Here is a 113,904-nt window from a genome sequence, read left to right as displayed (position 1 = left end):
GTAAGCCGCCCGTCGACAAGCCGCCCGCCGGTAAGCCCCCCGTCAAGGTGCCGCCCAATGACGGGCCCGCCGAGGCACCCCGTGGCAAGCCCCCGGTCGAGGTGCTGCCGGCCGCCGACGGCCCTTCGTCCCCGGTCCCGGTCCCGGTCGTCGCCGACACGCCGGCCACCGACGAGCACGCGGTGCTGGCCGAGACGGGCGCGGGCGAGGTTGGCATCGCCGGCGCGTTGGGTGCCCTGCTGATCGGTGGCGGTGCGCTGGTGTTCCGGCGTACCAGGGCCAGGGCTCGGGCCGCCCAGGTCTGAACCGCGGAACAGCAAGCCGACGCGTTGATGCCGACGCGTTGATGGAGCGGCCTCTCTCCACGGGAGCCCGCTCCATCGTCGTGACCGGCTGCTTTTTTGGTTGCAGGCATCCGGGTGAATCGGCAAGAGGCGCTGCAGGGCTGAGTTTCTCTCCGTCCAGGCGCTCGTTATTCCCGGTGTAAGTGACATGGACCAGCAGCGGTCGAAATGTCACGGGTTCGCTGTTCGCTGATTTACGTCGCGTGAAGAGGGATTACTGAGATGAAGTACATGAAGGCCGCTTCCGCCATCGCCGTTTCGATGATCGCTGCTGGCGCTGCGGCGGGAGCGGCGTCTCCGGCTATGGCCGATGACCACCGCACGTCGAACTGGAACTCCCCTGCTCACGGTCTGACCAACTCCCTGAACAGTCAGCCTCTCGACGGCGGCCGTGTCGTCGGATCCATTCCGCGCACGGCGGTCGGTGCCGCTCAGACACTTCAGGACGCCAAGGACGGCGTGCCGAAGAAGCTGGTGCAGGACGTGGCGGGCTCCGCCAAGAAGAGTGGGGCGGTCGACGGTCTGCCGATCGGCGGCTGAGGCTACGCCCGTGCTTGCTCCGCGGTGCGGAGGCCGGGTGTACGTCAGTCGGCGGTGCGGTCGGATGGGGCCTTGCGGATGGACTCCGCGAGGCCCCTTTTGCGTGTGCGTGTGCGTGTGTGCGTGTGTGCGCGTGTGGCGTGTGGCTACGTGTCTCGGACGCCCAGGCGCAGGTGCTCGATGTGGTAGACGGCCTCGTCCAGGAGCTGGGCGACGTGGTCGTCGTACAGGCTGTAGACGATCCGGCGGCCCTGCCGCGCGCCGGTGACCAGGCTCAGCGCGCGCAGCAGGCGTAGCTGGTGCGAGACCGCCGACTGCTCCATGCGCACGGCTTCGGCCAGCTCCGTCACGCCGCACGGGCTCTGGCGGAGGCGGGTCAGGATCATCAGGCGTGACGGAGTGGCCAGAGCCTGGAGCGTGGCGGCGATGGTGGCGGCGGCGTCCGCGTCGAGATGACCTGTGGGCGTGGCGCGTTCGTCGACTCCGTGTCCCATGGGGCCATCGTATCGGGGGTGTGTTATGAGCTATGGCTGAAGACCTCTTCATATATTCCGTTACGCTGTGGGGGTCCGCTGCGTGTGTGGGTGTGTGCGTGTGTGCGCGCGCCTGTGCTTTCCGACCCCGAGAGGTGTCCTGTGGTTTCCCCCCTGCTCGACGACCGGCCCGCAGCGCGGCTGCTTGCCCCGCCTGTGCCGTCGCGCCGTACGCGACTGCTCGCGCTGCCGGAGGTGCGGTGGGCGGCCCTGTCCGCCGTCGCCTTTCTGCTGGCCTTCCCGCTCGATCTGGCCGGGGCGCCGGGATGGGTGTGGGGGCCGCTGTACGCGGTCTGTTACGCCGCTGGGGGCTGGGAGCCGGGGTGGGCCGGGCTGGTGGCGCTCAAGGGGCGGAGGCTGGACGTCGATCTGCTGATGGTTGTCGCCGCGATCGGGGCGGCGGCGATCGGGCAGTTCCTCGACGGGGGGCTTCTCATCGTCATTTTCGCCGTGTCCGGTGCGCTGGAGGCGCTGGCCACGCGGCGTACGGCCGACTCGGTCCGGGGGCTGCTGGATCTGGCGCCGGCCACCGCCGTACGGCTGCGGGGTGCGGACGGGGACGACGAGGAAGTGGTGGGGCCGGAGGAGCTGCGGGTCGGGGATCTGGTGCTCGTACGGCCGGGGGAGCGGCTGCCTGTCGACGGCACGGTGGTCGACGGGGTGAGCGAGGTCGACCAGGCGACCATCACCGGGGAGCCACTGCCGGTGAACAAGGAGCCGGGGGACGAGGTGTTCGCGGGCACCCTCAACGGCACGGGAGCGCTGCGCGTCCGCGTGGACAAGGACGCGTCCGAATCGGTCATCGCGCGCATCGTGGAGATGGTCGAGGAGGCGAGCGAGACCAAGGCGCCTACGCAGTTGTTCATCGAGAAGATCGAGCAGCGGTACTCGGTGGGGGTCGTGGTGGCCACGCTGGCGTTGTTCGCGGTGCCGCTTGCGTTGGGGGCCGACTTCACCCGGACGCTGCTGCGGGCCATGACGTTCATGATCGTTGCCTCGCCTTGCGCGGTGGTGCTGGCGACCATGCCGCCGCTGCTGTCGGCGATCGCCAACGCCGGGCGGCACGGGGTGCTGGTCAAGTCGGCCGTGGTGATGGAGCGGTTGGGTGACGTTACTCGGGTGGCGCTGGACAAGACCGGGACGCTTACGGAGGGGGCGCCTCGGGTCGCGGAGGTGCGGGTGCGGGGGGATGGGGGTGGTGGTGGGCTGGGTGAGGACGAGGTGCTGGCGCTGGCTGCCGCTGCGGAGTATCCGAGCGAGCATCCTCTGGCGCGGGCCGTCGTGGCTCTGGCTAAGGAACGTGGGCTGCCCGTTCGTGCGGCTGAGGATTTCTCGTCGGTGCCGGGGCGGGGGGTTCGGGCGGTCGTGGGTGGGCGGGACGTTCGGGTGGGGAGCCCGTTGGCCTTGTTGGGCGGCGGGGCGGCGTCGGTCGTGGGTGCTGTGGGTGCTGTGGGTGCCGTGGGTGCTGTGGGGGAGGTGGAGAGGAGTGGGCGTACCGCTGTCGTCGTGCTGGTCGACGGGGTTCCGGCCGGGGTGCTCGGGGTTGAGGACCGGGTGCGGGTGGGGGCGGGCGAGGCGGTTGCCGCGCTGGGGCGGCTCACCGGGTCCGCGCCGGTGCTGCTGACCGGGGACAACGAACGTGCCGCCGAGCAACTCGCCGGTGGGGTTGGCATTACCGAGGTACGGGCCGGGCTGTTGCCGCAGGACAAGGTCGCCGCCGTACGGGAGTGGGAGGCGGCGGGGGAGAAGGTGCTGGTGGTCGGTGACGGGGTCAACGACGCGCCCGCGCTGGCCGCCGCGCACAGTGGCATCGCGATGGGGAGGGCCGGGTCGGATCTGGCGCTGGAGACGGCTGACGCGGTGGTGGTGCGGGACGAGTTGGCGACGGTGCCGGCGGTTGTGGCGCTTTCGCGGCGGGCGCGGCGGTTGGTTGTGCAGAACCTTGTTATCGCGTCGGTTTGTATCGGGGTGCTGGTGATCTGGGATCTGGCGGGGCATTTGCCGCTGCCGTTGGGGGTGGCGGGGCATGAGGGGTCGACGGTGCTGGTGGGTCTGAACGGCTTGCGGTTGCTGCGGGAGGCGGCTTGGCGGGGGGCGGTACGGGACGCGTAGCGGGGCTCGGCGGGGTCGGGGTGTGGGGAGCCCCGCGCTTTGGGGTCGGTGCCGCGCCGGGGCGTCTCCTCGGGCGTCGAACGTTCGGGTACTGCGTTGGTTCGTTGGCGGTGGTTGCGTTCAACGCCCTGCGGGGAGCGCCCCGGCACGTCCCCTCCCCAGCGGCCTGGCAGGCGAGGCGGGGTCGGGGGTGGCCGTCCTGGCGGGGTCTCGGGGGTGGGCGAGCGCGTTGGTCTGGGGGATGGTGACCGTTACGGTCGGGGGATGAGTGACGACCTCGTACGCCGGTGGGGGTGGGGGCGGGGGTTTGTGTTGGCCTCGTTTGCTGTGATGGTTGGCGGTCTCCTGGGTTTCCATTCCGCTGTGCCTGATGTGGCCGGGCGGCCCGGCAGTCTTCTGGAGACGTTCCTGCCCTGGCTCGGCGTCGCCGTACCCGTGCTGCTCGTCCTGTCGCTGCTGCGCCGCTCGCTTGTCGGACTGGCGGCGCTGTTGCTGCCCGTCGGTGCGTGGGTCGGTGCCTTCGGTGGGATGGTGATCGGTGCGGACGAGTCGGCGTACGACCTCGTCGCGGTTCAGCACAATGTGAGTGACGAGAACGCTGATCCGGCAGGTACGGCTCGCGCCCTGATGGAGACGCATGCGGGGCTCGTTGCCGTGGAGGAGCTGACCGCCGGCGCTTTGCCGGTGTACGCCTCGGCGTTCGGCGCGGAGTATCCCCACCACGGGGTGGTGGGCACGGTCGGGCTCTGGTCGAAGTACCCGCTGACGGACGTGCGGCCGGTGGACATCAAGCCGCGGGGGGTGGGCGCGGGTTGGAACAGGGGGCTGCGGGCCGATCTGCGGATGCCGGGACGGGAGCCCGTCGCGGTGTACGTCGCTCACCTGCCGTCCGTACGGATCGGGCCCACCGGATTCCGCTCCGGGTGGCGGGACGAGAGCGCGGGCCTGCTGGGGGCGGCCATTACCGAGGAGCCACGGGAGCGGGTGATCCTGCTCGGCGACCTCAACAGCACGGTGGACGACCGCGGGCTGGACCCGGTCGGCGAGCACCTGAGCACGGCCGAGGGTTTCGCCTTCAGCTGGCCCGCCTCCTTCCCCGTGGCGCGGATCGACCAGGTCATGACCCGGAAGGCGACCGTCACCAAGGTGTGGTCACTGCCTGCCACGGGGAGCGACCATCTGCCGGTCGCCGCTCGCATCAGGTGGTGACGTTATCGCCGTGTGGCCAGGAGGAGCGTCCACCAGCCCTGGCCGTCACGGGTGCTCATGCCGACGCCCGCGTGGTGGTAGGCGCAGGTGAGCATCGCGGCGCGGTGTTTCGGGCTGTTCTTCCACAGCCGGAGGGCCGTGGCCGCTTTGGGCTTCGAACGGGCGAGGTTCTCGGCCACCCGGTGCCACCTGTACCCCTCGTCCGTGAGCCGGTCGCCCGGACGGGACGCGTGGGCGCCGGTGTGGGACAGCTCGCCGACGCGTGCCATGTAGTCGCTGTGCCGCTGGGCGGCTCTGGTCACGGCGGGGTGGGTTCGTAGCGGCCGGCAGCCGTTACGGATCCGCTCGCGGTTGAGGAGGCGGACCAGGGCGGCCTGGGCGCGCGGTCGGTACGTGTGACCGGTGGGGGGCTGCCACGTCTCTTCCCAGGGGTCCGGCAGTGACGGCGTGTGCTTCTCGGCCGGAGGGGGCGGCTCGGCGGTCGTGGCGGCAGGTGTGGTGGCCGCCAGCGAGAGCAGCAGAAGGACGGTCGTCGCGCGGCGTCTGACTTTTCGGTCCGTCGGTCCGCGCACGGCTGCCCCTGTCTCTTGGCGATTACGGGACCAATCGTGTCAGAGGCTGACGGCCGCGCAGATCTTCTTGCCCCCTTCGGGGGACGGGGTGACCGTGACGAAGCGGGCCAGGAAGTTGACCAGGGTCAGGCCGTAGCCGCCTTCGTAGCCGGTGATGTCCGGGTGGCGGGGGCGGGGCCGGGACGGGCTGGGGTCCTGCACGGTGATCTCGACGGTGTGCGGGTTCGCGGTCAGGCCCAGCCTTGTGATGCCGCCCGCGTGCCGCAGTGCGTTGGTCACCAGCTCGGAGACCACCAGCACCACGTTGTCGGTGGTCTCCTGGGTGGGGGCGGGGGCCAGGTCGGACAGGAACTCGCGAGCGGTGTCACGCGCCTCGGCCGCCGTGTGCGGCCGGGTGGTCTTCTCGGCGACGCCGGTGCTTCGGTCGCAGGTTGTCTGCGTGCGGTTCATGTCGTTCACCCCCGTTTGATGGAAAGCCGTGCTCTGGTGGTCCTGGGGCTTCTGCCCCGCTTTACGGTGCGCTAACTTCGCGTCGCCCGGCCGAACCAGTCCAGGCAGACGACGAGGGCGTCGTCGTCGGCGTCCGCGTCGGTATCACGGTACGAGGCCAGCTCCTGGAGGACCGCACGGGGTACCGCGGCGGCGGGCAGGAGGCTCGTGGCCTGGATGGCTCGCGCGAGTGCGCGTTCGCCGTACGTCTCGCCTGCCCGGGTGGCCGCGGCGTACACACCGTCGCTGACGAAGATCAGCCGGTCGCCGGGGAGTACGCGGAATTCCTGGGCGACGTACGCCGTCTCCTCGAACATGCCGAGCGGGAGCTGTGCCTCGAAGGGCACGCGCTCGACGGTCTTGTCGCGCTGGCGCCAGAGCTGGGGGGAACCGGCGTCGACGACCTGGGCGTGCCCGGTGGCCAGTTCGAAGGAGAGCAGGAGGGTGGAGACGTACGCCTCGCCGTGGTGCTGTCCGTAGATGGCCTGGTCGGCGAGGGCGGCCTGGTCGGCGATGCCGATGCCGGCGCGACGGGCGTTGCGCAGCGCGTTGACGGCGAGGTTGGTGAGGAGGGAGGCCTCGATGCCCTCGCCCATACCGTTGGTGACGGTGAGGGTGAGGGTCTCGGCGGTGGTGGCCCAGTCGAAGTTGTCGCCGTGGATGGCGTACGCCGGCTCGAGCTGGGCCCCGATGGCGTACTCCTGGCGGGAGCAGGCGCGGCCGGGCAGCAGTTGCCACTGCATTTCGGCGGCCAGCGTGAGGCGGCTGACCCGGCGGGCCTGGAGGTACAGGTCGGTGTCGCGCTCCGCGACGACGATTTCGTGCCCGAGGAGTTCGGCGACTTCGGTGAGTTCGTCGATGGCCTCGGGCGTGCATCTGTGTTTGGGCAGGCGCACGGTCAGGATGCCGAGTCTGTCTCCGCGGACGGTCACCGGCAGGTGCAGGTCGATGGTGCCGTTGTGGGCCACGTACTGCCCGTACGGCTCCTGGCTGCCGAACGCGCGGCCTTCGGGGCTGGAATGGACCGGGAGGGCCGCTTCGGTGTGGGGCAGGGCGGCTACGGGCTGGAGGACCGTGAGGCTGTAGTCGGCCATCAGGAGGTTGACGTCGGTCGCTTCGTAGTGCTCGACCAGTGCGGCACGTGCCGTATCGAGGAGGGCGTGCGGTGCGGCGGTGCGCACGGCACGCTCCACGGCCAGGAAATGCGTCACGAGTCGTGGTCCTCTTTTGTCGGGAGTGGAGGGGAGTTGGGCTGTTCGGGGACGGTGCAGCGTAACGGTGTGAAGGGGGCTGGGTGTGCTGACTGTTGACAAGTGGCAACTGTCTGGCCTGGGGTGATTCTGCCGCACCGTCGGGGAAGCCGAGTCGGGTTGTTTGGCTTTCGCTGAGGGGCCGGTGGTGCGGTTCGCCGATACGGCGTTGGTCAACGCACTTTCGCGGGTGCGCGCCGGACTCGGGGACCGTCTGCGGACGGTCGCGCCCTCGGCGCTCGTGACGTGCCTGTCCTAGGCGGGGCGTACTACGCGCATGCGGGAGTCGCCCTCGGCCGCGCCGCCGCGGTCGATCACGTCGGCGGCGGCGTCCCGGAACGCGGCAAGGCCCTTGGCCAGTTGTGCGAGGGCTTCGGGAGACATCCGGTCGAGTACGGGGGCGAGTTCGCTCACCTGGCACTCGCGCACCTCGTCGAGCAGGGCGCGTCCTGCCCTGCTCAGGTGGAGCTCGACTTCGCGGCGGCTGGCAGGGCTCAGGTGGCGCTCCACCAGTCCGGCCGCCTCCAGGCGGTCGCACAGCCGGCTCGTCGCGGGCGGGCTGGACCCGAGCGTCGCGCCGAGGGACCGCAGGTTGCCGCCCTCAAGGCGCTCGATCGCCAGCAGCGCGCGCAACTGCGACGGCGAGATGGGCCCGGACGGAGCCTTGAGCTGAGCCCTGCCCCACAGGACCGCAAGCAGATCCGTCACCTCGGACGCGGTGTGCGCCGGGTCTGGCGGGGTCGACGGTCTGCGGGGCATCGCTCCACTGTGCCACCCCTGGGGTGGCGCTGTCAGTACGGGGCTGTGAACGGGCGGCGCGGCCGTCAGCGCTCGTCGACGAGCATCCCGCTGCGCAGCCGCTTCAGTACGCGCGTCAGGAGCCGGGAGACCTGCATCTGGGAGACGCCGAGCTCCGCTCCGATCTGCGCCTGGGTCATCTCCTGCCCGAAGCGCATTTCGACGATGCGGCGGTCGCGGGCGTCGAGCTGCTCCAGGAGGGGTGCCAGGGTGTGGAGGTCCTCGACGGTCTCGATGGCGGGGTCCGGTGCGCCGAGCTGGTCCGCGAACGTCCGCCCGTTCGCGTCGGGGCCGTCAGCGCTGTCGTTGGGTGCGTCGAGGGAGCCCGCGGTGTAGCCGTTGGCGGCGACGAGGCCCTCGATGATCTCTTCCTCGGAGAGGCCGAGGTGCTCGGCGAGCTCCGGCACGGTCGGATCGCGGTCCAGGCGCAGGGAGAGTTCCTCCTTGGCCCTCGCCAGATCGACGCGCAGTTCCTGGAGGCGCCGGGGCACGTGGACGGCCCAGCTCGTGTCGCGGAAGAACCGCTTGATCTCGCCGACGATGTACGGCACGGCGAAGGTGGCGAAACCGACCTCGCGGCTGAGGTCGAACCGGTCGATGGCCTTGATCAGGCCGATGGTGCCGACCTGGACGATGTCCTCCATGTCGCCGCTGCCGCGGTTGCGGAAGCGGCCGGCGGCGAACCGTACGAGGGACAGGTTCATCTCGATGAGGGTGTTGCGGGCGTACTGGTACTCGTGTGTGCCCTCTTCGAGAACCTGCAGCCGGTCGAAGAACAGCTGCGACAGTGCTCGGGCGTCCTTGGGTGCGACCTTGCCGGCGTCCTCGATCCAGGGCAGCTCCCCGACCGTCTCCACGTCGGCGGCAACATCCTGCCCGGTCACCATCGTCGTCGTCCTCGTCATCGTCCCAGCCCTCCCGGTTGTCGGACCCTTCAAGAACCGCTCCTGCCCCGGACTCAAGATCTCAATCCACATTACTCTCCGCGTTTGTGTGGCGAAGATCTGGTAACACTCCGTAGTGAAACAGCGGAATCCTCGGGAGAGGAAGCCCCACGAAAGGCGGGAACTCATGTCTACGGGCGTTGTGGCCCTTCTGGGTGTGGTGGCCGCGATCATCACGGCCCTCCTGCTGGCCCGACCGGTGGCGCAGGCCGGCCCCGGCGATCCGCGGCGCGGGTCCGGGCCGGAATCCGACGAGACGGCCGCTCGGCACGGCGGGCCGCGCGTCAGAAGTCTGACGCTGGAGGCGCGTGAGCAGTACGCGGCGCAATGGGCGGGGATTCAGGAACAGTTCGTCGACGCGCCGGGACCGGCCGTCGTGCGGGCCGACCAGTTGCTGGGCGATCTGGCGCGCGACCGGGGCTTCCCGGCCAAGTCCCTCCAGCGGCAGTACGAGGCGCTGGCCGCGCACTGCCCCCGTGAGGCGGGCGCCCGTCGCCTGCTCCACGCGGCCGCCGCACGCGCGGCGGCGGGCGAGGCGGACACCGAGACGATGCGCCAGTCCCTGCTGGCCGGACGCGCGCTGTTCGCCGAGCTGATCAGGACGCGGCCGCACGACGAGGGGGCCCGCGAGATCCGGGCGTCCCAGCACCCCGCCCGCCGCCCCTGGCTCCCCGCCCAGCGCGTCGCCGCGCACACGCGGGCCGACTGAGGCCGCGTGTACGGCCGGGTGCGGCCAGGGGCCCCGCCGGACATGCGGCGGGGCCGCCCTGTTCCACTTGCCGTACGGGGTCAGCCGTCGACCGGGAGATTCGCGTGTCCGATCAGTCCAAGCCTTTTCTGTACGTCGTCGTCTGCGCGGCAGGGGTCGCCGACGGTGTCGGGGAGCTCATCACCGCCGCGCAGGAGCAGGGCTGGGACGTCGGGGTGATCGCCACGCCGCAGGGCCTCGGCTTCATCGACGCGCGGGCGGTGCAGAAGTGGACCGGCCGGCCGGTCCGCTCCGCGTGGCGCTCGCCCGGCGATCCGCGGCCCTTCCCTCCGGCGGACGCGATAGCGGTCGCGCCGGCCACGTTCAACACCATCAACAAGTGGGCCGCGGGCATCGCCGACACTCTCGCTGTGGCCACCCTGTGCGAGGCGTACGGCTCCGGCGTACGCACCGTCGTCGTGCCCTGCGTGAACCCGGCCCTGGCCGCCCATCCCGCGTACCGGCAGAGCATCGAACGGCTGCGGGGGATGGGCGTCCTGGTGGGCGGGGGCGGCGGGCCGTTCCGGTGGGAGGAGGCGCTGGAGCTGCTCGCGGCGCGCGGGCCGGGCTCCCTGACGGCCGCTCAGCCGGTGGCCGCCGAGGGCGAATGACGGCGGGCCGGCTTACTGGGGGGACTCCGCGGTGGTCTCCGGGCCGGGCTTCGGGGTCTCGGCCGAGCTGGGGTCCGGCGACAGCCAGGCCATGCCGACGAGTACCGCCACCAGGAAGGCGACGGCACCGGCGATCGCACTCGCGACGCGGGGGCGGCGGCGTACGAACTTCCGGGTGCTCGGCCGCTGCATGGGCGGCGCCGCGCGGCGCCGGGACGCCGGGCGCGTGGTGCCCGTGGAGGGCAGCGAGTACGTCGTCGTGGCGCGGGACGCCGGGTCGGTCGCCGGGAGCGGCGGGGGGAGGGGCTCGGGGTGGCCGCGCCAGGAGTCCTGGCGGAACCAGTCGGCGACCTGTTCGGCCGTCGGCCGGTCCTCGGGCTGCTTGGCGAGCAGCCCCAGCAGGTACGTCTCGAAGGGGCCGGGTACGTCGACGCCGAGGGTGCGCGGGGGTACCGGCACGGCGTCGACGTGCTGGTACAGCGTGCCGGTCGCGGTGTCGGCCTGGAACGGCGGGCGGCCCGCCAGCAACTGGTAGAGGACGCAGCCGAGGGAGTACATGTCGGAGGCCGGGCCGGCGGGTCTGCCCAGCGCGCGCTCCGGGGCCAGGTAGAGGCTGGTGCCCACGATCTGGCCGGCGGTGGTGAGCGCCGTGGCGGGGTCGTCCACGAACTGGGCTATGCCGAAGTCCGCGATCTTGACCGTACCGTCGTGGCTGGTCATCAGGTTGCCGGGCTTGATGTCGCGGTGCACGACTCCCTGACGGTGGGCCGCGGCCAGACCCGCGGCCGCCTGGGCGGCGATGCTCGCGACCCGCTCGGCCCTCAACGCACCCTCGGAGACCAGTGTCTGAGCCAGACTCGTGCCCTCGACGAGTTCCATGACGAGGTAGAAGCGGTCCTCCCACGCCCCGAAGTCGAACACCGCCACCAGGTGCGGATGGCTCAACCGGGCGGCGGTCTGGGCCTCCAGGCGGAATCGGGCCGCGGCCGACGCGTCGGCCCCGTTGCCCAGCAGCAGCTTGACGGCGACTGGCCGGCCCAGCACCTCGTCCGTGGCCCGCCAGACCTCACCCATTCCGCCCCGCCCGATGGGTGTGTCCAGCCGGTATCTGTCCGCCACCAGCACTTGCGCACCAACCCCGATTCACTCTGACAATCTCAAGGCTGCTGAACCTACTTCACCCCGTTGTCGCCCCTTCCGGTGAGGGCGGAAGTTACGTGAAAAGGAACGTGGCGGCGGTGGCCGCGCCGAGGGCCGCCCCCGCCACCGTCTGCGCGACGGTGTGGTACCGCAGGGCGACTCGGGACCAGCAGACCGCGGCGGTCATGACGTGGGCGAGCAGCCACCACGGGGAGTGCACGACGGCGAGCAGGGTCACGACGGCCGACGCGACCGCCGAGTCCACCGAGATCTTCCAGACGGTGTTCACGGTCAGGAGCAGGACGGTCATCACCCAGAGGCCGAGCATCGCGAACAGGATGCCGGTGGGGGCCCGGCCGAGGACCATGACGACCGAACCGGCGCCGACGGAACCGAGGATGACGAAGAAGATCGGGGCCCGCTTGGTGCGGTCGACGACGTGCCGGTCGCCCCACGTTCCGCGCTTACGCTCCCACTCGATGTACCCGGCGGGGACGAGACCGGCGCACAGGGCGCCGAGCAGGCCCCACAGCAGCCCGGTCCAGTCACCGGCGGCGGCGAGCCCTATGCCGAGCATGCCCGCGAGCAGGACGTTGCGGGGCTGGAGGGCGTCGGTGACGGTGCGGGCTGTCGCTGTCGCCGCCGTCGCTGTCGTCGTTCGGGTGTGGGTGCGGGTGTTCACGTGCTTCTCTCCTGGATCGGGGCCTTCGACGGGGGCTACCCCCACCACCGGTGTCCTGCCTGCCGCATGGGCAAGGGCGCCTTGGTCAACGAACCCTTGGGCCATGACGACTTACTCTCCCAGAGCCACCAGGACGCTTCTCCTCGCACTCTCCGCCGCAGCCGTCGCTTCCACCCTGACCGCTGCCCCTGCCGCCGCGGTCGCTGCCGTCGGAGGCGCTCCCGTCGAAGGCGCTGCCGGCGGTGTACGCGCCCTTGCGTGGAAGCCCTGCGCCCGGGTCAACGGCCCTGCCGACCAGGAGTGCGCCCGGCTGCCCGTACCGCTCGACTACCGCGACCCGGACGGGCGGCAGCTCACTCTCGCCGTGTCCCGCCTTCGCAGCGACCGGCCCCCGGCGCGGCGCGGGACGCTGCTGGTGATCGCCGCAGGGCCCGGCGGCTCCGGTGTGCAGCGGCTGACGCAGAAGGGGGCGGCGCTGCGGAAGGAGATGGCAGGCGCGTACGACATCGTCAGCTTCGACCCGCGTGGCGTGGGCGGGAGCACCACGGCGAGCTGCGGGCTCGACGAGGGCGACCGCCACCTGGTGACCCTGCGCCCCTGGCCGGGTAAGGACGGCGGGATCACCGGCAGCCTGGCGCGGGCCCGGCGGGTCGCCGCCGCCTGCGACCGCAACGGCGGCGCTGTGCTGCGCAGCTTCACCACGGCGAACGAGGTACGTGACATCGACCGCTTCCGGCGGGCGCTGGGTGAGGACAGGCTCTCGGCCTGGGGGAGCTCGTACGGAACGTACGTGGGGGCGGTGTACGCGCAGAAGTACCCGCAGCACACCGACCGCTGGGTGCTGGACAGCAGCGGGGACCCCGACCCGTCCCGCGTCGCGCGGGGCTGGCTGGCGAACATGTCGGTGGGCGCGGAAGACCGTTTCCCCGACTTCGCGGCCTGGGCGGCGGACCCGGCGCGGGACGACGAGGGGCTGCGGCTGGCGCGGCGCCCCGAGGACGTACGCCCGTTGGTGCTCGCACTGGCGGCGCAACTGGACCGGGAGCCGAGGGCATCGCAGACGCCCGGCACCCCGCTGACGGGCAACCGCCTGCGCCAGGCCCTCCAGAACGCTCTGTACAGCGACAACGCCTTCCCGCAGGTGGCCGGGCTGATCAAACAGGCACGGGATCCGGGCGCCGAGGTTGTTCTGACGCCCGACATCGCCGGTGCGCTGTCGGACCAGGACGCGGCGGTGACGATGGCGGTCATCTGCAACGACGTGCGGTGGCCCGCCCCCACGGCGTCTTCGCTGGAGCGGGCGGTGGCCGCCGACCGCGCCCGGTATCCGCTCACGGCCGGGATGCCGGTGAACGTCACGCCCTGCGCCTTCTGGAAGGGCGGTCCGGTGGAGAAGCCCACCCGGATCACCGGCCGGGGCCCGTCCAACATCCTGATGGTCCAGAACCTCCGCGACCCCGCCACGCCGTACTCCGGCGCCCTGCGGATGCGCGAGGCCCTCGGTGACCGCGCCCGCCTCGTCGCGGTCGGGCACGGCGGCCACGGCGTCTACCTGGGCAACGGCAACGCCTGCGGCGACCGTGAGGTCACCAGGTTCCTCACGACGGGGCTCCGGCCGGCGCGCGACACGTACTGCGCGGACTGAGGCGGACTGAAGGGGGTGGCAAGGGCGGTGCGCTATTCGCCGATGCGCACCATCGCGAGCGTGATGTTGTCGGGGCCTCCGGCCTCGATCGCGCCCTTCCACAGCTCGAAGGCGGCCCGGCCGCCGTCGTGCTCCCGCAGCACGCTGTCGATCGCCTCGTCCGGGCACGGGTCGGTCAGCCCGTCCGTGCACACCAGGTAGCGGTCGCCCGCCGACAGCGCGCGGGCCGTGACATGGGGCGTGACGGCGCTGAACACGGGGCTGCCGCCGAGCGTCTGCGTGACGGCGGACGTCGTGCGGCGCCCCGGCGGCGGCAGCGGGCTGTCGTCCACGCTCACCTGCCGCAATCCGCCCGGTGCCGCGTCGAACACCTTGCTGTCGCCGACGTTGAACACCAGCAGCGACTCCGCCAGGACGACGGCGCCCGCGACCGTGGTGCCCATCGTGACCAGTTCCGGATCACCGTCAGCGGCCGCGTACACCGACTGATTGCAGATGTCCAGCGCATCACGGACCGTCCCCTCGCCGTCCAACGAAGGCCCGAGCGCGGCGAGTTGGCGTACGACGAGTGAACTGGCCACCTCGCCGGCCGGCTGCCCGCCGAGCCCGTCGGCGACAGCGACGACGAGCGGTGTGCCGAGGGGGAAGACGAGGGTCTGGGGATTTTCGGTCACCGTGCCGCACAGCGTCCACGGTCCGACGACCAGGCTGTCCTCGTTGTGATCGCGAATCAGCCCGGAATGGCTCAGAGCAGTCACAGCTACGTACGGCACCGGAAGTCCCGCCTCTCCACGATGGAAGGCACGTCTCTCCCCACCATTGTCCCGCCCGGCAGCGAGTGCTGACCGGGAGGCGTCGGTTGCGGGCGGCTCGGTCAATGGCGATCCGGGGGGTGGCGGGGGATGATTCGTCCAGCGGTGTCCGACAAGTGACGATGAAGGCGACGTGTGACAGCAGGCGCGTGCGCCGGGTGGGAGCCACATTGATCCGGGTTCTGCTCGTCGAGGACACCGGCCTCATGCGGGGAGCGCTCGCGGCCCTCCTCAGGCGTGAGGAGGACATCGAGGTCCTGGTGGAATCCGACGGGAACGGCTCGGTTCTGGCGCGGGCGCTGTCGTACCGTCCCGATGTCGCCGTGATCGACGTCGACTGCCGGGAGCGTGAGGAGCTCGCACTGGGGGGTGAGCTGTCCGCACAGCTCCCGGAGTGCCGGATGCTGCTGGTCACCGGCTCGTCGCCCAGTCACCCAGCCGGGTACGTACCCACGTGTCCGGGACCGGGCGGCGGGCGGCCTCGAAGTCGCCGCTCTCGTCGCGCTCGGTGTGCGCCGGCGCGTCGTAGAAGCAAGGGTCGACCAGGCAGTACACCTCGTACCGCTTGTCCATGGGAGCGTCGCCTCCGGTCCGCACGCAAGCCGGTTCAGACTCGACGATTCCAGAGGCATCCGGCATCAACCACCACCATGTGTCACGCGCTACCTGTGAAAATCGCACCCCCCGCCCATGTGATCCGCACACCCGCGCGGGGCGCCACCGCCCCCAAGGGCATGCTCAGAGCGAGGGTGTACGGCTCACCGTCCGGCCCAGCGCGGCCGCCTCCCGCGCGAACCTCGCGGCGTCCACCACGGCCGCACCACCCGTGTCGTTGTTGAAGTACACGAACACGTCGTCCTCGTCGGACCAGGCGGCGGCGACGCGCCCGGCCCACGACTTCAGCGCCTGGCGGCCGTAGCGGGGCGGCGGTTCGGCGCCGCCGCCGTGAAACCGTACGTACCCCCACGACGCGGTACGCCACAGCGGCGCCACCGGACGGGACCCCCGGTCCGCCCAGCACAGGGCGCTGCCGTGCCGCTCCAGCACCGCCCGCAGCTCGCGCTCCGCCTCCCACCACGAGGTGTGCCGCAGCTCGACGGCCACCCGGACGGTGCCGGGAAAGCAGCGCAGGCAGGCGTCCAACGCGCCTGTGTCCGCACGGAAGTTGGGCGGCAGTTGCAGCAGCACGGGCCCCATCCGGTCACCGAGGCCGACGGTACGGTCCATCAGCCGGCCCACCGGCTCCTGGGGGTCGCGCAGCCGCTTCAGGTGGGTCAGGTAGCGGCTGGCCTTGACCGCCATGACGAAGCCCTCCGGCGTCCGGTCGCGCCAGGAGGTGAAGATTTCCCTGGTGGGCAGCCGGTAGAAGGCGTTGTTGTTCTCAACCGTGGCGAAGTGGCGGACGTACTCCTCCAGCCAGAGCCGTTGCGGCTGTTTCGGCGGGTACAGGACGCCGCGCCAGTCCTTGTACTGCCACCCCGAGGTTCCGACGAGCATGGGCATGTTCCGATCCCTGCCCCCGCGGCCCTCACCCGGCACGGTATGACGTCAGGACGGGCCTCCAAGCGGGTGAAAGCGCGGCAGTTCGCGGTCCGCGTGCGCACCTAAAAACGTACTGCCGGGTTATCTGGTCCATGCCTACCGGCCGTGGCGACACTGCGTCACGGCGCTGCCGGAGTCAGCGGAGGAGAACCCGGATGTCGCCTTCACCCCTTGCCAAGCGGTCCGTCCAAACGATCCTGTCCTTGCTGCTGGTCCTCCTGAGCGCCCTGGGCCTCGCGGGCCAGAGCACCGCGAGCACCGCGCCGCGGTCGGTGCCGGCGCAGACCGACTGGGAGAGGATCGCCGCCTGCGAGAGCAACGGCCGCTGGAACATCAACACGGGCAACGGCTACTACGGCGGGCTCCAGTTCGCCCCCTCCACCTGGCGGGCCTACGGCGGCCACCGCTACGCCCCGCGCGCCGACCTCGCCACCCGGTCCGAGCAGATCGCCGTCGCCACACGCGTCGCCCAGGACCGCGGCCTCTCCGCATGGCCCAACTGCGGGCGCCTGAGTACGGCCGGCTCCAGTAGTACGGGGACGGCTTCCGGACACAGCGGTTCCGGAGCAACCGCCATCCAGCCGAAGCCGCAATCGCAGCCGCAATCCCAGCCCCTGGCCCAGCCCCGGACCCAGCCCCAGGCTCAGCCCGACATCCAGCAGCGCCGGGCCGCACAGACCCCGGCAGTTGTCGCCGCGCCGTCGCGGACTTCCCACGAAGCCATCGGCTCACCGACCTACGTCGTACAACCGGGCGACTGCCTCTCCGTCATCGCGGAACGCGCCGACGTCCCCGGCGGCACCAAGGCTCTGTACGAAATGAACAAGGACAAGCTCGACGAGGGCCCCGACCGGATCTACCCCGGCCAGCGTCTGCGACTGCGCGCATGAGAGGCGGATCGCGGATGATCAGGAGGAACCGCCCGACGGAATCACGAGCTCGCGGCCGCGGAAGTAACCTTCCCGCTCCTCGACGACGTACGGAGCCATTGCCTCACGCCGCTCCTGCTCCGCGTCGGACGCCCGCCAGGAATCGCACGCCTGCTTGGAGTCCCAGAACGAGACCCCGGTCACCTCTTGCCCGTCCTCCGACCAGTACGCGAAAGCCTGCCGCATGCCGTCCGGATGCGCGGTCGGACGCCATGCCCTCTCGAAGTCCTCCAAGGTGCCCGGCTTGACGCGGCGCGTCGTCACCCAGACGAAGTGCTCGCCCATCGTGGCCTCCTCCGGAGCGCCGTTTCGAGTCGTTGAGCGCTCTCTCGGACCACGGTAGGCGCGTGGCACGGCTGCCGCCTCCGCTGGACGAGTTCGTCCGACGGACCGGCCCCCTCCCGCCGTAGAGACAGGTGACAGGGCCCGCGCACCTGGGCGCGGCGACGGGATAAGGGGAGGGGTCTGACGCATGGCGCGATGGCTTGCTGGACGGTTCTCGGGACGGATGCGCAGGGGCGTTACGGGCACGGCGGTCGCGGCGGCTGCCATGGCGGCGCTGACCGGTTCGCAGGCACCGGGTCTGGTGGCGGGGGAATCGACCCCCGAGGAGGCCGCCACCACGTCACCGGGTCAGAGCGGTTCGGGCGATGCGCACTACTTCCGTGAGCTGCCCCCCTTGGGCGTGCGCTACATGTCGGGTCCGGCCGCGCAGCCGTCCCCGCCCGGCGCCGCCGTCGCGGCACCCGGCGCGGGGGTGCCCGCCACGGTGTTCGGCGCGTACCGGAAGGCGGAGACGGCGCTCGCGGGGAGCACCCCGCGCTGCGGTCTGCGCTGGGAGCTGCTCGCCGCGATCGGCCAGGTGGAGTCCGGGCAGGCGCGGGGCGGCAGGGTGGACGCGGAAGGGACGACGTACCGGCCCATCATCGGCCCGCAGCTTAACGGCCGGGGCTTCGCCCTGATCGCGGACTCCGACAACGGCGCGTACGACGGCGACACCGCCTTCGACCACGCTGTCGGCCCGATGCAGTTCATACCGTCGACCTGGGCCGGATGGGGCGCCGACGGCAATGGAGACGGGAGGTCCGATCCCCACAACATCTACGACGCGGCGCTCTCGGCGGGCCGCTACCTGTGCGCGGGCGGACGCGTGCTCTCCCGGACGGGCGACCTGGACCGGGCGGTCCTCGCCTACAACCCGTCGCGGGAGTACCTGGGTGTCGTCCTGTCCTGGTACGCCTATTTCAGGGACGGCCACCGGGTCGTGCCGGACGCGAGCGGCACGGGATCCGGTACGGACGCCAAGGCCTCCGGTACGAAGCCGGCCTCCCCCGGCCCGGCACGGACCGAACCCGCCGACCGGACGCCGCGTACCGGCGCGACACCCTCCCGGCCGGCCTCTTCGCCGCCGAGGCCGTCGTCGCCCCCGAGGACGTCACCCGCACCCGCACCCGCACCCAAGCCGTCGCCGAAGCCGTCGCCGTCGCCGGACGGGCCGGTCGGCGGCGTGAAGCCGCGGCCGCCCCTGGTCGGCACCGAGGGCCCCGCGCCGGACACCGGCGCGGAGCTGCCGGGCGACGAGGTGCTGCCCGTCGGCGGGACGCTCACCGGCAACGGTTAGGACTCACTCCCGCGCCACCTCTCCACAACTCCGGATACCGGGCGGTAACGTCCCCGCGAGGCGTGAGCGCGAGGAGGCTTCATGGCGACGGACAGGCACCCTGCGCACCTGGCCGGACCGGGTGACGAATCGGCCCACCTGCGGTGGCAGCGCATGTGGAGCCACCGCGAGCAGTTGCTCAAGGTGGCGCGCCGCAGGTCCATGAGCGCCGAGGACGCCGAGGACGCCGTTCAGGAGGCGATGCTGCGCGGCGCCCAGAACGCGCACCTCGACGACGCGCGGATGGGCGCATGGCTGACGACGGTCACCATGCGCCTGTGCGTCGACCGCTACCGGCAGGTCAACCGCGAGGCCCAGGTGTGCGGCACCCCGAAGCTCACCGCCCCCGGCCCGGTCCCCGTCGAGGAGGCGGTGTGCGACCGGGCGGAGGCCAGGTGGCTGGCGTACCGGAGCCGGGAGCTGCCCGCCCGGCAGGCGGAGGCACTCCGGCTGAAGTCGGAGGACCGGGACGTCGCACAGATCGCCCGTGAGATGGACCTGAGCTACGAGGCGGTCGAGTCGCTGCTGGCCAGGGCCCGCCGTACGCTGCGCAACTCGCTGGCGGGGACGCTGGCGCTGGGTCTGTGGCTCCTCGGGCGCGGCCGGGACCAGGCGGGAGGGCATGCGCCCGCCCTGGCAGCGGCGTCCGCGGCGGCGACGCTGGCCGTGGTGGGGCTGGTCATTCCTTTCGCGTACGAGCCGGGGCAGCCGGGGCCCGGCCGGCACGCCACCTCCGAGCCCGGACAGGGCTCAGAAACGGCCGGCTTCGCAATACCGTCGGCCTCGTCCACCACCACGCGCCCCTCCCCGCCTTCCCCCGCGAGGCCCGACGCCGACCCGTCCCCCCGCAGCGGTACGGCGTCACCCACCGACCTCCCGCTCCCGGCGGTGCTGCCGGAGCTGCGGCTGCCGAAGGTCGCGCCGGAGCTCCCGCCCGTGCCCACCCCTGCCGTGCCCACCCCGGCGCTCCCACCCGTACCCGCCCCTTCCGTACCCGCCCTGCCCGTGGCCTCCGTACCCTCCGTGCCCGAGCCGACGCTGCCGCCCGTACCCGCCCCTGCGGTCCCGAAGCCGACGCTCCCGGCCCCGCCCACCATGACCGCCCCGCACGTCACGGTGCCAGTCGGGGACGTGTCGGGGCGCTCCCCGCAGGGCGTTGAACGCAACCACCGCGAATGAAACAACGCGATACCCGAACGTTCGACGCCCGAGGAGACGCTCCGGCGCGGCACCGACGCCGAAGCCACCGCAACCGCACCCCCGGGCACCCCCGCTGATTTCAGCCACGTAAAAAATCTTCACTTTCTTGGCGACGGACCCGCCGCCCCTCCCCGTAGAGCAGATGTCAGAGCTGCTCCCCGCTGAAGGGTGAACCGGATGGGTGTCGAGATCTGTGTGGAGGGATTGACCAAATCCTTCGGCAACCAGGTCATCTGGCAGGACGTGTCCCTGACACTGCCGGCCGGCGAGGTATCCGTCATGCTCGGCCCCTCGGGCACGGGAAAGTCGGTGTTTCTCAAGACGCTCGTGGGACTGCTCAAGCCGGAGCGGGGATCGATCACGATCGCCGGGCAGGACATCACCAAGCTCCGCGAGCGTGATCTCTACGAGGTACGCAAGCTCTTCGGTGTGCTGTTCCAGGACGGCGCGCTGTTCGGTTCGATGAGTCTGTACGACAACATCGCCTTCCCGCTGCGCGAGCACACCCGCAAGCCGGAGAGTGAGGTCAGACGGATCGTCCTCGAAAAGATGGACATGGTCGGTCTGATCGGCGCCGAGGACAAGCTGCCCGGCGAGATCTCCGGCGGTATGCGCAAACGGGCTGGACTGGCACGCGCGCTGGTGCTCGACCCGGAGATCATCCTGTTCGACGAGCCCGACTCGGGGCTCGACCCGGTGCGCGTGGCCTACCTCAACCAGCTGATCGTCGACCTGAACGCGCAGATCGACGCGACCTTCCTGATCGTCACCCACGACATCGCCTCGGCCCGCCTGGTCCCGGACAACATCGGGCTGCTCTTCCGGCGCGAGCTGGTGATGTTCGGCCCGCGCGACAAGCTGCTCACCAGCGACGAGCCGGTAGTACGGCAGTTCCTCAACGGCCGTATGCAGGGCCCGATCGGCATGGCGGAGGAGAAGGACGCCGCCCAGGTCGAGCAGGAGCTCGCCGAGCTCGGCACCGACGGGAACTCCGGGGACGGGGAAGCGTCCGCGACGCCCATGACCCCCCGCCTGCTCCCCAGCCCCGGAGTCACCCGCCCGCCCCGCTGGCAGGCGATCGCCGAGCGCGAGGCGGAGCTCCACGAGCCGAAGCAGCAGCAGAAGCAGGAACAGGAGCAGCAGCAGCAGAAGCAGGAACAGGAGCAGAAGCAGCAGACGCAGCAGACGCAGCAGCAGAAGGAGGTGACGGACGCATGAGCCTGTCCCCCACCGGCGCCCTGAAACACTCCGGCAGCCTCTTCGCCATGGCCCTGGATGTCATCCGCACCCTCCCCCGACGCCCCTTCCAGTTGCGGGAGTTCATCCAGCAGGCCTGGTTCATCGCCAGCGTCACGATCCTCCCCACGGCCCTGGTCTCCATCCCCTTCGGCGCCGTCATCGCGCTCCAGATCGGCAGCCTGACCCGGCAGCTCGGCGCCCAGTCGTTCTCCGGCGCCGCCTCCGTACTGGCGGTCCTGCGCGAGGCGTCCCCGATCGTCACGGCGCTGCTCATCGCCGGAGCCGGCGGCACCGCGATCTGCGCGGACCTCGGTGCGCGCAAGATCCGCGAGGAGATCGACGCCATGCAGGTCCTCGGCATCGACCCGATCCACCGGCTCGTCGTCCCCCGCGTGCTGGCCACGATGCTCGTGGCCGTACTCCTCAACGGCCTGGTCTCCGTCGTCGGAGTGGCCGGCGGCTACTTCTTCAACGTGGTCATGCAGAACGGCACCCCCGGCGCCTACCTGGCCTCCTTCACCACCCTCGCCCAGCTCTCCGACCTGTGGGCGGCCGAGCTCAAAGCCCTGGTATTCGGCGCCATCGCCGCGATCGTCGCCTCGTACAAGGGGCTGAACGCCAAGGGCGGGCCGAAGGGCGTCGGTGACGCGGTCAACCAGTCCGTGGTCATCACGTTCATGTTGCTGTTCGTGACGAACTTCGTGATGACGGCCGTGTACTTCCAAATCGTCCCGCAGAGAGGTTAGTTGTGCGACTTCTCGACCGCCCGCTGCGCTCCCTGGAGGAGCTGGGCACGCAGATGGTCTTCTACGGGCGTTCCCTCGCCTGGACCGGCCGCACCCTGCGCCGCTACAAGAAGGAAGTACTGCGCCTGCTGGCCGAAGTCAGCTTCGGACGCGGCGCGCTGGCGGTCGTCGGCGGCACGGTCGGCGTCATCGCGTTCCTGTCCTTCTTCACCGGCACCGAAGTCGGCCTCCAGGGGTACGCCGCGCTCAACCAGCTCGGCACGTCGAACTTCGTGGCCTTCCTCTCCGCGTACTTCAACACCCGCGAGATCGCCCCCCTCGTCGCCGGGCTCGCGCTGTCGGCGACGGTCGGCGCCGGGTTCACCGCCCAGCTCGGCGCGATGCGCATCAGCGAGGAGACCGACGCGCTGGAGGTGATGGGCGTCCCCTCCCTCCCGTTCCTGGTGACGACCCGCATGATCGCCGGCTTCGTGGCCGTCATCCCGCTGTACGTCGTCGGACTCCTCTCCTCCTACTTCGCCGCCCGCACCATCACCACCGGCTACTACGGGCAGTCGGCCGGTACGTACGACCACTACTTCCAGCAGTACCTGCCACCGGTCGACGTGCTGTGGTCCTTCGGCAAGGTGATCGTCTTCGCCGTCGTGATCATCCTGGTGCACTGCTACTACGGCTATTACGCGAGCGGCGGCCCGGCCGGTGTCGGTGTCGCGGTCGGCCGTGGCGTACGTACCTCCATCGTCGCCATCAACGTGCTCGACTTCTTCCTCAGCCTGGCCATCTGGGGCGCCAACACGACCGTACGGATAGCGGGGTAGGGCGGCCGATGCGCAAAAGCACACGACTGCGGCTGTACGGGATCGTCTTCCTCACGGTCATCGCCCTGCTGCTGTCCCTGACCGTCGCCATCTACCAGCAGGTGTTCACCTCCGTCGTCCGCATCACCCTGGAGGCGGACACGCTCGGCAACCAACTGGAGCCCCGCGCCGACGTCAAGCTGCGCGGCCTGCTGGTCGGCGAGGTCCGCGAGGTGCGGGCCGACGGCGAGAAGGCGACCCTCGGCATCGCGCTGAAACCGGAGCACGTCCGGCTCATCCCGGCCGACGTCCATGCGCGGCTGCTGCCCAAGACCCTGTTCGGTGAGAAGTACGTCGACCTGGTGGCCCCGCCCGCGGGCTCCCGTAACGCCGCCACGCGGCACATCCGCGCCGGTGACGTCATCACCCAGGACCGCACCGAAGTCGGCATCGAGCTCCAGCAGCTCATGAACGACCTGCTGCCGCTGCTGCGCACCGTGCAGCCCGCCGAGCTGAACGCCACCCTGTCGGCTTTCGCCACCGCCCTCGAAGGGCGCGGCGACAAGATCGGCGACAACCTCGTACGCCTGGAGGCGTACCTGCGCCGGCTCAACCCGCACATGCCCTCCCTGCAGGAGGACATCTCGCGGTTCGCCGATGTGGCCGAGGTGTACGGCGAGGCGGCCCCCGACCTGCTGCGGGTCCTGGAGAACACCCTCACCACCAGCCGGACCCTCGTCGAGCAGGAGGACCGGCTCGCGTCGGTCCTCACGTGGACCGCCACCGCCGCGGACACCACGGAAGCCGTACTCGACGAGAACTCCGCCCGGATCATCACGCTGGGCCGTGTCTCCCGTCCCACGCTGGCCCTGTTCGCCCGCTACTCACCGCAGTACCCGTGCCTGCTGGCCGGGCTGGTGCGGCAGGAAGCGGAGTCCGAGCGGGCGTTCAGCGGCGGGAAGATGCGCATCACCCTCGAATTCGTCCCCCAACGTCCCCCCTACCGACCCGGCGAGGAACCGCGCTATGCCGACCGCTCCGGCCCCAACTGCAGAGGTCTGCCCCACCCGCACGTCCCCGCACCGCCGACGAAACTCAACGACGGCACGTCGGCGTCACCCAAATCCGGCGGAGCCGTGCCCCCCGTGTCCGGTACGGCGGCCGAACAGCACGCCGTCGCCTCGCTCGTGGCCCCGGCCATGGGTGTGCCCGCCGACGAGGTGCCGGCGGTCACGACGCTGCTCTTCGGTCCGATGGCACGGGGAACGGCGGTGAGCGTCGTATGAGCCGTACGAACGCCAGGACAACGGCCCCGCAGCTCGTCAAGCTCGGCCTTTTCGCGGTGGTGACGGTGGTGGCGACCGCGTTGCTCGCGGCCACCATCGTCAACTTTTCCTTCACGCCCAAGGAGGCGTACTCCGCCGTGTTCAGCGATGTCACCAGCCTGGAGGAGGGCGACGACATCCGGGTCGCGGGCGTACGCGTCGGCCAGGTCGAAAGCATCGACATCAAGGACCGGACGCTGGCCGAGGTCACCTTCAGCGTCTCCAGCGACCGGCCGCTGCTCACCAGCACCCGTGCCGTCATCCGCTACCGCAGCCTCATCGGGCAGCGGTACATCGCGCTGACGGAGGGCGCGGGGGACGGGACGCGGCTGGCGCCCGGCGGGCGCATCCCGCTCTCCCGTACCGAGCCCGCGCTCGACCTCAACGCCCTGCTGAACGGGTTCAAGCCGCTGTTCGCCGCGCTGAGCCCCAAGGACGTGAACCAGCTCGCCACCGAGATCGTCAAGACCCTCCAGGGCGAGGGCGGCACGGTCCGCAGCCTGCTCACGCACACCGCCTCGCTCACCACGACGCTCGCGGAACGGGACAAGCTGATCGGTTCAGTGATCGACAACCTCAACACGGTCCTGAAGACCGTGGACAAGCGAAGTACCCGGTTCTCCGAGCTGATCGCGCAACTGCAACGGCTCATCTCGGGGCTTTCGGCCGACCGCAAACCCATCGGGGAGTCGCTGGCGGGCATCAACGGCCTCGCCGAGGCCACCTCGGGTCTCCTCAAGGACGCCCGCCCGCCGCTGAAAACCGACATCGCGGAGCTCGGCGAGCTCACCGGAACGCTGAACGACCACGAGAAGACCGTGGAAGGCGTCCTGCAACGGCTGCCCCGCAAGCTCAACAAGCTCACCGGCACCGCCTCGTACGGCTCCTGGTTCAACTTCTACCTGTGCGACTTCGACGGCCGGATCGTGCTGCCGAAGACCGCGGAGGTCATCACACCCGAACTCCATGTCGCGCGAGCGAGGTGCGGCCGTTGATTCCCTTCCGTGAACGCAATCCCGTGGTGATCGGCGCCGTAGGCCTCACCACGATCTCGCTGCTGATCGCCGCCGCGTTCAACGTCCAGGACCTGCCGCTGATCGGCAGCGGCGAGAAGTACAGCGCGGCGTTCTCCGAGGCCGGCGGGCTCAAGCCCGGCGACGAGGTACGGATCGCCGGTGTCAAGGTCGGCAAGGTCGACGACGTGGGGCTGGACGACGGCCACGTCAAGGTCGATTTCCGGGTCAAGGGAGACCCGGAGTTCGGGACGAGGACGGGTGCGTCCATCCGCATCAAGACGATCCTGGGTGCGAAGTACCTCGCGCTGGAGCCGGAAGGCGGCGGGCAACTGGAGCCGGGCAGCGAGATCCCGCTGAGCCGCACGGTCGCGGCGTACGACGTCGTGGAGGCGTTCAGCGACCTCACCACCACGAGCGAGCAGATCGACAAGAAGCAGCTCGCCACCGCCCTGGACACCCTGTCGGCCACCTTCGAGGACGCCCCCGAAGAGGTCAGGGCCTCCATCGAGGGGCTGTCGAAGATCTCCAGGACCGTGGCCTCGCGCGACCGGTCGCTGCGCGAACTCCTCGACCACGCCAACGGTGTCACCGGTGTACTCGCCGACCGCAAGGGCGAGTTCAGCAAACTGGTGAAGGACGGCGACAAGTTGTTCGAGGAGATCCACAAGCGGCGCCAGGTCATCCACGCACTGCTGCAGAGTTCCATCGCGCTGGGCGTTCAGCTGTCCGGCCTGGTCGAGGACAACCGGGCGGCGATCGGCCCCGCACTCACCCGTCTGAACACAGTGGTGCGGATGCTCGAACGCAACCAGGCCAGCCTCGACCGCAGCGTCGAGCTCCTCGCCCCCTTCACGCGGGTCTTCACCAACACCCTGGGCAACGGCCGCTGGTTCGACAGCTACATCCAGAACCTGGTGGCCCCCACCCCCGTGGTCCCGAGGACCGGAGGCTCACGATGAGAATCGACCGGCGGCTGCTGCGCCGCCTCGCGCTCGCCACCGTGCTCGTGGTCTGCGCCGTCCTGGCCTTCGTGCACCTGTCGCAGTCCCCGACGGTCCGGGTTACGGCGTACTTCCCGCGTACGGTCGGCATCTATCCGGGGTCCGACGTGCGCGTACTCGGCGTGCGGATCGGCGAGGTCAAGGAGATCACGCCGCAGGGGAAGCGGGTCCGGGTCGAGCTGGAGTACGCCGCCGAGTACAAGGTCCCGGCGGACGCCAAGGCGGCGATCATCAACTCCTCGGTGGTCAGCGACCGTTACCTCCAGTTGCTCCCCGTCCACCGGAGCGGCCCGGTGCTGCGGAACGGCGCCGTGATCCCCGAGCGCCGGACGGCCGTGCCGGTCGAGCTGGACCGCGTATTCGACAGCCTCCGTACGACGGGCGACGCGCTCGGGCCCAAGGGCGCCAACAAGGACGGTTCGCTGTCCCGGCTGCTGGCGGTCGGCGCGGACAACCTCCAGGGCCAGGGCGGGAAGCTGCACCGGACGGTGGAGGACCTTTCGCAGGCCGTCACCACGCTGTCCGACGGCCGGCAGGACCTGTTCGGGACGGTGGAGAACCTTCAGGAGTTCACGGCTGTGCTGGCACAGGACGATGCGAGCGTCCGGTCGTTCAACAACAACCTGGCCAAGGTGGCCGACCAACTGGCCGGGGAACGCAAGGACCTCGCCGAGGCGATCAGGCAACTGGCGGCGGCGCTCGCCGATGTGACCGACTTCGTGAAGAAGAACAAGAAGGTGCTGACCGCCAATGTGAAGGGCCTCAGCAAGGTGACGAAAGTGCTGGTCACCCAGCGGGCGGCCCTGCAGGAGCTGCTCGACGTAGCCCCTGCCGGTCTGTCCAACCTGCAGAACGCCTACAACCCCGAATCCGGCACGCTCGACACCCGCAACAACGCCGAACATCCGCAGGACCCGGCCGCCTTGCTGTGCTCCCTGCTGAAGACGACGGGTGACACGGCCGACTGCCGTGACCTGGAAAAGCTGTTCGACTCGCTGCCCGAGCTGCCGGTGGCCGACGCGGTCACCGGAGCGGTGCCGACGGGCTTGACGGCATCGGCCGGCTCGACGGGCTCGACGGACAAGACGCTCGGCGGAATCCTGGAGGCCCGTACATGAGAGCCAAGCGAGCTCCGCAGAAGGCGGCCCTGTGGGCCGCCGCCGGTTCACTGCTCCTCACCGGCTGCGAATTCAACGGGCTGTACGACGTCCCGCTGCCCGGCGGCGCCGCCGCGGACGGCGACAGCTACCACGTGACGGTCGAGTTCCGGGACGTACTCGATCTCGTCCCGCAGTCCACGGTGAAGGTCAACAACGTCACCGTGGGCGCCGTCGAGAAGGTGGAACTCGACGGCTGGCACGCCCGGGTACGGCTGCGCGTGTCCGACTCGGTCAAGCTCCCCGGCAACGCGATCGCGGGCCTGCGGCAGACCAGCATGCTCGGTGAGAAGTACGTCGCGCTGTCCGCGCCGACGGACACCGAGCCGGTGGGCAGGCTCACCGACGGCTCAAAGATCCCGCTGTCTCGCAGCGGCCGCAACCCCGAGATCGAGGAGGTGCTGTCGGCCCTGTCGGCACTCCTCAACGGTGGCGGGGTCGCTCAGCTCAAGACCATCACGGTGGAGCTGAACAAGGCTCTGGAGGGCCGCGAGGACCGGGTCAAGTCCCTGCTCACGGAGCTGGACATCTTCATCGGCGGCCTCGACAAGCAGAAGAAGGAGATCGTCCGCGCGCTGGAGGGCGTCGACAAGCTGTCGAAGACGCTCGCCAAGGAGAAGAGGACGATCGGCCGGGCCATCACCACCATGCCGCCCGCGCTGAAGGTACTGGCCGACCAGCGGACCAAGCTGACGAAGATGCTCACCTCGCTGTCGGAACTCGGCAAGACGGGCACCCAGGTGATCAAGGCGTCGCGGGCGGACCTCATCGCCAACCTGCGCCGGCTCCAGCCGATCCTCCAGCAACTGAACAAGGCGGGCGCGGACCTCCCCAACGCCCTGGAGCTGCTGACGACGTACCCGTTCCCCCGCAATGTCGTGGACGCGATCAAGGGGGACTACGTCAACCTCAAGGTCACCGCCGATCTCGACCTGGAAAGCATCTACGGCAATCTGGCCGACGATCCGCAGAAGCCGGGGAAGCCGGGCACGCCCGAGCTTCCCGACGTGCCCGCCCCGGACCTCCCCGAGCTTCCCGGCGTGCCCGAGCTCCCCGGACTTCCCGAGGCACCGGACCTGCCGGACCTGCCGGACTCACCTTCGGCTCCTCCGGTTCCGCCAGTCCCTCCGGCTCCTTCCGACCCACCGGGCACGGGAGGCGGCGACCTGGGGTGCCTGCCGCTGTGCACCGGCACCCACGCGTCGTACAGCGACAGCGGGTCGTCCGCCGGGTGGAGCCCTCCGCGCGGTGTCGACATGTCCCTCGCGGAGCTGCTGATGAAGGGGATGATGCCGTGATCACCCGTATGGTCAGGCTGCAACTGCTCGCCTTCGCCGTCATCACCGCCCTCGGCGTGTCCTACGTCGGCGTCGAGTACACCGGACTGGTCGACCGCGCCCTGGGCCGCGGCTACACCGTACGAGCCGACTTCGCAGACTCCGGAGGCATCTACTCCGGCGCCGAGGTCACCTACCGGGGCGTGCCCGTGGGCCGCGTCGGTGACCTGCGGCTGTCCGGGGCCGACGGTGTCTCGGTGGCGCTGCTCCTGGAGGACTCCCCGAGGATCCCGGCGGACAGCCTGGCCGTGGTGGCGAACCGCTCGGCCGTCGGCGAGCAGTACGTGGATCTGCAGCCGCGGTCCGCGGCCGGCCCCGGCCTGCGGGACGGCAGCACGATCCCGCGCCGGAACACCCGCGCGCCGGTACCCGCCACCGAGATGATTCTCAGCCTGGACCGGCTGGTCAATTCGGTGAACAAGGAAGACCTGCGGATCACCGTCGACGAACTGGGGAAGGCGTTCGCCGGCACCGGCCCGCACCTGAGCCGGCTGGTGGACTCCGGCAACGCCCTGATGGAGTCGGCGTCGGACTCGCTCCCGCAGACCATCGCGCTGATCGAAGACTCCCGGAAGGTCCTGAAGACGCAGGCCGACCAGGGCTCGTCGATCAAGTCCTTCTCCCGCGATCTGGCGGCGCTCACCGCGCAGTTGAAGGCGAGCGACGGGGACATCCGCGACCTGATGGTCAACGGCACCTCCGCCTCCCAGCAGGTGAACACCCTCCTGAAGGACAACCGGACCCACCTTCCGGTCCTCCTCGGGAACCTGATCAGCGGCGGTCAGATCACCGTCGCCCGGCTGCCGGGCGTGGAACAGGCGCTGGTCACCTTCCCCGTCGTCGTCTCGGGCAGCTACACCGTGCTTCCCGGCGACGGCACCACCCACTTCGGCATGGTCGTCAACGCCGACGACCCGCCGCCCTGCCGCCAGGGCTACGACACCCAGCACCGCGACCCCGCCGACACCGCGGAGCGCCCGGCGAACACCAAGGCCCGCTGCACGGCCCCGCGCGGCGGCGACACGTCGGTGCGCGGCGCCCAGAACGCCCCGCGCGCGGGAGCCACGTACGACAAGCCCGTCCAGATCGGCTCGACGGGCGGGGCACAGAGCGTCTTCGGAAAGGAGTCCTGGCAATGGCTGCTGGTCGGACCCATGGCATGACCCGCGCACTCACGGCCCGCATCGCCCTGTGGGCGCGCCACCCGAGAGCAGTGGTGGTACTCGCCGCCGTGGCCGCCGTACTGGTGGCCTCCACCGGCTGGCTGGGCACGCGGGTGTACGAGCGTCATACGACGGAGCAGCGTCACCAGGACATCCTGGCCGCCGCCCGCCAGTCGGCGCTCAACTTCACCTCGCTCGACTACCGGCACTACGGCCGGGACAGCAAGAACGTTCTGAAGGGGGCGACCGGGGACTTCGAAAAGCAGTTCTCGGCGCAGACCGAACAGCTTACGAAGATCGTCGCCGACAACAAGTCCGTCTCCGAAGGCCAGATCCTCGACGCGGGCATCGCGCGGGCGGACGAACGTACCGCCCGCGTCCTGGTGGTGGCCGACAGCAAGGTCACCAACGTCTCCGCACCCAAGGGAACGTCCCGCAACTACCGCCTTCAGCTCGACCTCGTCCACGAGGGCGGACGGTGGCTGACGTCCAACGTCGAATTCGTCGGCTGAACGCAATCCCGCAGCATCCCCGCACCACCCACCGAGGAGAGACACCGTGGCGAACCCGACCGTCCGAGGCCGCGGCGGCACCGGCGCCCCCCGGCAGCGCTCCGTGGCAGCGGCCGCCCGCGCGGCGGCCAAACGCGTCGAGAGGACGCACCGGCCCGGCGACCCGGACCGGAAGCCGAATCCGGCGCGTACGTTCACCAAGGAGCCGAAGCGCGGGAACGCCGCCGAGCCGTCCCGCGCGACCGCCACCGCCACCGCCACCGCCACCGAGCCTTCGCGCGTGACCGCCACCGCGCCGGGCCGCACCCGTCGCGGCCGGCGCGGGGCGGTACTCGCCGTCCTCGCCCTGCTGTGCCTGCTGGGCCTGGCCGCCACCGCCACACTCACCTGGCAGCACCGGGAGGCCGAGCGCACAGCCCAGGCGCGCACGGCCGCGCTCGCCACGGCACGCAAGGCGGCGCCGGTCATCCTGTCGTACGACTACCGCCACCTGGACCGCGACTTCGCCGCGGCCCGCGGCCACCTCACCAAGCCGTTTCTCGACCAGTACAGCAAGACAACCAAGTCCGTGGTCGCGCCGACCGCCGCGAAATACCGGGGCGTGGTGAAGGCGACGGTCGCGAAGCCCGCGGGCGGTGACACCCCGGCGGCCGCGGTGGTGTCGGCCTCGCCGGACAAGGCGGTCGTCCTGGTCTTCATGAACCAGGTCACCACCAGCACCCAGGTCTCCGGCCCCCGCCTCGACCTCAACCGGGTACGGATGACGCTCGTACGAACCCCGCAGGGCTGGAAGGTCAGCGCTGTGGACGCGCTGTAAGGGCTGTAAGGGCTCTAAGGGCTGTACGTGGGGGCGGTGCCGGGTCTCAGGCGCCGTCCTCGGCGATCGCCCAGGCCGGGCGACTGGGCGACGCCTGCCGGGGCGGTGTCGGGCGCGTCGTGGGGCTGACGGGCGGGTCCACGGGGAGAACCGGTGCGGGTGCGCTCGGGGTGGGTGCGCTCGGGATGGGCTGCGGGCCACGCCACGGGCGGGGGTCGGCGGAGCCGCGGGGTGTGGAGAGCCGGGACACCTCTTGATGCGGCAGGCCGAGCAGTCGGCCGGCGTCACTCTGGCTGACGCGCAGGTCCTCGACCAGTGTGCGGCAAGCGACGGCGAGCGCCTGCTGTCCGGCGTCGGGCCCAGCGCCGGGCCTTCTTGCCTCACGTACGGAGTTCAAAAGCGGCCCGAGTTCCGGAACCACCAACTCCACGATGACGGTGGCCGGTTGGATTCCGCGCGCTTCGGCGATGGCGTCGCGCGCCATGCCTTCCGCCTCGTCGAGGGTGCGGCACTGGGTGTGGATGGCGACTGCCGGGATCTCGACGCCCCACCATCGGCCGATTCTGTGCAGCCGGGCTTCGTAGCCAGTGGTCACGGGGACTCGGCCTCCTTGCTGCCGCGGCGGGAAATCAGACGTCTCACTACTGCCCGACGCACACACCGATCAGGCACACGTGCGTCGACGACGCGGGCTCGTCCGCCGACGGGTCCGACAGCAGGCCGTCCACCACCGTGCCTACGAGGCCGGGGCGTTCGGTGGAGGCGGGCGGGGCCGTCTCCGGGGCCGGGTCCGGGGCGGAGGCCGGCGGCGGTGCCGGAGCCGGGTCGTGGGCGGTGCCGACGCCCGTTGCGTCCTTGGGCGGCTCAGGTGCCGACTGCTGTGCCGACCGCTGTGCCGTCTCCTGCGCCGACTCGAACGCGGTGCGCTCCGTGGCGCTCCGCGACGCGGCGGACCGGACCGCGCCCGCGCCCGTGCCGGCGGCGCCCCTGCCCGCGGTGTCCGGCCTGGCGTCGCCGGTGTTCCGCTCCCGTCCCGTCGTACTGGCCGGGGGAGTGCCGGCGTCCCGCGCGACCGGGGTGTCGGGCTGCTCCGACGACGCCCCGGTGGCGGCTGCACCGGTGGCGTCCTTCAACGGCTCCGGCGGCGGGGCGGCGTGGGTGTGGCCGGCGGACGGCCTGCCCGCCGGCAGCGCGGCCATGGTCAGGCCGCCACCGACGAGGGCGACGGCTGTCGCGGCCACGATCCGGCGCCGGTGCTTCTTCAAACGGGCCAGCCGCCGACGCCGGGCCGCCCGGCCCTGCCCGGTGGGGGCGGTGCCTTCGTAGCCGGCGGACGTACCACTGCCCGACGCGTCCGCCATCGCGTCTTCGGACGCGCCGGCCCCCGAAGCGGGTATTTCTTCCGCTGTCTCGGCCACGTACTGATGGGCGGGCGGGGCGATGTCCGGAGCGTATGCGCCGCATCCGGGGCACATGAGGGCCCCATTGAGATGTCGGCGGCACGAGGAGCAGTAGTCCATCTGCGATCTTTCTGTGCTGACTGCGTTGCCAGGGAGGCCGGCGACCTGTTCAAGTTCGCACGCGGGATCGAGCGGCCGTAACGCTAATCGCACACCCCGAAGGTGGTGCGCGGTCCGTGTGACGCTGCTGCGAAGATTTTCCTGCCGGTTACCCCGTTCCGCCGCCGCCACGCCTCCTGAACCGGTCGGCGCGTCGCGCTAGTGTGCGAGCGTGAGCCTTCATGTCGTCATAGGATTCGGGCCCGCCGGAGCGGCCACTGCTCGGCTGCTGGCCGAAAAGGGCCATCAGGTACGGGTCGTCACCAAGTCGGGCCGAAGCCCGGAGCCCGGCATCGAGCACGTCGCGCTGGACGCGACGGACAGCGAGCGACTGATCGAGGCCGCGCAGGGCGCTGCCGCGATCTACAGCTGCGCCGCACCCCCCTACCACCGCTGGCTGAGCGAATGGCCGCCGCTGGCCTCGTCGGTCTGCGCGGCGGCCGAGGCGACCGGGGCCGTCCTGGTCTTGCTGGGGAACCTCTACGGTTACGGTCCGGTGGACGGCCCCATGACCGAGGAGCTGCCCCTCGCGGCGACCGGCCCCAAGAGGCGGGTGCGCAGCGCCATTTGGCAGCAGGCGCGGAAACTGCACGATCAGGGCCGCATCAAGGCGGTCGAGGTGCGGGCCTCGGACTTCTTCGGGCCCGGCGTGACCGACGGCGGGCACCTGGCCGCACGGGTCGTGCCACGACTGCTGCGCGGCAAGCCGGTCTCCACACTCGGGGACCCGGACGCCCCGCACAGCTGGAGCTATCTCCCCGACGTGGCCGGGGCCCTGGTCGAGGTGGCGGGCGAGGAGCGCGCCTGGGGACGGGCCTGGCACGTCCCGACGGAGCCTCCGCTGTCCACCCGGCAGATGGTCGACCTCCTCGCCGCCCAGTCGGGAACGGGGCCCGTCGCGGTACGCAGGCTGCCGCCGGCCGTGCTGGGCGTCGTGTCGGTCTTCTCGCCGCTGATCCGCGAACTGAAGGAGATCCGCTACCAGTTCGACCGCCCGTTCGTAGTCGATTCGAGCGCTTACGAAGCCGAATTCGCGCTACGAGCAACCCCCGTCGACGAGCAGGTCAAGGCGACGGTGGCCTGGTGGCGTGAGCGACTGACCCCCACCGGGTGACGTCTGCGTTCGGCGCCGCGCGATATGTGTGGCGTCCGCGCCCGGTTCACTGTGGGCCGCGGGACGTCGGCTCGTCGAGCAGCAGGAGGGAGGGCCGGGCGAGCAGGGCGCGGGCCAGGGCGACCCGCTGTCGCTCGCCCCCGGAGAGCGTGCACCTTCCTCACGCTTACGTCACAGGTTCATCACTTCCGGAGGATCTGCCTCACTCAGCTCCCGACCGGGTCGCTACGGTCATGCCTCCACGAACCACCCTGGAGACCGCATGAGTTGGAACACCCAAGCGCAGCCGCAGTGGGGGCAGCCTCCAGTACAGCCACCGAAACCGCCAGGAGCACGGCCCGGTTGGGCGCGGAAGCGAGTCGTCATTCCGTCGGCGGTCGGCCTGTTCTTCATCGGCGTCGTCATCGGCAGCGCCGGAAGCAGTGGTAAAGGCAGTGGTACGGAATCCACCAGCAATGCGAAACCAGGGCCCAGCGTGACGGTCACGGTCACGGCTCAGCCCAAGCAGGCCGGCACATCCGACGACAAGCCGACTGAACCGAAAGAGAAAGCGAAGCCCACCGCTGAGGACACGGGCGAGGAAGCGTCCGTACCGAAGTTCGTCGGCATGGGGCTGCAGTCCGCGCAGGACACCGCTCAGGCCAAGGGCTTCTACGGCCTGTCGTCGCACGACAGCCTGGGCCGGGACCGGTTGCAGGCCCTTGACCGTAACTGGAAGGTCTGCTCGCAGAACATCAAGGCAGGCAAGACGGTTCCCACGGACACCAAGCTGGACTTCGGCGCGGTGAAGCTCGAAGAGGCCTGCCCCGCCATGGACGAGGAACCTCTGGAAGCGGCGGGCAGCAAGATGCCGAACCTCGCCGGGAAGTCGGTGAAGGCCGCCCGCGGGGCCCTCGACTCGGGCACCTCGGTCACGGTGACGGATGCTGCCGAAGGCCGCATGGTGCTGATGGAGAGCAACTGGAAGGTATGCAGTCAGACGCCCGGTCCGGGAACGAAGCTGAAGGGTCAGCCGGTCGAGATCACCGCGGTGAAGTTTGAAGAGAACTGCCCGTAGCGATCACTTGGCCCACCAGCGGCTCGCCGCCCAGGCGAGCGCGTAGCCCGCACTGTTGAGAGCGCAGTGCAGTGCCACGGGTGGGATGAGGCTGCCGGAGCGGCGGCGGAGCTCGCAGAAGAGCACACCGGCGAGGGCGGTGCCGGCGACCGCCGCTGTCACGGACAGGGCGACGCCGACCTGGCCGGCTCCGAAGACCGCTTGGGCCGCCGCGTTCGCCCGCGTGAGCCCGCGTGACGGCTGTACGTGCCAGAGCCCGAAGAGCACCGAGGAAACGACGGTCGCCCAGACAGGTCCCCACCGTCGCCAGACCATGGCCCACAGCACGCCGCGAAATGCGATCTCCTCAAGCAGCACCGTGCCGAGCGGTACGCGGACCAGCACCCGGTACACCAGTTCTCCGGGAGACAGGCCCGCGGCCCGCTCGTCCTGGAATGCCTGCCGGGTGAACGGTAGGGCCAGGCCCACCAGATAGATCACGACAACGGCTCCGACCAGGACCAGGCCCCAGCGCAGCCCGCGGCGGGCCTCGGCCCTGCCGAGCCCCAGATCCCCCCAGGTGAGGCCGGACCGCCGGGCGATCAACACAAGCAGCACGGACGCCACTACACAGACCGGCACGTACCAACCGGGCGTGAGCAGGTCGTTGAGCGCGTTCGCGGCCGCCAAAACCAGGACAGCCAAGAGCAGCATCCACATGGCCGCACAAGGATCGCCGACGTTCACGACGAGCGCCCCGCAACGCGCCGTTCCACGGAGCGCCGCCTTATTTCGCGGGAACCAGGAAGCCGCCGCACACCAACCCACTGGCTCGCGGTTCTCGTAGAAACACACGAACCACCGGTCTGAGGCTGCTCAGGTTTCATGTTTTCAACGCCTGGCTGAAGCAAACCGGTTGGCGATGTACTCCTCGGACAAGCCGAACCAACGAACGGGGAAAGCCTTGTCCGAGAAGCTGCCTGGCCGCCAGATCGAGATCTCCTGGCCCGACCTCGGCATCACGGTCACCGCCGACCTTGACGGCCGCAACCCGGCACTCGCCGACGCCCTGTGGGAGTCCCTGCCCTACCAGAGCCTCCAGGGACACGCCCTCATCGCGGGAGAACACCTTTACCACGTAGCGCCGATACCCACTCTGCTGCACACCCCCCACGACACCCGTATCCCCGACCGGCGCGAGGCCCCCAACGGCACCGTGTTCTGCTCCGGCTTGCAGCACCTCGGCATCAAGTACGGCACTCTGACCGAGCCGATGCCCGCCGCCCCCGTCGGCCAGATCCGTGAGGCGGACATGCCCGCCCTGCTGGAAGCCGGGGCCGCGATCTGGGACGCCGTCTACTCCACGAAGAAGCAGATCGTCGCCGAAGTGCGCCGCGCAGGCGAGCCGGGCGGCCACCGCATCCCGATGCTCCACGCCACCAACACGGACGCCAGCCACCTGATCGCCGACATCCTCGCCGAGACGGAGAAGATCTGGCTCGCACCCCCGGCCGAGCTGGACGACCTCCACCAGGGCATCATCCCCTCCCGGGCAGGCAACTTCGGCACCGTCCTTCCCACCCTGCTGTTCGTCAACGGCGAGACACGGCCCCTGGGTTACGCGGCCTACGGCGGACTTGTCCGCGCCGCCGTCCAGGACATGCCCATGGCCTCCCTCGTCCACATGACCCGCCTCCTGGTCGGCGTCCCCGCCGAGTTCCTGGGCTACTGCGGCCTGGAGAAGCTGTGGGCGTTCACCCAGCGCTTCCTCGACCTCCTCGACCGCCTCGACCGTGACGACTTCTACGCCGTCACCAGCCAGATGGCCCTTTACATCAACTGCCTCGGCGGCTGGAACCTCCAGCTCTACCCGTGGGAGACCGGCGACCACCTGCGCCAGCAGGGCGCCACGGCAGGCGCGTAACCATGCCCGGAGCGGAGTCCGCCGGGGAGATGACGACACCGGCACTCATCCCCGCGACCTGGAACCCCACACCACAGGAGAAGGAAGACCTTGAGCGCCCTGCCTGCCCGCGCTGACGCCGTCGTCATCGGCGGGGGAGTGATCGGAACCTCCGCCGCCTACCACCTTGCCGAAGCCGGCGTGAACACCGTGCTGCTGGAACGCGGAAGCCTCGGCGGCGGGGCATCCGCGCACACGGCGGGCATGGTCCGCACCTACTTCCCCGGCGACCCCCGCACCGGGCAGATGGCCGTACGCAGTCTGAACGCCTATCACGACTTCGCCCGCCACACCGCAGCCCCCCTCGCCCTGAAGCGGCTCGGGTTCATGGTGCTGTTCACCGACGAACAGCAGATCGCCGAATTCGAGGCCACCCGTCAGGCCCAGCAGGCCGCCGGCGTCCAAGTCGGCCTGATCAGTGCCCGCGAAGCGTCCGCACTCAACCCGCTGATCAACGAGCGCGCTGTCCTGGCCGCCGCCTGGTCCCCCGAGGCGTACCACGTGGACGGTCTCGACATCGTCCGCGGTTACGCCGCCGCCGCCCGCAATCACGGCGGCCGCCTGTTCACCCACACACCCGTCACACGCATCGACGACGACAACACCATCCACACCCCGCGGGGCAGCATCAAGGCGGACAGCATTGTGTGTACGGCCGGGCCCTGGTCCGGCGAGGTGGCGTCCATGGCAGCGGTCGACCTGCCGTTGACTCCCCACGCGATCGAGATGCTGTTCACCGACATCCCGCCCTCCCCGCACCGCGAGATGCCCATGACGATGCACGCCGCCACCGGCCTGCGGATCCGCTCATGGAAGGACCGCATCCTCCTCGCCATGGGCGCACCCAAGGCCGGCGAAGCACGCGAAGCCTGGCTCGGCCGCATCGCCGGGCATCTCGGCACCCTGTTCCCCGCCCTGGACGGCATCGGCCTGCATCGCGCGTGGACCGGCGACTTCGACGCCAGCCCCAACAACACCGCCTTCATCGGCGAACACCCCACCCGCCGCTTCCTGTACGCGGCCGGATTCACCGGCGCGGGCCTGTGCCAGGCACCCGCGGCCGGGGAAAAGCTCCGCGACCTGCTGATCGGCAAGTAGCCCCATAACAGGAAGGAATGCCGTGATCGTTCTGGGATGTAATGGTTTCAGCCGGGTGTCGGAGTTCTTCTCCGAACGCCTCGGTGCGACCGGCATCAACAAGCATTACCTCTTGGGCCACGACGCCGCCGCCGCACTCCTGAGGGACGGCCGCCTGGTCGCCGCGGTAGAGGAAGAACGCCTCAACCGGGAGAAGAAGACCACCGACTTCCCCGCGAACGCGATCGACTGGTGCCTCAAGGAAGCCGGGATCACGTTCGATGACGTCGACCTGTTCGCCTTCCCCTGGAACTGGACCACCCAAGTTCTGGACGAGATCCTGGACGGCATCCGCACCTCGCCGCTACCGCAGGACGCGAAGACCAGGCTCATGGGCGACATGACCGACCTGTTCGACCAGGTCGTCAGCCACGAAGCGATCCTCGCGGACTTCGAAGCCCGCACCGGACACCGCCCCGACCCCGCCAAGGTCCGCTTCGTACCGCACCACCTGGCCCACGCCACGACCGGCTACTACCTCGCCGGCATGAAGGACTCCGCGTTCCTCGTCAGCGACGGCCGCGCCGAACGCTTCTCGACTTTGACGGGCGAAATCCGCGACGGCCGGATCACGGTCTTCGACGACACCGTGACCGGCGCCCAGTACTCCATCGGCACCCTGTTCTCCGCCATCACCCGCTTCCTCGGCTTCGTCCCCAACAACGACGAGTACAAGGTGATGGGCCTGGCCGGATACACCGCCCCGCCGACTCCCAACCCGTTCATCGACCAGCTTCTGACGCTGCACGACGACGGCCGCTACACCTTCACCAAGCCCCTTCAGACCGACAACCTCCACAGTCACGACGCCCTGTTCGAGGAGTACTTCGGACCCTTCGAAGACACCCTCGAATACAAGGCCCGCGTCGCCGCCGCCGCGCAGCAGATGCTGAACGTCGCCACCGCCCACCAGGTCCGCCACCTGGAGAAGAGGACGGATCTCGACCGGCTGTTGTTCGAAGGCGGCGTCGCCCTGAACTGCCTGAACAACACCCCGATGTTCGAAGGCTCCCGTTTCGAGGACATGCAGGTCAGCTTCGGCGCCTCTGACACCGGCATCACCATCGGAGCCGCAGCCCACGCCTGGCTCAACCACCCCGACACCGACCCCGCGGACATCCTCGCCGCCTCCGCCGCACCCGTCACCCCCTATCTGGGCCCGGCCTACGACGACGCCGCGATCGAGGACGCCCTTGAGGGTTTCACCGGCCGCGTCGTCGTCTCGCGCCTGGACGATGACGAGGTCATCGAGCATGTGGCGAAGCTGCTGACGAAGAAGGTCGTCATCGGCTGGTTCGAAGGCCGCATCGAGCACGGGCCACGTGCGCTGGGGCATCGCAGCATCCTCGCCAACCCCGGCTTCAGCGACATCAAGGACATCATCAACACCCGGGTCAAGCACCGCGAGCCCTTCCGCCCGTTCGCTCCCCTTGTCCTCGAAGAGCAGGCGCCGAAGATCTTCGACATGGGGCGTAAGACCAGTTCCCCGTACATGACGTTCGTCTTCCCCGTCCGCGACGCATACAAGGACCGCATCCCCGGCGCCGTACACGTGGACGGCACCTCCCGTATCCAGACCCTGACAGACGAGGGAACCCCACGGCTTACGGCGCTGCTGCGGAAGTTCACCGAACTCACCGGCACTCCCTGCCTGATCAACACCTCGTTCAACGTCGCCGGCGAACCCATCGTCTGCACGCCCACCGACGCCCTGAACTGCTTCATGGGCACCGAGATCGACTATCTGATCCTCGGAAACCACCTCGTCGCCAAGAACGAGTCCTAGAAGAAGGAGCACCCGTGCCGATCCAGCGCAAGCACACCATGTACCACTCCACCATCCTGGAGGCCGACCCGGACACCGTGTGGGCGACCGTCCGCGACGCCATGCAGATCCTGGAGATCGTGTCCCCGGGTGACCTGGACATCCACACCGACGTCACCTGGACGGAAGGCGGCTCGGTCGATACGGTCCCGGCCCGCTACGACTTCAAGCTCACGCTCAACGGCGGCCTCGTCCAGCAGGAGATCGCCGCCCGAGACGAAATCAACAAGACCCAGTCCTACCGGGCCATCGCCCCCACCAGCGGGGTCCAGAGCTACGAGGCCACCATCCGCGTACGCCACATCACCAACGACCCGGCCCGCAGCTTCTTCGAGTGGTCCCGGATCCTGGAGATCGCCGAGGACGCCGACCTGAACGTGGTCGAGGCCATCATCGACGTCATGGAGAAGCAGACCGACGCCGTACGGGACCACTTCGCGCAGACCGCGAAGTGAGTGACGTGACGACGCTCGTACTGCTGCGGCACGGCGAAACCCTGCTCACCCCTGGGCGGCGGCTCTCCGGCAGCGGAGGATCCAATCCGGGACTCTCACCGGTGGGACGCCGCCAAGCCCAGGCGGCAGCAGACGCCCTCGCCCACCGCGGCGACATCGAGGCGGTCGTCACTTCACCGATGCGGCGCTGCCAGGAGACCGCTCATGCCGTGGCCGCGCGCCTTGGCCTGAGCGTCCGGGTCGACCGGGACCTGCGGGAAGCGGACTTCGGCGCCTGGGAGGGCCTGACCTTCACCGAAGTCCGCGAACGCTACCCGGACGAACTGAGCGCATGGTTCGCCTCGCCCGAGAGTCCTCCCTCGGGCGCAGGCGAGACCATGCAACAGGTCACCCGCCGGGTCGCCGCCGTACGAGACGGCCTCCTGGCCCAGTACGCCGGCACCCCGGTCCTGGTCGTCTCCCACGTCGGACCACTCAGAACCCTGATCCGCCTCGCCCTCCAGGCCCCACCACACAGCTTGTTCCGCATGGAAGTCGCAGCAGCCTCCCTGTCGACGATGACGTACGACGAGGACGGCACCGCCACGGTGCACACCCTCAACGACACCCACCACTTGAACTGAACCGCATGGGCCGCGTGTCGCCCCCGGAGGGGGGCGGCGGTGGCCAGAGGTCGCATACTCGGTGATCGTGCGGTGCCCTGAGTGCGGGGACTGCTGTGATCGGTGCGCTGGGCAGGTCGGAAGGCTGATGGGGATATGAAGGACGGATACGAACCGGCCCTGCCGGAAGTGGTGGACAGTCCCGCTCTGCGGGCGCAGCCCACCGGCGGCGTGGCGCGGTGGTTGCTGCGTCACCAGGTGCAGCCCGTTGGGCCGGCGGCCAAGGAGGGGCATGCCGAGCCGCACGCCTGGTGGAAGGTGATGTGCCTGACCGGCGTCGACTACTTCTCCAGCCTGGCCTACGTACCGGCGATCGCGGCACTCGCCGCCGGGGCGGTCTCGCCCCTGGCGACGCTTCTGATCGTGGCGCTGACCCTGCTGGGCATGTTGCCGATGTACCGGCGGGTGGCCAAGGAGAGCCCGCACGGGGCCGGGTCGGTGGCGATGCTGGAGGATCTGCTGCCGTTTTGGCGGGGCAAGCTGTTCGTGCTGGTTCTGCTCGGTTTCGTGGCCACGTCGTGGATCATCACGATCACCCTGTCCACAGCGGATGCCTCCGTGCACGTGGTGGAGAACCCCTTCTTCCCCGAGGCCCTGCACGGTCACGAGGTCGCCCTCACGGTGGCGTTGCTGCTGGTGCTCGGAGGGGTGTTCCTGCTCGGGTTCAGTGAAGCGGTCATTGTGGCCATCCCGCTGGTCGCGGTCTTCCTTGTCCTCAACGCGGTGGTCATCGCCGTCGGTCTGGTGGACGTGTTCACCACGCCGGGAGCGTGGTCGGCGTGGACGGACGCGCTCGGCGAGGAGGGCGGCGGCCCGGGCGATCTCATGCGGCCGGCGCTGCTGGCGTTTCCGCTGCTGGTGCTCGGCCTGTCCGGCTTCGAGACGGGCGTGAGCATGATGCCGCTCGTGGCGGCCGAAGGCGCCGATGCGGAGCAGCGGCTGCGCTCGCGGATCCGCAACACCCGCAGGCTGCTGACCACCGCCGCGCTCATCATGAGCGTCTACCTGCTGTCCGCCAGCTTCGTCACCACCGTCCTCATCCCCGAAAAGGAGTTCGATGAGGGGGGTACGGCCAACGGCCGCGCCCTCGCCTGGCTGGCTCATGAGCACGTCGGGGAGGCGTTCGGCACCTTCTACGACATCAGCACCATCTTGATCCTGTGGTTCGCCGGCGCATCCGCGATGGCCGGCCTGGTCAACATCGTGCCGAGGTACCTGCCCGACTACGGCATGGCCCCGGAATGGGGACGTGCGGTACGCCCCGTCGTCATCGTCTACACCGCCCTGTGCATCGTCATCACCATCGCGTTCGACGCCGACGTCGACGCCCAGGCGGGCGCGTACGCCACCGGCATCCTGGCCATGATGGTCTCCGGCGCCTTCGCCGTCACCGTCTCCTCTGTACGCCGCCGCCGAAGCGCGACCGCCACTGGCTTCGCGCTGCTCACCGTGATCCTGCTCTACGCCCTGCTGTACAACATCGTCGACAAGCCCGACGGCATCACCATCTCCGGCATGTTCATCGCCGGCATCATCGCCGTGTCGCTGATCTCCAGGGTGTCGCGCACCACCGAACTGCGCGCCGACCGTCTCGTCTTCGACCCGGCCGCCCGCCAGTTCATCACCGACAGCCTCGCCCACGACAACTCCATCAACATCATCGCGAACCGCCGGCAGGCCGGCGACCAGGCTGAATACAGCGCCAAGGAGCGCGAGCAGCGCGGCACCAACCCGGTGCCCGCCCCCGCCGACGTGCTGTTCCTCGAAATCGACGTCGTCGACCCCTCCGACTTCAGCGAAACCCTCACCGTCCGCGGCGTCGAAGTGGACGGCTACCGCATCCTGCGCGCCGAAGCGCCGGCAGCCCCGAACGCCATCGCCGCGATCCTGCTCGCCCTGCGCGACGCCACCGGTGTTCAGCCGCACTGCTACTTCGCCTGGGCGGAAGGCAGTCCCCTGGTGCACATGTTCCGCTACTTCCTGATCGGCCGCGGTGACACCGCTCCGGTCACCCGCGAAATCATCCGCAGTCACGAACCCGACCCCACCCGACGCCCCGGCATCCATGTCGGCGGCTGAAGAGCACTGCTGTGGTGCGGTGCGCTAGTTCAGATCGGACACCTTGAAGACGGTTCGAGCCGTCTCACGGTCGATACGCGCAGACAACTGACGCATTGCGGTCGCACCGCACAGCAGCAACCCACGGGCGTGGCAGGCGCGCACGTCCTCGTCGAGCAGCCGCCACAGCGGCGGATTGGCGACGAGGACGTGCGGATCGACCTCGACGCGCCCCCCGTCCGCGTCCCGAAGGACCAGCCGCTGGCCCACGCCGTCGCACCAACGGGCCGACACCAGACGGTCCGTGCGCACGCTCCGCTCGCGCAGCAGACCGCGGGACGCCAGGCGGCCCGGGCCCGCGGAGACTTCAGGAGGCAGAAGCACCACGAACAGCAGTACGGCGAGTGCGGCCCACAGCGCGGCACGCGACACCGTGACCCTGCCCGCGCCGGCGTCCATCAACAGCAGCAGCCCAAGGAGCGTAACGGCGCAGGCGACCGCGAACCGTGCGTCCGCGGCCCAGCCGCTGTCCCGCACCACTGATGCACGAGAGTTGGCGCGCCTGGCACTGATACGTCTCATGAGGGCGACGGTAGAACCGCGAGTAGTCCGACTCGACGGCTATTGACGCGGAACTGACGGGGCGCGAGCGGCTCCTTGACGGCTGTTCCCTGAAGCCGTCAAAGACGCGTGAAGAATTCAGCGAACCGCGCCAAGATCGCGCCAGCGCCGCTCCCGGAGGGCCGAACACGACCGCACGCTGATCCGCATGACCATCTTGACCTCGGAGAACGGCGCGGAGTCCGGCGTCGAGGAGCCTCCGGACGCAATCGCGCGGCACAAGCTCACGGCCGTCACCGGACTTGCGGCACTGTCCCTCGACGCCATGGCTTCGGTTGCCTATGGGCCGGAAGCGATCGTGCTGGTCCTTGCGGCGGCGGGAGGCCACGGCCTCGGTTTCACGGTTCCCGTCACTCTCCTCATCACGGCTGTCCTGGCCCTGCTGGTCGCCTCCTACCGCCAGGTGATCGCCGCCTTTCCCGACGGCGGGGGCAGTTACGCCGTCGCCCGGGCGTACCTGGGCCGTCGTACGAGCCTGGTCGCGGCGGCCTCATTGGTCCTGGACTATGTGCTGAATGTCGCCGTGGCGGTCACTGCCGGTGTCGCCGCGCTGACCTCCGCGTTCCCTTCGCTGTACGACGACCGGCTGCCGCTCTGCCTGGCCGTGCTCGTACTGATCACGGCCGTCAATCTGCGGGGGATCGTCGACTCCGCGCGGGCGTTCATCGTGCCGACCCTCGTCTTCATCGGCGCGATCCTCGTCCTCATCACGGTGGGGCTCTTCAGGGACGCGCCGGCATCCACGGAAGCGGCCGCCGGCCACGCCTCCGTCCTCGGTGACAACGCCACCACGGTCGGAGTGCTGCTCCTGCTCAAGGCATTCGCTTCCGGCTGCTCGGCACTGACGGGCGTCGAGGCGATCGCCAACGCCGTGCCCTCGTTCCGCGCCCCGGCCGTCCGTCGCGCCCAGCACGCCGAGGTCGCGCTCGGTGCGGTCCTCGGAGCAATGCTCATCGGCCTGTCCGTCCTCATCTCGCGCTTCGAGCTCCAGCCGGTGGAAGGCGTCACCGTGCTCGCGCAACTGGCGGACGCGTCCATCGGCCACAACACCGGTTTCTACGTCGTTCAGTTCGCCACCATGGCCCTGCTGGCGCTGTCCGCGAACACGTCCTTCGGGGGCCTGCCCGTCCTGCTCAAGCTGCTCGCACGTGACAACTACCTGCCGCACGTCTTCGGCCTGAAAGCCGACCGCCAGGTCCACCGCCACGGCGTACTCGCACTGGCGCTCGTCTCCGCACTGCTGCTGGTCTTCTCCGGCGGCGACACCAACACCCTCGTACCGCTCTTCGCCATCGGCGTCTTCGTCGGCTTCACCATCGCCCAGACCGGCATGGTCATCCACTGGCGCCGGGCGCGCGGACCGAGGTGGACCGGCAAGGCATGGCTGAACGGCCTGGGCGCTGTGCTGACCGGCATCAGCGCGATCATCGTCACGGTCACCAAGTTCCACGACGGCGCCTGGCTCGTGTTGGTGACCCTTCCGTTGCTGGGCGGGGCCTTCGAGGCGATCCATCGCGCGTACGCCCGTATCGGAGAATGCCTCGGCGTCGGCCGCATCCCCGAGCCTCCGCAGCGGGCGTGGTCCCTGGTCGTCGTACCGGTCTCCTCCCTGACCCGGCTCACCCGCGAGGCGCTGACCGCCGCCGTGTCACTGGGGGACGAGGTACGCGCGGTCACCGTCTGCCACCCCGACCCGGAGGACCGCGACCGGACAGAGGCCCTGGAGCGGGATTGGAGCCTGTGGAACCCGGGCGTACCGCTGGTCCGGCTCACGTCGCAGCGCCGCACGCTGGGCCGGCCCATAGCCGCGTACGTGCGGGAACTCTCCGCCACTCCCGGCACGCGGATCACCGTCCTGGTGCCCGAGGCCGAGCCAGCTCATTGGTGGCAGCGTCTGCTGCAGAACCAGCGAGGGGCGGTCGTCGCTCATGCCGTACGCCGCGACACGGACGCGGTGATCTGCCGCCTGCGCTTCCGCCTCACACGTGATGGTGGGGGCGGCTCCGTCTGAGCCGCCCCCACCTGAAGCTCGGCCCTTCTTCAGGCGGCGTTGGCCAGTACGTCGGCGAGCTTGACGAGGCGGCGCACGGTGCGGTCCTCGGTGGCGACGGGCGCTGCCGGGGAGAGTGCGGTGCGGTCGTAGTAGGCGCCGGGCTTTACGTCGGTGGCCGGATCGCACAGGCGCACCACACGGGCGGCTCCCTCGGCGGGGTCGTCCCCTTCGTGGGCGTACAGCGGGAGCAGGGAGGTCTCGCAGATGCCGGGGTTCATGCTGACGACGGTGCAGCCCTGCGGCGCCTTGGCTCGCGCGAAGACCGTCAGGGCGAGCTGGGACTGGGCGTAGGCGGCGAGTTGGGAGTAGCGGCGGGTGCGGTTGACGTCGTTCCAGGCGATGGACGCGGTGCGGTGCATCGACGACGACACGTTGACCACGCGGCTGCCTGGGCGCGCGGTGAGTGGGCCGGTGAGCGCCCGGGTGAGGACGTAGGCGGCCAGGAAGTTCACCTGGAAGGACAGCTCCACGCCGTCGGCGGTGATGGTGTGGCGCTCCGGGGCGGCGACGGCCGCGTTGTTGACCAGGACATCGACGGCCGGGTGATGACGGGCTACCGACTGGGCCATGGCGCGCACTTCGCCGAGCCGCGAGAAGTCGGCGATGGCCAGGTCGAGCCGGTCGGGTGTGATGCCGGTGGCCACGAGCCGGGTGATGGCCTCCTCGCCGGATGCCATGTCGGGAGCGTGGACGACGACGTGGCAACCCTGCTCGGCGAGGAGTCGGGCTGTCTCCCAGCCGATGCCGGAGGTGGCTCCGGTGACCAGGGCGGTACGGCGGGACGGGGATGAAGGGGATGAAGGGAATGCTGAAGGCATGAGTGGTCCTGGGTGAGAGCAGGCACGGTCGACGGCGTCGAGGTGCGGATGCGGGATGCGGGATGCGGGGATGCGGGATGTGAAGGCGAACGCGGCTGAGGCGTTCGTACGAGATGGGGAAGCGGCCGTCGTCAGACAGCCGTCACCGGGTGAGCAGCGCGCGAGACCGAAGGCCACCTATGCGGTGGCCGGTCGTCATGACGCAGAGCGCTGTTCACGTTCTCCATCCAAACCCGTGGCGCACAGCGGGTTCAAGAGGGGCGAGCTGTCCTTGACGGCGTCCTGATGCCCAGTCAGCCCAGTCAGCCATGTCAACCCAGGCCGGGCACAGTCGAAATGAGGATGTCGATCAGCTTGATGCCGACGAAGGGCAGCACCAGGCCGCCAAGTCCATAGAGGGCGAGGTTGCGCCGCAGCAGGTCGTGGGCGGAGGCGGGGGTGTAGCGCACGCCGCGCAGAGCGAGCGGGATGAGCGCGATGATGATCAGGGCGTTGAAGATGATCGCGGAGGTGATCGCCGAGGTGGGGCTGCTGAGGCCCATGATGTTCAGCGCTTCCAGCCCCGGATAGGCGCCGGTGAACATGGCGGGGACGATGGCGAAGTACTTCGCGACGTCGTTGGTGATGGAGAACGTGGTCAGCGCGCCGCGCGTGATGAGGAGTTGTTTGCCGATCTCGACGATCTCGATCAGCTTGGTCGGGTTGGAGTCGAGGTCCACCATGTTCCCGGCTTCCTTGGCGGCCGAGGTACCCGTGTTCATCGCCACCCCGACATCTGCCTGCGCCAGCGCGGGCGCGTCATTCGTACCGTCGCCCGTCATCGCGACCAGGTTGCCGCCGGCCTGCTCCCGTTTGATCAGGGCCAGTTTGTCTTCGGGGGTGGCTTCGGCGAGGTAGTCGTCGACGCCCGCTTCCCTGGCGATGGCTTTGGCCGTGAGCGGGTTGTCGCCCGTGATCATCACCGTACGGATGCCCATGCGGCGCAGCTCGGCGAACCGCTCCCGGATTCCGTCCTTGACCACGTCCTTGAGATGGACGACGCCGAGCGCCCTGGGGCCGTTCCAGTCGTGCACCGCCACGAGCAGCGGCGTACCGCCGGAAGCGGCGATCGAGTCGGCGAACCAGCGCGCCTCGGCGGGGACCGTACCGCCGCGCGACTCCACCCAGTTGATCACCTCGGCTGTCGCGCCCTTGCGGATGGCGCAGCCGGCCCCGTTGTCCCAGCGCAACGTCACCCCGCTCATCCTGGTCCGGGCGCTGAACTCCACGAACGTCGTACGGGTCAGCTCACCCTCGGCCAGCTCGCGCAGCCCGTACCGCTGCTTGGCCAGGACGACGACGGAGCGGCCTTCCGGGGTCTCGTCGGCCAGTGAAGCGAGCTGGGCGGCGTCGGCGAGCTGTACTTCGTCGATGCCGGGCAAGGGGACGAAGCCGGCGGCCTCGCGGTTGCCGAGCGTGATGGTGCCGGTCTTGTCGAGGAGCAGCGTGTTGACGTCGCCCGCGGCCTCGACGGCGCGACCCGACATGGCCAGCACGTTGCGCTGGACCAGCCGGTCCATACCCGCGATGCCGATGGCGGACAGCAGGGCCCCGATGGTGGTGGGGATGAGGGTGACCAGGAGGGCGACGAGCACCGTGGTGGACTGGGCGGCGCCGGCGTAGGCGGCCATGGGCTGGAGCGCCACGACGACGAGTACGAAGACGATGGTGAGCGCGGCCAGCAGGATGTTGAGGGCGATCTCGTTCGGCGTCTTCTGCCGGGTCGCGCCTTCGACCAGCGCGATCATCCGGTCCAGGAAGGAGTTCCCGGGGCGTGAGGTGACGCGTACGACGATCCGGTCGGACAGCACCGTCGTACCGCCCGTGACGCCGCTGCGGTCGCCGCCCGCCTCGCGGATGACCGGTGCCGACTCGCCGGTGACCGCTGATTCGTCCACGGCGGCGATGCCGTCGACGACATCGCCGTCCGCCGGGACCAGCTCGCCCGCCTCGACGAGGACGAAGTCGAAGGGCTGGAGATCGGTGGCGGCGACGGCCTCGGTTTCGGCCCGGTCGAGGTCCAGGCCCATCCGCCAGTTGTGGCGCAGGCGCAGCGCGACCGTGTCCGTACGCGCCCTGCGCAACGAGTCCGCCTGGGCGCGGCCTCTGCCTTCGGCGACGGCTTCCGCGAGATTCGCGAAGACGACGGTCAGCCACAGCCAGCAGCTGATCACCCACGTGAACACCGACGGATGAACCAGCGCGGAGAGGGTGGTGAGAACGGACCCCGCGGCCACGACGAACAGCACGGGATTCTTGATGAGGGCACGCGGATGCAGTTTGCGCAGCGCCTCTGGGAAACCTTTCAGCAGCTGCGCGGGTTCGAACAGGCCACTGGGTGCGCGACGCCGCCCTGATGGCTGGGAGCCCCGGCCGGTCCGGTGCGTACGGTCCTTCGGGGAGGCAGGGGCCGTCTGTGGCACGGCGGGAAGCATCGCTGGTGACCTTCTGACGGGGGCGGGGCCGGCGCCGGGGTCGGGCCGGCAAGGAATGAAGTGGCCGCCGGGGGCGTACAGCCAATACCTGGGCCGTGATGGGCGCCAGGAGCGGCTCCGGGTGACGTGGCGGCGTGATGACGGGCACGCCGCCACGTACCCGTCCGCCGGGGAGGCGACGGCCGCCGGAGGCAGACCCGGATGGATGGGTGAATCCGGAGACCCGTCACGACACTGACGTTCCCGTCTCCCGGCGACCGCAACAGAATCTAAGCCCGTGTGAAGGGCTGAGTGGCCCTGGCAGGTGAGTATTTGCGGCTTCCATACGTAGTGCCGGGTCCGACCGTCAAGGCTGTGTCAGGGGTGGCTGAAAGGGTGTCAGCAGGGCGTTAAGGAGCATCACCGGTGATCACGAACGGCTTCAGACTGGCCGGTGTGGGAGGGGGTGAACGGCCGTCCGTGACGGGACGTCGTAACACCCGGCACAAGCGAGGTCGGACGGGTCCGCCACCACGAGGGGGGAGCGGACCCGTCCGAACCTTCGGCGAACCGCCCTGGACCGAAAAGAGCCGAAAGCCGGCGCAGCGCGGTCGGCCCGACAACAGTGCCTTAAGGCGCCTTTCACGTGGGCTTTCCTGCTGGTCGGCGGGATGGGCGTAAGAAGTTCGTCAAGGTGCCGCCCATGGCCGTAAGGGACCCGTCAAGGGGAGGGGGTGCCCGCTCAAAACCACGCTTTCCTCGTGAGGTCCGTTTCAACCGAACCTCATTCAGGAGCTCGCGATGGCCGACCTGGCCTTCGTCGTCACCACGGTCGCGGTGTTCGCGCTGGTGGCTTTTATTGCCAAGGGGGTGGCGAAGCTGTGACTGCCGAGAACATCGTCGGCCTGATCGTGGCCGTCTCCCTGCTGGGCTATCTGATCCTCGCCCTTGTGTACCCGGAGAGGTTCTGAGCACGGATATGAGCCCCTTCCTCGCCGGTGTGCTCCAGCTGCTGGCGCTGATAGCCGCCCTGGCACTGGCATACCGTCCGCTCGGCGACCACATGGCCAAGGTCTACGGCTCCACGAAGCATCTGCGCGTGGAGAAATGGATCTACAAGGCCGTCGGCGCCAACCCGTCGGTCGAGATGCGCTGGCCCGCCTACCTGCGCGGCGTCCTCGCCTTCTCCGCGGTGAGCGTCCTCTTCCTCTACCTCCTCCAGCGGGTGCAGGGCTCACTGCCCGGCTCGCTCGGATTCGCCTCCATCGACCCGGACCAGGCGTTCAACACCGCCGCCTCGTTCGTGTCGAACACCAACTGGCAGTCGTACTACGGCGAGCAGGCCATGGGCCACGTCGTACAGACCGGCGGCCTCGCGGTGCAGAACTTCGTCTCGGCAGCGGTCGGCATGGCTGTCGCCGTCGCTCTCGTACGAGGCTTCGCTCGCTCCCGCACCGGCGAGCTGGGCAACTTCTGGGCCGACCTGGTCCGGGGTGTCGTACGCATCCTGCTGCCGATCTCCGTCATCGGCGCGATCATCCTCGTGGCCTGCGGCGCGATCCAGAACTTCGCCGGCATCCATGAGGTCGGGCAGTTCATGGGTGGTACGCAGCAGTGGAACGGCGGCGCCGTGGCCTCCCAGGAGGTCATCAAGGAGCTGGGGACCAACGGTGGCGGCTACTTCAACGCCAACTCCGCGCACCCCTTCGAGAACCCCAACGCGTTCACCAATCTCTTCGAGATCTTCCTGATCCTGCTGATCCCGTTCTCGCTGACGAGGACCTTCGGCCGCATGGTCGGCAGCATCAGGCAGGGGTACGCCATCCTCGGCACGATGGCGACCATCTGGGTCGGGTTCGTGCTGCTCATGTGGGCGGCCGAGTTCGGCGGTCACGGCCCGGCCTTCGAGGTGGCCGGCGCGGCGATGGAGGGCAAGGAGACCCGGTTCGGGATCGGCGCCTCGTCGATCTTCGCGGTGTCCACCACGCTTACGTCGACGGGCGCCGTGGACTCGTTCCACTCGTCGTTCACCGGCCTGGGCGGCGGCATCACCATGCTCGGCATGATGCTGGGCGAGATCGCGCCCGGCGGTGTCGGCTCCGGCTTGTACGGCATGCTCGTCATGGCGATGATCGCGGTGTTCATCGCGGGTCTGATGGTCGGCCGTACGCCGGAGTACCTCGGCAAGAAGATCTCCACCCGCGAGATCAAGTTCGCCGCCTGCTACATCCTCGTCACCCCGGCGCTGGTGCTCTGCTTCACCGCGGCGGCGATGGCCCTGGACACCCCGGCCAACTCGATGACCAACACGGGTGCGCACGGCTTCTCCGAGGTCCTGTACGCCTACACATCGGGCGCCAACAACAACGGCAGCGCCTTCGCGGGCCTCAACGCCGACACCCAGTGGTTCAACACCACCATCGGTCTGGCGATGCTGCTGGGCCGGTTCCTGCCGATGGTGTTCGTCCTTGCCCTGGCCGGCTCGCTCGCCGAGCAGACGCCGATCCCGGCGACGGCGGGAACCCTGCGTACCGAAAAGCCGCTGTTCACGGGCCTGCTCGTCGGCACGATCCTGATCATCACCGGACTGACCTACTTCCCGGCGCTGGCTCTCGGGCCGTTGGCGGAGGGACTTTCATGACCACCGACGTAACGCAGCAGAAGGACTCCATGTCCACCGCCCACGCGACCCCCGCGCCGCACCAGGACATGCCGTCCGGCCACAAGCCGGACGGGGGCGGCCGCGTCGGCGCCGGTCTCTTCGACGCCAGGCAGCTGATCAAGTCGCTGCCGGACGCCTTCCGGAAGCTCGACCCACGGGTGATGGTCAAGTCCCCCGTCATGTTCGTGGTCGAGATCGGCTCGGTGCTGACGACGGCCTTCGCGATCGCCGACCCCGGTGACTGGTTCGGCTGGACCATCACCGCCTGGCTGTGGCTGACCGTCGTCTTCGCCAACCTCGCCGAGGCCGTCGCCGAGGGGCGCGGCAAGGCGCAGGCCGACACCCTGCGCAAGGCCAAGACCGACACGGTCGCCCGCCGCATCGTCGGCACGAACGAAGAGCGGGTGCCCGGCGCGGAACTGCGCGTAGGCGACCTGGTCGTCTGCGAGGCCGGCGACGTCATCCCCGGTGACGGAGATGTCGTCGAGGGCGTCGCCTCGGTGGACGAGTCCGCGATCACCGGGGAATCGGCGCCGGTCATCCGCGAGTCCGGTGGCGACCGAAGCGCCGTCACGGGCGGTACGAAGGTGCTGTCCGACCGCATCGTCATCAAGATCACGACGAAGCCCGGCGAGACCTTCATCGACCGGATGATCAATCTGGTCGAGGGAGCGGCACGGCAGAAGACGCCCAACGAGATCGCGCTGAACATCCTGCTCGCCTCGCTCACCATCGTTTTCCTGCTCGCCGTCGTCACCCTCCAGCCGTTCGCGATCTACGCGGGCGCCAAGCAGTCGATGATCGTGCTGATCGCGCTGCTGGTCTGCCTGATCCCGACCACCATCGGCGCGTTGCTCTCCGCGATCGGCATCGCCGGCATGGACCGGCTCGTCCAGCGCAACGTCCTGGCCATGTCGGGCCGCGCGGTCGAGGCGGCCGGCGACGTATCGACGCTGCTGCTCGACAAGACCGGCACCATCACCCTCGGCAACCGGCAGGCCGCCGAATTCGTCCCGGTCAAGGGCACGACAGCGGCCGAACTGGCCGACGCCGCCCAGCTCTCGTCGCTGGCCGACGAGACCCCCGAGGGCCGCTCGATCGTCGTACTGGCGAAGGAGAAATACGGTCTGCGCGAACGGCACCAGGGCGAGCTCGCGCACGCGGAGTGGGTGGCCTTCACCGCCCAGACCCGCATGTCGGGCGTCGACGTCGACGGCCGGAAGGTCCGCAAGGGCGCCACGGGTTCGGTCGTCGCGTGGGTCAAGGAGCGCGGCGGCACGGTTGCCGAGGACGCACAAACCCTCACCGACGCGATCTCCCAGGCGGGCGGTACGCCGCTGCTGGTCGCCGTCGAGGACGGCGACGGAGCCCGCGTCCTGGGCGTCATTCACCTGAAGGACGTGGTCAAGGAGGGCATGCGGGAGCGGTTCGAGGAGCTGCGCCGTATGGGCATCAAGACCGTCATGATCACGGGAGACAACCCGCTGACCGCGAAGGCGATCGCGGAGGAGGCCGGCGTCGACGACTTCCTCGCCGAGGCCACGCCCGAGGACAAGATGGCCCTCATCAAGCGCGAGCAGGCCGGCGGCAAGCTGGTCGCGATGACGGGCGACGGTACGAACGACGCTCCCGCGCTGGCGCAGGCGGACGTCGGCGTGGCGATGAACACCGGGACCTCGGCCGCCAAGGAGGCCGGGAACATGGTGGACCTCGACTCCAACCCGACCAAGCTGATCGAGATCGTCGAGATCGGCAAACAGCTCCTGATCACGCGCGGCGCGCTGACGACGTTCTCGATCGCCAACGACGTGGCGAAGTACTTCGCGATCATCCCCGCGATGTTCGCCGTCGCTTACCCGGGCCTGGACAAACTCAACATCATGGGCCTGGCCTCGCCCGAGTCCGCGATCCTCTCCGCGGTGGTATTCAACGCGCTGATCATCATCGCGCTGGTCCCGCTGGCCCTGAAGGGCGTGCGCTACCGGCCGATGAGCGCCGACAAGATGCTGCGGCGCAATCTCGGGATCTACGGTCTCGGCGGGCTCGTCGCACCGTTCATCGGCATCAAGCTCATCGACCTGCTCATCTCCTCCCTCCCCGGAATCGGTTGATGCCATGAACAACTCCCTCGGAAACACAGCCCGGTTGATCGGGGCGGGCCTGCGCGCCCTTCTGGTACTGACCCTCGTGTGCGGCGTGATCTATCCGCTCGCGGTGACCGGAATCGCCCAGGGCCTGTTCAACGACAAGGCCAACGGCTCCGAGATGACCGCGGGTGGCAAGGTTGTCGGCTCCGAACTCATCGGGCAGACCTACAACCGGCCGTTGAAGCCGGGCGAGGAGACACCGTCGCCCGACCTCAAGTGGTTTCAGCCACGCCCCTCCAACGGCCTCGGCGCGAACAGCGTCAACACCCAGTACAAGCTGATCCTCTCCGGCGCCACCAACCGCTCCGGTGACAACGAGGAACTCATCCAGTGGGTCAAGGACGCCAAGGCAGCCGTCGTCAAGGACAACTCAACGGCCGGCTACAAGGTCAAGCCCTCCGATGTGCCGGCCGAAGCCGTCACCTCCTCGGCCTCGGGCCTGGACCCGCACATCTCCCCGGAGTACGCCGAACTCCAGGCCCACCGCGTCGCGGAGAAGAACCACCTCGACGTCAAGCAGGTGCGGAAGCTGGTCGCCGACCACACCGACGGGCGGATCCTGGGCTTCATGGGCGAACCCCGCGTGAACGTCCTCCAGCTCAACATCGCCCTCAAGGAACTCACCGAGAAGTGACCGTGCATCGCGTCCCGGTCAGTGGGTCACCGGCCCGCTGACCGGGACCGCACGGTCCGTCACCGCACATCAAGAAAGGCGGCACGCCGATGACCCGGGTGCTGGTGGTCGAGGACGAACCACAGCTCGTACGGGCGCTCGTCATCAACCTCAAGGCACGCCAGTACGAGACGGACGCCGCGCCCGACGGGGCCACAGCCCTGCGGCTCGCCGCCGCGGCTCCGCCCGATGTCGTACTGCTGGATCTCGGGCTGCCGGACATGGACGGCATCGAGGTGATCAAGGGACTGCGCGGCTGGTCCCGCGTACCGATACTCGTCGTGTCCGCCCGCCGGACCTCCGACGAAAAGGTCGAGGCGCTCGACGCCGGTGCCGACGACTACATCACCAAGCCGTTCAGCATGGACGAGTTACTGGCCCGGCTCCGTGCCGCCGTCCGGCGCACGGAGAAGGCGGCATCCGCGAGCGACGACACGGCGATCGTCACCGCCGGGGACTTCACCGTCGACCTGCTCGCCAAGAGGGTCAAGCGGGACGGCCGCGACGTGCGCCTCACTCCCACCGAATGGCACCTGCTGGAAGTGCTGATCCGCAACCACGACCGGCTGACCACCCAGAAACAGCTACTCCAGGAAGTCTGGGGCCCCTCCTACGCCACCCAGACGAACTATCTGCGTGTCTACATGGCCCAGCTCAGGCGCAAACTCGAAGCAGACCCCTCGCACCCGCGGCACCTCATCACCGTGCCCGGCATGGGATACCGCTTCGAGCAGCGACCGAGTCCGGCACGGTAACCCCTCGACCAGCAAAGATCGGAACGTTCGGAAACCATGGGACGCGGCAAGCTCCGGATCTACCTCGGCGCGGCACCGGGCGTCGGCAAGACGTACGCGATGCTCTCCGAGGCACACCGCCGTGTCGAGCGCGGCACCGACTGTGTGGTGGCCTTCGTGGAGTGCCACGGCCGGGCGCGTACCGAGGTGATGCTGCACGGCCTCGAACAGATACAGCGCAAGCAGTTGGCCTACCGGGGCGCCGTGTTCACCGAGATGGACGTGGACGCCGTCCTGCAACGCCGCCCGGCCGTCGCCCTCGTCGACGAGCTCGCTCACACCAACGTTCCCGGTTCACGCAACGCCAAGCGCTGGCAGGACGTGGAGGAGCTGCTGGCAGCCGGGATCCACGTCGTCTCGGCCGTCAACATCCAGCACCTGGAGTCCCTCGGCGACGTGGTCGAGTCCATCACGGGCGTACGGCAGAAGGAGACAGTCCCGGACGAGGTCGTACGCCGCGCCGACCAGATCGAGCTGGTCGACATGTCCCCGCAGGCCCTGCGCCGTCGTATGGCGCACGGCAACATCTACAAGTCGGACAAGGTCGACGCGGCCCTCTCCAACTACTTCCGGCCCGGCAACCTCACAGCACTGCGCGAACTCGCCCTCCTGTGGACCGCCGACCGGGTCGACGAATACCTCCAGGAGTACCGGACCGAGCACCGCGTCTCGAAGATCTGGGGCTCCCGCGAGCGCATCGTCGTCGGCCTGACCGGTGGCCCCGAGGGGCGTACGCTCATCCGCCGCGCCGCCCGGCTGGCGGAGAAGGGGGCCGGCGGCGAAGTGCTCGCCGTCTACATAGCGCGTAGCGACGGCCTCACCGGCGCCTCGCCCAAGGAGCTTGCCGTCCAGCGCACTCTGGTCGAGGACCTCGGTGGCACCTTCCACCACGTCATAGGCGACGACATACCGTCCGCGCTGCTGGACTTCGCGCGGGGGGTCAACGCGACCCAGATCGTGATGGGCGTCAGCCGCCGCCGGACCTGGCAGTACCTGCTCGGCCCCGGCGTCAGTGCCACCGTCGCGCGCGAATCCGGACCCGACCTCGACGTCCACATCGTCACCCACGAAGAAGCCGCCAAGGGCCGCGGACTGCCCGTGTCCCGCGCTGCCCGCCTCGGCCGCGCCCGCGTCATCTGGGGCTGGCTGACCGGAATCGCCGGCCCTGCCCTGCTTGCCCTCCTCCTGACGCACATCGACGTCGACCTCGGCCTCGCCAACGACGTACTGCTGTTCCTGTCGCTGACCGTGGCCGCTGCCATGCTCGGCGGGCTGCTCCCCGCCCTGGCGTCGGCGGCCTTCGGGTCGCTGCTGCTGAACTGGTTCTTCACGCCGCCGCTGCACCAGATCACGATCGCCGATCCCAAGAACATCGTCGCCCTGGTGATCTTCTTCGGTGTCGCGGTCGCCGTGGCCTCCGTGGTCGACCTGGCCGCCCGCCGCACCCACCAGGCATCCAGGCTGCGCGCCGAGTCGGAAATCCTGTCCTTCCTCGCGGGCAGCGTCCTGCGCGGCGAGACGACCCTGGACGCCCTCCTGGAGCGGGTACGGGAGACCTTCGCCATGGACTCCGTGGCGCTGCTGGAGCGCGCGAGCGACGTCGAGCCATGGACCTGCGCCGGAAGCGTCGGCCGTAACCCGGTCGGCCGCCCGGAAGACGCGGACGTGGACATGCCGGTCGGCGACCACATGGCGCTCGCCCTTTCGGGGCGGGTCCTGCCTGCCGAAGACCGCCGGGTGCTCGGAGCCTTCGCCGCCCAGGCAGCCGTCGTACTCGACCGCCAGCGCCTCCAGCACCAGGCCGATCAGGCACGCGATCTCGCCGAGGGCAACCGCATCCGCACCGCCCTGCTCGCCGCCGTCAGCCATGACCTGCGCACCCCGCTGGCCGCGATCAAGGCATCGGTCACCTCGCTGCGTTCCGACGACGTGGAGTGGTCGCCGGAGGACCAGGCCGAGCTGCTGGCCGGCATCGAAGAGGGTGCGGACCGCCTGGACCACCTGGTCGGCAACCTCCTCGACATGTCCCGACTCCAGACCGGCACCGTCAAGCCGATCATCCGTGAGATCGACCTGGACGAGGTCGTGCCGATGGCCCTCGGCGGCGTACCCGAGGACAGTGTCGTCCTGGACATCCCGGAGGACCTGGCCATGGTGAGGGTCGATGCCGGCCTGCTGGAACGGGCCGTCGCCAATATCGTCGAGAACGCGGTCAAGTACAGCCCCGACGGCGAACCGGTCCTGGTGTCGGCCAGCCCGATTGCCGACCGCGTCGAGGTCCGTGTCGTGGACCGGGGTCCCGGCGTCCCCGACGACGCCAAGGACCGCATCTTCGCCCCCTTCCAGCGCTACGGCGACGCCCCGCGCGGCGCCGGAGTGGGCCTCGGCCTCGCAGTCGCCCGCGGCTTCGCGGAAGCCATGGGCGCCACGCTGAACGCCGAGGACACCCCAGGCGGCGGCTTCACGATGGTGCTCAGCCTGCCCTCGGCATCCGCCCACGCTCCGGCCCGCCTCGACACCCCGTCAGGCACCACGCCATGACGAGTGCCGCCGGCCGGGCTTCCCCGATGACCCGCGCCACCCGATGCCGACGGCGGACGGCGGGGTCGGCCTCGGTGCGTAGCTCGGTAATAAACAAGGCCCTGGTCGCTGACCAGGGCCTTGTTTGTGGAGCGGGTGACGAGAATCGAACTCGCGCTCTGAGCTTGGGAATCAACGGTCTTTCAGCCGCGGAAGGGGTCTGACCTGGGGTTTCTCATGGGTCGGCTTGGACGACCATGGTCTGTGGAAGCTGGACTTGACCGCTGTTGTCCCCTCTGCTGGGCACGGATGGGGCACGAGGGCTGGCAGCGCAACGGACCCCGCCAAGGTGCGTGCTCCGGGTGGGTCGGCGGGTCAGAGAGGCATGACTTGGGGATCTGGTTGCCGTAGAGCTTGGTCATGTCGTCGCTGTCGGACGTCATGAGGGCGCCGGTTTCGGCTGACGCAGGGCGATTTCGGCGACCATGGCGTACTTGTGCTCGTGCAGCCCTCCGCCCTTGAGGAGCTCAGCTGCCGATTACGCCGCCTGTTCGGTGACCGGCTCCACCTCGACATGGGACAGAGTCGAGTTCAGGCGAGGTATACGTGAGGCTCGTCAGTCCCGCCAGCCAATCCGGAACGGCCGAGGACGTGAACTGCAAGCAGGTCCGTGCCCGTGATTCAGACCGACTAGGTCGTTCTTATAGATCTGGCCCAATGGCCTAGTGGCAACCGTAAGCGGTTCTCCGTATGCATACGGTTCCGCTCACTATTCCCGAGTCGCGGTGGCGACTGTATGATCTCGATATTCGATCTACATCAGAATTTTTAAGGGGAGTAGTGTCGCATTTCGGTGATAGTCCCAAGGTGTCAACTAATACTTTCATGGAGAGGAGGGGGGTCAGGAAAGTAGATGAAGTTGTCGGTGAAGCGGGGTGCCTTTGGCGAGAGACGCCAATGCATGATGTAGGGATTGACGGTCAGATCGAATATGTCGATACCGAAGGTCGAGCCACTGGAAGGCTTGTGGCAGTCCAGATCAAGGCGGGATCCTCGTATTTCTCCTCGCGGGCTGACGGCTTCGTTAGATTCAAACCTCATGTCAAACATCGAAACTATTGGGCCTCATTTCCAATCCCCGTAGTTGTTGTTCTCTATCATCCTGACGAGGATCTTGCTATTTGGGTTGACGCTCGGCATCAGCTCCGGGCAAACCTCGACGCCGACCTTAAGGTTTCAGAGAGTCAGCGTCTCAGCGCCAGCACAGTGCTCGAAATTCTCAGCCTCGATGGCGACCTACCTGTGCTTGGGTTCGATCCGGCATGCCTACTAGAAGAGATGCTGGATCAAACGAATGGGTCGCATGGGACTAGTCAATCTTTTTTCGACCTTTTCTTCCATGGCCTAACCGATCTTGGGCACTGTCTATATTTCGGAATGGATCTATTTGATGAAGTCATGAGAGAGAAGGATGTCCATTTGGAGCATCAGGACGAAGTGTTGTCCTGGGGGGCGGCGGACTACGATTTTCTTGATCGGTATGTTTCTTTCCTTCTTGCTCATGACCTGGTCCGACTGGACTTCGATAATCTAAGGAGGAGTACCGAGGACGGCATGATTGGGGTTTTCCTTGCCCCTCTAACACACAAGGGTCGAGCGCTGGTCAAGTCGGCGGATGCGCTCGATAGTGATTTCTTTCCCTCGGTGAGGGGCGGCTATCGTGTGCTCGCTCAAGAGCGGTGGGTCCGCATCCTTTTTCGGGACTCGGGTGTTCGTCTTTTGCACATCGAGCAGTTTAAAGACGCCTTCCGTCGACACTTGAAATTGTAGCGACGCGTCGCGCACGTCATGGATATTCGGTCTACAGCGGGCACCCCTTGATAGGTCCCGTCCGCCTTCGCCAACGAAAGTCAGCCACGACGGAACGCCTGCCAACGGACCACACACGTGTATACCTCGCTGCCTCCCATTGGCCTCAGCCACGCTGCCGGTAGCGTCGACAAGGACAAGCCACTTTGGACCAAGCATGGGGGGTGGGGCCATGAGCGATGAGCGGTTGTGCGTCGCGCTTGTCACGCAGTTAGACGCTCACCCCTGGGGACTCGAGCCATCGCAGGGCCGCACTCGTCAGCTCTCCAAGTGGCGCGCCCATGCAGCCTTAATCTGCTCCCCCTGCTCGGCCGTGATAATTCCAGCCTCCATCGTCACGGTCACGAGATCCGTGCCAGCCGCCAGCTTAACGGCTGTGAACGCATCGCTTATGCGGTCCGAGTTTCGGGGTGTCCCGACGTGCCCAGGGTTTAGGTCGCCAGGGAGGAAGTTCGCCACCTCTCCGTCGTGGCTCTCAAACGCAGCCCTGTCCATCCTTACGTGGACCCGCTTAGTGCCTACAGTGACAACGGTCCCGTGTGACCCATGGTGATACACGGGTCTGTCGCTCGGTCCGCTCACCGTGACCTTGTCGCCCACCTTGAAGCTGCTCAGGGCCCTTCCACTGCTGAACATACGAGTCCCCCTCTAGGACGTGCGCGTCACGGCGCGCTTAACGGTTTCCTCGGCCTCTTCTTCGTCGCCCAAGGACGTGAGGCGTTAGTCGTCCTTGATTTGCCACGCTTATTACCCATTACGCCAGCGGTCAATTACCGGACGCAATATGTTGAACTGGCCGTCAATTTCAATATTCGTCAGCGTTTCACTAAGTGTCTCGCCGAGAACGATTTTACCTAGCAGGTTTCTGCTGAACGGAGTGAATATCGAAGCGTATTCACCGCGTGACGTAGCCGCAAGGATATGGAGTGCCTCTCTGCGATCCCTCCCCCTATCCCGAGCTGGGATTGCTTGCCCGTTTTTATCCAGCTTTACATCCGCCGCATACCAAATTTCATTGAGAAAGGCGATGCCGTCTGCCTTTAGTGATTCTACGCGGTCGGCAACTCGATGCATGGTCAGGTATTTTCCGTTTTGATCAAAAAATACCGGCACCATGGAGTCGATGACCGCGTCATCTCGAAAGAACCAGATGATCGGTACATGCTTTTTGTCACGGACAAGTGCTTTGGCTGCTTGTTCCATAATTCTCGCGGTCACCTCGATCGGGTTCCCCGCCACTTCCATTGTGGTGCCGTATCGTTTTTCTGACCTTTTCGAACTTTCCGGAGTTCGTTCGACGAGGTATGTGACCTCATTGATTCCGTGCCCCGCACCCAAGTCCATGTGCTCCTGGAGCCATCCAGGGTTAATGTCCATGCAGGGAAGTGGTTCCCTCGCAAGCTCAGTTGTGACGCAGGCTGGTTCGCGGGTGCTCAGGCCGCACATCTCTGAGCTTGCCGCAGCGTGCGCGGTAGATATCAAAGCGCTGAGATTCACAAAAACTTCCCGCGTCGCACTCAGGATTTCTCTATCGGGTAGCGCCCTATCTACCCACTGGCGCGAGATTGTAATGACGCCTATCTGGGGGTTCCCGGGGTCGGAAAAGATCGCCGATAGGATTGCTTTCGATGGCATCCGGGGAGGGAACGAGAAGTTCCTCTCCTGCCTCCTTTCCCAATCCCCTACCCAGCGAACCTTTACCTTACTAAGCAGCTCAAGGTCGGATTCTTTTACGATTCTATTTCGAGAACTTACTGACCAGCGCATCAAGGGATTTGATTTCGCGGCTGTTTGGAATTCTGTATACCACTCCTCGAATCGAGGGAGGGTGGATTTCTGCTTTTGCAGCATGAAGGTTACGTTCCGCATGCCCTGCATTAGAGAATTCAGATGCATTCGAAAAGTTTCGGGCTGCATGTAGCTGTCAGCCATTGTGTGCCACATCGCATGGCAATCCATGAGGCGCTTATGTGCTGCAGGGATGGGGCACGTTTCCTTGGCTGTCATGGAGGTATGGTGGCAGATCAACGTACCCAATGGTGTTGTATTTCGGTCTTTGGCATCACTCACCACTCAACGAACGACCGTGACGCCCTGGGGCGCGGCTGCTCGGCTCTGCCGGACGTGGCCGTCGGGCCGCGCTCACCTGGAGTGGCCGACGGCCACGTCCGGAGGGCGTCAGGCCGCAGCAGCGGCCTCACGTCCCCTGCGGGTGCGGTGGCGGAAGATCTCGTCGAAGGTGGCGCGGGCGCCAGTGGGGTCGATGTAGTGCATGGCCAGGAGGGCGGCAATGACGGCGCCGACGAGGTCGTTCTGGACCTCGGACCAGCCGTGGTCGTCGCCGCAGGTGGTGAGGCCCTTCAGGCCGTGGAGGGCGTGCATGGCCTCGCCGGCTTCCTCGGCGACCTTGCCGACCTGGAGGGCTTTGAGCTCCTCGTCGGGGAGGTGGGCGCCTGCCGCACGGCAGACGGCGGAGAGCTTCTCGATGTTGTCCCACAGGGTGTCCACGTCGGACCTCCGATCGATGGGTTCGGCTATTCCTGTGCGGGGCGTCCGAGCTGACGCACGGTCCATCCGGCCATGCGCCAGGCATCGGCGTCGATGAGGTTGCGGAGGTCGACGAGGACCGGGTCCGCGACCAGTGGGGCGAGGGCCTTGGGGTCTGCCTCGCGGAAGTGGGGCCATTCGGTGGCCAGGACGATCAGTTCGGTGCCTTGGATGGAGTCGTCGAGGGTGTCGGCGTAGTCGAGTTCGGGGTTGCGGCGCAGCGCGGTGGGCACGGCGTGCGGGTCGTGGACGGTGACGGTCGCGCCGCGCTGGTGCATGAGGGCGGCGACCGCCAAGGCCGGGGATTCGCGGACGTCGTCGGTGCCGGCCTTGAAGGAGGCGCCCCAGACGGTGATGCGTACGCCGTCGACGGGCCGGCCGAGAGTCTGCTCGATGAGCTTCAGCGCGGCGGTGGGGCGGGATTCGTTGACCTCTTCGGCGGCTCGTAGAAGTGTTGCTGCTTCGGTGGCGCCGAGGGTGCGGGCGGAGGCTGTGAAGGCGCGGACGTCCTTCGGGAGGCAGCCGCCGCCATAACCGGGGCCGGCGTTGAGGCCGCCGCGGCCGATACGGGGGTCCAGGCCGATGGCCTCGGTGAGCTGCTGGACATCGGCTCCGGCGGCGGTACACATGTCAGCGACGCCGTTGATGAAGGAGATCTTCATGCCGAGGTAGGCGTTGGCGGCGCCCTTGATGAGTTCGGCTGTGGCGGGGTCAGTCACGAACAGCGGGACGCCGTTCGCCAGGAGGGGCGCGTAGACCTGGCGTACCGCGTCCTCGGCGCGGGCAGAGGGCACTCCCACGACGATTCGGTCGGGGCGCAGGGTGTCATCGATGGCGTGGCCCTCGCGCAGGAACTCGGGGTTCCAGACGACCTCCACGTCCTCACCGGCCGGGGAGAGCCGACTGAGGAGGGCACCGAGGTCGCGGGAGGTGCCGACGGTGACCGTGGACTTGCCGACGATGACGGTCGGGCGGGTCAGGTGCGGGGCGAGGGCGCGGGCGGCGCCGAAGACCTGCCCGGTGTCGTAGCTCCGTCCGTCCGCGTCGATCGGCGTGCCCACGGCGAGAAAGTGGACGTCGGCGAACTCGGCCGCCTCTTCGAGGCTGGTGGTGAACCGCAGCCGTCCAGTGGCGGTGTGGGTGCTGAGGAGTTCGGGCAGGCCCTCCTCGTAGATGGGGCACTCGCCGGCGTTGAGGCGGTCGATCTTCGCCTGGTCCAGGTCCACGCCGATGACCTCGTGGCCGATCTCGGCCATGGCAGCGGCGTGGGGGATACCCAGGTGACCACAGCCGATGACGGATACGCGCATGGGGTCGACGCTCCTTTCCTTGCCTCTCGCCCGCCCGGGGAGTCCGGGCCGGCCGGGTGCGTCACGCTAGCGCCACCACCCGGCGCGGCCCTCTTCGTGCAGGTGAATCAACCAGCGCGCTGCTTCAGGAGATTGACGAGTGCGGGCAGCGCCTCAGCGGCGGTTGCTCGGCACACCAGGTCACCGTCCTGGGGCCCTTCCAGCGGGTACGGCATGAACTGGCCGTCGTGCCAGAAGCCTTCCGGGTCCAGGTAGACGATCTGCATGCCGCGTGCGCGGGCGCGAGCCTGGACCTTGCGTCGGTCGGCGTGCAGGCCGACGACGAGGAGGGCCTTGGCGCCGTCGACCCATTCGACGTCGGGTACGGCCTGGTCGTAGCGGCGCATGAAGCACTCGTCGAGTCCGGCGCGCGCGGCGAGCACGTCGAAGTTGTTGGTGATGACCGGACCGACGAGGTGCCCGGCGTCCTTCAGCTCCTTCAGTGCCCACATGGCTGGAGTCGGTTCGGCCAGGAAGCAGGCACGGAACATCTCCACGAATTCCGCAGTCTTCTCCTCCGGTTCCGTCAGTACCTCGTGAAGGAGGGTGTCCGCTGTCGGGGAGAGGGTGAAGCGGTGCTCCCGCGGCTCGTGGTCCTGGCGGTCGGTGACCCGGTAGATCTCGTGGAGCCGGTGCAGGGGCGGGATACCCGCCTCGACCGACGTACCGCATCCGATCTCCACCTGGAACGGCCGCAGGTCCGCGAGTGCGGACAGGTCCGGTACGCGGGTCGGCGTGCCGGGGCGGTCTTTGAACCGGATTCCGGTGGAGAGCACGTTCCACGGCAGTTGCCGGACAGCGGGCGGCGCTGCGTAGGACACAGAGGCGATCTGCACGTCCAGGCTCCGGTAGCCGACTGGGAGGATGCGGCCCACAGCGGCGTCCTGGGGGTGGATGTCGTGCTCGGTGATCCGGCACTTCAGATCCCGCCGTGTCCATAAGAATCCACCGGGAGCCTCCTTCCAGCCGCCGGTGGCGAGCGAATCCCACAGGGCGTCGTGGTGCGCGGCGATCTCGTCGGCCGGGGCGGACGCGGAGTGATAGAGGTACAGGTCGGTCAAGCCGATGGCTGGCGCAGCTGTGGTGGGCACCAAGCCGTACCGGTAGCGGTAGTGGATGATCCGCCGTCGAGCGTCGTCGGAGGCCGCCCAGCCGGACTGGCCGGCGGTGGCCTTCTCCTGGGTGCGGCGCCAGATGCCTTCCTCGATGTAGCGGGGTCGGTCGGCGTCGCCGAAGTACGTGTTCCAGACTTGCTGTTGGTCGGGTACGAGCTGGTCGATGACGATGTACGGGATGTCCACGATCCCTCCCTGGAGAATCAGGCGTGGATGTTCCAGATGGCTGACGGGGTGCAGGCCGTCCCGCTCCGGGCAGCCGAAGCCGCGCTGAGCGGGGCGGTTCTTCAGCGCCGCTCGACGAGAGAGCAGCGTGGGAGGCTCCGGCGGTCGAGCGCGGGCAGACGGCCTCGGTGCCGGGAGCGGCCTCAGCGGTCGGAGGGCAGGCTCGCGTCCGGTGCGACGGCGGAGGGCCGGTGGCCAGCGCCTTCGAGGAGAGGGCCAGCGTGCTCACGCAGTGCCCAGGCCGGGCCGACCAGGCCGGCGACAGCCAGGAACGTGAGCGCGATTCGGCCTCCGTGGTCGGACCGTGCGGTTCTGGACGCGGCGTTTCGGGCATGGCGGCGCCGAGCCCCGGTCACGAGGTGCCGCCGAGGGCGCGTTCGTGGGCGTCAAGGAGGCGGCTGGTCTGCGCGTGCAACCGCTCCAGCTCAGCAGAGGTGAGGATGAGCACGCTGTCGAGGGTCGAGCCGTCATCGAAGTGGAACTCGACGGGAACCGACCCTTGCCGGGCCCTCGGGTCGTAGACCGCGTCCCGGCCGGCCAGCAGCGTGGAGTGGGTGGCCTTCACCGGCACGGGCCTGAGCGTCGTCCCGTCGGCGGGCGCGGACCACTGGGTCCCGCCTCCGGGCGGGCGCAGGTGGTAGGTCGTGGCGGAGCCCTCACCAGGGAGGGCGACCACGACCCCCACACGGTCCTCGCGGGCGCTGTCGGCGGCGAGGTCGCCAAGCCGGGGAACGAAGGGAGCTGCGGTACCTAACCCGGCTCCCTGCGAGGGAAGGTGGGGAGAACGTCGTCGCGTCATGCCCTGAAGTTAGGGACAGGGCAACCCTCGAATATGAGCCGGAGGAATACGACCCCTATCCGTCCAGGTGAAAGCGGTCGGACATGCGCCGCAGCTTCTCCCGCGTGACTGCTCGTTCCGCGTAGACGATGCTGCGAAGCGTCGAACGGGCGATGGGGTGGTTCCGTACGAGCTGGGGCGCGATCCGCTCGGCCGTTTCCAACTCTGCCAGGGCCCTTCCCCGGTTCCCGTCCCACAGCCAGGCGCGCGCGACGTCCATGTGGTGGTGTCCCTGCCGGGAGTTGGGCAGTGACCCGACCAGTACTGGGCTGGTACGCCGGTTTATCTCCAGCGCCTTGCCCTGCTCGCCCATTTCCAGGGCCACGCTGATCGCGTGGATCTGCACGTTCCCGGCGGAGAACGTCAGCGAATGCCGGTCGTACACCGGTGCCCCGACATACGCATCCATGCGCTCGGCAGCAGCCTTCGCGTGTCCGATCCGGTCCTCGGCCTCCGAGGCGCGGCCGGCTCGGGCGGCAGAGACCGCAGCCCGCAGCTGCAGCGTGCCCCAGGCCCGCACGGCCAGCGGCTCGCCACGGTCGTACTCCTGCTCCACTGAGGTGATCGCCTTGTCCGAGAGCGTCAGAGCGTCGGTCCAGTCAGCCGTTGCCCACATGTCCCAGACCCTCATCCAGTCGGCGACGGCGGGCAGCACGGGATCTCCCGACAACCTGGCTGACCATGCGGCCCGCTCGCAGGCCATGGCGACCAGTTCGGGGTGCCCGAGGGAGTGGGCGGCGGTGTGTGCGAACTTGCAGCACACGGCGTAGATGGCATACGCCTCCTCCCGCTCGTGTCCCTCCGACTCCTCCGCCAGGGCACGCGCCTCGCGGAACAGGTCCGGGAGAACCCGGAGAATCGCCACGTTGGAAGCGGTGTCCCGCAGACGGTGCAGCCGGGTCACCTCACGCCACAGCTGTGATGCCGGCCGCGGTGCCCCGTCGAAGACGGGGACGAGGTCGTAGCGGCGCAGCTCGCGCAGGATCGATGAGGCGGCAACCTGCCACTGGTTGTCGGCGGGGGAGCTGCTGTACGGGCGCCCGATCAGGTCGTTCGGATGGACGTGCAACTCTGCGGCCACCTGGTTGAGCAGCCCGACCCGGTCCAGCTCGATCAGGCCACGTTCCATCTTCGACACCCAGCCCTGCGACTTCCCCAGGGCCATCGCCAGGTCGGCCTGCGGCATACCCAACCGCAGCCTCGCCCTGCGGACGCGCTTGCCGATCTCCTCGGCTTCCTCCAGCATCAGGACACCTCCCGGCCGCCGGACGATCCGGCGCGATCGCCGGTCTGTCCGTACAGAGTTGGTCTCCAGCACGGTACCCATGACGCGGCTTGCGCGTGAGACGAGCTGCCGGGACAGGAGTGCCACAGCCGTGTTCCCTGTCTCGCCATGAAGGGCCAACACGAGGAAGGGGGAAACTTTGCCTTATCGGCGATCGGCCCGTCCGAGCCAGGTGCCGAGTCCTCCGCCGTTGCTGCTCTACGGCAGCGGATCATGTTGATGAGGAACACACCACGTCGCATTTTCGCCGGAGGCAGCCAGTGACCGTCGTGACCGTCTTGCACCCGGGGTCCATGGGCGCGGCGATCACCGCCGAGCTTGTCGCCGGCGGCCATGAGGTGCTGTGGGTGCCCAAGGAACGCAGTGAGAGCACGCGGCGCCGCGCGAGGGAGGTCCGCGCCACAGCTTGCGGTTCGCTCGCGGAAGCGCTGTCCCATAGCGCGGTCGTTCTCTCGGTCTCCCCACCGCAGGCGGCGGAGGACGTGGCAGCGGCCGTGGCTGCGCACGCCTTCGCTGGGGCGTACGTCGATGTCAATGCCATCAGTCCCCAGCGTGTGCAGCGCATAGCGGAGGAGATCCGCCCCGGCTCCGAGGTCGTCGACGGCGCCGTCTTCGGTCCGCCGCCAGGTGAAGGGCGTACGGCACGGCTTTATCTAGCAGGGGCCGGCCCCGCCGTCGACCTGGTGGAGCCGCTGTTCGCGAACTCTTCGCTGGACGTGCGCCGGGCAGGCGAGACCATCGGTTCCGCTTCCGCCCTGAAGATGGCCTTCGCCAGTTACCAGAAGGCCGCTCGTACTCTCGCAGGGGTCTCCCATGCGCTCGCACACGCCCATGGGGTCGGCGACCAGCTCACAGCTGAAGCCGAGATCATGGTCTCTGCGATCCTCTCCGATCCGGGGTACCTGCCGAGCGTGGCTGCCAGGGCCTGGCGCTGGGCGCCCGAGATGGAAGAGGTCGCCGATACTCTCCGGGCGGCCGACCTGCCCGCCGACATGGCCGAGGCTACGGCTCGGGCCCTTTCGTTCTGGGAGCAGGACAAGGACCAGTACGACTTGCCGGTTGCGCAGGTCCTCTCTCAGCTCCGGTCGGGAAGAACCACTTGACCCCGCTCCCGCTGAAAGTGCCCGCCCAGGGTTGATCACCTCCGCCGAGGCCGAGAGGTAGCGGTGGGTGTGGCCGGTGTCGCAGGCTGCGGGAGAGTTACGGGGCGTAGGACGGTGCTGCGTGCCTGTGCCGCCTGAGCTTGCCGGCTTGGAGCGGGCCTCTGCGAGAGCCGTTGTACGCGCCAGGCCAGTGTGCGTGCTGGGGAGCGGGCGTCGTCGAGGGCGCGTTCGTCTGCCACCTGCTGCAACAGGCGTCCGGGATCGTGGCCTGCGGTCTCCGCGGCGGCCAATGCGGTGGTCAGCGCATCGGTGGCGGGGTCGGCGAGGATGTGGTCGGCGTGTGCGGGGGTGGTCTGGCGGATGAGCTGGGCGTACCGGACTGCGACCTTCTGAGGCGGTCGATGCTGGCCGGCGGCAAGCAGGTGCCCGGATGTTGTTCGCTCGGAGGCGGTCTGGAGGTGGAGCAGAGTCTGGTGGGCGGCTGCGGTCTGCTGGTTGTGCTGTCGTTGGTCGTGCCAGCGGGCGGCGGCGATGACGGCGAGGAGCGCGGCATCGAGGAACATCGCCAGGAGGGCTCCGTCCTTGGGTGAGGGCTCGCGGAGCATGGCCTTCACTGCCCCGCGCAGGGCGCGGGCGTGGTGGTGTTCTGCATGGATACGTGAACGGGTTGCCCGTTCGAAGGCAGAGGCCGCCGCACGGAGTTCGGTACGGATGTCCGGCGGTGCGGTGAGGGCTACGGCGTCGAGTGCTTCGCCGAGGGCGGCCAGGTGGGCCTGGGCGGCTTCGGCGTCCGGTCGGCCGAGGTGGTGGGGGATGCGCTCTGTGGCTGCGGTGGCTTGGTACCACGGATGCGGCCGTAGATGCCCGTTGGGATTGCCTGCAGGGATACCTGCTGCGGCGAGACGGCTCTGGATCTTGGGGAGGGAGAGATCCGGTGACAGCGTGGAGCCGGAGAACCACACCGGTTCTCCTTCGGTGTTCGTGTCGTCTTTCAGGGCGACTTTGTAGCCGCGTGGTTCTCCGGAGGGAAAGTGCAGGACCTCGACGAGGACGCCGTTGGTGCGGGTGAGTAGACCGAGGAACTCCTCGGTGTTGGTGGCGGCAGCCGCTGCTGTGCGGACGAGGGTGCGCAGGCGTACGCGGGCGGGCTTGTCTTGGCCGGTGCGGTGGGCCTTCTCCTGCTCGGCGCGGGTGGGCCGTTTCGCGGCGGTGCGGTCTCCGCGTACGACTTGGAAGAGGCCGTATTCCTTCTCGATGGCTGCGAGTTCGCGGTCAGCGGTGAGGTAGTCGTTCCAGTGGCGTGCGGTGCGCAGGTCGCCTCGGATCTTGGTGGCGGCGATGTGGATGTGGTCGTTGGCATGCCGGACGGCGACCCATCGGCAGCCGTCCGGATCGTCTGTCGGTGCGATGCCGGTTGCTGTGACGACACGGCGGGCGATGTCCGCCCATTCGGCGTCGTCGAGGATGCGGTCGCCGGGTGCTGCGCGGACGGAGCAGTGCCACACGTGCTGCTTCGGGGCCCGGCCGAGTCGCCTGGCCTGCTGGACGCGTAGGTCGAGGTCGGCCACGAGGAGTTTCTTCGTGGCAGCGACGTCGTCGGTGCGGCCGGGGTCGGGCGCGAAGCCGTCCCAGGAGGCGACGAGGTGCGGGTCGGTGTGTTCGTTGGCCCGGCCGGGGCCGTAGAGGTAGCGGATGAGGCCGGCGGTGCTCTTGCCGCTGCTGATCTTTGCGATCACCGTGGCCTCTTTGTGGCGGCGGCCTGGTTGGTGGCGGCTGCGATGTGGCGGACGGTGGTGCCGACTGTGTCGAGAAAGCGTTCCGCACGGTCGAGGAGCGCGGTGTCCCCATGGTGTGGACGGTCGCCGGAGTTGAGCTTCTTGGCGATCTGGTTGATGTTGTGGCCGATCTTGGCGACCTCACCGCGGAGGGCTGTGAGTTCGTCGATGTAGTCGTCGAGCTGGGTGCGCTGGCCGGGCAGCGCGAGGTCTCCGTGGACGTGGGCCATGACGACAGCGCCGACGTAGTGGGCGGCGGCGATGTTCAGCGACCGGGACACGGTGAGGATCTCTGTCTTCTCGTCAGTGCTGTAGCGGACGTCGACGCGTTCTTTGCGCTGGGTCTCTTTGCGCTGACGACGGCGGGCGACTCGGTGCAGTGCGGCGGCTTCGGCGGCGCGCTGCGGCAGCACGGTACGGGTGGCGATGTCGACGGGCTTGTTCCGGTCGGGCGTCCCCTGGCGCCCGAGCTGCTCCGCCACCCCCGGGGCGGAGGCATCTGCGTTGGACCGGCCCATGGACGGTCCAACGCCATACCTTGCTCCGCCTGGTGCCGGGGTGGCGGTCATCTGCTGCTGCGCTGACGAGGGTTCGCGGTCGAGGCCGTGCATGGGGGGCTCCTGCAAGCGGTGGTGGAGGGAGAGGGCCCGTTCCCCCCGTGCTGATTAACGGGAGGAACGGGCTGGGGTGACGTGGGGTGCGAGGTTCAGTCGGTGCTTGTGGTGACGGCGTCGAGTTCGGCCTGCAGCAGGTCCTTGACCTTGTCCAGGCGGGCGCGTGACATGCCGAATCCGTTGTCCCGGATCGCTTTCTCGACGTTGCGGCGGGAAACGCTGTCGCCTCGTCCGAGGGGAGCCGTGCGGCCAATGGCCACGGCCTGCTCCAGGGAAACGCTCGACTGCTTGCCTCCTGACTTACCAGGCTGCTGCGGCACATCCGTGTCCGTGGTGTGTGGTGGCGCGAGCTCACCGACGGTGTGTTCCGCGGCGGGTTCGTGGCGGTCGTCGCTGTTGTGGCGGTCGGTGGCTGTGGGTCGTCGGGCGACGAGGAGGTAGAAGTGGACGGCTCCCGCCAGGGCGAGTGGGGCGATGGCGGAGATGACTCCGACGGTGATGTCGTCGAGGGCGAGGCTGGTGTGGCGGGTCTGCTGGTTGAGGCGAACGGCGTGCAGGACGTTGGCCCAGATGCTTGTGGCGGTGGCGACGCCGACCAGGGCGGAGACGTAGAGGCGGGCGGACAGGGGTGCGGTCCGCAGGATGAGCAGGGCGCCGATCCCGATGGCGATGAACCCGTCAATGACGAGCGGGAAGGCATAGGTGAGCGCCCGGTGGATGTGGCTGGCGGCGGCCATCTGCCGCAGGGCGTCGTAGGACAGTGCGAAGGCGGCCACGGCCAGTAGCGACACACCCGTGCGGATCACGGTGGCCAGCGGCAGCGGGGCAGATGGTGCCGCGGCGATGGTGGGGGAAGACAAAGGGAAATACTCCAGGAGTGCAGCGTGCGGGGTGTGGCTGAGGTGGCACTGAGGGCGGGGACGACCCGTCACGACTTGTCGCGTGCCTGGTCAGGGCTGGTACGAGTGCGGCGGTGGTGACGAGTCGACTCGTCACCGGACCGCGACTCGTCACCGCGCTGACCTGCAAGGAGACGGGTCGCGACGGGTCGTGCCGGGTCGGGCCCCGGTCGTCGCTTCGGGTGCGGGCTCGGGGCAGTAGCGGGCCCAGGAGTCGGTGAACTGCAGCCGGGTGAAGCCCCTGGCCTGGACGTTGCCGTGGAAGCGGCGTGTGACCGAGCTGATGCCGTACTCCCTCAGCAGGAGTTGCAGGCCCCGAGGGGTCAGGCCCTGGGTGGTGTACTCCGCCCAGGGCATCTCGTCGTCCTGATTGAGGATGTCGAGGAGTCGGCTGGTGCGAAGCGCCGGCGGGTTGCCTTCGGTGGTGAAGGCGCGGCGGATGTCGGCCAGGAGGCGGATGCCCAGGCTGCTGCGGTCCTGGTCGTGCTCGGCTTCGTGCTTGGCCATGATGCGGCAGGCGGTGCGGGCGAGGTCCGGCCATGCTCCGCCGGCGAGGTCGGCGACGGTCACCAGCGGCTGCCAGGTGTCGGCCGCCCGGTCTTCGACCGGCATGGCCGGTGTCAGCTCCATCGCCTCGGCGTGCAGCGGAGTCAGCCAGGCGACGAGCCGGTCACGTAGCGCGTGGAGGGGCGGGGTGTCACGGAAGGTACGGAACTCCGCCACTTTCTCGCCCGGCCTGCGGCGGCGCATCCGGATCACGATCGACCGGTCCATGATCGTGTCCGGCAGGTCGCCGATGCCGGCGAGGGCCGCCATGGCGAACGTGGGGAACTTCGAGACCTCGTGGTTGGGTCCGGAAACCCGCAGGGTGGGGCGGTTGCGCTGGTGCCCCGCGTTGAGCAGGCCGCGCATCTCCTCGTTCTTCTCCGCGACTTTCGCGGAGCCGAAGAGAGTGTCGGCCTCGTCGACCAGCAGGGTGGGCGGTGTGGCGGTGATCGACCGGAACACTGCGGCGGCCGACGCGTTGACCGTGATCAGCGGATCGTGAACGCTCTCGGTGATCACGTCCAGCAGCCGCGACTTGCCGCACCGCTTCGCTGGCCCCACCACGGCCAGCCGCGGAGCGTGTTGCCACGCCGTCTGCAAGTGCGTAGCCGCAACCCACAAGGTCACGGCCGTGAACGCCTCCCCGCTCGGCAGTACGACGTAGCGGCGAATTTGTTCCCGCAGCTCCGCGAGTACCGCCTCGCCCTCGGACGCCGGAGCGGGTTCGGGCTCTTCTGCGGGCGGCGGTACGGGCTCGGTGGGACGGCCGGGTATGGCCACCGGCGGCCACATGGCAGTGGTGTTCGGAAGGGATGGCGTGCTCTGGGCGGCATCGTCCATACTGGACATGTAGCTCCTCCGCTTGCGGGCCAATGGGACGGCAATCCCGGCCTCGCAGGTCAGTCGTTCAGGGATGGGCGGCATGAGGTTTGCGCTCTGAGCCCCTCGGTGTTGGGTCACCGGGGGGCTTTTTGTATGTCGGGGCTGGTTGAAGGCATGCCTCAGCGGATCGGTGCGGTCTGCTGGGGTGCTTTACGGTACCACGAGCTATGCGCATCGCATAGCTCTATGCGATCCGCAGAACGGATGTTAATCTTGTTCCACGCCGCACAACAGGCGGTTCACGCAGCGAACGGGAGGAGGGGCAATGCCGGATGACGAGGGAACCCCTGAGGGGGTGCTCCTCAGCGGCGAGGAGAACGCCGCCGTGCGGGTCAAGCTGGAGCGCGAGAAACGCGGCTGGAGCACCACCACACTGTCCGACCGCATGAACGACGTCGGCTTCGACATGAACCCGTCTGCGGTCTGGCGCATCGAGAATCGCAAGCGCCGGATCAACCTCGACGAGGCCATCGGCTTCGCCGAGATCTTCGGTGTCCCGCTCAGCAACTTTGTCGGGCCGCCCAGCCTGGCGACCATGGGGCGGGCCATGGAGCTGATCGACAACGTCGTCGCCGCCTACAGAGCCTCCAACCGTGCCAACCACGAGGCGCGGAAGGCTCGCGACCAGCTCGACGCCTATCTCGCCGAACACCCGGACATCCGTAAGGAGGCTGACGTGATGGTCTCCAACGCCATCGCCACCGAACTGGTGAAGAGCAACGAAGAGTACGGCCCCGTCTCCGACGCATAGCCGCTCACTCCAACCGGCGCAGCGGAAACGCAAACCCTCGCTGTGGCCGTCCTGCCCATCCCATCCCTGAACGACGAGGCCAGGCGCGGGGTTGCCGCCCCATCCGCCGGCCGGAACCGGAGCACTCACTTGCGCCCTTCGGCGATACCGCACACCCCCGTTCAGCACCCGCGATCCCAGGGGGAGGTGACCACCACCGACACCCTCCTCACCGTGGAGCAGGCCGCCGAACACCTCGGCACCGGCGTGCGCTTTATCCGGCGACTCATCCAGGAGCGCCGCATCCGCTACGTCAAGCTCGGCAAGCCCGTACGGATCCCTGAGAGCGCCATCGCCGCGTACATCGAGGAGCGCACCGTTCCGACTCTCGGCGACGCGCGTTCCCGCTTCGGGAAGGCAGCCTAATGGCCGCCCGCAAGCCGCAGCGGCGGCGCGAGTTCGGCACCGTTCGTCAGCTCCCGTCGGGGCGGTGGCAGACGCGCTACTGGGCTCCGGACGGCAGCCGTCGCACCGCCCCGGAGACCTTCGAGACGCGTACCGAGGCCCAGACCTGGCTCACGCTCACCCAGGCCGACATCGAGCGCAAGCACTGGGTGGATCCCGGCGCGGGCTCGGTCAACTTCGAGACGTACGCCATGAAGTGGGTCGAGGAGCGCGGGCTCTCCGCCACCACGGAGGAGCTGTACCGAAGGCTCCTGCGCCTGCACCTGCTGCCCGTATTCGCCACGGTGAACCTGGATGACATCACGCCGCCGAGCGTGCGCACCTGGCGGGTCGAGCGGCTGGGGGCGACCGGTGCGACGACCGTCGCCAAGTCCTACCGCCTCCTCAAGGCCATCATGGAGACGGCGACCGACGACGAGCTGATCCGCCGCAACCCCTGCCGGATCAGGGGCGCCGGCAGCGAGAAGGCCAAGGAACGCCCGACGGCCACAGTCGAACAGGTCGACGCGCTCGCCGACGCCATGGGGCCGAGGTGGCGGCTGATGGTCTACTTCGGTGCCTACGGGCCCATGCGCCCGGAAGAACAGGCCGCCCTCCGGCGCCCCGACGTCACCCTCGAACCCCTCGCGGTCAAGGTCCGTGACGCCGCGCCCGAGCTGACCAGCGGCCGTCGCGTCGAAGGCGACACCAAGTCGGCCGCGGGAAGGCGGACCGTCTTCCTCCCGGCCTTCCTGCACATCGAGGTGAAGCGACACCTCGATTGGTACGCCGAGAAGGAACCCGACGGACTCCTGTTCGTCGGGGAGAGGGGAGCCCCCTTCCGCCGGTCCACCTTCGGCCGCAAGTGGCGCAGGGCTCGGGCCAAGGTCGGCCTGCCGGAGGGCTTCCGCTTCTACGACCTCCGGCACACCGGCCATACCCTGTCCACCCAGTCGGGCGCCACGCTCAAGGACACGATGGTCCGCGCCGGCCAGTCCTCGGAGAAGGCTGCGCTGATTTACCAGCACTCCGATGGGGAGCGGCAGCAGGAGGTTGCGAAAGGTATTGATGCCAAGGTTTGTGCCGTCAGGCAGAAGGCGGTAGCTGAGGCATCGCAGGTGCATGAAGTCTGAGGGGATCTGACAGCGGCGGTGCGGTGCGGTGCGCTGCCGCACCGCCCGCGCCCGAGTGTATGAAGCGAGATGGTTCTAAGAAGTGGGGCGTCTTCGAGGAAACAGCCGTATTGCGCTGAGTGCTCAGGCTGAGCCGCAGGCGCCGCCATGATTGAGTCTCTGAATCTTATGCGGCTGTGGTGGGTCGCTTAAACTCCCAGTGGATCTCGGGGCGGGCCATCGCGAGCCTGCGGAGCATGTTCTGGAACCGATTCTCATTGACCTGAAACTGCCCGTGCGGGCCCTTGCTGAGCGCGTCCATGATGTAGTCGAGCGCCGCACGCTCTTGCGCCTCGGAAGCGAGCACACTCACGTCAAGGACGAGGAGTTCGGGCCTGTAGACGACGAAGGCCCAGCGCTCGTCGGAGTAGAGCAAGCGCTCTGGGAACGTGCGCAGACCTCGGCGTACGATCTGAGTGCGGACAGCTTGCAGGCGCGTGATCCGCAGACGATCCATCCCTTCCCGGTCGCGCACCCAAGCGTTGCGGATGACGGCCGAGCCGTTGTTCTTGTCCACCGCAGCTTCGATCGAGTCGAGCGTGCTGGTGCGTACGTAGACCATGGACGCGCCTCTCCTGTTAACCGTTCGTTAGCAGGAGACATCGTCACCGTCACAGCGCGTCTATGAACCGAATTGTTGAGTTTCCAACCCGCAAGGCTGGCTTGAGTGGTAATGCGGACGTTCGGCGGTGTTCTTCATCGGCGGCGACGGCCTGGCTTGCCGCAACCGGAGGGATTGGCTGGTGGCGGCTCAGGTGAGGGAGGGGTGAAGCAGGCCAACTGCGTACTTGCCGCGAGCCTTGTTCATCCTGGGTGGCGCCGCAGACCGCGTCAGGGGGTCTCGGGATCCGAGAAGCCTTAGTTGTCGCGCTGCGATCTGGACGCTATCTGCCCCTTCGGCTGTGGATCGATCTGGGCGACTTGGGGCACGCGGAGGGCATGCCACTCTCTAAGAGGTCTAGACAACAAAAAAGCCCCTGGCCGCTGGCCTGGGGCTTTTGCTTGGAGCGGGTGACGAGAATCGAACTCGCGCTCTGAGCTTGGGAAGCTCATGTTCTACCATTAAACTACACCCGCGTAGCGGGCCGTTGGGTGGCGCCGCTTCGTTCGGACAGTGTACCCCAATCGCCCCGGCGGTGTGTGCGGTGGGGGTTTTCGTGGCGTCGTGTGGGCGTAGCTTGGAGGGCGGAGTGCCGCCTGGAGTGGCGTCCTGTTCATCCCCTAATGTGGCCTTCTCGTCCACGCTTTGTTGGGGAAGGGACTTGATGGACTTGATGGAGCCCACCGTCGTCCGCTGTGCCGAGGGGCACGTGTTCAGCACCACATCGTTCCCGCTGCAGCAGCTCGGAGCCGACCGTATCGGGCCCGGGCGGCTCATCCGCTGCCCGCGTTGTGCCCGGCTTCGGCATGCCGTGCCGGTGGCGGTGGTGGAGCAGCGCTAGGGAGCGGCCGAGGGTCGCTGAGGCTGGCCGTAGACCGGGGTGAGAGGCGCGCGGGGTCGTCCGATTGGGGCGGGCCCGCGCGCTCTGCGTATCCTCGGGGCGTGCTTCTCTCAGACAAGGACATCCGGGCCGAGATCGACGCCGGACGCGTGCGTATTGATCCGTACGACGAATCCATGGTGCAGCCCTCGAGCATCGACGTGCGGCTCGACCGCTACTTCCGGGTGTTCGAGAACCACCGCTACCCGCACATCGACCCCGCCGTCGAGCAGGCGGACCTGACGCGGCTGGTGGAGCCGGAGGGGGATGAGGCGTTCATCCTGCACCCCGGCGAGTTCGTGCTGGCGTCGACGTATGAAACGATCACGCTGCCGGACAATCTCGCCTCGCGGCTGGAGGGGAAGAGTTCGCTCGGGCGGCTCGGGCTTGTTACGCATTCCACCGCCGGGTTCATCGATCCCGGCTTCTCCGGGCATGTCACCCTTGAGCTGTCGAATCTGGCCACCTTGCCGATCAAGCTTTGGCCCGGCATGAAGATCGGGCAGCTGTGCATGTTCCAGCTGAGCTCGCCCACGGAGTTCCCGTACGGTTCCGAGCGGTACGGGTCGCGTTATCAGGGGCAGCGGGGGCCGACCGCCTCGCGGTCCTTCCTCAATTTCCATCGGACGCAGGTGTGATGCCGGGTATGAGTGATGTACGGGAAAATCTGACCTACGAGGGGTTCGGCAACGCGGTGCGCGAGCTCGCGCAGACCATTGCTGACGACGGGTACGAGCCCGACATCGTGCTGAGCATCGCGCGGGGTGGAGTTTTTGTCGCCGGTGGGCTGGCCTACGCCCTCGACGTCAAGAACATTCATCTCGTGAACGTGGAGTTTTATACGGGGGTCGGGACGACCCTTGAGATGCCCGTCATGCTGGCGCCCGTCCCCAACGCGATCGACTTCAGCAATAAGAAGGTGCTGATCGCGGACGACGTCGCCGACACGGGCAAGACGCTCAAGCTCGTGCACGACTTCTGCCTCGATCATGTGGCGGAGGTTCGCAGCGCGGTCGTTTATGAGAAGTCGCATTCGCTCGTGAAGTGCGAGTACGTGTGGAAGCGCACCGACGAGTGGATCAACTTCCCCTGGAGCGTGCAGAAGCCCGTCGTGCGGCGCACCGGGCAGGTTCTGGACGCGTAAATAGACGAGTGGATCAGAAAGGCCCCGGTGCGGGATTCGCGCCGGGGCCCTCTTTGTCGTGCGAAGCGGGTGGGGGGTGGGGGGAATGTGGGAGTGGTGCCTGCGTTAGATCGTGCCCAGTTTGATCAGGGACAGCAGCGCCACCAGCTGGATCGCGGACGCGCCCAGCGCCTTCTGCCAGGGCAGGTCGTGCGACTTGCTCACCATTGAGGTGAACAGCGCCGCCGCTCCCAGCCACGTCACCCAGCCGAGCACCTGAACCAGCGCGTTCTCGCCGCCGAGGAAGATCGCGAAGACGAGGCGCGGGGCGTCCGTCATCGACATGATCAGCATCGAGAGGCCGACGGTCGGCTGCCAGGAGCCGTTGCCGCCGAGCTGGCGGGCCAGCGTGTGCGTCACCGCGCCCAGGATCAGGCCGCAGATGATCACCGCGATGCCGGTGGTCAGGACGTACGGGATGGCGTTCGGCAGGGTCGCGTTGATGGCCTCTTCGCGGGCCTTGTCGAAGCCGAAGACCGCCAGCAGGCCGTAGAGGAAGGTCACCACCAGCGCCGGGCCCCACACCGGGTAGTCGCGCATCTGCCAGAACGTCGGGCCCGGACGCAGCACGATGCCGCTCAGCAGCTGCTTCCAGTGCAGGCGCGGGCCCGCCGGCGGGGCGGGGGCGTTGCCTGCGTCGTAGGTGCTGCCGTCGCCGTACGGGTCCTCGCCGATGCTGAACGCGGTGGTGTGGCCCGGGTTGTTGCTGGCGGCGTACGGGTCACCGCCTCCGGGGCCGCCACCCTGGGCATGGTGGGGGTGCGAGTCGCCGAAGTATTCGGGCTCGCCGTGCTGTCCGCCGTACTGCGGTGCCTGCGGCCACTGCTGCTGGCCGTACGGGGACTGAGGCGGTGTCGCCTGCTGCCCGTACGGCTGTTGCCGCGGTTGCTGCCGCTGTTGCCGCTGCGGTTGTTGTTGCGGGGTGCGGTTGTCCCGGCCGCGTCCGATCCTGAATCCAGCCACGTAATCGAACGTACCTGGTCCGGATGCGCCGTATGCCGGGCCTGCCGCAACAGGCCCGGCTTTGCGGCCGAGCTGTGACATCCCCTAGGGGGAGTGCGGGCTCAGCGTTGCTGGGTGGAGAAAACCGCCGTGGAGAAGGTGACGGTCTTTTCGGCGGCTGAGGAGTGGAGGGTGATGACGTCCTTCGTTTCGCCCCGGTGTGTACGCGCCACCGTGTCCGGCTTCTTGTCGCCGTCGAAGTCGGCGTACCGCAGGAGGTCCGTGGTGGGCGTCTCCTCGCCCGCCGGGAGGCCGCCCGGCCGCGGCTTGACCGCCTTGAAGGTGTACGTACCGCCCGGGCGCCCGGGGCCCGCCGGTCCGCCGAGCAGCAGCGTGCCGCGTCCGGCGGTTCCGGGCGCGTGCGGGCGGGTCGCTGAGACGAGATCGTCGTAGCCGTCACCGTTGACGTCGGGCGCGAGGTCGGGGGAGACGAGGACGGGGCCGACGCCCGCAAGCGCCTCCGCGGCCGCGCGCGGGGCGCCGGCGCGGGTGAAGGGGCCGCGCAGGTAGCTGAGGCGTCCGCCGCCGGCGGTCACCGCCAGGTCCTTGCTGCCGTCGCCGTCGAAGTCGCCGCAGACGGGGTGGCCGGGCCACTCGTTGCCGAACCGGGCCCGGTCGGGGATGCGGAGCTTGACCGCCTTGCCGGTGAGGCCGTTCGCGGCGCCGAAGAGCATCTGGAGCGGTACGGGCGGCATGCCCGTGCCGTCGAACGGCGGGTCCGTGGTGACCACCAGGTCGGCGTAACCGTCCTGGTCGAGGTCGCAGGCCGCCTCGGCGTCGAAGGCCGCGGGAAGCACGCCCTCGGTGCGGGCGGCGTTGCGGGCGGGCGTCAGGAGCTGGCGTACGGAGGGGTCGAGGGGCCGGGAGGGCTCGGAGCCGTACACGATGCCGATGCCCGCGTCGTCGCCCAGGCGGTCTTCCGGGTCCTTGACCAGGTCGTTGAGCACGAGGTCGCGGTAACCGTCCCCGTTGAAGTCCTCGGCGACGCGGCTGCCCTTGCCGTGCGGTACGGGGCGCGGGGGCGCGGCGGCCTTGGCCGCCATGGTGGCCGGGGAGGAGACGGCCTTGGCGCCGGTGGCCGGGGAGCCGCTGTCGGCGGAGGCGCCGCAGCCGGGCAGGAGTAAGGCGCAGCTCACTACTGCTGCCACTGCGGTCCCTCTTCGCATGACCCACCCCGCCCGCATCGCAAGTTCCAGTCGGCACATGATGCTCTTTTTTGACCGCGGCGGTAAGCGGGGTGAGCGGAATGAGTGGGGTGGGTGAGCGGAGCGGGCGGAGTGGGCGGAGTGGGCGGAGTGGGCGTACGAAAGCGGCCGGACCTGCCCCCGAGGCAGATCCGGCCGCTTCTTCTTCTCCTGCCCAAGGGCTACTTCGCCGGTTCGGGCTCCGTCGCGCTCTCCGGCTCCGGCGCGTCCTCGGGGTCGGCCGGTGTCTTCACCGAGTCGAGGAGCAGCTGTGCCACGTCCACGACCTGGAGGGACTCCTTCGCTTTGCCGTCATTCTTCTTGCCGTTGACCGAGTCGGTGAGCATCACCAGGCAGAACGGGCACGCGGTCGAGACGATGTCCGGGTTGAGAGACAGCGCCTCGTCGACGCGCTCGGTGTTGATGCGCTTGCCGATCCGCTCCTCCATCCACATGCGCGCGCCGCCGGCGCCGCAGCAGAAGCCGCGTTCCTTGTGGCGGTGCATCTCCTGCTGACGCAGGCCCGGAACGGCCGACATGATCTCGCGCGGCGGCGTGTAGACCTTGTTGTGCCGGCCCAGGTAGCAGGGGTCGTGGTACGTGATGAGGCCCTCGACCGACGTCACCGGGATCAGCTTGCCCTCGTCGATGAGGTGCTGGAGCAGCTGCGTGTGGTGGATGACCTCGAACTCACCGCCCAGCTGCGGGTACTCGTTCGCGATGGTGTTGAAGCAGTGCGGGCAGGTCGCGACGATCTTCTTCGACGACTTGGGCTTGCGGGTCGACGGGTCTTCGTCGTCTTCGCCGTACGCCATGTTCAGCATCGCGACGTTCTCCTGGCCGAGCTGCTGGAACAGCGGCTCGTTGCCCAGGCGGCGGGCCGAGTCACCCGTGCACTTCTCGTCGCCGCCCATGATCGCGAACTTGACGCCCGCCATGTGCAGCAGCTCCGCGAAGGCCTTGGTGGTCTTCTTCGCGCGGTCCTCCAGGGCGCCGGCGCAGCCGACCCAGTAGAGGTACTCGACCTCGGACAGGTCCTCGATCGTCTTGCCGACGATCGGCACCTCGAAGTCGACCTCCTTGGTCCACTCGACGCGCTGCTTCTTGGCCAGGCCCCAGGGGTTGCCCTTCTTCTCCAGGTTCTTGAGCATCGTGCCGGCCTCCGAGGGGAAGGCGGACTCGATCATCACCTGGTAGCGGCGCATGTCGACGATGTGGTCGATGTGCTCGATGTCGACCGGGCACTGCTCGACACAGGCGCCGCAGGTGGTGCAGGACCACAGCACGTCCGGGTCGATGACGCCGTTCTCCTCCAGCGTCCCGATCAGCGGCCGCTCGGCCTCGGCCAGCGCGGACGCGGGCACGTCCTTCAGCTGCTCGGCCGTCGCCTTCTCGTCGCCCTCCATCGTCTTGCCGCCGCCCGCGAGCAGGTACGGCGCCTTGGCGTGCGCGTGGTCGCGCAGCGACATGATCAGGAGCTTCGGGGAGAGCGGCTTTCCGGTGTTCCAGGCGGGGCACTGCGACTGGCAGCGGCCGCACTCGGTGCAGGTGGAGAAGTCGAGGATGCCCTTCCACGAGAACTGCTCGACCTGGGAGACGCCGAAGACGGCGTCCTCCGCCGGGTCCTCCCAGTCGATCTCCTTGCCGGCGGAGGTCATCGGCTGGAGCGCGCCCAGGGCGGTGGCGCCGTCGGCGTTGCGCTTGAACCAGATGTTCGGGAACGCCAGGAAGCGGTGCCAGGCCACACCCATGTTGATGTTGAGCGAGACCGTGATCATCCAGATCATGGTGGTGCTCAGCTTGATCATGGCGAACAGGTAGACCAGGTTCTGCAGCACGCCGACGCTCAGGCCCTTGAACGCCAGGACCAGCGGATACGAGGCGAAGTACGCGGGCTCGTAGTGGTCGACGTGGTGCAGGGCGCCTTCCAGGCCACGCAGGACGTAGATGGCCAGGCCGATGGTGAGGATGACGTACTCGACGAAGTACGCCTGGCCCATCTTCGAGCCGGCGAACCGGGACTTGCGGCCGGGGCGCGAGGGCAGGTTCAGCAGGCGGATGACGATCAGCACGGCGATGCCGAGGGTGGTCATCACTCCGATGAACTCGATGTAGAGCTCGTACGGCAGGAAGCCGCCGAGCACCGGCAGCGTCCAGTCGGCCCGGAAAAGCTGGCCGTAGGCGGTGACGATCGTCGGCGGCAGCGTCAGGAAGCCGACCGCCACGAACCAGTGGGCGAAGCCCACGATCCCCCAGCGGTTCATCCGCGTGTGGCCGAGGAACTCCCTGACCAGCGTGACGCTGCGCTGGTAGGGGTTGTCGGTCCGGGCGCCGGCGGGGACCGGCTGGCCCAGTTTGAAGTAGCGGACGAACTGGCCGATGGCGCGGGCGAGCAGCGCAACGCCGACCACGGTCAGGACCAGCGACACGATGATCGCGGCGAGTTGCATCAAGGGGCTCCTCGGGCCTGCGAGGTGAAAGTTCAGAGGGATTACTAAGCGGTAACTTATTCAGTCCGTGCTGAGCGTACCCATTTATGCCGCCGCACTGTAGTTGCGCAGGCGGTGATCTGTGTCGCGTAAGGCTTCCCTCAGCACCTGGCCGCCCTCAGCACCTGGCGGCGAGGACCGCGGGAATCGTGCGGGCCAGGACGGCCAGGTCGAGGCCGAGCCAGTGCTGCTCGATGTAGTGCAGATCCAGTACGTCCATCTCCTCCCACGGCAGCTCCGAGCGCCCGCCGACCTGCCACAGCCCGGTGATGCCCGGCCGCACCACCAGTCTCGCCCGTGTCGCCGAAGAATGGCCCGGCGGCAGCGGGCACGGGCCGACCAGGGACATCTCGCCGCGTACTACGTGGATCAGCCGCGGCAGTACATCCAGCCGCCACCGGCGCAGCAGCCCGCCGACCGGGGTGCGGGGGTCGGTGCGCAGCGTCAGCATCTCGAAGGGGCGGCCGGCCAGGCCCGCACGGGTCTTGCGTACGAGCAGCGGGCCCCGCGACGTTACGGCCGCCGCGGTGGCGGTGAGGAGCAGGAGAGGGGCGGCGATCGGCAGTAAGGCGGCGGTGACCACCAGGTCGAAGATGCGCTTCGCGAGCATGGGGCGTACTTTTTCATGGCTTTCGTCCGGAAATGGGGCATGGTTGGGTGTGGGCGTGCCGTGCTCATGCCGATAAGGGCCGCATAAGAGTTGAGTCGCCTCCACTCAGGTCTGTTGACGCGAATGGATCCGTCATGCATCCTTGAGTCTGTTCCACTCAAGTCAGCTGGAGGAATCGAAATGGCACGTGCGGTCGGCATCGACCTGGGCACCACCAACTCCGTCGTCAGCGTTCTGGAGGGCGGCGAGCCCACCGTCATCACCAACGCCGAAGGCGCCAGGACCACGCCGTCCGTCGTCGCTTTCGCGAAGAACGGTGAAGTGCTGGTAGGCGAGGTTGCCAAGCGCCAGGCAGTCACCAACGTCGACAGGACGATCCGGTCGGTCAAGCGCCACATGGGCACCGACTGGAACATCGAGCTCGACGGCAAGACCTTCAACCCGCAGCAGATGAGCGCCTTCATCCTGCAGAAGCTGAAGCGCGACGCCGAGGCGTACCTGGGCGAGAAGGTGGCCGACGCGGTCATCACCGTCCCGGCGTACTTCAACGACTCGGAGCGCCAGGCGACGAAGGAGGCCGGCGAGATCGCGGGCCTGAACGTCCTGCGCATCGTCAACGAGCCGACGGCCGCCGCCCTGGCGTACGGCCTCGACAAGGACGACCAGACCATCCTCGTCTTCGACCTCGGTGGCGGCACCTTCGACGTGTCGCTGCTGGAGATCGGTGACGGCGTCGTCGAGGTGAAGGCCACCAACGGTGACAACCACCTCGGTGGTGACGACTGGGACCAGCGCGTCGTCGACTACCTGGTGAAGCAGTTCCACTCCGGTCACGGCGTGGACCTCTCCAAGGACAAGATGGCGCTCCAGCGCCTGCGCGAGGCGGCCGAGAAGGCCAAGATCGAGCTGTCCTCCTCCACCGAGACCTCGATCAACCTGCCGTACATCACGGCGTCGGCCGAGGGCCCGCTGCACCTGGACGAGAAGCTCACGCGCTCGCAGTTCCAGCAGCTGACCGCCGACCTTCTGGAGCGCTGCAAGACGCCGTTCCACAACGTCATCAAGGACGCGGGCATCCAGCTCTCCGAGATCGACCACGTCGTTCTCGTCGGTGGCTCGACCCGTATGCCGGCCGTCGCCGAGCTCGTCAAGGAGCTCACGGGCGGTCAGGACGCCAACAAGGGTGTGAACCCGGACGAGGTCGTCGCCATCGGCGCCTCGCTCCAGGCCGGTGTCCTCAAGGGTGAGGTCAAGGACGTCCTGCTCCTCGACGTCACGCCCCTGTCTCTCGGTATCGAGACCAAGGGCGGCATCATGACGAAGCTCATCGAGCGCAACACGACGATCCCGACGAAGCGCTCCGAGATCTTCACGACGGCCGAGGACAACCAGCCGTCCGTGCAGATCCAGGTCTACCAGGGCGAGCGCGAGATCGCGGCGTACAACAAGAAGCTCGGCATGTTCGAGCTGACGGGTCTGCCGCCGGCCCCGCGCGGTGTCCCGCAGATCGAGGTCGCGTTCGACATCGACGCCAACGGCATCATGCACGTCGCTGCCAAGGACCTCGGCACCGGCAAGGAGCAGAAGATGACCGTCACCGGTGGCTCCTCGCTGCCGAAGGACGAGGTCAACCGGATGCGCGAAGAGGCCGAGAAGTACGCGGACGAGGACCACAAGCGCCGCGAGGCCGCCGAGGCGCGCAACCAGGCCGAGCAGCTCGTCTACCAGACGGAGAAGTTCCTCAAGGACAACGAGGACAAGGTTCCGGGTGACGTGAAGTCCGAGGTCGAGACCGCCATCACCGAGCTGAAGGAAAAGCTCAAGGGTGAGGACACCGCCGAGATCCGCACGGCTACGGAGAAGGTCGCGGCCGTCTCCCAGAAGCTCGGCCAGGCCATGTACGCGAACGCCGAGGGTGCTCAGGCCGCGGGCGGCGACGCTCCGGGTGCCGAGGGCCACGCCAAGGCTGACGACGACGTCGTCGACGCCGAGATCGTCGACGACGAGCGTGACGCCGGCCGGCAGGGAGGCGCCGCATGACGGAGGAGACTCCGGGCTTCGAGGAGAAGCCCGACGTCCCTTCCGGCGCCACTCCCGAAGACGCCGAACCGCAGGCTGCCGCGCCCGAAAAGGCAGGGACCGACTCCGTCGAGGAGTCGGGCCCGGCAGCCCCGGCCGGGGACGTACAGGACGTAGCTCTGACGGCGCAGCTGGACCAGGTGCGTATGGCGCTCAATGAGCGCACCGCGGACCTCCAGCGGCTCCAGGCGGAGTACCAGAACTACCGTCGCCGCGTGGAGCGGGACCGGGTCACGGTCAAGGAGATCGCTGTCGCGAACCTCCTGAGCGAGCTCCTCCCGACCCTCGACGACATCGGCCGCGCGCGGGAGCACGGCGAGCTGGTGGGCGGGTTCAAGTCGGTCGCCGAATCGCTGGAGACGGTCGCCGCCAAGATGGGCCTGCAGCAGTTCGGCAAGGAGGGCGAGCCCTTCGACCCGACGATCCACGAGGCGCTGATGCACTCGTACGCACCGGACGTCGACGAGACCACGTGCGTCGCGATCCTCCAGCCCGGCTACCGGATCGGCGAGCGGACCATCCGTCCCGCGCGGGTCGCGGTGGCCGAGCCCCAGCCCGGCGCCACGCCCGCCAAGGCGGACGAGCCCGAGGCCAGGGCTCCGGACGAGGAGAGCGGTGGCCCGGACGAGGGCTGACGTGACCAGCAGCAGTACACGTAGCGGCAGGAAGGAGGGACGTCGGGGATGAGCACGAAGGACTTCGTCGAGAAGGACTACTACAAGGTTCTCGGCGTCCCGAAGGACGCCACCGAGGCCGAGATCAAGAAGGCGTACCGGAAGCTCGCCCGCGAGTTCCACCCGGACGCCAACAAGGGCGACGCCAAGGCGGAGGACCGCTTCAAGGAGATCTCCGAGGCGAACGACATCCTCGGCGACCCCAAGCGGCGCAAGGAGTACGACGAAGCGCGTGCTCTCTTCGGGAACGGGGGCTTCCGCCCCGGTCCCGGCGCCGGCGGCGGCACCTTCAACTTCGACCTGGGCGACCTCTTCGGAGGCGCCCAGGGCGGGGCCCAGACCGGCGGCGCCGGCGGGTTCGGCGGCGGCCTCGGGGACGTGTTCGGGGGCTTGTTCAACCGGGGCGGGCCGGGTGCGCGTACGGGTACGCAGCCGCGCCGCGGCCAGGACATCGAGTCCGAGGTGACGCTCAGCTTCACCGAGGCGGTCGACGGGGCCACGGTCCCGCTGCGGATGTCCAGCCAGGCACCCTGCAAGGCGTGCGCCGGCACCGGCGACAAGAACGGCACACCCCGCGTGTGCCCGACCTGCGTCGGCACGGGCCAGGTGTCGCGCGGCGGCGGTGGCGGCTTCTCGCTCACCGACCCGTGCGTCGACTGCCGGGGCCGCGGGCTCATCGCCCAGGACCCCTGCGACGTATGCAAGGGCAGCGGCCGCGCCAAATCCTCACGCACCATGCAGGTCCGGATCCCGGCGGGCGTCTCCGACGGCCAGCGGATCCGGCTGCGCGGCAAGGGCAGTCCCGGTGAACGGGGCGGCCCGGCGGGCGACTTGTACGTCGTCGTCCACGTCGGCACCCACCCGGTCTTCGGCCGCAAGGGCGACAACCTCACCGTCACCGTGCCCGTCACCTTCGTGGAGGCGGCGCTCGGCGGCGAGGTGAAGGTCCCGACGCTGGGCGGCCCGCCCGTCACCCTGAAGCTGCCGCCCGGCACGCCCAACGGCCGTACGATGCGCGCCCGCGGCAAGGGGGCGGTCCGCAAGGACGGCACCCGCGGCGACCTGCTGGTCACCGTGGAGGTCGAAGTGCCGAAGGGCCTTGACGACAAGGCCCGTGAGGCGCTGGAGTCCTACCGTGAGGCGACCGCGGGGGAGGACCCGCGGGCGGAGCTGTTCCAGGCCGCGAAGGGAGCATGAGATGGACCCGCGCATGCGTCGTAACCCGTACCAACTGACCGACGAGTCACCGGTGTACGTCATTTCGGTCGCGGCCCAGCTCTCCGGCCTGCACCCGCAGACCCTCCGGCAGTACGACCGCCTCGGCCTGGTCTCCCCCGACCGCACGGCCGGGCGCGGGCGGCGCTACTCGGCCCGCGACATCCAGTTGCTCCGTCAGGTGCAGCAGCTGTCGCAGGACGAGGGCATCAACCTGGCCGGCATCAAGCGCATCATCGAACTGGAGAACCAGGTGACCGCGCTCCAGCAGCGCGTCGCCGAACTCTCGGCGGCGGTCGACGGCGCGGCGGCCGCGCTGCAGCAGCGCGAGGCGCAGGTCCACGCCTCGTACCGGCGTGACCTGGTCCGGTACGAGGACGTACAGCAAGCGAGTGCGCTGGTGGTCTGGCGCCCGAAGCGGACGTCGGAGTAGTCCGGCTCCGTACGGGAAGAACCGTGCGCGGAGAAGGCCCGTCACCCACGACTCGGGGTGACGGGCCTTCTGCCGCGCCCCGTCGGCGTACGTGCGCTCACGCGGTAGTCAGTGATCCTGCTCCAGGATGCTCGACTGCGCGATGAGGTAGCCGAGTTGGGCGCGGCTGCCGCTGCCGAGGGTGGCGGCGAGCTTGGCTATGTGCGCGCGGGCGGTGCGTACGTTCATGCCGAGCCGGCGGGCGATGGCCTCGTCGACGTACCCCTCGACGAGCAGCTTGGCGATGGAGCGCTGAACGCCGGATATGCCGTCGGGGGTGTGGTCGTACGAGACCTGCTCCTGGAGCGGTACTCCACGTTGCCAGAACTGCTCGAAGACGGCCGCGAGGTACTCGACCAGGCCGGGATGGCGCAGTTCCAGGGCGACTTGACGGTCGTCGCGCGCGGGTATGAAGGCGACCGTACGATCGAAGATCATCAGTCGTTCTATGAGCTGTTCGAGCGTCCGTATCTCGACTTTGCCCTCGGCCATACGTTCCGCGTAGGCAAGCGTGCCCTGGCTGTGGCGGACTGTGTGCTGATACAGGGTGCGCATGCTGACGCCTCGGCCGATGAGCGCCTGGCCCCGCTCCAGCGCCTCGTGGAGGGCGTGTTCGCTGCGTCCGCCGCCGGGTTGGACGGTAAGCACTTCTGTGCGGCACTCGGCCGTGGCGAGGTCTATGGCCGCGTTGATCCGGTTGAAGCCCTCCAGCACGGTGATGGCGTGAGTGGTGGGGGGATCCTGTGCGCTGATGGCCATGAATGGCTCAAACGAGTCGGCCAGTTCAATGGTCAAGTGCCTGCGCTCGCGGATTTCACGCTCGATGGGGTGCAGGCGTTGAGCCAGCGCGGCGGACGGCGGAACCGGGCGGAGCCAGTCGGCGTCGTCCGGGTCGGGGTGCAGCAGCGCGAACTCCATGAGGCAGGGAGCGGGTGTGACCTCGGTGCGAGCGATCCGTCCGGCGCGCAGAGCGCTGGCGTAGAGGCGTCTTCCTTCGTCGCACAGATCAGTTACGGCATGGGGATGTGCCTGATTTGAGTCACTTGCGGTCATAACTCCACCCCCCAGGGTCCTGAACGTGCAGGAACATGATGCATCGACCCAGTGGTGTTGACGTGGCCGAATAGGCCATGGTCGTGGTGCGGGGAGAGAAGAAACCTTTCAAGTGAGGACGAAGCCGACTATGTACAAGAGAATGCTTCGCTCGGTACTTGCGACTGCCTTCGCAGCCGGGCTGGCCCTCGGTACTGGGACCACGATGGATGACCTCGCCTGGGACAGCAAGCCTGCGGGCGGGGGTCCGGCTGGTGCACAGGCAGAGTCTCCGCCGGACCTGGGCTGGGACAGTGTGCCGGCCAAGACAGACGCATGACTGTTCCACCGGACGACCGCACCTTCAGGCGTGAGATGGCCACCGCGTACCGCTCCGGGTGGCACTTCATCGATCTGGTCACGGCCATTCCCCACCGTGGCGACTCGCTGATGGTCACGCTGTTCGGCGAGCCGATCCTGGTCGCGCGTGAAGAGGATGAGGACGTCCGTGCCTACCGGTGCCTTCGCAAGCCGCGGGGTGGCCCGCAACCCGTTCGCTGTGCCGTGCGTTACGGCATGGTCTTCGTCAATCTCGACCAGCGTGACCACCAGCTGATCGAACCAGAAACCAGCACCGCCACCCCCCGCAGCGCCTGAAGCGATTCCCCCGTCGTTCACAATCGCTCAGGCGCTCCCCCACACAGCGGCGTCATCGTGGACCTGAACACGATGGCGCCGCTGTGCTGCGTACGTACGGGCGGACAGGCCGTGTCGGGCCGCGTCAGACGTGTCAGTCCGTGTCAGTCCGTGTCAGTCCGTGTCAGTCCGTGTCAGTCCGTTCGGGCCGTGCTCGGGGCGCGGCCCATCGCGCGGTCCAGGGTGATCTCGATCAGGACGCGGTCCGGGTTCGGCGCCGGCGTGCGCTCGTACCGCTCGGCGTAGCGGCGTACCGCCTCCTCGATGAGGTCCGGTTCCGTACGGACCACCGCGCGCCCTTCGAGCGTCGCCCAGTGGCCGCCCTTCACCTGGCAGACGGCGACCCGTGCGCCCCCCTCGCCCGCGGCCTGCACGTTCGCCACCTTCGTGCTGGTCTTGTTGGTGATGACACGGGCGAGCCCCGCCTCGGGGTCGTACGTCACGCCGACCGGCACGACGTGCGGTGAGCCGTCCGGGCGCAGGGTTGTCAGGGTGCACAGGTGGTACTCGCGCCAGAAGGCGAGGTAGTCCGGGCTGGGGTTCCGTACGTCGAGATCATTGGCCATGACGGCACAATAGCCGCTGTCCTCCCGTCCTTGAGTGGAATAGACTCAAGTTTGCGTATGCTGTGTATGTCATAGCTGGGAAGAAGGCGACCCGCCGAGGAGGAGAGAGCCAGTGGACGCAGAGCTGACCAACAAGAGCCGGGAGGCGATCCAGGCGGCGAGCAACCGCGCCGTCAAGGACGGACATGCGGACCTCACGCCCGCGCATCTGCTGCTGGCCCTGCTCGCGGGCGAGGACAACGCCAACATCATCGACCTGCTGGCCGCCGTCGAGGCCGACCAGGCGGCCGTACGCTCCGGAACCGAGCGGGTGCTCGCCGCGCTGCCCAGCGTGACGGGGTCCACCGTCGCCCCGCCCCAGCCCAACCGCGAGCTGCTCGCGGTCATCGCCGACGCCTCCCAGCGGGCGAAGGAGCTGGGTGACGAGTACCTGTCGACGGAACACCTGCTCATTGGCATCGCGGCCAAGGGCGGCAAGGCCGGGGACGTACTGTCCCAGGAGGGCGCGAGCGCCGAGCGGCTGCTGGACACGTTCGAGAAGATCAGGGGAGGACGCCGGGTGACCACACCGGACCCGGAGGGTCAGTACAAGGCCCTGGAGAAGTTCGGCACCGACTTCACGGCGGCCGCGCGCGAGGGCAAGCTCGACCCGGTCATCGGGCGGGACCAGGAGATCCGGCGCGTCGTGCAGGTCCTGTCGCGGCGTACGAAGAACAACCCCGTGCTGATCGGTGAGCCGGGTGTCGGCAAGACGGCCGTCGTCGAAGGGCTCGCCCAGCGCATCGTCAAGGGCGACGTACCCGAGTCGCTGAAGAACAAGCGGCTGGTGTCGCTGGACCTCGGCGCGATGGTCGCCGGGGCCAAGTACCGCGGCGAGTTCGAGGAGCGGCTCAAGACCGTCCTCTCCGAGATCAAGGCGAGCGACGGGCAGATCATCACCTTCATCGACGAGCTGCACACCGTCGTCGGGGCCGGCGCCGGCGGTGACTCCGCCATGGACGCCGGCAACATGCTCAAGCCGATGCTGGCCCGCGGCGAGCTGCGCATGGTCGGTGCGACGACGCTCGACGAGTACCGGGAGCGGATCGAGAAGGACCCCGCCCTGGAGCGCCGCTTCCAGCAGGTGCTGGTCGCCGAGCCGACCGTCGAGGACACCATCGCGATCCTCCGCGGCCTCAAGGGGCGGTACGAGGCCCACCACAAGGTGCAGATCGCGGACTCCGCGCTGGTGGCGGCCGCGGCCCTCTCGGACCGGTACATCACCTCCCGGTTCCTCCCCGACAAGGCCATCGACCTCGTCGACGAGGCCGCGTCGCGGCTCCGCATGGAGATCGACTCCTCGCCCGTCGAGATCGACGAACTCCAGCGCTCCGTCGACCGGCTGAAGATGGAGGAACTCGCGCTCAAGAACGAATCCGACCCGGCGAGCAAGCAGCGGCTGGAGAAGCTCCGCCGCGACCTCGCTGACAAGGAGGAGGAGCTGCGCGGCCTCAACGCCCGCTGGGAGAAGGAGAAGCAGGGCCTCAACCGGGTCGGTGAGCTGAAGGAGAAGCTCGACGACCTGCGCGGCCAGGCCGAACGCGCCCAGCGCGACGGCGACTTCGACACCGCCTCCAAGCTGCTGTACGGCGAGATCCCCGGCCTGGAGCGCGAGCTGGAGGAGGCCGCCGCCGCCGAGGCGGAGGTCCGTACGGACACCATGGTCAAGGAGGAGGTCGGCCCCGACGACATCGCCGACGTCGTCGGCTCCTGGACCGGCATCCCCGCCGGACGCCTCCTCGAAGGCGAGACGCAGAAGCTGCTGCGGATGGAGGACGAGCTGGGCAAGCGGTTGATCGGCCAGCACCAGGCGGTGCGCGCCGTCTCGGACGCGGTACGCCGCACCCGCGCCGGCATCGCCGACCCGGACCGCCCCACCGGCTCCTTCCTCTTCCTGGGCCCGACCGGTGTCGGCAAGACCGAGCTGGCCAAGGCGCTCGCGGACTTCCTCTTCGACGACGAGCGGGCCATGGTCCGCATCGACATGAGCGAGTACAGCGAGAAGCACAGCGTCGCGCGGCTGGTCGGCGCGCCTCCCGGTTACGTCGGGTACGAGGAGGGCGGCCAGCTCACCGAGGCGGTCCGCCGCCGCCCGTACAGCGTCGTACTCCTCGACGAGGTCGAGAAGGCCCACCCCGAGGTCTTCGACATCCTGCTCCAGGTCCTCGACGACGGCCGGCTGACCGACGGGCAGGGGCGGACGGTCGACTTCCGCAACACCATCCTCGTCCTGACGTCGAACCTCGGCAGCCAGTACCTGGTCGAGCCGACGACCAGCGAGGAAGTGAAGAAGGAGCAGGTCCTGGAGCTCGTACGGGCCTCCTTCAAGCCGGAGTTCCTCAACCGGCTCGATGACCTGGTCGTCTTCTCGGCCCTGTCGCGGGACGAGCTGGCGCACATCGCCGAGCTCCAGATCGGCCGCCTCGCCAAGCGCCTCGCCGACCGCCGCCTCACCCTCGACATCACTCCGGCGGCCCTGGCCTGGCTCGCGGACAAGGGCAACGACCCGGCCTACGGCGCCCGCCCGCTGCGCCGCCTCATCCAGACGGCGATCGGCGACCGGCTCGCGAAGGAGATCCTCGCGGGCGAGATCACCGACGGCGACACGGTCCGGGTGGACCGGGCCGGGGACGGCCTGTCGGTCGGGCGCGCCGAGTAAGGCGCTCCAGGGAAGGCTCGTCAGTCAGGTTTGCGCCCGCAGCGGATCGCGGGTGGCAGGGCTTGCCACTGGTGCCCCGAGATGGGAGAGGATGGAAGAAACCGTACGAAGGGAAATTCACGGTGAGCATCGACCCGTCCTCGATCCCGAACTTCGGGGGCCAGCCCGAACCGCAGCCCGAAGGGCCTGCGGGCCCCGTGGTCCCGGACCAGGACCTCGTCAAGCAGCTGCTGGAGCAGATGGAGCTGAAGTACGTCGTCGACGACGAGGGCGACCTCGCCGCGCCGTGGGAGGAATTCCGCACGTACTTCATGTTCCGCGGCGAGGACGACCAGCAGGTCTTCTCGGTACGGACGTTCTACGACCGGCCGCACCAGATTGAGGAGAAGGTCCAGCTCCTCGAACTGATCGACGACTGGAACCGCCGCACGCTGTGGCCCAAGGTCTACAGCCACACCCACGACGACGGCACCGTCCGTCTCATCGGTGAGGCGCAGATGCTGATCGGCACCGGCGTCAGCCTGGAGCACTTCGTGTCGTCGACGGTCGGCTGGGTGCGCGCCTCGATCGAGTTCGACAAGTGGCTCGTCGAGCAGCTCGGCCTGGAGAAGGACGTCGACTCCGCCGAGGGCGACGGCGACGGCGAGGCCTGAGCACCGCGCGTCACAACGGCACCGGGGCGATCGTCACCAGATACGTCCCGTAGCTCAGCGAGAGCCCGGCCAGGGCGGCGGTCACCACGATCGCGGCCCTCGGCCGGGCTTTCGTCATGGTGTCCGATTCGGGGTGAGTGAATATCTGTAGCCGCGAAGTAAGAAATTGAAGCAACGCGGGTCGAGGATATCTCGTACAACCGGCAGGGTGGAATTGCTGACGCCGCAGAGTCGATCCTGCCGTGCTACTGTCGATACAAGTTGCAGTTGTGGTTCGTACTGCCGGTAAATTTTCCGGGCGGGGCAATCATCGCGGCGACGCGGAGCCGCAAAGTGCGGACTCCGGGCACTGCCCCGAAGGAGATTGACATGGCATCTGGCACCGTGAAGTGGTTCAACGCGGAAAAGGGTTTCGGCTTCATCGAGCAGGACGGTGGCGGCGCTGACGTGTTCGCCCACTACTCGAACATCGCCGCCCAGGGCTTCCGCGAGCTGCTGGAAGGCCAGAAGGTGAACTTCGACATCGCGCAGGGCCAGAAGGGCCCGACGGCCGAGAACATCGTTCCCGCCTGACGCTCGCGCGCAGTCTGAGCTGGGGCCCGCACCTTGGGGTGCGGGCCCCAGCTCGTTGCATTTCTGGGCCATATTCCGTATGGCATTCAATCCCGTATCGCTGGGATTTTGAGCGACTGTAACTGACCCGCTGTTTCTTGCGCCGGTCGGATTCGCTTTCGTTTTGGCTTTCATTTTGGTTCGTTCTTGCGATTCTCCGTGCTGATCGACCGCTGCGGGAATTCCTTGATACGTGCCGCATCGAGGAAGGTTCCGTATGAACCGCACACGCACGAACGACCGCTTCCCGCACAGCCGCTCGTCGGCCCCCGGCCGCTCGGGCGCACCGAGCCGCTCGGGCGCACCGAGCCGTTCAGGCGCACCGAGCCGTTCAGGCGGACAGGGCCGCTCGGGTGGTTACGGCCGTCGGGCCGGCGCGCCGCAGGGCGAGTTCGCACTGCCCAAGACGATCACCCCCGCGCTGCCCGCCGCCGAGATGTTCGCCGACCTCGACATGCCCGAGCAGCTCCTCGCCGCGCTCGGTGCCGAGGGCGTGACGGTGCCGTTCCCGATCCAGGGCGCGACCCTGCCGAACACCCTCGCCGGCCGTGACGTCCTGGGCCGCGGACGGACCGGCTCCGGCAAGACGCTGGCCTTCGGACTGGCCCTGCTGGCCAGGACGGCCGGACAGCGCGCCGAGCCGCGCCAGCCGCTGGCCCTGGTGCTCGTACCGACCCGTGAGCTTGCCCAGCAGGTGACCGACGCCCTCACCCCGTACGCCCGCTCCGTCAAGCTGCGGCTCGCCACGGTCGTCGGAGGGATGTCCATCGGCAGGCAGGCCGGCGCACTGCGCAGCGGCGCCGAGGTCGTCGTGGCGACGCCGGGCCGGCTCAAGGACCTCATCGACCGTGGCGACTGCCGGCTGAACCAGGTGGCCATCACGGTGCTGGACGAGGCCGACCAGATGGCCGACATGGGCTTCATGCCGCAGGTCACGGCCCTGCTCGACCAGGTCCGTCCGGAGGGGCAGCGGATGCTGTTCTCCGCCACCCTGGACCGCAACGTCGACCTGCTGGTCCGCCGCTACCTGACCGATCCCGTCGTGCACTCGGTCGACCCCTCCGCCGGTGCGGTCACGACGATGGAGCACCACGTCCTGCACGTCCAGGGCGCCGACAAGCACGCCGCCACCACCGAGATCGCCGCCCGCGACGGCCGCGTGATCATGTTCCTGGACACCAAGCACGCCGTCGACCGGCTGACCCAGGACCTGCTCAACAGCGGTGTACGGGCTGCCGCGCTGCACGGCGGCAAGTCGCAGCCGCAGCGCACCCGCACGCTCGACCAGTTCAAGAGCGGGCATGTGACCGTGCTGGTGGCGACCAACGTCGCCGCCCGCGGCATCCACGTCGACAACCTCGACCTCGTCGTCAACGTCGACCCGCCGACCGACCACAAGGACTACCTGCACCGCGGCGGCCGTACCGCCCGCGCGGGCGAGTCCGGCAGCGTCGTCACCCTGGTCACCCCGAATCAGCGCCGCGACATGGTGCGCCTCATGTCGGACGCCGGGATCCGCCCGCAGGTCACCCAGGTGCGCTCGGGCGAGGCCGAACTGAACCGCATCACCGGCGCGCAGTCCCCCTCGGGCGTCCCGGTCGTCATCACGGCGCCGGTGTCCGAGCGCCCCAAGCGCGGCGCCGCCTCCTCCCGGTCGCGGCGCAGCCGCCCCGCGCAGGCTCCGCGCCGTACCGCCCAGCGGCAGCCGGCCTTCGACGCGGCGGCCTAGAACCGCCTGCTTCGTCCCGGCCGGACCGTTTCTCCCCCAACCCTTAAACCCTGTGAGGCATCATGCGCTGTGTCATCGCCCGCTTCCCGTTCGAGCTGACGAAGAGCGGCGTTCTGGAGTTGATGAAGGGCGTCAAGCCCGAACCGATCACCGGTGAGTCCGTGATCATCGGCCGCCGCCACTACCCCATCAAGCAGGCGGGGGAGGTCATCACCCGCCAGGACCGCCGTGATTTCAGCGCCGGCGAAGTCCTGCGCGCCATGACACTCCTCGGTTTCACCTGCCGTACGCTCCCCACGGCCGCACCCGTGCCCGCCCTCAGCCCGCTCCAGCAGGCTTCCCGGATGCTCGGCACTCCTGTGGCCGTCTGACCGGCGGCAGGCGTACGCCGACACCTGAGACAGCAGTGAGGGCCTGACCGGCACGCCGGTCAGGCCCTCACTGCTGTCTCTCTCGCCCGGCACGCGTCGTAGCGGCCCGGCTCAGTGGTCGGAGTAGCTGAAGTCGCCCATGGTCCAGGCGCTGACGTCCTGGATCGAGACGCGGTACATCCCGCCCGTCTCCGGGATCCCCACCGTGCCCTGGAGGATCCGGGCGACGTGGAAGTGCAGATGAGTGGGCGGCCCGTCCTCGCGGGCGGAGGCGGTGAAGATGCCGGAGAACTCGCTCAGGCTCTTCGAATCCGTCAGGACCTCCGACACCCGCTGCCGCCACACGGCCTCGGGTGCCAGTCGACCGGTGATGACGGTGCCACCGGTGACCACGGTCAGGGACATCTGATTGCTTTGCCCGGACTCCACCATGGCGGCGACGTCAACGAGCAGCTCGTCAGGCTTCGACATGAGAGCCAATTCTATGCACCGGCCCTGCCCGGGCCGACGTCGGCGGTCTGCGCGGTCGCCTGCGCCTCGTTGGTGCGGCGCGTCGGGGGACCCTGGTGCCGTTCGGCACCAGGGTCCCTGGGGGATCAACACCATTTGCCAGCTCCTGCTGGAACTGCGGGACTGCTCGCGACCCCTGTGAGCCGCCGGCCCGGCAGCCAGTGACAGTGCCCCTACGTGCGTCCGGCCCTGTCACTCCACCGCCGTGCCACAATCCGCCCCTTGTGGGCCGTCCGGCCCGGCAGCCAACCTCAGGACCCCGCATCCATCCGGCCCTGACATTCCACTGCCGTGCCACAACTCGCTCGAACCTGCATGCGCGGCAGTTCGTCTCTGCCGCGCCTCACTTGCTGTCTTGGCTACGAGCAAAACCCTACCCCACCGAACGGCAATGTCTACTACCGTCACGACAGATTTCTTTCTGGCCCGGAATCCGGGATTCTGTCGTCCCCGCTCCCGTCAGGGCGCCAGCCGCCGGAGGCGGGTCACCGCCTCGTCCAGGACGTCCTTCTGCTTGCAGAAGGCGAAGCGGACGAACGGGGCGCCCTGCTCCCGGTGGTCGTAGAAGACCGCGTTCGGGACCGCGACCACCCCGCACCGCTCCGGCAGCGCGCGGCAGAAGGCGAAGCCGTCGCTCTCGCCCAGCGGGCGGATGTCCGTGGTGACGAAGTACGTGCCGGCCGGGCGGTAGACCTCGAAGCCCGCGTCGGCGAGCCCGGCCGACAACAGGTCGCGCTTGGCGCGCAAGTCGTCCCGGAGGGCGGTGAAGTACGTCTCGGGCAGACGCAGCGCCTCGGCGACGGCGTACTGGAAGGGACCGGCCGACACGTAGGTCAGGTACTGCTTCGCACTGCGGACGGCCGTCACCAGGGCGGGGGACGCCGTGATCCAGCCGACCTTCCAGCCGGTGAAGGAGTACGTCTTGCCCGCCGAGGAGATGGTGACCGTGCGCTCCCGCATGCCGGGGAAGGACGCGAGCGGGATGTGTTCGCCGTCGAACACCAGGTGCTCGTACACCTCGTCGGTGATGACGAGCAGGTCGCGCTCGACCGCCAGTGCGGCGATGGCCGCGAGTTCCTCGCGGGTCAGGACGGTGCCGGTGGGGTTGTGCGGGGTGTTGAGGAGGATGAGGCGGGTGCGCGGGGTGACGGCGGCGCGCAGTTCGTCGAGGTCGAGTACGTAGCGGTCCTGGTGGGGACGCAGGGTCACCGGGACGCGCGTGCCGCCCGCCATCGCGATGCAGGCGGCGTACGAGTCGTAGTACGGCTCCAGGGCGATGACCTCGTCACCGGGCTCCAGCAGGGCGAGGAGGGACGCGGCGATGGCCTCGGTGGCGCCGGCGGTGACGAGGACCTCGGTGTCGGGGTCGAAGGACAGGCCGTAGCGGCGCTGCTGGTGGCCGGCGATCGCGGTGCGCAGTTCTGGGACGCCGGGGCCGGGCGGGTACTGGTTGCCGCGGCCGTCGCGCAGGGCGCGGACCGCGGCTTCCCTGACCTCCTCGGGGCCGTCGGTGTCGGGAAAGCCCTGGCCGAGGTTGATCGCGCCGGTTTTCAGGGCCAGCGCCGACATCTCCGCGAAGATCGTCGTACCGAACTCCGCCAGCCTGCGGTTGAGGAGGGGGCGGGGGAGGGGGCGGGCGCGAGGACCGTCGTCCTGGCCGCGTGCGTCGTGGTCTGCCGGCGTCGTCATGGCGGCCATCCTGTGCCGAACCTCTGGAGTTGCTCAAGTCTGCTTTGGCTGCCGGATGCCATGGGCATCCCCCAGTCACGTAAGGAGCGAGCACCTCGCTTCGGGGGACCGGAAGGACGGTGGGGGCCGTGGCGATCATGGAAATCGGCCTGGTGGTGCTGGTGGTGCTGGTGATCGTGGGGCTCGCGTCGGTCGGGCGGAGGCGTGGAGGCCGGCGCTCCCGCAAGAGCGGGGGCGGCTGGTGGGAGGGCAGTCACAGCAGCGGGTCGTCGAGCGGTGGTGGTTGGTCCTGCGGCGGTGGCGGTGGCGGCGGTTGTGGTGGAGGCGGCGGAGGCGACTGACACGGGGCAGTCGGTCCGCCTGCGCGCGGCCGCCGCAGGGCGCGCGCAGGCACCACATCAGCACCACTACGAGCGTCAGGCCCGTGCGCCCGGCGGGTTAACTCCCGCCGGGCGCTTAGTTGTTGAACAGTTGAACCGTTCAGCCCCCGCGGGGATGGAAACCACTGCAAGTTGGGTAAAAACGCTTTGAGTACAGCGCACTTCATGATTCCCTCACAGTCGAGAACTTCAGCCCTCGGCCCCCATGTGGACCCGAGCAGGCGGTCCCCGAACTCCTCGACCTCGTCTTCCGGTGACCCCGGTCCACCATTCCGAACGCCTGTCTGCGGAGCCCACTCATGCTCACGACTCTCAAGACTGCCTACACCGACACGCGCGCCGCCGATCTCGCCTGGGCGCTGGGGCGCGAGCCGCTTCCGGCCCTGGCCGTGCTGGATCTCCGACTCGACGGCATGCTGCTCCAGTTGAGGCTCCTCGGCGCCTCCCACCAAGTGCTCCTGGAGGACGACGAAGGGTCCTGCTCCGAGACGGTCGCCTGCATGCCGGGCAGCAGTACGCCGCTGCCGCTGGGCGTGGCCAAGCGGCTCGGGGAATGGGAGTACGAGTTCGCCGCACGCGTCGAGACCCTCACGCAGGGCCAGTTCGCGGGGCGCGCGCAGGAACTGCTCGCGCTGGTCGCCGACCACCCCAACAGCCTCGCGGGCACGTTTCCCGGCAGCCCGCACGCGTTCACGGCGATGCTGGCACAGCGGTACGAGGGGCAGGTGAGGTGGCGTACCTGGCACGCGTACCCGCAGGAGGGGCAGTTGGTCGTGACGCGGTCACGTGTCGGCGTGCGTATGCCTGTTTCGCTGGAGTCTCACCCTTGTGGGTGACGGGTGGTTAGCCCTTTGTGACGTAGCGTTCCCATGGTGATCGATTCGCCTGTGTCACTGTCGGATCCGGAAGCCCCGGCGGCCCTGCCTGTGCCGCCGCGGACCGCCCGGTTCCTGGTGCTCGGCGTGGTGTTCGTCTGTGCCGCCTGCGGACTCGTGTACGAGCTGGAACTGGTCGCCCTCGCCTCGTACTTGATCGGGGACTCGGTCACCCAGGCGTCCGTCGTGCTCTCGGTGATGGTCTTCGCGATGGGACTCGGCTCGCTGCTCGCCAAGCGGCTGCGGTGCCGCGCGGCCGTGGGCTTCGGCCTGCTGGAGGCGGCGCTGGCGCTGTGCGGCGGCACGTCGGCGCTGATGCTGTACGCGACGTTCGCCTGGCTCGGCGGGGCGCAGTACGCGCTGGTCGGCTTCTCACTGGCGATCGGCGTGCTCATCGGCGCCGAGATTCCGCTGCTGATGACGCTGATCCAGCGCGTGTCCCGGCGCGGGGAGCGCCGTGACACGAGTGGCGACGTGGCGGACCTCTTCGCCGCGGATTACGTCGGGGCGCTGGTCGGCGGCCTGGCCTTCCCGTTCGTCCTGCTGCCGCTCTTAGGCCAGTTGACGGGCGCGCTGGTCACGGGCGCCGTGAATACGGTGGCGGGCGGGGCGCTGGTGCTGTGGCTCTTCCGGCACGAGCTGACGCGCCGTGAGCGCCGGCTGCTGGTCGTGGCGAACGTGGTGGCGCTGGCGCTGCTCGCCACCGCGACCGCCCTGGTCGGCGACTTCGAGCGGGCGGCGCGGCGGGCGGTGTACGGGGAGCGGGTGCGGGTCGCCGTACAGACGGACCTGCAGGAGATCGTCGTCACCGGCGCCCCCGGCGGGCCGCTCGACCTTTTCCTCGACGGGCGGCTGCGGGTCGGCGGCCGCGACGAGCACCGGTACCACGAGGCGCTGGTGCACCCCGCGATGCGCGGGCGCCACGCACGCGTGGTGATCCTGGGCGGCGGCGACGGGCTCGCGGCGCGGGAGGTGCTGCGCTATCCGGGCGTGGAGTCGGTCACGGTGGTCGAGCTGGACCCGGCCGTCGTCGAGCTGGCCCGTAAGGACCCGGCCCTGTCGGCGCTGAACGGCGGCGCCCACCAGGACCCCCGGCTGCGGATCGACACCGCCGACGCGTTCACCTGGCTGCGGGAGGAGGGGCCGCGCCGGCCGCCGTACGACGTGGTGATCTCCGATCTGCCCGACCCCGGTATCAGCGCGAGCACGAAGCTGTACTCGCAGGAGTTCTACGGGCTGGCGTCGCGCGTCCTGGCGGGCGGTGGGCGCGTGGCCGTCCACGCGGGGCCGCTGGCGACCCGGCCGAAGGCCTACTGGACGGTCGACGCGACGCTGCGGGCGGCGGGCCTGCGGACGCGTCCGTACCGTGCGACCGGCCGCCTCTCCGGGTTCACCGGGGGGCCGGACCGTTCCTCGGGTACGGCGGTGGCCCCGCACGACTGGGGTTTCATACTCGCCGCGCGGGACACGCGCCCCGGTCTCGGCCTGGCCCCCGACGCGCCCCGGCTGCGGTCGCTCACGCCGGCGGTCCTGCGGTCGGCGGAGCGGTCGGCGCTCGGCGCGCGGGTGCGGGGGCTGGAGCCTTCTACGCTGGTGCATCCGCGCTACACGTACTGAAGTACGGTCCGGTACGTCCGGATCCGTGTGCGGATTCCTCGCCGAGTCGGGTACATGGCGGGCGTGCGTGAGTAGGCTCGGTTCCCATGGAGCATGAGGTGTTCGTTCCGGTTCCGGCTGAGACCCTGCGACAGGCGCTGGGGGACCCCGCCCGGGTGGCGCGCTGCGTTCCGGGGCTCCAGCAGGATGCCGACGAGGCGTCCGGCCCGCTCGCGGGGCGGCTGAAGGTCCGCATCGACGGCCACACGATCACTTACCGGGGAACGCTGCGTGTCACCGGGCAGCCGGACGGCACCTTCGCCGTCGAGGGCGAGGGCACGGAGGCGCGCGGCACGGGCTCGGTCAAGCTGGCGCTGACGGCACGCCTGACGGAGGCCGGTGGCGGTACGACGGTGACGTACGCGGGGACGGCGAGCGGCGAGGGCCGCATCACGGAGCTCGACCCGCCGGCGACGCTGTCCGCGTCCCAGCGGCTGCTGGACCGCTTCACCGCCCGGCTGGCGGATGCGCGGGCGGACGGCGGGCGCGGGGCCTCCGAAGGCGAGGCGGCCGACGCGGCCGACGCGGCCGAGGGGACTGCTGAGTCGAGGGCGTCGGTGTTTGAGACGGAGGTGCCGCCGCCGTCGCTGGACCCGCTGGCCGACGTACCGGTCGTACCGGATGTGCCCGACGTACCGGAGGCGGCCGACCTGTCGGAGGACATGCCGGGGGTGCCCTCCCCGTCCGAGCCCCCGGCCGAGGCGGCTCACGCGCGGCGCACGATGATCGGCCGCAGCGCGGAGGAGGTCGACCACGCGCCGCCCCGCGGGCGCTACGCGCCGGTCCCCGCCCCGCAGTCCACGTCGACGACCGACACGCTGCGCTGGATCGCCCCGGCGGCCGCGCTGGCGCTGGCTTCGGCGGTGGTGATGGGCCGGGTGCTGCGGCGCAGGCGCTGAGCTTTTGGCTGCCGCGGGTGGCGGGATGCTTGCCGCTTGGATGTTGCGCGCGCCCCAGCCGGCCGGCAGCCCATAGGGTCGGCAGGATGAGCACCCATGAGACGCGTCTGGCGGCGGGCGACGCCGAGCTGACCATCGCCCAGGACAACGGCTGCCGCATCACGGGCCTGCGCATCGGCGGCACCGAGCTGCTGCGCCAGGGGGAGCGCTACGGCTGCTTCCCGATGGTGCCGTGGTGCGGCCGCCTCAACCACGGCAGGTTCCTCAACGGCGCGACCACGCACCAACTGCCGCTCAACTCCCCGCCCCACGCCATCCACGGCACCGGCCGCGACGCCGCCTGGCACACCGCGCGGGCCGAGAAGAGCGAGGCCGCGTTCACGTACGACCTGGCCGACCCGTGGCCGTACGACGGCAGGGTCACGCAGGCGTTCGGGCTGTCCGAGGACTCGCTCGTCCTGACGATGGGGATCGAGACGTACGGCGACTCCTTCCCGGCGCAGGCCGGCTGGCACCCGTGGTTCGTGCGCAACATCGGCGGCGGGGAAGGTGAGGACGTGCGGATCGACTTCGCCCCCGCCTGGCAGGAGGAGCGCGGTGACGATCACCTCCCCACCGGGCGGCGGATCGCTCCGCGCCCCGGCCCCTGGGACGACTGCTTCGGGATGCCCGACGGCGTGGACGTCACACTCACCTGGCCGGGGCAGCTGGAGCTGAAGGTGACGAGCCGCGCCGAATGGGTGGTCGTGTACGACGAGCAGTCCGAAGCGGTGTGCGTGGAGCCGCAGTCGGGGCCGCCGAACGGGCTCAACACGATGCCGCGGTTCGTGACGCCCATCGAACCGCTGGAGATCGAGACCATCTGGACCTGGCGGCGACTGTGAAGCGGCGGCTTTAAGCTCATGGCATGACTGACGTACGTGGTGAGCTGCTCCAGCAGATCAAGGACAAGGCCGTGGTGCACGGCAAGGTGACCCTGTCTTCGGGGATCGAGGCCGACTGGTACATCGACCTGCGCCGGATCACGCTGGACGGTGAGGCCGCGCCGATGGTGGGCCAGGTGATGCTCGACGCCACCGCCGAGCTCGACTACGACTGCGTGGGCGGGCTGACCCTGGGCGCCGACCCGGTGGCCACCTCGATGCTGCATGCCTCCGCCGCGCGCGGACAGCGGCTCGACGCGTTCGTCGTACGCAAGGCCGGCAAGGCGCACGGGATGCAGCGCCGGATCGAGGGCACGGACGTCAAGGGCCGCCGCTGCCTGGTCGTCGAGGACGTCTCGACCACGGGTGGCTCGCCGCTGACCGCCGTCGAGGCCGTCCGCGAGGCGGGCGGCGAGGTCGTCGGTGTCGCGGTGATCGTGGAGCGGGGCGCCGCCCCGAAGATCGCGGAGGCCGGTCTTCCGTACATCAACGCCTACTCGCTGGAGGAGCTCGGCCTCGCCTGACGCGCGTGGCTCTCGGGCTGACCTGCGCTTTTCGTCGAGGGCGGGCTGTTTCACGTGAAACAGCCCGCCCTTCGCGCAGGTCCGGGCAGTGCGCCCTGTGGAGTCGTGGCGAGAGTCTGGAAAGATAGGGGCGACGATGACGTCGCCCCCAGGTCAGGGCCCAGCACCACACACCCGCACGTCATAAGGAGCGGACAGATGCCCATCGCAACCCCCGAGGTCTACAACGAGATGCTCGACCGGGCGAAGGCAGGCAAGTTCGCCTACCCGGCCATCAACGTGACCTCGACCCAGACCTTGCACGCGGCGCTGCGCGGTTTCGCGGAGGCCGAGAGCGACGGCATCATCCAGATCTCCACCGGCGGCGCCGAGTTCCTGGGCGGCCAGTACTCCAAGGACATGGTGACCGGCGCCGTCGCGCTGGCCGAGTTCGCGCACATCGTCGCCGAGAAGTACCCGGTGACCATCGCGCTGCACACGGACCACTGCCCCAAGGACAAGCTGGACACGTACGTACGTCCGCTGATCGACGTATCCGCCGAGCGCGTCGCCAAGGGCCAGAACCCCCTCTTCCAGTCCCACATGTGGGACGGCTCCGCCGAGACCCTCGCCGACAACCTGGCCATCGGTCAGGAACTGCTCGCGAAGGCCGCCGCCGCGAAGATCATCCTTGAGGTCGAGATCACCCCGACCGGTGGCGAGGAGGACGGCGTCTCGCACGAGATCAACGACGAGCTCTACACCACCGTCGACGACGCGCTGCGCACCGCCGAGGCGCTCGGACTGGGCGAGAAGGGCCGCTACCTGCTGGCCGCCTCGTTCGGCAACGTGCACGGCGTCTACAAGCCGGGCAACGTCGTCCTGCGCCCCGAGCTGCTCAAGGACCTCCAGGCGGGCGTCGCCGAGAAGTACGGCAAGGCGTCCCCGTTCGACTTCGTCTTCCACGGCGGCTCCGGCTCCACGGCCGAGGAGATCGCCACCGCGCTGGAGAACGGCGTCGTGAAGATGAACCTCGACACCGACACCCAGTACGCCTTCACCCGCCCGGTCGCGGACCACATGTTCCGCAACTACGACGGTGTCCTGAAGGTCGACGGCGAGGTCGGCTCGAAGAAGACGTACGACCCGCGCACCTGGGGCAAGCTGGCCGAGGCGTCGATGGCCAAGCGCGTCACCGAGGCCTGCGCGAACCTGCGCTCCACGGGCACCAAGCTGAAGTAAGCGGGACCGCACGGCAGGGGCCCGGCACCGGATTCGCTGATCGCGGATTCGGTGCCGGGCCCCGCTCGTCAGCATGGGTTCAGCTCATGCGTGCCGCCGCCAGGGCGGGCAGATGCTGGTTGCCGTCCGCCCAGACCGTGGTCATCACCACCGCGTTGATCCGCCAGCCGCGCCCGGCCGTGCGGACCAGGCCGAAGCGGTACGTGCCGCCCAGCGTCCACAGCGGCGAGCCGTGCGGGGTGGCCAGCCGGTGGGTGGCCTGGAACGCGGCCGTGCAGACGGCGGTGTCGCCGTCGATGTCCACCAGGTGGTTGGTGATGAGGTGCTGGGTGGCGTCGTAACCGCCCAGCGCGTTCGTCCAGGCGGCGACGATCTCCGCCGGGGTGAGCTCGGCCGGCTCTCCTGCGGCCAGGCTGGTGTAGTCGAGGGTGACCTTCTCGGCGAAGACCCCGGCCAGCCGTTCCCACTCGCGCTGGTCGGCGTGGAACGCCATACGGGTGCAGGTCTCGATGACCGCCAGGCGGTCTTCCACAGTCACGGCCGCGTGCTCCTTCGTTCGTAGACGACACGGTCGACCAGGCGCTCCTGCTGCCCCGGCGGGGTGAAGTAGAGGTCGATCGTGTGGTGGTCGCCGGACCGGATCGTGATGACGGTCCGCATGGGGATGGTCTTGCCCAGGTAGTCGGGGCCGAGCACGCCGGGGTCGGTGAATTGCCCCGGCATCGAGATCTCGGACGCGGTGGCACTCCGTCGTGTTCCCCGGTACGTCATCGTCGTCGGCGTGACGCTGTCGAACGTCGTCCACTCGTACCGCTCGTCGATGTTCGAGTGACCGAGGACGCCCAGGCGGAAGTACGGCCGGCCCGCCAGCGTCCCGCGCGTCTCCTCCGAGAGGAAGCGTCCACCGGTCTTCTTGATCCACCGGACCTTCACGGTCATGTCGTGGGAGACGACCGGCTTCCCGCCCTCACCGAGGAGCCAGTTGGTCTTGGTGGCCTTCCACGTCCCGACGAGCGGATCGAGGTACCGGTGGGCGGGGCCCGGTGTCAGGTTGTCGCTCGGGGCGTCGCTCGTCGCGGCCGCCGGGGGCGCCGGGGGCGTCGCGGTCGCCGACGGCGCGACGGCCAGAGCGAGTACGCCCGCGAGCACGAGCGCCCGGCGGGGCAGCCGCACGGGGTTCATCGCAGCGCCCTCTCGAAGTGGGCGTCGGCCGCGTCCACCGCGGTCGTCACCTGGCTGTCCTGGTCGTAAAAATCGAACTGCGTGCCCGGTGTCCACAGCAGCTCCTTGGGGCCGGCGAGACCCGCGTGAAACCGCCGCGCCCCCTCGGGGATGGCCGCGTCCTCGCTGTGCAGGAGCAGCGTGGGCGCGGTGATCCGGGGCGCGAACGCCAGCGAGTCCAGGGTCAGCCACTCCTTCCACGCCATGACGGCGAAGCGGTTGGGCCAGGCGGGGACGGCGCCGCGCTCCGGGTTCAGGTAGAAGTCGATCTCGTACGGCATCGGCGCCCGCTCGTCGGTCGCGCTGACCACCGGTACGTACTCGACCTCGCCGGTCGCCTCGAAGTGGGCGCGGGCCTTCTCACCGGCGGCGATTTTCGCCCGTACGGCATCGGCTCCTCCGTACGCCTCCTCGCAGATCGCCGGGTCGTGCAGCCAGGGCGCCACCAGGGCGAGGGCCTTGACCCGGTCGTCGGCCGCGGCGTTGCCGGACATGTACATCGCGGCGGCGCAGATGCCGAGCGCCCCCAGCCGTTCGCCGTCCACGGCCGGGTGCCCGGCGAGGAACGTCACCGCGTGTCGGATGTCGTCGATCTTGAGCTGGGGCGATTCGACGTCCCGAGGCTCGCCTTCGGACTCGCCGAAGCCGGTGAAGTCGAAGGACAGGGCCGCGTAGCCGCGCTCGGCCAGCCGCTCGGCGTAACGGTCGGCCATCAGCTCCTTCACGCTCGTCCAGGTGCCGGCCACGACGACGCCCGGCACGGGCGGGGCCCCGCGCTCGGGAAGGAAGAGATTGCCGGTCAGCTTCGCTGTGCCGCCGGCGAAGGTCACCTTCTCGCAATGCGTCATTGTTCGTCCCCCTCGTCCGTGAATGCCGTCTCATATGACGGCCCGTGACGAGCATGCTGCTCAACTCGCTGGTACTGGTGGGTTGTCCGGCTGCGCGATCAAGCAGTGCGGGAAGACACAGGGGGGACAGATGTGTCGGGATGCGGAGAATACGCGACCGGAGCCGGCCGGGCCGGCCGTCCTGTGCGCGGCGGGACTGTCGGCGTACCGGGAGGCCATCACCTACGGCTCGGCCTCCGGCGACGTGCCGCGGTGCGTACGCGAGCTGGGGCTGCTGCGCCCCCATGGCGACGAGCCCGACGTCTACGTACCCGTACCGCCGGACGTCGCGGCCCATCAGCTCGCGCACCCCGTCGAGCGGACCCTCCTCGAAGGACAGCAGTGGCTCCTCGCCCTGCGCGACGCCTTCTCCCCCGCCGAGAAGCTGTACCGCGAGGAACGGCAACTGGCCGTCGCCCCGATCCGGCTGCTGCGCGCACCTGACGTCATCGTGGACACCCTGCGGAAGCTGAGCCGCTCCTGCCGCCGTGAGTTCCAGGCCGCCCAGCCCGGCGGCCCGCGGGATCCGGTCCGGCTCGCGAAGACGCTGCCGGCGATGCTCGCCCTGGTCGGGCGCGGGGTCCGGTACCGCACCCTTTATCAGCATTCGGTACGCACCCACGGGCCGACGCTCGACTTCATGGCCGAGGTCGACGCGGCGGGCGGGCAGTTCCGTACCCTCGACGAACTCTTCGGCCGGATGATCATCTACGACCGGTCGGTCGCCGTCGTCCCCGACCAGCGCTACTCGCTCGCACACCACGCGCTGCTGATCGACCATCCGGGCATCGCCGGCTTCCTGGCCGAAGTGTTCGACCACGCGTGGGCCCGGGCGGAACCTGTCGGCTTCGACGTACCGGACGCGCGGCCGGCGCCGTTGACGGACGAGAAGCGCCGTACCGTGCTGCGTCTGATGGTGGAGGGGCACACGGACGCGGCGATCGCGAGCCGTCTGGGGATGAGCACCCGTACGGTGTCCAACCACATGCGGCGGGCCGCGGACGAGTTCGGCAGCCGGAGCAGGGCGCAGCTCGCCTATCTCCTGGCGAAGTCGGGCCTTCTCGACTAGCCCGGCGGGGCGCGAGCCGGGAGGATGCCCGCATGGAGGGTGCCCGCGTGGACGTCCGGCTGTCCTCGGCCCGGGGCCGGTGGGTGATGCTCACCACCGTGCTCGGGTCCGCCATGGCGATGGTGGACGCCACCGTCGTCAACGTCGCGCTGCCCCGCGTCGGCGAGGATCTGGACGCCGATCTGGCGGCCCTCCAGTGGACCGTCAACGCCTACATGCTCACCCTGGCCGGGCTGATCCTGCTGGGCGGTGCGCTCGGGGACCGGTTCGGGCGGCGGAAGGTCTTCGTCGTCGGCGTGGTGTGGTTCGCGGCCGCCTCGCTGCTGTGCGGACTGGCGCCGGACGCCGGGATCCTGATCGCCGCACGCGCCCTCCAGGGCGTCGGCGGGGCCCTCCTGACGCCCGGCTCGCTGGCGCTCATCCAGGCCTCGTTCCACCCCGACGACCGGGCGAGGGCGGTGGGGGTGTGGTCCGGGCTCGGCGGGGTCGGCGCGGCCGTCGGACCCTTCCTGGGCGGCTGGCTGGTGGACGGGCCCGGCTGGCGCTGGGTGTTCCTGCTGAATGTGCCGCTGGCCCTGGTCTGTGTCCCGGTCGCGCTCAGGCACGTACCGGAGTCGCGGGATCCGCAGGCGCGCGGCCGGTTCGACGTGCTCGGCGCGGGGCTCGCGGCGCTGGCTCTGGGGCTCGTGACGTACGCGCTGATCGCGGCGCCCGACCAGGGGCCGTCGGCCGTGGTGGCCGGCTGCGGGGCCGCGGGCGTCGTGCTGGGGGCGGTCTTCGTGTACGTCGAGAAGCGGCGGGCCGATCCGATGATGCCGCTCACGCTGTTCGCGTCGCGGCAGTTCACGGCGATCAACGCGGTGACGCTGTGCGTGTACGCCGCGTTCAGCGGCTTCTTCTTCCTCACCGCTCTGCAGTTGCAGGTCGTGGTGGGTTACTCCGCTCTCCAGGCGGGTACGGCGCTGCTTCCCACGACGGTGCTCATGCTCTTCCTGTCCGCGAAGTCCGGCGAACTGGCCCAGCGCATCGGGCCGCGCGTCCCGCTCACGGTGGGTCCCCTGCTGTGCGCGGGCGGGACGCTGCTGATGCTGCGCGTGGGCGAGGGAGCGTCGTACGCCGCCGATGTGCTGCCCGCGATGCTGGTGATGGGCGCGGGCATGGTGACGCTGGTCGCGCCGCTCACCGCGACGGTGCTCGCTTCCGTGGCCACGGCGAAGGCGGGCCTGGCGAGCGGCATCAACAACGCCGCCGCGCGGGCGGCGGGCCTGGTCGCGGTGGCGGCGCTGCCGCTGCTGGCGGGGATGGGCCCGGAGGCGTACCGGTCGGCGGCGGAGTTCGGGGAGACGTTCCGGCGGGCGATGCCCATGTGTGCGGGGGTGCTGGTGGTGGGGGCGCTGGTCGCGTGGGTGACGGTACGTGGCCCCCGCGCCGGGGCCTGTGCCCCGCAGTCCCGCGTCAATTGCCCGCTGACGGCGCCGCCGCTGGAGGAGCCGGCGGGGGAGGGGTAGGCGGCGGGTGCGGGAGGGGGTGCTTCGTGCCGCCGCTGCTGTATGAACAGCGGCGGCATCGTTGTTCGTGCGGTGGTACTGCTGACGGCTAGCGCGCCAGCTCGTTGTACGCCTCCGCGCTGCTGTCCTTGAGGAACTGCCAGCACCGCTCCTTCTCCTCCGTCTCGCCGATCGCGTCGGCGGCGCGGGCGAGGGCGGCCAGGCAGCGCAGGAAACCGCGATTGGGGCGGTGGCTCCAGGGGATGGGGCCGTGCCCCTTCCAGCCGGAACGGCGAAGGGCATCGAGCCCGCGGTGGTAACCGGTGCGGGCATACGCGTAGGACTCGACCACACGGCCCGCCTCGAAGGCGTCGTCGGCGAGCATCGCCCAGGCGAGCGCGAACGTGGGGTGCTGCGCCACGACCTCGGCCGGCGGCCGGGACTCCTCGCCCAGCAGGCGGTACGCCTCTTCGTTCTCCGGCAGATGCGTCGGCTCCGGGCCGGAGAGGAGATTCTTGTGAGTCGTCATGAAGGCAGTCTGCCACTCGGGCCGTACAGGTGTGGCAAGCCCCCGCTGACCTGCGAGGCGGTGCCCCGACCGAGTTCAGACGGTCGGGGCACCGGGGCCGGGGTGTGGGCGAGGTCAGTCGGCCAGGCGACCCGTCCGGGGCGAAATGAGCTCCTTGAGGTCCGTCGCGTACTTCTCGATGAAGGCCGACGACAACTGCGGAATGTCACCCGCCGGACCCAGACGGGCGGCCTGGACCGCGGCCCTGAACCGGGCGGAGGGGATGGCGGATCCGGTGACGGCGCTCTCGGGGGTCCGGTGTCCGTGGAGGAGCGGAAGGATCGAGTGCTGCCGCTGCGGCTCGGGAGCCGCACGCAGGGCTGTCTCGAATCGGGCCAGCCACTCGTCGTATTCGTCCACCCGGTCAATGCGGTGGCCGGCCTCGTTCAGCCAGTCGACGAAGGTGTCGAGCGAGATGCCGTCGTCGTGCGGGTTCACCAGGCTGAAGGTCTGGTAGCCCTGCAGCGCGCTCCCGCCCAGCGTCACCACGGCCTCGGCGGTGAAATCAACGGGAAGGCCGTCGTAGTGGGCGCGCTGGCGCTTCCCGGCAGGGTCGGTCGCGTAGAAGGAGTGCGGTGCGATTCCGGTGATGATGAGGCTGAGCAGCAGCCGGGTGAACATATCGGGAATGTTCAGCTGTCCCGGATACGTGCTGTGCGCCAGGATCATGTTCGAGCGGAATGTCGTGACCGGGAGACCGCACAGGTCGTGTGCCTCCCGGAGCAGTACCTCGCCGGCCCACTTGCTGGTCGCGTAGCCGCTGGCGTAGCCGTCGTCGACCGGCTGGTCGGGGATGGCCTCGCGGACGTCGGAGTCCTCGTCCAGGGCCTGGTCGCCGTCCAGGGAGGCGGCGACGGCCACGCTGGAGATGTAGGTGAAGGCCTTGAGCCGGCTGGTGAGTCCCAGGCGTATGAGTTCGGCGGTCCCCACCACATTGGCGTCGAACAGGTGGTTGTACGGAAGGATGTGGTTCACCAGGGCTCCGGCGTGGACGATCAGGTCCACGTCGTCGGCCAGTTGCTGCCACATCTGGTCACTGAGACCGAGCTGCGGCTCCGCCATGTCGCCGGTGACGACTTCCAGGTGCGCGGCGGCCAGGTCCTGGAAGGCGCGGGTCAGTTCGTCGTCCCCGCCGCTGAAGGCTTCGTCGAGCCGGCTTCTGGCCGAGGCGTTGTCCTTTCCACGCACCACGCAGATCAGCTTGCCGCCCGTCGGGGCAAGCCGCTTCAGCCACTCCAGGCACAGGAAGCGGCCGAGGTAACCGCTCGCCCCCGTAAGGAGTACGGTGCGCGGCGCTCCGACGGGGCGGGGAAGCGACCTGGCGCCGGCTAGGGTCTCCGCGTCGATGAACTTGTCGAGGGTGAGGTCCCTGGCGTGGACCTCGGTGCTGCCGGCTCCGTGGACGGAGGCGAAGTCGACCCGCCGCACTCCGGCCGATTTCTTGCCCTCGATATAGCCGGCCAGCAACTGAAGGTCGTATCCGGGGCTGATGATCACGTCTACCGGTACCCGGATACCGAAGATGTCATGGAGGAGGTCGGAGAACGTCACCGCGGACATCGAATCTCCGCCGATCTCCCTGAAGCGGGCGGTGGGGCTCACCTCGACCGCCGAGGTGGAGAGCAGCGCCCGAGCCGCCCGCTGAACCGTCTCCAGAACGGGTCGGTTCATGCCGGTGCGGCGTACTTCACGCAATTCGTTGGTCTCCCTGGCGGAAATATCGGAGTACATCTCCTCCAGGTCCTGGCGGTACTTCTCCAGAAGCTGGGGCCGCAGGAGCTTTCGATGGTCCGAGAGCAGGCCGTTGTGCTGACTGAACGGCTCGGTCTCGATCAGGAAGTCACGCGGAATCTCATAGGAGTTCAGCCCGATGTCCTTCGCGATGCTCTGGAACGATTCGCCGAGAAGGTTCTTGAGCGTCGCCTCGTCGCCGCCGAACTGGTCGAGGGCGTCCGAGGTGGGGACGACCACCGCGAGGAGGTACGACCGCTCACTGTTTCCGTACACGAATATCTGGCGGACCAGCGGGCTGACGGCAAAGGTCGCTTCCAGGCCCGAGGTGGCGACGAATTCGCCCTGCGACAACTTGAGGACGTTCTTGCGCCGGTCCACGATGGCGTGCCGGCCCGGCTCGATCTCCGCGACGATGTCGCCCGTCCTGTAGTAGCCGTCCTCGTCGAAGATCTCCGCGTTCAGGTCGGGACGTTTGTAATAGCCGGGGACCATCGCCTCGGACTTCAGCAGGAGCTCCCCCCTCGGGTGGGGCAGGTCGGTGCGGTAATAACCGAGTTCGGGAACGTCGGCGAGTTTGTAGTCGGTGACCGGAGGGCTCAGCAACCTGCCGTCGACCGATACGGCAGCGGCCTCGGTGGAGCCGTAGATGATGTGCAGCTCGATTCCGAGCAGGGACTCGGTGAAATCCTTCAGCTCGGCCGACAGCGGAGCCGATCCGCAACTGGCCCACCCCACACGGCCGCCGAGGACCTTCTCGCGCATGTCCTTCTTGACTTCCGCCTCGATCAGCTCCGGATCACCGGTCCTGCCCGTGTGCCGGTCGAGTTCGCTCTGGTACTTCTGGAACAGCATTTCGCACACGCGCGGAACCAGGGACATCTCCGTGGGCCGTGCGAGCGCCATGTCCTCAAGGAATGAGGAAAGGTCGCTCTTCGCCGTGAAGTACGTGGTTCCGCCGCGCGACAGGGTGTTCTTCAGAGAGGAGTGCCCGGCGACATGGCTCATCGGCATGTAGTGGAGATTCACGGCATGCTCGTCCGAGAAAAGCTGGGACCAGGCGCCGCCCCACATCGCCCTGGACAGCCGCTCGGTGTACATGGCGCCCTTGGGCGTGCCCGTGCTTCCCGAGGTGTAGATGAGCATGGCGAGCGGATCCTCGTCGCCGGCGGGCTCGAACAGCGGTGCACGGGGCAGTTCGGCGCCCCGCTTGAACACCTCCGACAGCAGATCGATGTCCACTTCGCGCCCGTGCTGCTCAAGCCGGTCACGGGCGGACGTGAATATGTCGAACTGGTCTTCCACTTCCGGGTGATAGTCGAAGAGCACCAGGCGCCGGACCGACGGGCTCTTCAGCGTCAGCTCCACCGCGACGTCCAGACGCTCGGCGCTGGTGGCCACGACGACCGGCCCGGTCTCTTCGACGATGGCGGCGAGCTGCGGCACCGGGGAGCTGGTCTGGAGCGGCACGCTGACCGCGCCCAGATGGGCACAGGCCAGATCGATCGCCGTGTACTCGGCGCTCGCGAATCCCAGGATGGCCACCCGGTCCCCGGCCCGCACCCCGTACTCGGCACGGTGATGCCATTCGCTTGCGACGGAGCGGACGCGCTTCCACAGGTCGCCGAAGGTGGTCATTTCATACCTCGGCAGCAGGCCGATACGCGTGCGCCCCGTATCGGCCTCCCGTATGAACTCTGTCGCGCGTTCGCCCAGGGCAGGGCGATCCGCGTAGCGTTCCATTGTGTCGGCCATCACTCGCGCAAGTCGCATGATGAATCTCCGTATCGCATAACTGGAATACGCCAATTCCTGAGGTCGGGCGCCAGGCGATGCTAAGCACGACGGAACCGAACTGTTGGGCGAAGGAAGCAGACTCTGTCAGGTCCGTCCTGCGGCATTCGCGGACCGGGCCCCGCCCTCGCCCCACCTGACGAACTATGTGTTCCACGGTTGCCCGCCGGCGGCGCGGGCCCAAGAGTGGCACCTGTCCGAGAGACAGTCCCGGTCGGCGATGCGGAAGGCATCGAATTTCCACACCTGAGCGGCGGACAACGGCTCAGCGCTCCGGGACACATGGGCTTTCGTGGGGTGAAGCACCCTCCGGATCGAAAGCCGCCGAAGGACTCCTGAAATCGCCGGGCGTCAGGTGTGCGCGTCATTCCGTGCGGTTCGGTCCATCACCAGGTTTGTCGACAGCCGGACCGTGTAAGGCCGGCCAATTCGAGGGAACTCAATGATCGACATAGTGTCCTACCTCCGTTCCATGCCCGCCCTTCAGCAGCCCGACTGGGAAAACGAACCGCAGCTCGAAGAGGTCCGTACGGACCTGAGCCAGATGCCCGCGCTGGTGGACGCCGAGGCGGTGCACCGGCTGCGCTCCCTGCTCATGGAGGCCGCGGCCGGCCGCCTGCAGATCATCCAGGCCGGTGACTGTGCGGAAGATCCTGCGGAGGCGACTCCGACGGACGTCAGGCGCAAGGGCGCACTGCTCGACATCCTGGCCGGAACGATGCGGCTGAACACCGGATCACCGGTGCTGCGGGTCGGCCGCATCGCCGGACAGTTCGCCAAGCCCCGCTCCTCCTCGGTCGAGACGGTCGACGGCCGGGAACTTCCCGTCTACCGCGGCCACATGGTCAATCGCCCGGAGCCCGACCCGGAACTGCGGCGCCCGAACCCCCGTAACCTGCTGTCCGGCTACC

The 113,904-nt window shown here is 69.0% G+C and carries 106 protein-coding genes, 1 tRNA gene and 2 pseudogenes (2 of these 109 running past the window's edge); 63 read left to right on the top strand and 46 right to left on the bottom strand.

Going from position 1 to position 113,904, the window contains the following annotated elements; translation table 11 throughout:
* Positions 1–305, top strand: the 3' end of a protein-coding gene (locus G412_RS0101865) for a chaplin (RefSeq protein WP_028810569.1). Its footprint begins 478 nt before the window's first position; the window shows 305 of its 783 coding nt (coding positions 479–783); its start codon lies off the left edge, out of view; its stop codon occupies positions 303–305.
* A gap of 261 nt (positions 306–566) precedes the next feature.
* The gene (locus G412_RS0101860; RefSeq protein WP_051338055.1) at positions 567–884 is read left to right on the top strand and encodes a hypothetical protein; all 318 of its coding nucleotides are present in this window, start codon (positions 567–569) and stop codon (positions 882–884) included.
* A 146-nt stretch (positions 885–1,030) separates the two neighbouring features.
* On the opposite strand, the gene G412_RS0101855 is transcribed toward G412_RS0101860, so the two are convergent.
* Entirely contained in the window at positions 1,031–1,378 is a 348-nt protein-coding gene (locus tag G412_RS0101855) for an ArsR/SmtB family transcription factor (protein ID WP_028810567.1), read from the bottom strand.
* Between the two features lie 141 nt (positions 1,379–1,519).
* Here G412_RS0101855 and G412_RS0101850 point away from each other — a divergent pair, with 141 nt between their 5' ends.
* Together G412_RS0101850 and G412_RS0101845 are read left to right on the top strand one after the other, a co-directional pair.
* The gene (locus tag G412_RS0101850) at positions 1,520–3,529 is read left to right on the top strand and encodes a heavy metal translocating P-type ATPase (RefSeq protein ID WP_028810566.1); all 2,010 of its coding nucleotides are present in this window, start codon (positions 1,520–1,522) and stop codon (positions 3,527–3,529) included.
* Between the two features lie 264 nt (positions 3,530–3,793).
* On the top strand, positions 3,794–4,738 hold the full coding sequence (locus G412_RS0101845) for an endonuclease/exonuclease/phosphatase family protein (protein ID WP_037647283.1): 945 nt from the start codon (positions 3,794–3,796) through the stop codon (positions 4,736–4,738).
* A gap of 2 nt (positions 4,739–4,740) precedes the next feature.
* Here the strand turns inward: G412_RS0101845 and G412_RS32945 are convergent, their stop codons facing one another.
* The 5 genes from G412_RS32945 to G412_RS0101820 all read right to left on the bottom strand — a co-directional run bounded on the left by G412_RS32945 (position 4,741) and on the right by G412_RS0101820 (position 8,752).
* Positions 4,741–5,310, bottom strand: a complete 570-nt coding sequence (locus G412_RS32945; RefSeq protein WP_051338054.1) for a CAP domain-containing protein — start codon at positions 5,308–5,310, stop codon at positions 4,741–4,743.
* Positions 5,311–5,349: 39 nt separating this feature from the next.
* Positions 5,350–5,760: an ATP-binding protein gene (locus G412_RS0101835; protein ID WP_028810564.1), complete on the bottom strand. Its 411-nt coding sequence runs from the start codon at positions 5,758–5,760 to the stop codon at positions 5,350–5,352.
* A 71-nt stretch (positions 5,761–5,831) separates the two neighbouring features.
* Entirely contained in the window at positions 5,832–7,010 is a 1,179-nt protein-coding gene (locus G412_RS0101830) for a PP2C family protein-serine/threonine phosphatase (protein ID WP_028810563.1), read from the bottom strand.
* Between the two features lie 294 nt (positions 7,011–7,304).
* Positions 7,305–7,808, bottom strand: coding sequence for a MarR family winged helix-turn-helix transcriptional regulator (locus G412_RS0101825; protein WP_028810562.1), 504 nt, complete (start codon positions 7,806–7,808; stop codon positions 7,305–7,307).
* Positions 7,809–7,873: 65 nt separating this feature from the next.
* The gene (locus G412_RS0101820; protein WP_028810561.1) at positions 7,874–8,752 is read right to left on the bottom strand and encodes an RNA polymerase sigma factor SigF; all 879 of its coding nucleotides are present in this window, start codon (positions 8,750–8,752) and stop codon (positions 7,874–7,876) included.
* Between the two features lie 166 nt (positions 8,753–8,918).
* Here G412_RS0101820 and G412_RS32940 point away from each other — a divergent pair, with 166 nt between their 5' ends.
* Together G412_RS32940 and G412_RS32935 are read left to right on the top strand one after the other, a co-directional pair.
* Entirely contained in the window at positions 8,919–9,500 is a 582-nt protein-coding gene (locus G412_RS32940; RefSeq protein WP_157839046.1) for a hypothetical protein, read from the top strand.
* Between the two features lie 104 nt (positions 9,501–9,604).
* Positions 9,605–10,150, top strand: coding sequence for a flavoprotein (locus tag G412_RS32935; protein ID WP_051338052.1), 546 nt, complete (start codon positions 9,605–9,607; stop codon positions 10,148–10,150).
* Positions 10,151–10,162: 12 nt separating this feature from the next.
* On the opposite strand, the gene G412_RS32930 is transcribed toward G412_RS32935, so the two are convergent.
* Complete coding sequence (locus G412_RS32930) at positions 10,163–11,269, bottom strand: serine/threonine-protein kinase (protein WP_483027164.1); 1,107 nt, start codon at positions 11,267–11,269, stop codon at positions 10,163–10,165.
* Between the two features lie 94 nt (positions 11,270–11,363).
* A complete protein-coding gene (locus tag G412_RS0101800; RefSeq protein ID WP_028810560.1) occupies positions 11,364–11,972 on the bottom strand; it encodes a hypothetical protein in 609 nt (202 codons plus the stop codon).
* Positions 11,973–12,075: 103 nt separating this feature from the next.
* Here G412_RS0101800 and G412_RS0101795 point away from each other — a divergent pair, with 103 nt between their 5' ends.
* Complete coding sequence (locus G412_RS0101795; protein ID WP_028810559.1) at positions 12,076–13,617, top strand: alpha/beta hydrolase; 1,542 nt, start codon at positions 12,076–12,078, stop codon at positions 13,615–13,617.
* 32 nt (positions 13,618–13,649) lie between these two features.
* Here the strand turns inward: G412_RS0101795 and G412_RS0101790 are convergent, their stop codons facing one another.
* The 3 genes from G412_RS0101790 to G412_RS0101780 form a co-directional block, all read right to left on the bottom strand.
* Positions 13,650–14,390, bottom strand: coding sequence for a PP2C family protein-serine/threonine phosphatase (locus G412_RS0101790; RefSeq protein ID WP_028810558.1), 741 nt, complete (start codon positions 14,388–14,390; stop codon positions 13,650–13,652).
* A gap of 450 nt (positions 14,391–14,840) precedes the next feature.
* The gene (locus G412_RS39535) at positions 14,841–15,002 is read right to left on the bottom strand and encodes a hypothetical protein (protein ID WP_157839045.1); all 162 of its coding nucleotides are present in this window, start codon (positions 15,000–15,002) and stop codon (positions 14,841–14,843) included.
* A 165-nt stretch (positions 15,003–15,167) separates the two neighbouring features.
* Positions 15,168–15,932: a DUF72 domain-containing protein gene (locus G412_RS0101780; RefSeq protein ID WP_028810557.1), complete on the bottom strand. Its 765-nt coding sequence runs from the start codon at positions 15,930–15,932 to the stop codon at positions 15,168–15,170.
* A gap of 194 nt (positions 15,933–16,126) precedes the next feature.
* On the opposite strand from G412_RS0101780, the gene G412_RS0101775 reads away from it, so the two are divergent.
* Positions 16,127–16,861, top strand: coding sequence for a transglycosylase family protein (locus G412_RS0101775; RefSeq protein WP_028810556.1), 735 nt, complete (start codon positions 16,127–16,129; stop codon positions 16,859–16,861).
* An 18-nt stretch (positions 16,862–16,879) separates the two neighbouring features.
* Here G412_RS0101775 and G412_RS0101770 read toward each other — a convergent pair whose 3' ends face one another.
* A complete protein-coding gene (locus G412_RS0101770) occupies positions 16,880–17,185 on the bottom strand; it encodes a putative quinol monooxygenase (protein ID WP_028810555.1) in 306 nt (101 codons plus the stop codon).
* A gap of 187 nt (positions 17,186–17,372) precedes the next feature.
* On the opposite strand from G412_RS0101770, the gene G412_RS32925 reads away from it, so the two are divergent.
* From G412_RS32925 to G412_RS0101705, 13 genes are all read left to right on the top strand, one after another.
* Positions 17,373–18,521 (top strand): lytic transglycosylase domain-containing protein, encoded by a 1,149-nt coding sequence (locus tag G412_RS32925; protein WP_106963987.1) that lies wholly within the window; start codon positions 17,373–17,375, stop codon positions 18,519–18,521.
* A gap of 81 nt (positions 18,522–18,602) precedes the next feature.
* The gene (locus G412_RS32920; RefSeq protein WP_051338050.1) at positions 18,603–19,739 is read left to right on the top strand and encodes an RNA polymerase sigma factor; all 1,137 of its coding nucleotides are present in this window, start codon (positions 18,603–18,605) and stop codon (positions 19,737–19,739) included.
* Between the two features lie 198 nt (positions 19,740–19,937).
* Entirely contained in the window at positions 19,938–20,978 is a 1,041-nt protein-coding gene (locus tag G412_RS32915; protein ID WP_051338049.1) for an ABC transporter ATP-binding protein, read from the top strand.
* Positions 20,975–21,745 carry an MlaE family ABC transporter permease gene (locus G412_RS0101750; RefSeq protein ID WP_028810554.1) on the top strand — a complete coding sequence of 257 codons (771 nt, stop codon included), beginning with the start codon at positions 20,975–20,977 and terminating at the stop codon, positions 21,743–21,745. The genes G412_RS32915 and G412_RS0101750 overlap by 4 nt, the downstream gene beginning before the upstream one ends.
* 53 nt (positions 21,746–21,798) lie before the next feature.
* Entirely contained in the window at positions 21,799–22,563 is a 765-nt protein-coding gene (locus G412_RS0101745; protein ID WP_106963995.1) for an ABC transporter permease, read from the top strand.
* Positions 22,564–22,571: 8 nt separating this feature from the next.
* Positions 22,572–23,828, top strand: a complete 1,257-nt coding sequence (locus tag G412_RS0101740) for an MCE family protein (RefSeq protein WP_028810552.1) — start codon at positions 22,572–22,574, stop codon at positions 23,826–23,828.
* Complete coding sequence (locus G412_RS0101735; RefSeq protein WP_028810551.1) at positions 23,825–24,862, top strand: MCE family protein; 1,038 nt, start codon at positions 23,825–23,827, stop codon at positions 24,860–24,862. The genes G412_RS0101740 and G412_RS0101735 overlap by 4 nt, the downstream gene beginning before the upstream one ends.
* Positions 24,859–25,842: an MCE family protein gene (locus G412_RS0101730; protein WP_028810550.1), complete on the top strand. Its 984-nt coding sequence runs from the start codon at positions 24,859–24,861 to the stop codon at positions 25,840–25,842. The genes G412_RS0101735 and G412_RS0101730 overlap by 4 nt, the downstream gene beginning before the upstream one ends.
* Entirely contained in the window at positions 25,839–27,002 is a 1,164-nt protein-coding gene (locus tag G412_RS0101725; RefSeq protein ID WP_037647279.1) for an MCE family protein, read from the top strand. The genes G412_RS0101730 and G412_RS0101725 overlap by 4 nt, the downstream gene beginning before the upstream one ends.
* Complete coding sequence (locus G412_RS0101720; protein ID WP_028810548.1) at positions 26,999–28,339, top strand: MCE family protein; 1,341 nt, start codon at positions 26,999–27,001, stop codon at positions 28,337–28,339. Before G412_RS0101725 ends, G412_RS0101720 begins: the two co-directional genes overlap by 4 nt.
* Positions 28,336–29,541, top strand: coding sequence for an MCE family protein (locus G412_RS0101715; RefSeq protein ID WP_028810547.1), 1,206 nt, complete (start codon positions 28,336–28,338; stop codon positions 29,539–29,541). Before G412_RS0101720 ends, G412_RS0101715 begins: the two co-directional genes overlap by 4 nt.
* On the top strand, positions 29,514–30,053 hold the full coding sequence (locus tag G412_RS0101710) for a hypothetical protein (protein WP_244282820.1): 540 nt from the start codon (positions 29,514–29,516) through the stop codon (positions 30,051–30,053). The genes G412_RS0101715 and G412_RS0101710 overlap by 28 nt, the downstream gene beginning before the upstream one ends.
* A gap of 46 nt (positions 30,054–30,099) precedes the next feature.
* Complete coding sequence (locus tag G412_RS0101705; RefSeq protein WP_028810545.1) at positions 30,100–30,870, top strand: hypothetical protein; 771 nt, start codon at positions 30,100–30,102, stop codon at positions 30,868–30,870.
* 46 nt (positions 30,871–30,916) lie between these two features.
* On the opposite strand, the gene G412_RS0101700 is transcribed toward G412_RS0101705, so the two are convergent.
* Positions 30,917–31,465, bottom strand: coding sequence for a type II toxin-antitoxin system HicB family antitoxin (locus tag G412_RS0101700; protein WP_028810544.1), 549 nt, complete (start codon positions 31,463–31,465; stop codon positions 30,917–30,919).
* Between the two features lie 46 nt (positions 31,466–31,511).
* Positions 31,512–32,390 carry an SCO2400 family protein gene (locus tag G412_RS37070; protein ID WP_425274428.1) on the bottom strand — a complete coding sequence of 293 codons (879 nt, stop codon included), beginning with the start codon at positions 32,388–32,390 and terminating at the stop codon, positions 31,512–31,514.
* 211 nt (positions 32,391–32,601) lie between these two features.
* On the opposite strand from G412_RS37070, the gene G412_RS0101690 reads away from it, so the two are divergent.
* On the top strand, positions 32,602–33,543 hold the full coding sequence (locus G412_RS0101690; RefSeq protein ID WP_028810542.1) for an NAD-dependent epimerase/dehydratase family protein: 942 nt from the start codon (positions 32,602–32,604) through the stop codon (positions 33,541–33,543).
* A gap of 61 nt (positions 33,544–33,604) precedes the next feature.
* Here the strand turns inward: G412_RS0101690 and G412_RS37605 are convergent.
* A pseudogene (locus tag G412_RS37605) lies at positions 33,605–33,691 on the bottom strand (ATP-binding cassette domain-containing protein); the annotation flags it as partial.
* Positions 33,692–33,805: 114 nt separating this feature from the next.
* Here G412_RS37605 and G412_RS0101685 point away from each other — a divergent pair.
* Complete coding sequence (locus tag G412_RS0101685; RefSeq protein WP_028810541.1) at positions 33,806–34,600, top strand: PASTA domain-containing protein; 795 nt, start codon at positions 33,806–33,808, stop codon at positions 34,598–34,600.
* 3 nt (positions 34,601–34,603) lie between these two features.
* Here the strand turns inward: G412_RS0101685 and G412_RS32905 are convergent, their stop codons facing one another.
* On the bottom strand, positions 34,604–35,293 hold the full coding sequence (locus tag G412_RS32905; RefSeq protein ID WP_244282819.1) for a CPBP family intramembrane glutamic endopeptidase: 690 nt from the start codon (positions 35,291–35,293) through the stop codon (positions 34,604–34,606).
* Positions 35,294–35,543: 250 nt separating this feature from the next.
* Between G412_RS32905 and G412_RS37065 the strand changes: the two genes are divergently transcribed.
* The 6 genes from G412_RS37065 to G412_RS0101650 all read left to right on the top strand — a co-directional run bounded on the left by G412_RS37065 (position 35,544) and on the right by G412_RS0101650 (position 42,700).
* A complete protein-coding gene (locus G412_RS37065) occupies positions 35,544–36,503 on the top strand; it encodes a cucumopine synthase-related protein (RefSeq protein ID WP_051338046.1) in 960 nt (319 codons plus the stop codon).
* 90 nt (positions 36,504–36,593) lie between these two features.
* Complete coding sequence (locus G412_RS32895; RefSeq protein ID WP_037647475.1) at positions 36,594–37,640, top strand: NAD(P)/FAD-dependent oxidoreductase; 1,047 nt, start codon at positions 36,594–36,596, stop codon at positions 37,638–37,640.
* Positions 37,641–37,662: 22 nt separating this feature from the next.
* Positions 37,663–39,465, top strand: coding sequence for a carbamoyltransferase family protein (locus tag G412_RS0101665; protein ID WP_028810540.1), 1,803 nt, complete (start codon positions 37,663–37,665; stop codon positions 39,463–39,465).
* Between the two features lie 14 nt (positions 39,466–39,479).
* The gene (locus G412_RS40685; RefSeq protein ID WP_028810539.1) at positions 39,480–39,959 is read left to right on the top strand and encodes an SRPBCC family protein; all 480 of its coding nucleotides are present in this window, start codon (positions 39,480–39,482) and stop codon (positions 39,957–39,959) included.
* Positions 39,960–39,964: 5 nt separating this feature from the next.
* Positions 39,965–40,582, top strand: a complete 618-nt coding sequence (locus G412_RS32890; RefSeq protein WP_051338045.1) for a histidine phosphatase family protein — start codon at positions 39,965–39,967, stop codon at positions 40,580–40,582.
* Positions 40,583–40,717: 135 nt separating this feature from the next.
* A complete protein-coding gene (locus tag G412_RS0101650; RefSeq protein WP_028810538.1) occupies positions 40,718–42,700 on the top strand; it encodes an APC family permease in 1,983 nt (660 codons plus the stop codon).
* Between the two features lie 24 nt (positions 42,701–42,724).
* On the opposite strand, the gene G412_RS0101645 is transcribed toward G412_RS0101650, so the two are convergent.
* Entirely contained in the window at positions 42,725–43,261 is a 537-nt protein-coding gene (locus G412_RS0101645) for a hypothetical protein (protein ID WP_051338044.1), read from the bottom strand.
* A gap of 187 nt (positions 43,262–43,448) precedes the next feature.
* On the opposite strand from G412_RS0101645, the gene G412_RS0101640 reads away from it, so the two are divergent.
* Positions 43,449–45,311: an APC family permease gene (locus tag G412_RS0101640; RefSeq protein WP_028810536.1), complete on the top strand. Its 1,863-nt coding sequence runs from the start codon at positions 43,449–43,451 to the stop codon at positions 45,309–45,311.
* Between the two features lie 29 nt (positions 45,312–45,340).
* Here the strand turns inward: G412_RS0101640 and G412_RS0101635 are convergent, their stop codons facing one another.
* Together G412_RS0101635 and kdpB (G412_RS0101630) are read right to left on the bottom strand one after the other, a co-directional pair.
* Positions 45,341–46,171, bottom strand: coding sequence for an SDR family NAD(P)-dependent oxidoreductase (locus tag G412_RS0101635; RefSeq protein ID WP_028810535.1), 831 nt, complete (start codon positions 46,169–46,171; stop codon positions 45,341–45,343).
* A 311-nt stretch (positions 46,172–46,482) separates the two neighbouring features.
* Complete coding sequence (kdpB, locus tag G412_RS0101630) at positions 46,483–48,645, bottom strand: potassium-transporting ATPase subunit KdpB (protein ID WP_028810534.1); 2,163 nt, start codon at positions 48,643–48,645, stop codon at positions 46,483–46,485.
* A gap of 860 nt (positions 48,646–49,505) precedes the next feature.
* Here kdpB (G412_RS0101630) and kdpF point away from each other — a divergent pair.
* The 6 genes from kdpF to G412_RS0101595 all read left to right on the top strand — a co-directional run bounded on the left by kdpF (position 49,506) and on the right by G412_RS0101595 (position 57,441).
* Positions 49,506–49,595 (top strand): K(+)-transporting ATPase subunit F, encoded by a 90-nt coding sequence (kdpF, locus tag G412_RS37600; RefSeq protein WP_037647273.1) that lies wholly within the window; start codon positions 49,506–49,508, stop codon positions 49,593–49,595.
* Positions 49,596–49,603: 8 nt separating this feature from the next.
* A complete protein-coding gene (gene kdpA, locus G412_RS0101615; RefSeq protein WP_028810533.1) occupies positions 49,604–51,265 on the top strand; it encodes a potassium-transporting ATPase subunit KdpA in 1,662 nt (553 codons plus the stop codon).
* On the top strand, positions 51,262–53,397 hold the full coding sequence (gene kdpB / locus G412_RS0101610) for a potassium-transporting ATPase subunit KdpB (RefSeq protein WP_028810532.1): 2,136 nt from the start codon (positions 51,262–51,264) through the stop codon (positions 53,395–53,397). Before kdpA ends, kdpB (G412_RS0101610) begins: the two co-directional genes overlap by 4 nt.
* A 4-nt stretch (positions 53,398–53,401) precedes the next feature.
* Positions 53,402–54,067 (top strand): potassium-transporting ATPase subunit C, encoded by a 666-nt coding sequence (locus G412_RS0101605; RefSeq protein ID WP_028810531.1) that lies wholly within the window; start codon positions 53,402–53,404, stop codon positions 54,065–54,067.
* An 89-nt stretch (positions 54,068–54,156) separates the two neighbouring features.
* Positions 54,157–54,861 (top strand): response regulator, encoded by a 705-nt coding sequence (locus G412_RS0101600; protein ID WP_028810530.1) that lies wholly within the window; start codon positions 54,157–54,159, stop codon positions 54,859–54,861.
* Between the two features lie 36 nt (positions 54,862–54,897).
* Positions 54,898–57,441 carry a sensor histidine kinase gene (locus tag G412_RS0101595; RefSeq protein ID WP_028810529.1) on the top strand — a complete coding sequence of 848 codons (2,544 nt, stop codon included), beginning with the start codon at positions 54,898–54,900 and terminating at the stop codon, positions 57,439–57,441.
* A 374-nt stretch (positions 57,442–57,815) separates the two neighbouring features.
* On the opposite strand, the pseudogene G412_RS40680 reads toward G412_RS0101595, so the two are convergent.
* Positions 57,816–58,030 (bottom strand): annotated as a pseudogene (locus tag G412_RS40680) (DNA-binding protein); the annotation flags it as partial.
* A 140-nt stretch (positions 58,031–58,170) separates the two neighbouring features.
* On the opposite strand from G412_RS40680, the gene G412_RS37590 reads away from it, so the two are divergent.
* Positions 58,171–59,250 (top strand): DUF4365 domain-containing protein, encoded by a 1,080-nt coding sequence (locus G412_RS37590; RefSeq protein WP_078606721.1) that lies wholly within the window; start codon positions 58,171–58,173, stop codon positions 59,248–59,250.
* A gap of 297 nt (positions 59,251–59,547) precedes the next feature.
* On the opposite strand, the gene G412_RS0101585 is transcribed toward G412_RS37590, so the two are convergent.
* The 7 genes from G412_RS0101585 to G412_RS0101560 all read right to left on the bottom strand — a co-directional run bounded on the left by G412_RS0101585 (position 59,548) and on the right by G412_RS0101560 (position 66,609).
* A complete protein-coding gene (locus tag G412_RS0101585) occupies positions 59,548–59,925 on the bottom strand; it encodes a hypothetical protein (protein ID WP_028810527.1) in 378 nt (125 codons plus the stop codon).
* Positions 59,926–60,036: 111 nt separating this feature from the next.
* Positions 60,037–61,296, bottom strand: a complete 1,260-nt coding sequence (locus tag G412_RS39530; RefSeq protein ID WP_157839042.1) for a hypothetical protein — start codon at positions 61,294–61,296, stop codon at positions 60,037–60,039.
* Between the two features lie 171 nt (positions 61,297–61,467).
* Positions 61,468–61,797, bottom strand: a complete 330-nt coding sequence (locus tag G412_RS0101580) for a MazG-like family protein (protein ID WP_028810526.1) — start codon at positions 61,795–61,797, stop codon at positions 61,468–61,470.
* A gap of 26 nt (positions 61,798–61,823) precedes the next feature.
* On the bottom strand, positions 61,824–63,146 hold the full coding sequence (locus G412_RS0101575) for a UDP-glucose dehydrogenase family protein (RefSeq protein WP_028810525.1): 1,323 nt from the start codon (positions 63,144–63,146) through the stop codon (positions 61,824–61,826).
* A gap of 107 nt (positions 63,147–63,253) precedes the next feature.
* Positions 63,254–64,486, bottom strand: coding sequence for an SIR2 family protein (locus G412_RS0101570; protein ID WP_028810524.1), 1,233 nt, complete (start codon positions 64,484–64,486; stop codon positions 63,254–63,256).
* 391 nt (positions 64,487–64,877) lie between these two features.
* Positions 64,878–65,324: a hypothetical protein gene (locus G412_RS40675; RefSeq protein ID WP_244282818.1), complete on the bottom strand. Its 447-nt coding sequence runs from the start codon at positions 65,322–65,324 to the stop codon at positions 64,878–64,880.
* Positions 65,325–65,379: 55 nt separating this feature from the next.
* Positions 65,380–66,609 carry a helix-turn-helix domain-containing protein gene (locus G412_RS0101560; RefSeq protein WP_028810522.1) on the bottom strand — a complete coding sequence of 410 codons (1,230 nt, stop codon included), beginning with the start codon at positions 66,607–66,609 and terminating at the stop codon, positions 65,380–65,382.
* Positions 66,610–66,908: 299 nt separating this feature from the next.
* Between G412_RS0101560 and G412_RS0101555 the strand changes: the two genes are divergently transcribed.
* Positions 66,909–67,751: an NAD(P)-dependent oxidoreductase gene (locus G412_RS0101555; RefSeq protein WP_028810521.1), complete on the top strand. Its 843-nt coding sequence runs from the start codon at positions 66,909–66,911 to the stop codon at positions 67,749–67,751.
* Positions 67,752–67,786: 35 nt separating this feature from the next.
* Here G412_RS0101555 and G412_RS0101550 read toward each other — a convergent pair whose 3' ends face one another.
* The 4 genes from G412_RS0101550 to G412_RS32870 all read right to left on the bottom strand — a co-directional run bounded on the left by G412_RS0101550 (position 67,787) and on the right by G412_RS32870 (position 72,425).
* Entirely contained in the window at positions 67,787–69,487 is a 1,701-nt protein-coding gene (locus tag G412_RS0101550; RefSeq protein WP_028810520.1) for a relaxase/mobilization nuclease domain-containing protein, read from the bottom strand.
* Positions 69,484–70,008, bottom strand: a complete 525-nt coding sequence (mobC, locus tag G412_RS32875) for a plasmid mobilization relaxosome protein MobC (protein WP_037647468.1) — start codon at positions 70,006–70,008, stop codon at positions 69,484–69,486. The genes G412_RS0101550 and mobC overlap by 4 nt, the downstream gene beginning before the upstream one ends.
* A gap of 224 nt (positions 70,009–70,232) precedes the next feature.
* On the bottom strand, positions 70,233–71,000 hold the full coding sequence (locus tag G412_RS0101540) for a DUF2637 domain-containing protein (protein ID WP_028810518.1): 768 nt from the start codon (positions 70,998–71,000) through the stop codon (positions 70,233–70,235).
* A 150-nt stretch (positions 71,001–71,150) separates the two neighbouring features.
* Positions 71,151–72,425 carry a DUF3631 domain-containing protein gene (locus G412_RS32870; protein ID WP_051338043.1) on the bottom strand — a complete coding sequence of 425 codons (1,275 nt, stop codon included), beginning with the start codon at positions 72,423–72,425 and terminating at the stop codon, positions 71,151–71,153.
* Positions 72,426–72,732: 307 nt separating this feature from the next.
* Here G412_RS32870 and G412_RS0101530 point away from each other — a divergent pair, with 307 nt between their 5' ends.
* The 3 genes from G412_RS0101530 to G412_RS0101520 all read left to right on the top strand — a co-directional run bounded on the left by G412_RS0101530 (position 72,733) and on the right by G412_RS0101520 (position 74,774).
* Positions 72,733–73,218, top strand: coding sequence for a helix-turn-helix domain-containing protein (locus tag G412_RS0101530; protein ID WP_028810517.1), 486 nt, complete (start codon positions 72,733–72,735; stop codon positions 73,216–73,218).
* 186 nt (positions 73,219–73,404) lie between these two features.
* The gene (locus tag G412_RS0101525) at positions 73,405–73,623 is read left to right on the top strand and encodes a helix-turn-helix domain-containing protein (RefSeq protein WP_028810516.1); all 219 of its coding nucleotides are present in this window, start codon (positions 73,405–73,407) and stop codon (positions 73,621–73,623) included.
* The gene (locus G412_RS0101520; RefSeq protein WP_028810515.1) at positions 73,623–74,774 is read left to right on the top strand and encodes a tyrosine-type recombinase/integrase; all 1,152 of its coding nucleotides are present in this window, start codon (positions 73,623–73,625) and stop codon (positions 74,772–74,774) included. The genes G412_RS0101525 and G412_RS0101520 overlap by 1 nt, the downstream gene beginning before the upstream one ends.
* A gap of 166 nt (positions 74,775–74,940) precedes the next feature.
* Here the strand turns inward: G412_RS0101520 and G412_RS0101515 are convergent, their stop codons facing one another.
* Together G412_RS0101515 and G412_RS0101510 are read right to left on the bottom strand one after the other, a co-directional pair.
* Positions 74,941–75,375, bottom strand: coding sequence for a hypothetical protein (locus G412_RS0101515; RefSeq protein ID WP_028810514.1), 435 nt, complete (start codon positions 75,373–75,375; stop codon positions 74,941–74,943).
* Between the two features lie 441 nt (positions 75,376–75,816).
* A tRNA-Gly gene (locus G412_RS0101510) sits at positions 75,817–75,890 on the bottom strand.
* Positions 75,891–76,356: 466 nt separating this feature from the next.
* Between G412_RS0101510 and dcd the strand changes: the two genes are divergently transcribed.
* Together dcd and G412_RS0101495 are read left to right on the top strand one after the other, a co-directional pair.
* On the top strand, positions 76,357–76,932 hold the full coding sequence (dcd, locus tag G412_RS0101500; protein ID WP_028810513.1) for a dCTP deaminase: 576 nt from the start codon (positions 76,357–76,359) through the stop codon (positions 76,930–76,932).
* An 8-nt stretch (positions 76,933–76,940) separates the two neighbouring features.
* Positions 76,941–77,438, top strand: coding sequence for a phosphoribosyltransferase (locus G412_RS0101495; RefSeq protein WP_028810512.1), 498 nt, complete (start codon positions 76,941–76,943; stop codon positions 77,436–77,438).
* A 105-nt stretch (positions 77,439–77,543) separates the two neighbouring features.
* Here G412_RS0101495 and G412_RS0101490 read toward each other — a convergent pair whose 3' ends face one another.
* The 4 genes from G412_RS0101490 to G412_RS0101475 all read right to left on the bottom strand — a co-directional run bounded on the left by G412_RS0101490 (position 77,544) and on the right by G412_RS0101475 (position 82,762).
* Entirely contained in the window at positions 77,544–78,440 is an 897-nt protein-coding gene (locus tag G412_RS0101490) for a Yip1 family protein (protein ID WP_028810511.1), read from the bottom strand.
* Between the two features lie 101 nt (positions 78,441–78,541).
* Positions 78,542–79,663 (bottom strand): FG-GAP repeat domain-containing protein, encoded by a 1,122-nt coding sequence (locus tag G412_RS0101485; RefSeq protein WP_028810510.1) that lies wholly within the window; start codon positions 79,661–79,663, stop codon positions 78,542–78,544.
* Positions 79,664–79,845: 182 nt separating this feature from the next.
* Positions 79,846–82,113: a (Fe-S)-binding protein gene (locus tag G412_RS0101480; protein ID WP_028810509.1), complete on the bottom strand. Its 2,268-nt coding sequence runs from the start codon at positions 82,111–82,113 to the stop codon at positions 79,846–79,848.
* Positions 82,114–82,270: 157 nt separating this feature from the next.
* A complete protein-coding gene (locus G412_RS0101475) occupies positions 82,271–82,762 on the bottom strand; it encodes a sugar transferase (protein WP_028810508.1) in 492 nt (163 codons plus the stop codon).
* A 180-nt stretch (positions 82,763–82,942) separates the two neighbouring features.
* Between G412_RS0101475 and dnaK the strand changes: the two genes are divergently transcribed.
* Genes dnaK through G412_RS0101455 form a run of 4 tightly spaced genes read left to right on the top strand, consistent with a single transcriptional unit; the run spans position 82,943 to position 87,163 of the window.
* Positions 82,943–84,802 carry a molecular chaperone DnaK gene (gene dnaK, locus G412_RS0101470; RefSeq protein ID WP_028810507.1) on the top strand — a complete coding sequence of 620 codons (1,860 nt, stop codon included), beginning with the start codon at positions 82,943–82,945 and terminating at the stop codon, positions 84,800–84,802.
* Positions 84,799–85,476 (top strand): nucleotide exchange factor GrpE, encoded by a 678-nt coding sequence (gene grpE / locus G412_RS0101465; protein ID WP_028810506.1) that lies wholly within the window; start codon positions 84,799–84,801, stop codon positions 85,474–85,476. Before dnaK ends, grpE begins: the two co-directional genes overlap by 4 nt.
* Positions 85,477–85,524: 48 nt before the next feature.
* Positions 85,525–86,712 (top strand): molecular chaperone DnaJ, encoded by a 1,188-nt coding sequence (gene dnaJ / locus G412_RS0101460; RefSeq protein ID WP_028810505.1) that lies wholly within the window; start codon positions 85,525–85,527, stop codon positions 86,710–86,712.
* A gap of 1 nt (position 86,713) precedes the next feature.
* The gene (locus G412_RS0101455) at positions 86,714–87,163 is read left to right on the top strand and encodes a heat shock protein transcriptional repressor HspR (protein WP_028810504.1); all 450 of its coding nucleotides are present in this window, start codon (positions 86,714–86,716) and stop codon (positions 87,161–87,163) included.
* A 108-nt stretch (positions 87,164–87,271) separates the two neighbouring features.
* On the opposite strand, the gene G412_RS0101450 is transcribed toward G412_RS0101455, so the two are convergent.
* On the bottom strand, positions 87,272–88,255 hold the full coding sequence (locus G412_RS0101450; protein WP_078606719.1) for a helix-turn-helix transcriptional regulator: 984 nt from the start codon (positions 88,253–88,255) through the stop codon (positions 87,272–87,274).
* 315 nt (positions 88,256–88,570) lie between these two features.
* Here G412_RS0101450 and G412_RS0101445 point away from each other — a divergent pair, with 315 nt between their 5' ends.
* Positions 88,571–88,891: a Rieske (2Fe-2S) protein gene (locus G412_RS0101445; RefSeq protein WP_028810502.1), complete on the top strand. Its 321-nt coding sequence runs from the start codon at positions 88,571–88,573 to the stop codon at positions 88,889–88,891.
* A 173-nt stretch (positions 88,892–89,064) separates the two neighbouring features.
* Here the strand turns inward: G412_RS0101445 and G412_RS0101440 are convergent, their stop codons facing one another.
* Positions 89,065–89,496: a pyridoxamine 5'-phosphate oxidase family protein gene (locus tag G412_RS0101440; protein ID WP_028810501.1), complete on the bottom strand. Its 432-nt coding sequence runs from the start codon at positions 89,494–89,496 to the stop codon at positions 89,065–89,067.
* A 112-nt stretch (positions 89,497–89,608) separates the two neighbouring features.
* Between G412_RS0101440 and clpB the strand changes: the two genes are divergently transcribed.
* The 5 genes from clpB to G412_RS0101410 all read left to right on the top strand — a co-directional run bounded on the left by clpB (position 89,609) and on the right by G412_RS0101410 (position 95,559).
* Entirely contained in the window at positions 89,609–92,194 is a 2,586-nt protein-coding gene (gene clpB / locus G412_RS0101435; protein ID WP_028810500.1) for an ATP-dependent chaperone ClpB, read from the top strand.
* Positions 92,195–92,316: 122 nt separating this feature from the next.
* On the top strand, positions 92,317–92,847 hold the full coding sequence (locus tag G412_RS0101430) for a type III secretion system chaperone family protein (RefSeq protein ID WP_028810499.1): 531 nt from the start codon (positions 92,317–92,319) through the stop codon (positions 92,845–92,847).
* A gap of 369 nt (positions 92,848–93,216) precedes the next feature.
* Complete coding sequence (locus G412_RS0101420; protein WP_028810498.1) at positions 93,217–93,420, top strand: cold-shock protein; 204 nt, start codon at positions 93,217–93,219, stop codon at positions 93,418–93,420.
* A 256-nt stretch (positions 93,421–93,676) separates the two neighbouring features.
* Positions 93,677–95,188, top strand: coding sequence for a DEAD/DEAH box helicase (locus G412_RS0101415; protein WP_028810497.1), 1,512 nt, complete (start codon positions 93,677–93,679; stop codon positions 95,186–95,188).
* 62 nt (positions 95,189–95,250) lie between these two features.
* Positions 95,251–95,559, top strand: coding sequence for an SCO5918 family protein (locus G412_RS0101410; RefSeq protein WP_028810496.1), 309 nt, complete (start codon positions 95,251–95,253; stop codon positions 95,557–95,559).
* Positions 95,560–95,670: 111 nt separating this feature from the next.
* On the opposite strand, the gene G412_RS0101405 is transcribed toward G412_RS0101410, so the two are convergent.
* The gene (locus tag G412_RS0101405) at positions 95,671–96,030 is read right to left on the bottom strand and encodes a hypothetical protein (protein ID WP_028810495.1); all 360 of its coding nucleotides are present in this window, start codon (positions 96,028–96,030) and stop codon (positions 95,671–95,673) included.
* A gap of 498 nt (positions 96,031–96,528) precedes the next feature.
* Positions 96,529–97,767, bottom strand: coding sequence for a pyridoxal phosphate-dependent aminotransferase (locus G412_RS0101400; protein ID WP_078606718.1), 1,239 nt, complete (start codon positions 97,765–97,767; stop codon positions 96,529–96,531).
* A gap of 119 nt (positions 97,768–97,886) precedes the next feature.
* On the opposite strand from G412_RS0101400, the gene G412_RS37580 reads away from it, so the two are divergent.
* The 7 genes from G412_RS37580 to fbaA all read left to right on the top strand — a co-directional run bounded on the left by G412_RS37580 (position 97,887) and on the right by fbaA (position 104,236).
* Complete coding sequence (locus G412_RS37580; protein ID WP_208857827.1) at positions 97,887–98,099, top strand: hypothetical protein; 213 nt, start codon at positions 97,887–97,889, stop codon at positions 98,097–98,099.
* Positions 98,100–98,437: 338 nt separating this feature from the next.
* Positions 98,438–98,974: a DUF2617 family protein gene (locus G412_RS0101395; protein WP_028810493.1), complete on the top strand. Its 537-nt coding sequence runs from the start codon at positions 98,438–98,440 to the stop codon at positions 98,972–98,974.
* A gap of 36 nt (positions 98,975–99,010) precedes the next feature.
* The gene (locus tag G412_RS0101390; RefSeq protein ID WP_028810492.1) at positions 99,011–100,630 is read left to right on the top strand and encodes a polyamine aminopropyltransferase; all 1,620 of its coding nucleotides are present in this window, start codon (positions 99,011–99,013) and stop codon (positions 100,628–100,630) included.
* Positions 100,631–100,716: 86 nt separating this feature from the next.
* Positions 100,717–101,568, top strand: a complete 852-nt coding sequence (locus tag G412_RS0101385; protein ID WP_028810491.1) for an SRPBCC family protein — start codon at positions 100,717–100,719, stop codon at positions 101,566–101,568.
* Positions 101,569–101,654: 86 nt separating this feature from the next.
* Complete coding sequence (locus G412_RS0101380; protein ID WP_028810490.1) at positions 101,655–102,452, top strand: aldose epimerase family protein; 798 nt, start codon at positions 101,655–101,657, stop codon at positions 102,450–102,452.
* Positions 102,453–102,475: 23 nt separating this feature from the next.
* Positions 102,476–103,015, top strand: a complete 540-nt coding sequence (gene pyrE / locus G412_RS0101375; protein WP_028810489.1) for an orotate phosphoribosyltransferase — start codon at positions 102,476–102,478, stop codon at positions 103,013–103,015.
* A 198-nt stretch (positions 103,016–103,213) separates the two neighbouring features.
* Positions 103,214–104,236: a class II fructose-bisphosphate aldolase gene (gene fbaA, locus G412_RS0101370; RefSeq protein ID WP_028810488.1), complete on the top strand. Its 1,023-nt coding sequence runs from the start codon at positions 103,214–103,216 to the stop codon at positions 104,234–104,236.
* Positions 104,237–104,315: 79 nt separating this feature from the next.
* Here fbaA and G412_RS0101365 read toward each other — a convergent pair whose 3' ends face one another.
* The 3 genes from G412_RS0101365 to G412_RS0101355 are packed head-to-tail and all read right to left on the bottom strand — an operon-like array spanning position 104,316 to position 106,305.
* Positions 104,316–104,774 (bottom strand): nuclear transport factor 2 family protein, encoded by a 459-nt coding sequence (locus G412_RS0101365; RefSeq protein WP_037647267.1) that lies wholly within the window; start codon positions 104,772–104,774, stop codon positions 104,316–104,318.
* Complete coding sequence (locus tag G412_RS32865; RefSeq protein WP_051338041.1) at positions 104,771–105,418, bottom strand: DUF1579 family protein; 648 nt, start codon at positions 105,416–105,418, stop codon at positions 104,771–104,773. The genes G412_RS0101365 and G412_RS32865 overlap by 4 nt, the downstream gene beginning before the upstream one ends.
* A complete protein-coding gene (locus G412_RS0101355; protein ID WP_028810486.1) occupies positions 105,415–106,305 on the bottom strand; it encodes an alpha/beta hydrolase in 891 nt (296 codons plus the stop codon). Before G412_RS0101355 ends, G412_RS32865 begins: the two co-directional genes overlap by 4 nt.
* A 130-nt stretch (positions 106,306–106,435) precedes the next feature.
* On the opposite strand from G412_RS0101355, the gene G412_RS32860 reads away from it, so the two are divergent.
* Positions 106,436–107,413, top strand: a complete 978-nt coding sequence (locus tag G412_RS32860; RefSeq protein WP_037647265.1) for a LuxR C-terminal-related transcriptional regulator — start codon at positions 106,436–106,438, stop codon at positions 107,411–107,413.
* A gap of 32 nt (positions 107,414–107,445) precedes the next feature.
* Complete coding sequence (locus G412_RS0101345; protein ID WP_028810485.1) at positions 107,446–108,921, top strand: MFS transporter; 1,476 nt, start codon at positions 107,446–107,448, stop codon at positions 108,919–108,921.
* Between the two features lie 88 nt (positions 108,922–109,009).
* Here the strand turns inward: G412_RS0101345 and G412_RS0101340 are convergent, their stop codons facing one another.
* Both G412_RS0101340 and car read right to left on the bottom strand, forming a co-directional pair.
* Positions 109,010–109,429 (bottom strand): DUF3151 domain-containing protein, encoded by a 420-nt coding sequence (locus G412_RS0101340; RefSeq protein WP_028810484.1) that lies wholly within the window; start codon positions 109,427–109,429, stop codon positions 109,010–109,012.
* Positions 109,430–109,543: 114 nt separating this feature from the next.
* A complete protein-coding gene (gene car, locus G412_RS32855; RefSeq protein WP_425274434.1) occupies positions 109,544–113,074 on the bottom strand; it encodes a carboxylic acid reductase in 3,531 nt (1,176 codons plus the stop codon).
* A 361-nt stretch (positions 113,075–113,435) separates the two neighbouring features.
* Between car and G412_RS0101330 the strand changes: the two genes are divergently transcribed.
* Positions 113,436–113,904 carry the 5' end (the start) of a 3-deoxy-7-phosphoheptulonate synthase gene (locus G412_RS0101330; RefSeq protein ID WP_028810483.1) on the top strand. It continues 704 nt past the right edge of the window, so 469 of the gene's 1,173 nt are visible here — the first part of the coding sequence; its start codon is at positions 113,436–113,438; its stop codon lies off the right edge, out of view.

Source organism: Streptomyces flavidovirens DSM 40150 (genome assembly GCF_000429085.1).
Taxonomy (GTDB): domain Bacteria; phylum Actinomycetota; class Actinomycetes; order Streptomycetales; family Streptomycetaceae; genus Streptomyces; species Streptomyces flavidovirens.
This window is presented reverse-complemented; position numbering and strand designations above follow the sequence as displayed.

Bases quoted from the DNA above. Each gene is read 5' to 3' on its own strand.
- G412_RS0101340 (WP_028810484.1), bottom strand. From the start codon at position 109,429: ATGACGACTCACAAGAATCTCCTCTCCGGCCCGGAGCCGACGCATCTG.
- kdpB (WP_028810534.1), bottom strand. From the start codon at position 48,645: ATGCTTCCCGCCGTGCCACAGACGGCCCCTGCCTCCCCGAAGGACCGT.
- G412_RS0101735 (WP_028810551.1), top strand. From the start codon at position 23,825: ATGAGCCGTACGAACGCCAGGACAACGGCCCCGCAGCTCGTCAAGCTC.
- G412_RS0101385 (WP_028810491.1), top strand. From the start codon at position 100,717: ATGGAGCATGAGGTGTTCGTTCCGGTTCCGGCTGAGACCCTGCGACAG.
- G412_RS32920 (WP_051338050.1), top strand. From the start codon at position 18,603: ATGGCGACGGACAGGCACCCTGCGCACCTGGCCGGACCGGGTGACGAA.
- grpE (WP_028810506.1), top strand. From the start codon at position 84,799: ATGACGGAGGAGACTCCGGGCTTCGAGGAGAAGCCCGACGTCCCTTCC.
- G412_RS0101345 (WP_028810485.1), top strand. From the start codon at position 107,446: ATGGAGGGTGCCCGCGTGGACGTCCGGCTGTCCTCGGCCCGGGGCCGG.
- G412_RS0101645 (WP_051338044.1), bottom strand. From the start codon at position 43,261: ATGAGACGTATCAGTGCCAGGCGCGCCAACTCTCGTGCATCAGTGGTG.
- G412_RS32860 (WP_037647265.1), top strand. From the start codon at position 106,436: ATGTGTCGGGATGCGGAGAATACGCGACCGGAGCCGGCCGGGCCGGCC.
- G412_RS32905 (WP_244282819.1), bottom strand. From the start codon at position 35,293: ATGCTGCTCTTGGCTGTCCTGGTTTTGGCGGCCGCGAACGCGCTCAAC.
- G412_RS39530 (WP_157839042.1), bottom strand. From the start codon at position 61,296: ATGACAGCCAAGGAAACGTGCCCCATCCCTGCAGCACATAAGCGCCTC.
- G412_RS0101795 (WP_028810559.1), top strand. From the start codon at position 12,076: ATGACGACTTACTCTCCCAGAGCCACCAGGACGCTTCTCCTCGCACTC.
- G412_RS0101520 (WP_028810515.1), top strand. From the start codon at position 73,623: ATGGCCGCCCGCAAGCCGCAGCGGCGGCGCGAGTTCGGCACCGTTCGT.
- G412_RS0101485 (WP_028810510.1), bottom strand. From the start codon at position 79,663: ATGCGGGCGGGGTGGGTCATGCGAAGAGGGACCGCAGTGGCAGCAGTA.
- G412_RS0101775 (WP_028810556.1), top strand. From the start codon at position 16,127: ATGTCGCCTTCACCCCTTGCCAAGCGGTCCGTCCAAACGATCCTGTCC.
- kdpA (WP_028810533.1), top strand. From the start codon at position 49,604: ATGAGCCCCTTCCTCGCCGGTGTGCTCCAGCTGCTGGCGCTGATAGCC.
- G412_RS0101650 (WP_028810538.1), top strand. From the start codon at position 40,718: ATGAAGGACGGATACGAACCGGCCCTGCCGGAAGTGGTGGACAGTCCC.
- G412_RS0101770 (WP_028810555.1), bottom strand. From the start codon at position 17,185: ATGGGCGAGCACTTCGTCTGGGTGACGACGCGCCGCGTCAAGCCGGGC.
- G412_RS32915 (WP_051338049.1), top strand. From the start codon at position 19,938: ATGGGTGTCGAGATCTGTGTGGAGGGATTGACCAAATCCTTCGGCAAC.
- G412_RS0101845 (WP_037647283.1), top strand. From the start codon at position 3,794: ATGAGTGACGACCTCGTACGCCGGTGGGGGTGGGGGCGGGGGTTTGTG.
- G412_RS32940 (WP_157839046.1), top strand. From the start codon at position 8,919: ATGTCTACGGGCGTTGTGGCCCTTCTGGGTGTGGTGGCCGCGATCATC.
- G412_RS0101450 (WP_078606719.1), bottom strand. From the start codon at position 88,255: ATGACCGCAAGTGACTCAAATCAGGCACATCCCCATGCCGTAACTGAT.
- G412_RS0101495 (WP_028810512.1), top strand. From the start codon at position 76,941: ATGAGTGATGTACGGGAAAATCTGACCTACGAGGGGTTCGGCAACGCG.
- dnaK (WP_028810507.1), top strand. From the start codon at position 82,943: ATGGCACGTGCGGTCGGCATCGACCTGGGCACCACCAACTCCGTCGTC.
- G412_RS40675 (WP_244282818.1), bottom strand. From the start codon at position 65,324: ATGACGCGACGACGTTCTCCCCACCTTCCCTCGCAGGGAGCCGGGTTA.
- G412_RS0101455 (WP_028810504.1), top strand. From the start codon at position 86,714: ATGGACCCGCGCATGCGTCGTAACCCGTACCAACTGACCGACGAGTCA.
- G412_RS0101780 (WP_028810557.1), bottom strand. From the start codon at position 15,932: ATGCCCATGCTCGTCGGAACCTCGGGGTGGCAGTACAAGGACTGGCGC.
- G412_RS39535 (WP_157839045.1), bottom strand. From the start codon at position 15,002: ATGGACAAGCGGTACGAGGTGTACTGCCTGGTCGACCCTTGCTTCTAC.
- G412_RS0101740 (WP_028810552.1), top strand. From the start codon at position 22,572: ATGCGCAAAAGCACACGACTGCGGCTGTACGGGATCGTCTTCCTCACG.
- G412_RS0101410 (WP_028810496.1), top strand. From the start codon at position 95,251: ATGCGCTGTGTCATCGCCCGCTTCCCGTTCGAGCTGACGAAGAGCGGC.
- G412_RS0101440 (WP_028810501.1), bottom strand. From the start codon at position 89,496: ATGGCCAATGATCTCGACGTACGGAACCCCAGCCCGGACTACCTCGCC.
- G412_RS0101860 (WP_051338055.1), top strand. From the start codon at position 567: ATGAAGTACATGAAGGCCGCTTCCGCCATCGCCGTTTCGATGATCGCT.
- G412_RS0101725 (WP_037647279.1), top strand. From the start codon at position 25,839: ATGAGAATCGACCGGCGGCTGCTGCGCCGCCTCGCGCTCGCCACCGTG.
- G412_RS32925 (WP_106963987.1), top strand. From the start codon at position 17,373: ATGGCGCGATGGCTTGCTGGACGGTTCTCGGGACGGATGCGCAGGGGC.
- G412_RS0101515 (WP_028810514.1), bottom strand. From the start codon at position 75,375: ATGGTCTACGTACGCACCAGCACGCTCGACTCGATCGAAGCTGCGGTG.
- G412_RS0101575 (WP_028810525.1), bottom strand. From the start codon at position 63,146: ATGCGCGTATCCGTCATCGGCTGTGGTCACCTGGGTATCCCCCACGCC.
- G412_RS37070 (WP_425274428.1), bottom strand. From the start codon at position 32,390: ATGGACTACTGCTCCTCGTGCCGCCGACATCTCAATGGGGCCCTCATG.
- G412_RS0101855 (WP_028810567.1), bottom strand. From the start codon at position 1,378: ATGGGACACGGAGTCGACGAACGCGCCACGCCCACAGGTCATCTCGAC.
- G412_RS0101605 (WP_028810531.1), top strand. From the start codon at position 53,402: ATGAACAACTCCCTCGGAAACACAGCCCGGTTGATCGGGGCGGGCCTG.
- G412_RS0101635 (WP_028810535.1), bottom strand. From the start codon at position 46,171: ATGCCTTCAGCATTCCCTTCATCCCCTTCATCCCCGTCCCGCCGTACC.
- kdpB (WP_028810532.1), top strand. From the start codon at position 51,262: ATGACCACCGACGTAACGCAGCAGAAGGACTCCATGTCCACCGCCCAC.
- G412_RS0101480 (WP_028810509.1), bottom strand. From the start codon at position 82,113: ATGCAACTCGCCGCGATCATCGTGTCGCTGGTCCTGACCGTGGTCGGC.
- G412_RS0101710 (WP_244282820.1), top strand. From the start codon at position 29,514: ATGGCTGCTGGTCGGACCCATGGCATGACCCGCGCACTCACGGCCCGC.
- G412_RS0101600 (WP_028810530.1), top strand. From the start codon at position 54,157: ATGACCCGGGTGCTGGTGGTCGAGGACGAACCACAGCTCGTACGGGCG.
- G412_RS0101750 (WP_028810554.1), top strand. From the start codon at position 20,975: ATGAGCCTGTCCCCCACCGGCGCCCTGAAACACTCCGGCAGCCTCTTC.
- G412_RS0101475 (WP_028810508.1), bottom strand. From the start codon at position 82,762: ATGCTCGCGAAGCGCATCTTCGACCTGGTGGTCACCGCCGCCTTACTG.
- G412_RS0101530 (WP_028810517.1), top strand. From the start codon at position 72,733: ATGCCGGATGACGAGGGAACCCCTGAGGGGGTGCTCCTCAGCGGCGAG.
- G412_RS0101720 (WP_028810548.1), top strand. From the start codon at position 26,999: ATGAGAGCCAAGCGAGCTCCGCAGAAGGCGGCCCTGTGGGCCGCCGCC.
- G412_RS0101405 (WP_028810495.1), bottom strand. From the start codon at position 96,030: ATGTCGAAGCCTGACGAGCTGCTCGTTGACGTCGCCGCCATGGTGGAG.
- G412_RS0101445 (WP_028810502.1), top strand. From the start codon at position 88,571: ATGACTGTTCCACCGGACGACCGCACCTTCAGGCGTGAGATGGCCACC.
- G412_RS32870 (WP_051338043.1), bottom strand. From the start codon at position 72,425: ATGGACGATGCCGCCCAGAGCACGCCATCCCTTCCGAACACCACTGCC.
- pyrE (WP_028810489.1), top strand. From the start codon at position 102,476: ATGACTGACGTACGTGGTGAGCTGCTCCAGCAGATCAAGGACAAGGCC.
- G412_RS0101420 (WP_028810498.1), top strand. From the start codon at position 93,217: ATGGCATCTGGCACCGTGAAGTGGTTCAACGCGGAAAAGGGTTTCGGC.
- G412_RS0101595 (WP_028810529.1), top strand. From the start codon at position 54,898: ATGGGACGCGGCAAGCTCCGGATCTACCTCGGCGCGGCACCGGGCGTC.
- G412_RS0101585 (WP_028810527.1), bottom strand. From the start codon at position 59,925: ATGTTCAGCAGTGGAAGGGCCCTGAGCAGCTTCAAGGTGGGCGACAAG.
- G412_RS0101835 (WP_028810564.1), bottom strand. From the start codon at position 5,760: ATGAACCGCACGCAGACAACCTGCGACCGAAGCACCGGCGTCGCCGAG.
- G412_RS0101745 (WP_106963995.1), top strand. From the start codon at position 21,799: ATGGTCTTCTACGGGCGTTCCCTCGCCTGGACCGGCCGCACCCTGCGC.
- G412_RS32865 (WP_051338041.1), bottom strand. From the start codon at position 105,418: ATGAACCCCGTGCGGCTGCCCCGCCGGGCGCTCGTGCTCGCGGGCGTA.
- G412_RS0101825 (WP_028810562.1), bottom strand. From the start codon at position 7,808: ATGCCCCGCAGACCGTCGACCCCGCCAGACCCGGCGCACACCGCGTCC.
- G412_RS37590 (WP_078606721.1), top strand. From the start codon at position 58,171: ATGCATACGGTTCCGCTCACTATTCCCGAGTCGCGGTGGCGACTGTAT.
- G412_RS0101640 (WP_028810536.1), top strand. From the start codon at position 43,449: ATGACCATCTTGACCTCGGAGAACGGCGCGGAGTCCGGCGTCGAGGAG.
- fbaA (WP_028810488.1), top strand. From the start codon at position 103,214: ATGCCCATCGCAACCCCCGAGGTCTACAACGAGATGCTCGACCGGGCG.
- G412_RS0101355 (WP_028810486.1), bottom strand. From the start codon at position 106,305: ATGACGCATTGCGAGAAGGTGACCTTCGCCGGCGGCACAGCGAAGCTG.
- G412_RS0101415 (WP_028810497.1), top strand. From the start codon at position 93,677: ATGAACCGCACACGCACGAACGACCGCTTCCCGCACAGCCGCTCGTCG.
- dnaJ (WP_028810505.1), top strand. From the start codon at position 85,525: ATGAGCACGAAGGACTTCGTCGAGAAGGACTACTACAAGGTTCTCGGC.
- G412_RS0101685 (WP_028810541.1), top strand. From the start codon at position 33,806: ATGAGTTGGAACACCCAAGCGCAGCCGCAGTGGGGGCAGCCTCCAGTA.
- G412_RS0101400 (WP_078606718.1), bottom strand. From the start codon at position 97,767: ATGGCCGCCATGACGACGCCGGCAGACCACGACGCACGCGGCCAGGAC.
- G412_RS0101820 (WP_028810561.1), bottom strand. From the start codon at position 8,752: ATGACGAGGACGACGACGATGGTGACCGGGCAGGATGTTGCCGCCGAC.
- G412_RS0101560 (WP_028810522.1), bottom strand. From the start codon at position 66,609: ATGCTGGAGGAAGCCGAGGAGATCGGCAAGCGCGTCCGCAGGGCGAGG.
- G412_RS0101395 (WP_028810493.1), top strand. From the start codon at position 98,438: ATGCTCACGACTCTCAAGACTGCCTACACCGACACGCGCGCCGCCGAT.
- G412_RS0101380 (WP_028810490.1), top strand. From the start codon at position 101,655: ATGAGCACCCATGAGACGCGTCTGGCGGCGGGCGACGCCGAGCTGACC.